The organism is Streptomyces sp. NPDC000410, assembly GCF_040300305.1.
GTDB lineage: Bacteria > Actinomycetota > Actinomycetes > Streptomycetales > Streptomycetaceae > Streptomyces.
This window is the reverse complement of record NZ_JBEPDM010000008.1, coordinates 113180-226602: the sequence shown is the minus strand read 5'-3', so window position 1 is coordinate 226602 and position 113423 is coordinate 113180. Positions and strand designations below refer to the sequence as shown.

The following is a 113423-nucleotide window of genomic DNA, read 5'->3' as shown; positions in this document are numbered from 1 at the left end:
CTCCTCCAGCACCAGTTCGATCGTCGCCACCGGCACCCGGTCGAACAGCGCCTTACGCGCCATCCGCGCCTCGACCAGCTGGTCCACCCGCTGCTCGGGCAGCGGCGGATAACCGCCTCCGATCAGCGCCCGCGCGTACTCCTCCGTCTGGAAGAGACCGTGGATGACGAGCACCGCGTACAGCCGCAGCACCAGCGCCTTCTGCTCCAGCGCCGCGTAGTTCTTGAACTGCGGCGGGTACTTCTCCAGCCGCATCGGCTCCCGCGCGTCCTCGAAGATCTCCAGCCCGTCCCCGAGCACCCGCTCCAGCTCGACCAGCATCTGGTCGCTCGCCGGCTGCGCCAACGTCTCCATGGCGCTCACCGCCGCCGCCGTGAAGCCGAGTTCCGTGCCGAGCCGCTCCTGTGTCCACCCCTTCCGGATACGCAACCTGCGCGCGAGATTCGCCACCATCCTCGCCGTCGGACCCGCCGTTTCCTTGTTTTCGGCTTTCGCCATTTCGCGTCTCTCCATTCGACTCAACCGGACTCAACCGGTCTCAACTGATCGTCGCCGAATTCGACTCGGATCAAGGACGTTATTGCAGGTCAACTGACCTGCGACGCCCTGTCGTTGTCATGGAAAACGCTAACCGGAAGCGGCCACAGTGAAGTTGTGAATACGCAAAGTCGCGAGGCGAACCTCGCCTGGATCCCCGAATCCGGATTCCAGCTCCGAAAGGCCGGTGTGCAATTCGACGCCGTACGCATCGACGGCGACGACGGCCGCCGCCTCGCCGACTTCCTCCACCGCATGACCGGCGGCGACCCCGGCCCCATCGTCACCGAGGCCAACGGAGCCCGCGCCGTCTACTTCCTGCTCCCCCCGGGCACCACCGCCCACCGGTCCTGGCCACGAGGCGTGACCCGGCTGAACTCGGCGTCCGGCTGCTTCGGTTACGTACCCGTACCGGCGCTGCGGGGGCCGACCTGGCCCCTGGCCTGGTGGTCACCGCCCGCCGCCGACGACCGCCACTTCGTGCACCCGCTACTGCTGCGCGCGGCGGCGATCGAACTCCTGGATTAGCCGGTCACATGCGGGTGAGGTGCCGGTCGAGGAACGCTCGCAGCTGGTCCGCATCGCCCGGCCCGGTCACGCCCCGCTTCGGCAGGGCCATCATGCCGACGCCCGCCTTGTCCCGGCTGAGCAGGACGAAGACGCCATCCGTCTCGGCGTAGCGGCCCCAGCCCTGCCACTCGTACCGGGCGGAACTGCTCTCGTTGGTGATACGGATGCCCGTGTCGTCGACGGACACCCGGAACTCGCCCTGCTGCTCGGCGTGCTTCGCCACGGCCCGGGCCTGCAGCCACGGGGTCCCCCAGAGCGTGAGCGGGAGGACGATCATCGCCACCCACACCGCGTGCGGCATCTCGCCGAGACCCCGGCCGGTCACCAGCATCAGCAGCATGAGGAGGCCGAAGATCACGTAGCAGAAGATGCCCAGTACCCAGGCGAAGCGCCAGCCCAGGGACCGCTTCAACCTCGCCCGGAGAGCTTGGTTCACATCGTCCAGGGTCGGGCGGTAGACCAGTTCCACCGCCTGTTCCACCGCCTGTCCGTGCCCGACTTCCCCGCTGCTCGTTCCCTCGGCCACGGCCCCTCCCTCGTACGGCAATCCGGGGATCCTAACCGGCCGACGGCTGCCGTAGCGGGGCGGTCAGATCTTCTCGAAGACCATCCGGAGCGACGTGGAGCGTCCCTCGCGCATGAACTTCAGCGCCGCGCGCTCTTCCCTGATGATGTCGTCGACCGCTTCCGCGCCGATCAGTTCCGCGCCCCGCGCACGGTTCGCCTCCGCCCGCTCCACCCAGCTCTCCAGGGTCGCGATGCCGTCCGCCCGGTCGTTGCGCACGTCCATGACCCTGAACAGACCCCGGCTCGCCTGGGTCAGTTCGCCGAGCGTCGGCACGAAGCACTCGGGGAACACCTTGCGCGACGCGTGCAGGCCCTCCCGGATGTTCTTGATGCCGTCGGAGAGGTCCTTGAGGCCGGGGCGGCGCCCACTCCGCCCGTTCTGACCGTTCTCGCCGTTCGTCGGCATCACCATGGCCGCGAACCACCCGTGCGTATTCCAGGCGTTGGTCTGCACGGACATCCGCCCGCCCGCCCGGAGCCAGGCGTGGCTGCTCCGGAAGAACTCGCGGTAGCGGGCGACGCGCTTGGACCGCCACACCGTGTTGCCCGCGAAGTGTTCGATCGCCTCGATGGCGATGATGGCGTCGTACGGCGCATCGGGCTTGTGGTCGTACCAATTCTCGACCCGGGTTTCGCAATGCGGCCAATTCTGCTCGCGAATCCACGCCGCGTTTCCGGGGCTCATGGTGATGCCGACGACGTGCTTGACGTCGTGGGTCTCCACCAACCGCCGCATGAGGCTGCCCCAGCCGCAGCCGACATCGAGCACACGTTCCGCGCCCACGGCGTTCGCGGCCCGTGCGTGGTGGTCGAGTTTGCGCAGCTGGGCCGATTCGAGCGTGTCGCCCGGCTCCCACATCGCGAGGGAGTACACGCGCTCGGGCCCCAGGGTGAGCTGGTAGAAGTCGCCCAGGAAGTCGTAGTGATGGCGGATCGCCTCAGGGGACGTGCCCTTGTAGGTGGAGGTCTTCCTGGGTCCGAACAACACGCTCACCCACCCGTCGGTATGGATCGTTTTGCTCAGGTTAGGTGCCGATGTCCGGGTCGGCGAGGCGAGAGCCGTCGGCCGGGTGGAGGCCCGGGTGCGTGCCGGATGCCTGCCGGGTGCGTGTCCCGGACGTGTCCCGGACAGAGCGAGGGGTGCCGAGCCGCACGCTCCGCTCCTACCGTCCATCGCCATGGACACCACAAGGAGAGCGTTACTGACGGGCCTGGCGGCGGCCCCCTTCGCCGCAGCGGCCGGCGGGCTGCTGGTGCCGTCCACGGCGGCCGCCGCGCCCCAGGGGCTCAGGCCGCGCGATCCGCTGTTCGCGCCGCGCCCGACCTCGGCCCCGCCGTCCCCCTCGCCGCCGTGGCCGGGGCGGCGAACCGGACCGCGGAACGGGTCTCCCGATGGCCGACGCCGACCGGCCACCCCGGCAGCAGGGTCCGCCCCGACAAGGAACCGGAGCGGCTCCACCCCGGATACGCGTTCAAGTGGGACTTCGACGACTTCAGGGACAAGCGGTGGCGGCCGCAGGGCATCACCCAGGACTACGACGGCGACGGACGCAGCCCCGCGAAGACCCTGCTGGTGTCCTGGTACGCCCGTCCCGGTGCGCGCAGGCAGGGAGCCAGGCTCACCGTCGTCAACTGGTCCGCGTCCGGGGCGATCACGTACCGCCACGCGCTGCTGGTCGAACCGTTCTCGGAGCGGGACGAGCAGGGAGAGGTGCGGGACGACTTCGGAGCGACGGACATCCACGCCGGTGGCATCGCCCGGTACGGCAACGACCTGTACATCGCCGACAGCGGCAAGCGGGGCATCAGGGTCTTCGACCTGCAGAAGTTCTTCAAGGTCGCCAGGGGGAGCGGCATCGGCCGGCAGCCGGACGGGAAGACGTTCCACGCCTTCGGATACGAGTACGTCCTGCCGCAGAGCTTCGGCTACGACTGGGTGGGCAGCGCCCCGACCCTCACCGTCTCCCAGGTCTCCGTGGACCGGACGACGGAGAGCGGCCCCGGTCTGCTCGTCAGCGAGTTCGACAGGGACGGCAGGCCCCGGCTGGTCCGCTGGCCCTTCGAGGACGGCAAGCTGCGGCCGCAGGCGGAGTGGGCCGCCGCGGTGCCGGGGGGAACAAGCACGCAGGGCGCGGTCAAGGTCCGCTCCACGTACTACCTGACCACCAGCCGCGGATCCACGACGCGCGGGGAACTGCGCCGCTGGAAGGAGAGCTGGGTCGATGGACCGAAGCGCAGGTCCGGCCTGAACATCGGCTGCGAGGACCTGAGTTACGACGGCTCCGGCGCCGGTGCGCTGTGGACGCTGGGTGAGTACGCGAACGACGTACGGCCGGACAACCCGGGGCCGGACGACCCGAGGGCGCCCTTCAGCCGGTACGTGTACGCCGTCAAGCTGTAGCGGCCGGAACCCCCGCCAACAGCCGACCGGTGCGAAAATTGTCGGCATGGGCGGCCAGGGCCTCGTCACCCTCTTCCTCTGCGGTGACGTCATGCCGGGCCGGGGTGTCGACCAGATCCTCCCGCACCCCGGCGATCCGGCGCTGCGGGAGGGCTACATCCGGGACGCACGCGACTACGTCTCGCTCGCGGAGTCCGTCAACGGGGAGATCCCCCGGCCCGTGGACTACGCCTGGCCGTGGGGGGCCGCTCTGGACGTACTGAACGCCCTGCGGCCCGACGCGCGCGTCATCGACCTGGAGAGCAGCGTCACGACGAGCGACGCCTTCGCGCCGGGCAAGGCCGTGACGTACCGGATGCACCCCGACAACCTGCCCTTCCTGGCCGCCGCCCGGCCCGATGTCTGCGCGCTGGCGAACAACCACGTGCTCGACTTCGGGCGCGGCGGCCTGGAGGAGACCGTGGATCTGCTGCGCGGGGCGGGGCTCGGCCCGGCGGGGGCGGGGCGGGACGCGGCGGAGGCGCGGCGGCCGGTCGCGATCGAGCTCGCGGGCGGGGGGCGCGTACTGGTGCTGTCGTGCGGGATGGCGTCCGCCGGGATCCCCTCGCGGTGGGCGGCGACGCAGGACCGGCCGGGCGTGGACTTCGTACCCGACCTGTCGGCCCGTAGCGCCGACGATCTCGTACGGCGGCTGCGGCAGGTGCGGCGGGAGGGCGACCTGTCCGTCGTCTCGATCCACTGGGGATCGAACTGGGGCTACGCCGTCTCGCAGAGCCAGACCGCCTTCGCGCGCCGGCTCATCGACGGGGGAGTGGACATCGTCCACGGCCACTCCTCCCACCACCCGCGCCCCGTCCAGGTCTACCGGGGAAAGCTGATCCTGTACGGCTGCGGCGACCTCATCGACGACTACGAGGGCATCTCGGGCTACGAGCGCTACCGCGACGACCTGCGGCTGATGTACTTCCCGTCGCTGGACCCGGCCACGGGCGAGCTGGCGGCCCTGCGGATCGCGCCGATGCGTGCGCGGCGGATGCGGCTGGAGCACGCGTCGGCGGCGGACGCGGGGTGGCTGTGCGAGGTGCTGAGCAGGGCGGGGCGGGCGTTCGGGACGCAGGTGGAGCCGGAGCTGAGCGGGGACGGGTATCTGACGCTGCGGTGGTCGCGGGCGGCGTCGGGCGTTTAGGGCTCGCTGCTCCGGGACGCCCGTCCCGGAGCAGCGAGGGGGACCCTACGGTCCCGGATCCCGGTCGGGGTTCGGGTCAGGGATGTTTCGGGGTGGGCCCGGAGGCTGTGGTGTGTTCCGAGAGCCGAGCATGAGTGCGTGAAGATTTCGAGCCTCCGTTCCTTCAGCGACTTCCTCGCCCCTGCCGTGTGGATCGTCGTCGCTCTGGCGGTGGCTGCGGCCTTGTGGGTCCCCGCGGATACGGATCCTGGCCTCAGCCCCTTCTCCTTGACCATCAGCGACTTCGCCGCCCTGGACCGTGGAGGCCCGATCGAGACGATGATGGCCTTGCTGGGGGTGGCCTCGTTGGCCTTGCTCGTGGTGGGGCACATACGTCTTCCCTCCCTGCGCGGCCTGCCGTCCGTCCTGCTGGCGGTGTGGGCCGTGGGGGTCGTCGTTGCCGCTGTGGTCCCGACCGACCCGCTCGTCACGGAGTTGAGCACGCCGGCCCATGTGCATCGCTACGCCTCCATCGCCGCGTTCGTCGCGCTGCCGGCCGTCGGACTCCTTCTGGCCCGGCGGCTCGACGCCGATCACCACGCCAGGCGGACGGCCCGATCGCTGCGTGCACTGTCGTGGGCAGCGCTGGCCGGTGCCGTGGTGATGGCCTACTCGGCGGGCCCGGGCGACCGGGAACTGATCGGCTTGGTGGAACGCCTGCTGCTCGGCTGTGAGGTGGTCCTGCTGGGTCTCCTCGGCCGATACGTGCAGCGACGCGGGCCGGCCTTCCGCCGTGGCCCCGACCTGTCCAGGTGAACACGAAGGCTCTTGACGGCTCGCCGGTCGGCCGGTTCTGGCTGGAGGCACTCGGCCGGAGTGCCTCCAGCCCCGGCGTGACCTCCTGCGTCGGACCCGTCGGCGGCAGGAAGTCGTGAAGGGATGTCCGCTAGGAGGCCTCCAGCGCGTCCATCGCCGCGCTGAGCCGTTCCAGGACCCGTACGGTCTCGGCGAAGCCCTCGTCGCCCAGCTCGGCCGCGAGCCGGGTGGCCAGGTCCGCGTGGCCGGGGTCGATCTTCGCGACGGCCGCGCGGCCCTCCTCGGTGGGGCGCAGGAGCTTGGCGCGGCGGTGGGCCGGGTTCGGGACGTACTCGGCGAGGCCCTTGTCGGCCAGCAGGTCCGCGATCCGCTGCACGCTCTGCCGGGTGATGCCCATCTGGCGGGCGATCCCGGCCACGGGCAGCGGCTCGCGGAGGACGGCCCCGAGGACCTGCCACCAGGCGGCCGTCAGGCCTGCCGGGCGGGCGAGGTCCTCGGAGACGGCGAGGAACTGTCCGTTGAGCCGGAAGATGCCGAGGGCGGTGGCGGCGAGCATGTCCTGCCGGGCCCGCGTCGCGCCGCGGGTCACGACTCCAGCTCCTCGTACGCGGTCGGGTCGGAGTCGTGGAAGAGGCGGTACCAGGCGTCGAGCTTCTTCCCCTCGAACGAGCCCAGCTTGCCCAGCACCTCGCGGGCGAAGGCGACCGGCTCGGTCGGGCCGGCGGTGATCAGGTCCCCGTCGGTGACGGCGTCGGCCTCGACGTACTGCTCGCCGCCCTTGTAGCCGGTGGCCGCGAGATAGAACGACACCGCGCTGGTGTGCTTACGGTCGTCCAGCAGCCCCTCCCGCGCCAGCCCGGCGGTCGCCCCGCAGATCGCCGCGACGGGCACGCCGGCGTCGAGGAACTCGCGGGCCTTGCGGGCGAAGGGCGCGAGGTCGTCGCCGCTGTCCCAGAGGTCGGCGCCGGTGAGGATGAGCAGCTCGCTGTCCTCGGGCTTCAGGTCGTCGAGGGCGAGCTCGGGCTGGACGCGCAGGCCGCCGATGGTGGTGACGGCGGTGGTGGCGTCCGGGCCGACGGTCCGCACGGTGTGGCCCGTCCGGGCGAGCCAGGCGGTGGCGTGACCGGTCTCCCAGTCGGCGAAGGTGTCGTACACGGCGAGATGAACGGTCATGGTGGGCCTCCGTCGGCTCCGGATCCGTTGATGACAGTAATCTGTCATGTCGACAGCCTACTGTCAATGGCTCTCGGGCAACGGCCGGATGCCGCAGGGGAGTTGTCGGAGCTTCCGACCATCCCGTCGCCAGGGAGATGGACGATGTGGGGCGGCGACGGGTGGCGGACGGCGAGCGATGATGTGGCCCATGCCAAATGATCATTCTTTGCGGCCGCGCAGAGCCCGGCCCATGCTGATGGGCCTCCTGTGCGCGCTGGTTCTGTCCGTGGTCGCCGCGGCGGCGGTCGCCGTCGTGCCGTCCGGACCCGCGGCCGACGCCGACCCTGCGGCCGCCCGGCCCTCGTCCACCCCGTTCAAGGTCGGCACCGAGGGGTACACCTGCTTCCGGATCCCCGCGCTCGTCACGACGCGCTCGGGAACGCTCCTGGCGTTCGCCGAGGGGCGCAAGGGCGGGTGCGACGACGCGGGGCACAACGACATCGTCATGAAGCGCTCGCTCGACGGCGGGGCGACGTGGCAAGGGCTGATCGTCGTGGTCGGCAAGGACGACGAGCTCGCCAACGGGAATCCCGTACCGGTCGTCGACGGGGTGACGGGCCGCGTGTCCCTGATGTACGCCACCGGCACCTGGGAGGACGGGCGCGGTCCCCGGACCCTGCACGTGGTGCACAGCGTCGACGACGGCCGGAACTGGCGGCCCGGCGCGTCCCTGGACCACCTCAAGGGCAAGAACTGGACCTGGGTGTCCGTCGGCCCCGGCCGCGGTATCCAGCTGACCCGCGGTCCCCAGCACGGCCGCCTCGTGATCACCGGCGACCACGACGACAACGCGGGCACGGACGACGGGAACCCGAAGACGACCGTGGACCGGAAGGACGACAAGGCCGGAGGGCAGCTCTACCTCAGCGATGACGGAGGGCTGACCTGGAGGATGGGAGCGGTGTACGAGGTCCCGAACCCCGCCCCCGAGCCCGGAGTCAAGCCCGTGCCGTTCCCGGGGGAGATGGCGGTGGCGGAGCTGACCGACGGCTCCCTGTACGTCAACGCCCGCTCCAAGCACAACTGCGGATCCAACGAGCGGCGGCTGTCGGCGAGGAGCACGGAGGGCGGCGAGAAGTTCGCCACGCCGTTCACCCCCGTACCGCTGCTGGACGCCCCTCCGGTCTACGGATCACTGCTGCGGCTGCCGCCCAAGGACCTGGGCGGGACCAGCGACCAGATCCTCTTCTCGGCGCCGTCCCGCCTGGGCGGGTCGGTCACCGACCGCCAGGCCCTGGCCATCCGCTCCGCCGTCGACGGCGAACTCGCCAAGGCCGGCACCGCGGCCGAGAAGTGGCCCGGGACCGGCACGATGGTCTCCACGGGGCGTACCGGCTACTCCGACATGACCCTGCTCTCCGACGGCGCCGTCGGGCTGGTCTACGAGACGGCCACCAACACGTCCCACGGCAACATCCACTTCACCTCCTACAAGGTGTCCGAGATCAACGCGGCGGCCTCACAGGTGCGCGTACGCCAGCCGCGCACCACCGACGCGGCCGTCGACGACGACGACAAGGGCGACCAGCGCTTCCACCGCGACGACGCGGCGGTGCACGGCGACCCGGTCCCGGCCGACCGCTCGGGCGGCAACGCCCTGGCCTTCGACGGCAAGGACGACTACCTGCGCCTGTCCTCCTGCTCCCCGGACCTCGACCTCGGGCAGGGCGACTTCACCGTGACGGCCTGGTTCCGGTACAAGGCCGTGAGCGGCGGCCACCCCCTGGTGTGGGGTTACGGCGCCGGCGACGGTGCACAGCAGTTCTTCATCAAGGCCGAGCCGACCTCGGCCAAGACCGGCGCGATCCGCGGGGTCATCAACACCGGCAAGGCCTACGCCGAGGTCAGGATCGAGAAGCCGTTCAACGACGGGTTCTGGCACCACGTGCAGTTCAAGCGGGAGGGCGGACAGCTGCACCTGTCGGTCGACGACACCAAGGCTGCTCCCGCGCCCGCCGCGGCCGGTGACATCAGCCCCAAGGGACCCTTCGAGATCCACGTGGGGGCACGGCCCGACCACGTGGACTTCTTCAACGGGGCACTGGACGAGATCCGGATCTACGACAAGGCCCTGGACGCGGACGAGGCCGCCGGCGTACGGAATGGATCCGTCGAGATCGCCGAAGCCAACGAACGGCTCCGCCTCGGCCTGACCGCCGTCTGGTAAACAGCCGGCCCACTCGCGCACCCGGCACGCGCCCCGCCGGGACCTCCCCGATCTTCGGAGGTTCCGGCGGGGCGGCCGGCCGCGACCGGGCTCCCGGCCGCGGCGGGCTCCGCAGGGCCTCCGTGGGGCTCGGCGGAGGCCTTGGTGAAGGCCTCCGTGGGGCCTTGCGACGGGCTCCCGGGGGCTGCGGGGGCCGGACGGCCCGACATCTTGCCCACCAAAGTGGCCGAGGCCATACAAGGTGGCCATGTCGGCCCCCACCTGCGGCTCTTTACCCTGTTCGTCATGACCCCTCATGTCGAACCCGATCCGCAGACCGGCGCGGCAGTCAAGGCCGCCGACCGTGCGCACGTCTTCCACTCATGGTCCGCCCAGGCCCTGATCGACCCGCTCGCCGTGGCCGGCGCCGAGGGTTCGTACTTCTGGGACTACGAGGGCAACCGCTACCTCGACTTCACCAGCGGCCTCGTCTACACCAACATCGGCTACCAGCACCCGAGGGTCGTCGCCGCGATCCAGGAGCAGGCCGCGAAGATGACGACCTTCGCGCCCGCCTTCGCCATCGACGTACGCTCCGAGGCCGCACGCCTCATAGCCGAGCGCACCCCCGGTGACCTCGACAAGATCTTCTTCACCAACGGTGGAGCCGAGGCCGTCGAGAACGCCGTCCGCATGGCCCGGCTGCACACGGGCCGTACGAAGCTGCTCTCCGCCTACCGCTCGTACCACGGCGCCACCTCCACCGCGATCAACCTGACCGGCGACCCGCGCCGCTGGGCCTCCGACACGGCCTCCGCCGGCGTCGTCCACTTCTGGGCGCCGTTCCTGTACCGCTCGCCCTTCTACGCCACCACGGAGGCGGAGGAGTGCGAGCGGGCCCTCCAGCACCTGGAGGACACGATCGCCTTCGAGGGCCCGGCGTCCATCGCCGCGATCATCCTGGAGTCCGTCCCGGGCACCGCCGGCATCATGATCCCGCCGCCCGGCTATCTCGCGGGCGTCCGCGAGATCTGCGACCGCTACGGGATCGTCTTCATCCTGGACGAGGTCATGGCCGGCTTCGGGCGTACGGGCAAGTGGTTCGCGGCCGAGCACTTCGACGTCGTACCGGACCTGCTGACCTTCGCCAAGGGCGTCAACTCGGGCTACGTGCCCCTCGGCGGCGTCGCGATCTCCGCCGAGATCGCCGCGACCTTCGACAAGCGGCCGTACCCGGGCGGGCTCACCTACTCCGGCCACCCGCTGGCCTGCGCCGCCGCCGTCGCCACCATCCAGGTGATGGAGGACGAGAAGGTCGTCGAGCACGCCGCCCACATCGGCGAGAACGTCCTCGGCCCCGGCCTGCGCGACCTCGCCGAGCGCCACCCGTCGGTCGGCGAGGTGCGCGGCCTGGGCGTCTTCTGGGCCCTCGACCTCGTACGGAACCGCGAGACGCGTGAGCCGCTCGTCCCGTACAACGCGGCGGGCGAGGCGAACGCCCCGATGGCGGCCTTCGGCGCGGCCTGCAAGAAGAACGGCCTCTGGCCCTTCATCAACATGAACCGCACGCACGCCGTCCCGGCCTGCAACATCACCGAGGCGGAGACCAAGGAGGGCCTGTCGGCCCTGGACGCGGCCCTGACGGTGGCGGACGAGCACGTGGCGTAAATGTCCGGGGGCTCCGCGATTCAGCCCCGCCGGCGTTTGAGGCGCGGGGGTTCGGGGGCGGAGCCCCCGTAACGGGGTCTGGGGCAGCGCCCCAGTTGTGGGAAGGGGCGGGGCGGGGAGAGCGAGCCCGCCGCAGGCGCCCCCCTCCCCACCCGCCGCAGGCCCCCGCACGCACCGTGACGTAACGCTCCTGCAACCCCGCCCCCCACCTGGCTTAAGGTGTCCGGAACCGGACGGAGAGGGCGGACACCATGCCCGCGAGCGGAGCTGTCACCCGCAACACCCTGCGGCAGCAGATCGCCGACGCGCTGCGTGACGAGGTGCTCGCGGGGCGTCTCCAGCCCGGCGAGGAGTTCACGGTCAAGGAGATCGCCGCGACGTACGGCGTCTCCGCGACGCCCGTCAGGGAAGCGCTCGTGGACCTCACCGGGCAGGGCCTGCTCGACTCCCACCAGCACCGCGGCTTCCAGGTGCACCGGTTCTCCATCGATGACTTCCGGGGCATGGTCGAGGCCCGCTCCCTCATCGTGGACGGCATCTTCCGCAAGGACGGCCCCCCGCGCGCCAACGCCGCACACGGCCCGGCCCTCGTCTCGATCCGCCGCCGCGCCGAGGAGGCCGCACGGGCCGCCCGCTCCGGTGACCTGAACGTGCTCATCGGGTACGACCTCCGCTTCTGGCGGGAGCTCGGCGCCCAGGTGGCGAACCGTTACGTCGCCGACTTCCTGCACCGGCTCCGCGTCCAGGCCTGGGTCTTCGCGGTACCGCACCTGCGAGGCGAGAGCGACATGCACGTGTGGCTGTGGAGCGGCCACGAGGAGCTCGTCGACGCGGTCACCCTCGGGGACTGCGAGGCGGTGCTCGCGGTGATCATGTCGTACAACGACCTCGCCCTGAGGTGGGCGGACAGCCTGGAGCGGCGTACGTCCTGACTGTGCGGGTAAGCCCGGTAGCACTACGCTGTCCCGACCATCGCACGAATCCGTACGCCCGCGTAGCGCACCGCATCGCACCGCATTGCCCCGATGGAGAGCGAGCTCGTCTTGGCCTGTGACCTCTGGCTGGTCCCCCTCGTCGATGTGCTGTGCCACAGCCCCGACAACCCCTTCGCCGAAGAGATCGCGACGTACGACAAGGCCCTCACCGATGCCGGCCTGCCCACCATTCCCGTCTTCGCCTACATGCCGGGCCTCTCCGGCGACGTCGCTCCCGTCGCCGGGTTCGACTACGACGCCCTGCACTTCCTGCGCCGGGCGTATCTGCTCCAGCTGTGCGGCCTGCCCGTGACACCGGTCGACGAACTGGGCGGCGACTACGAACAGCTCCTGGAGATGTTCGAGCCGACGGCCCAGCAGTCCCACCTGGTCTGGCACTACGACCACGCGGGCGCCTACGTCCCCGTGGACTTCCCGGCCCCCCTCTCGAACGACGAACTCCTCGCCGGTGGCGGCCCCCTGGGCTCCGCACAGGGCCTCCTGCGCGAACTCGAACTCGTCGCCCCCGCCCTCGGCATCGACCCCGCCAACCCCCCGGCCGCCCCCGCCCCGCCGGAACGCCCCACCTCGCTCGAGGAACCGGCGGGCCCGATCCCCTACGACGACAACCCCTTCGCGCGTGAACGCCACGTCTGGCTGGGCCTGCACGCGGCGGCGACGCGCAGCCTCGGTCAGGGCTCGATGATCATCTTCAGCTGATTCGGCTGATTCAGCTGACTCCTGCGCTGTACGCCTCGGCCCCACCCGCACACGGCGGGTGGGGCCGACTCCGTTCCAAGGGCCGTCGCCCGGTTGCTCCGCGTGGCGGCATTGCCCGTTAGCGCGTCACCGGACCCGGCTAGGTCTGACTTCAGGCAGGCACATCCGTGCTTGACCGCCGGCGCCCCGGGTCCCGGGCTCCCTGATGTCTGGAGTGTTCATGAGTTTCGTTGCGAGAGCGGGTGGTGCCGCGGTGGCACTGGCCGTGGGCCTGGCTGTCGTCCCGGCCGCTGCCGCCCATGCCGTACGGGCCGCTGTCCCCATCGACTGCACGGTCGCGGCCCTCAGGCAGGCGATCAACGATGCCAACAACGGGGGCGGCGGCACGATCGACCTGGCCCCGAAGTGCACGTACACCCTCACCGACGCCAACACCGTCGGCGGACCCAACGGCCTTCCCGAGATCACCACCGCCATCACCCTCAATGGTGACAAGAAGACCGTCATCGAACGCTCCAGCGCAGCCGGCACCCCTGCGTTCCGCTTCTTCGAGGTCCTCGGCCCGAACGGCGACCTCACCCTCAATCGCCTCACGCTCCGCAACGGCAGCGCCGGCAACGGTGGCGCCATCCTCGTTCAGGGCGGGGCCGAGCTCGCCGTCAACGCCTCTCACCTGACCGACAACCACGCCGGCGGCGACGGCGGCGCCATCAACGGGCGACCCGGTGGCAGCACCGTCACCGTCACGTCGAGCAGCGTGAAGAAGAACTCTGCCGGTAACGGTGGCGGCGGCATCGTCGCGTTCGGAAGTCTCTCCCTCTCGCGCACCGAGGTGAGCGAGAACACGGCCAGAATCGCAGGCGGTGTCGGCGTCCAAAACGCCACCGCCACCTTGAGCCACAGCGAGGTGAAGGGGAACACCGCCACCGGCGCCGCCACCGGCACGTCCGGCGGCGGCGGCGTGGCCCTTGTCAGCGCGACTGCCACCCTCAACTCCACCAGTGTGACCAAGAACAAGGCGACCGGCTCAGGAGCCGACGGCGGCGGCATCCGTGATGTCGGCGGCTCAACCCTCAATCTTCGCTCCAGCCGGGTCAGCGGGAACACCGCGACCGATCAGGGTGGCGGCATCTTCAGTCAGAACGTGCTGAATGTCCGGAGCAGCACGATCGAGGACAACACCGCCGTCAACCAGGGCGGCGGCGTCTGGAACTCCGGCACTGCCCGGTTCGATGTGACTGTCCTCAAGGGGAACAAGACCACCGCCGCGGGTTCCCTGGGCGGCGGCCTGTTCAACGGCGCCGGTACTGCGGCTCTGCACAGTTCCAAGGTGATCAAGAACAGTGCCGTGGCCGACGGCGGCGGTGTCTACGAGACCCCCGGCACCACGGTCACCGCCAACCAGACCGACTTCGAGCGCAACCGTCCCAACAACTGCGCGCCCAACGGCGCCGTGGCCGGCTGCGTCGGCTGACGCGGTCGACCGGCGTGGGCTCATACGGCCGCCGGGGTCGCGTGTGCCGCTACCGCGGCTCCGGCGGTCGCTGTCTCGGCATGTTCGGCCGGGTCGGCGGGGGCAGGGGGAAGCGGCCTGAAGGGTGGCCCGGGTCCTGGCGAGGGGCGGTGAGAGGCGCGGACTGCATCATCAGCGGCGCCGGGCCGGAGCGGAATTCGACCATCCAGTCGGTCGTTTCGGCACGGACGAGCTCCGTGACGTCCTCGGAGAAGCGGCGTAGTACGGACAGACAGCGCTCGGCGGCCTCGCTCGCCGTGCCCTCGGTCGGGCCGAGCACCTCCCGCACGCTCTCCGACGCCCAGTCGAACTGGAGTGCCTGGAGGCGGCGCTGGACCGCCTGGGCCGTGGCGACGCCTCTTATCCAGCCGGAGGTCAGCCCGAAGTACCGGTCGCAGGCGAGGCAGGCCGCGCCCAGGAGCAGTGACAGGTAGCCCCAGCCGGCGGCGCCCGCCAGGACGTCCGTCAGATCCAGCAGCGGCAGCGCGGCGCCCGCGATCACGCCCGCCGCCGTGCCGAGGCGCAGCGCCCGCGCCCAGCGGCGTTTGCGCGCGCGGTCCGAGAGATACCAGTCCGCGGTGCGCAGCGCGTCCGCCTCGACCCAGCGGTACAGCTCGTCGAGGCGCTCCGCCGGCTCGCCCCAGTCGCCGAGCGGGAAGGGGCGTCCGGTGAGATCGCCGTGCCGGTGCCCACGCCCGTTCCCGCGCCCGTTGACGTTCCCGCGCCCGTTGCCGGTGCTGTGGTCGTGGTCGCGTTCCTCCCGGGCCGACCCCCCAGGCTGCATCTCCGGCTGGCTCACCGGGGCACTCCTCTGCGCTCTGCGTGGCTGCTCTACGTGACTGCTGTGTGTGACTACGTACGTAAACGTGCTAACCCTGCGTGACGTGCGATGCATGCGTGGGTACTGATGCGCAGGGTCTTCCTACCGCCGAATGGTGGGCCGTGGGGGCGAAATCCCGGTATTTCCGCCTGCACGGGGTTCTTGGTCGGGTAAGGGGAGGGCCCTCGATCTCACTCGAAAGAGTTGCTGGCGACTGGGCGGGGCGAGCCGCCCCATGACCACGTAGGCTCGGTTTACCGAACAATCGTCGTCGAAATGCCAGGAGTGACCGTGATTCCCGGTGGTGGTCAGCCCAATATGCAGCAGTTGCTCCAGCAGGCCCAGAAGATGCAGCAGGACCTCGCCCGCGCCCAGGAGGAGCTCGCGGCCACCGAGGTCGAGGGCCAGGCGGGTGGCGGCCTCGTGAAGGCGACCGTCACCGGCTCCGGCGAGCTGCGCGGCCTCGTCATCGACCCCAAGGCCGTCGACCCCGAGTCTGCGTCTTCCTTGCAGGAGCTTGGCGAGACCCTCGCCGATCTCGTCGTCGCCGCGGTCCAGGCCGCGAACGAGAACGCGCAGCAGTTGCAGCAGCAGAAGCTCGGCCCGCTCACCCAGGGGCTGGGCGGCGGGGGCGGTATCCCGGGACTGCCCTTCTGACCCCTCCCCTTCCGGGCCTCTTCCGGGTCTTTTCCGGGGCGGCTCTTCTGGAGCGGCTCTTCTGCGGCGTACGCGCAGCCACTACCGTAACCATCGAAGTAATCCCAGAGAGGCGTTCCGTTGTACGAAGGCGTGGTTCAGGACCTCATCGACGAACTGGGCAGGCTGCCCGGCGTCGGTCCCAAGAGCGCGCAGCGGATCGCCTTCCACATCCTCCAGGCCGAGCCGACCGACGTCCGCCGCCTCGCCCACGCCCTCCTCGAGGTCAAGGACAAGGTCCGGTTCTGCGCGGTGTGCGGCAACGTCGCGCAGCAGGAGCAGTGCAACATCTGCCGGGACGCGCGCCGCGACCCGGCGGTCATCTGCGTGGTCGAGGAGCCCAAGGACGTCGTGGCGATCGAGCGGACGCGTGAATTCCGCGGCCGTTACCACGTCCTGGGCGGCGCGATCAGCCCGATCGAGGGCGTCGGCCCGGACGACCTGCGGATCCGTGAACTGCTCGCGCGGCTCGCGGACGGCGCGGTCACCGAGCTGATCCTGGCGACCGACCCCAACCTGGAGGGCGAGGCCACCGCCACGTACCTGGCGCGCATGATCAAGCCCATGGGGCTGAAGGTGACGCGCCTCGCCAGCGGACTTCCCGTTGGCGGCGATCTGGAATACGCCGACGAGGTCACGCTCGGGCGTGCCTTCGAGGGGAGACGACTTCTCGATGTCTGACGCAACGAGCCACTACTCCGCCCCCCTGGACCCCGACGACTTCGCGGTTCAGATCGCCGACTCGATCGAGAGCTTCATCGTCGCCACCACGGAAGTGGCCAGGGGCGACGAGCCCGACAGCGCGGTGCCCTTCCTCCTCCTGGAGGTCTCGCAGCTGCTGCTCGCCGGCGGCCGGCTGGGCGCGCACGAGGACATCGTCCCGGACGAGCGGTACGAGACGGACACCGGTCCGGACCTGGAGGTCGACGAACTGCGCGAGCGGTTCGCGGTGCTCCTGGACCCGGTGGACGTGTTCTCCGAGGTCTTCGACCCGTACGAGCCCCGCAGGGCGCCCGTCGCCTGCCGGATCTCCGACAACCTCGCGGACATCGTCACCGACCTCGGCCACGGCCTGGCCCACTACCGCGCGGGGCGCACCACCGAGGCGCTGTGGTGGTGGCAGTTCTCGTACTTCTCCAACTGGGGTCCGACCGCCTCGGCCACCCTGCGCGCCCTCCAGTCCCTCGTCTCGCACGTCCGCCTCGACCAGCCGCTCCAGGAGCTGGACGGGCTGGACACGGACGAGGACCTCGCCGAGGACGACCTCGCGGAGGAGGCGGGCCGGGTCATGGCGGAGGAGATCGCGGGACCGCTGGGGCTGCGGAAGGCGCGTACGCCCGCTCAGTGACGCCGCCGGGGCGTCGTGGATGTCGGGGACGTCGTGCCGGGCGTGGACGCCCGCCGCGTCGTGGTCGTCGTAGCGGAAGCCCCTCCGTGGCGGAAGTGAGACCTCCGTGTGTCCCTGGCACTCCCGCCGCGCTGCTGGCTTGACGGGCCTTCGACCCTACGGGCCTGCGTGAGCGGACCACGTGAGACGGCGTACGCGCTTAGCTGCCACGGCCCTGGTGCTGACGGCCGCGCTGCTGGCGGGCTGCGGCCCGACGGACGACGACGCGGCTCCGGCGGCCTCGTCGCCGGAACCGTCCCGGTCGCCGTCCCAGCCGCTGCCCCTGCCGCTGCCGGCGTCGCCCCCGCCTCCGCTTCCGACCGCACCCCCGACCGCACCCCCGACCGCACCCCGGGCCACACCCGCGCCCACCCCGCCGCCCGCACCGGCCGCCGTGAAGCCCTCGCCTCCCCCCGAGCCGACCGTCCTCGGCATGTACGCCTCCACCGCCGCCGGCCGCATCGATCTCGCACGCGGCGGCGCCGCCAAGGAATTCACGGTCCACACCCGCAACGGCAACACTCGCGTGTACGCCGGGCTCGCCGTCGCCTTCCAGACGGAGATGCTGCTCAGCTCGGGCGACGGCCCGGCGCCCGACCGGAACGGCCTCGTCCTCGAACGCCGTGACCCCGCCACCGGCCGCTGGGCGCCCGCCGAACTCCGTGTCGCCGACGACGTCCAGCCCCACCGTCTCGTCCCGCCGGGCGCCCCCTCGCCCGCGACGCCGCGCGCGTCGAACGCTTCCGCCTGCGCGCCGCCGCCAAGGGCCCCTCCGGCTCCACGCCGCTGATGATCAGCCTGGTGGACACGGCGGCCCCCGAGAGCGCGGCGTACGAGACCGCTGTCCCCGTCCGTACCTCGCTCATGGTCACGATCACGGCCACGCGAACTGCCCGCGTCGACGTGAACTCCCTACGCCGACGTGAGTGAGGCCACATTCCGCGTACCCGTGCGGACCCCGGGCAGGCGTCAGCCCGAGCGGGTACCGGGATCGTGCACATGATCACGTCGTGAGCGGGACATCTCACGATGCGATACATAGGGGGCGATCCCGGCCCGCTCGTTAAACTGAGCCGACCGCAGGAACGAGAGCCTGCGGCGAAGACTGAGCGAGGAGCGCACGTGGGCCTTGTCGTGCAGAAGTACGGAGGCTCCTCCGTTGCCGATGCCGAAGGCATCAAGCGCGTCGCCAAGCGAATCGTCGATGCCAAGAAGAACGGCCACCAGGTGGTCGTCGTGGTGTCGGCGATGGGCGACACGACGGACGAGCTGATCGATCTCGCCGAGCAGGTATCCCCGATCCCTGCCGGGCGTGAGTTCGACATGCTGCTGACCGCCGGAGAGCGGATCTCCATGGCCCTGCTGGCCATGGCGATCAAAAACCTGGGCCACGAGGCCCAGTCGTTCACCGGCAGCCAGGCAGGCGTCATCACCGACTCGGTCCACAACAAAGCGCGCATCATCGATGTCACGCCGGGCCGGATCCGTACGGCGCTGGACGAGGGCAACATCGCCATCGTCGCCGGCTTCCAGGGCGTGTCCCAGGACAAGAAGGACATCACCACCCTCGGCCGCGGCGGGTCGGACACGACCGCCGTCGCGCTGGCCGCGGCGCTGGACGCCGAGGTGTGTGAGATCTACACGGACGTCGACGGTGTCTTCACCGCCGACCCGCGGGTCGTGAAGAAGGCCCGGAAGATCGACTGGATCTCCTTCGAGGACATGCTGGAGCTCGCCAGCTCCGGTTCCAAGGTGCTGCTGCACCGGTGCGTCGAGTACGCACGCCGTTACAACATCCCGATCCACGTCCGGTCGTCCTTCTCGGGGCTCCCGGGCACCTGGGTCAGCAACGAACCGCAAGGGGACCGCAAGGTGGAGCAGGCCATCATCTCCGGTGTCGCCCACGACACCTCCGAGGCGAAGATCACCGTCGTCGGTGTGCCGGACAAGCCGGGCGAGGCCGCCGCGATCTTCCGCACCATCGCGGACAACGAGATCAACATCGACATGATCGTCCAGAACGTCTCCGCGGCGGCGACCGGTCTGACCGACATCTCCTTCACCCTCCCGAAGACCGAGGGCCGCAAGGCGATCGACGCGCTGGAGCGGACCAAGTCCGTCGTGGGCTTCGAGTCGCTGCGCTACGACGACCAGATCGCGAAGATCTCGCTGGTCGGCGCGGGCATGAAGACCAACCCCGGCGTGACCGCTTCGTTCTTCGAGGCGCTGTCCGAGGCGAGCGTGAACATCGAGCTGATCTCGACCTCCGAGATCCGCATCTCGGTCGTCACGCGCGCGGATGATGTGAAGGAAGCCGTGCAGGCCGTCCACACCGCCTTCGGGCTGGACTCCGACTCCGACGAGGCGGTCGTCTACGGAGGCACCGGACGGTAGGCCCGGTAAGCGCGATGGGTGCGATGGGCATGACGGGCGCGATGGGCGAGACGGGCCCTATGGGCACGTCGGCCGCGATGGGCGCGGTGCGCGAGAAGGGCGGCAAACCCGGGCTCGCGGTCGTCGGTGCGACCGGCGCCGTCGGCGCCGTCATGCTGCAGATCCTGTCGCAGCACGCCGATGTCTGGGGCGAGATACGCCTCGTCGCCTCGCCGCGTTCGGCCGGCCGCAAGCTGGCCGTGCGCGGCGAGGAGACCGAGGTCGTCGCGCTCTGCGAGGAGGCCCTGGAGGGCATCGACGTAGCGCTCTTCCTGGTACCGGCCGATGTGGCCGCCCAGTGGGCACCCGTCGCCGCCGCCAAGGGTGCGGTGGTCGTGGACAATTCGGCCGCTTTCCGGCTGGATCCGGACGTTCCTCTTGTCGTGCCCGAGATCAATCCGCATGCCGTACGGGTCCGTCCGCGCGGCATCGTCGCGAGCCCCGGCTGTACGACCCTGGCCATGATCGTCGCGGTCGGCGCGCTGCACGCCGAGTTCTGTGCCGACGAGTTGATCGTCGCCGCGTACCAGGCGGTCAGCGGCGCGGGCCAGGCCGGCGTCGAGGCGCTGCGCTCGCAGCTTTCCCTGGTCGCGGGTACGGAGCTGGGCACGCACCCCGGTGACGTACGCCGTGCCGTGGGTGACGACACCGGTCCGTTCCCCGCCCCGGTGGCGCTCAACGTCGTGCCGTGGGCCGGTTCGCTCGCGGCGGACGGCTGGTCGTCGGAGGAGCTGGCCATCCGGGCCGAGGTCCGCAAGATCCTTGAACTGCCGGAGCTGCGGGTCTCCGCGACGTGCGTGCGGGTGCCGGTCGTCACGGCGCACTCGGTTTCGGTGCACGCCCGCTTCGAACACGAGGTCACGGTCGACCGGGCCCATGAGATCCTCGCGACCTCGCCGGGTGTCGTGCTCGTCGACGACCCGGGGGCGGGTGAATTCCCCACGCCCGCCGATGTGGTGGGCACCGATCCTGCCTGGGTGGGCCGGGTCCGGCGGTCCATGGACGACAGCCGGGCGCTCGAGCTCTTCGTGTGCGGCGACAATCTGCGCAAGGGCGCGGCGCTGAACACGGCTCAGATCGCCGAGGCGATCGCCGCTCAGCTCTCCGGCCCGTTCGCCGGGTCGGCCGCTGGGCGGAGCGCCGGGTCGGCCGATGGTCCGACCGATGGACCGGCTGCTGGTCCGACCGCTGGGTGGAGTGCCGGGTCGGCCGATGGTCCGACCGATGGACCGGCTGCTGGTCCGACCGCTGGGTGGAGTGCCGGGTCGGGGGATGGTCCGACCGCTGGGAAGATCTGATCGTCGGGGGATGTGCCGGGGAATTCCGAGCGTCGCCTTTGTGGATCTTTGTAGGATCTGTGAACACCCTGTGAGCAAGTCGCATGCATGTGCCACTTGAACTGGGGTGATGGCATGTTCGACGATGCATTCCCGCCAACTCGCAACCGGCGATCCGGCGGGGAGCGTCTTTGCGGTCGCCCCTTCACGGTACCGCGACATATGGGGCATTGGGGAAGAGCGAATACGCATGAGGGCATACGGTGCATCGTCAAAAGCGGTGGCGTGCGCGTACAACCCTGACGGGGGGAAGCGTGTCCAACAGGCGTGGCAGAGGTACTCGACATCACACGCGTGGTCCCGGTTCGCGGCGCGGCCGCGGTCCCGGTCCGCGCGCCGGGCGTGGTCCCCGTCCGCGGTACGGGCATGGTTCCCGTCCGTGCGCCGGGCGTGGTCCCGCTCCGCGGTGCGGGCGTGGTCCCCGTCCCAGGCGCCGCGGTGCGCCCGCTTCGGCGGCCCCGCACGCCCGGCGGCATGCCGGTGATCGCCCCCGTGCCCGCTGCGCGTCCCACCCGCTCCGGTTCCGGTTCCGGCTCCCGCTCCACAGGCATCCCGTCGCCGCGCGAGGGCGCTGACGACGCGATGGCAGCGGGTACGACCGTCGACCACCTCACCGAGACGTATCGCGCTCACTACCGGTCGCTGCTCGGTCTCGCGGCTCTGCTGCTCGACGACACCGCGTCCTGCGAGGACGTCGTCCAGGAGGCCTTCATCCGCGTCCACTCGGCACGCAAACGCGTCCGGGACCCGGAGAAGACCCTTGCGTACCTCCGGCAGACGGTCGTCAATCTGTCGCGCTCCGCGCTGCGCCGCCGGATCCTCGGCCTGAAGCTGCTCACCAAGCCGATGCCGGACATGGCGAGCGCCGAGGAGGGCGCGTACGACCAGCTGGAGCGGGACGCGCTGATCAAGGCGATGCGCGGGCTCCAGCGGCGGCAGCGGGAAGTCCTCGTGCTGCGGTACTTCTCGGACATGACGGAGGCGCAGGTCGCCGAGACGCTCGGCATATCGCTGGGCTCGGTGAAGGCGTACGGCTCGCGTGGCATCGCGGCGCTGCGTGTCGCCATGGAGGCCAACGCATGAGCAGGCACGAAGGCGGGCACGAGCGCGAACGGCCCGAGCAGGAGCACGGGCCCGAGCGCGAGCATGAACGGCCCGAGCAGGAGCACGGGCCCGAGCGCGAACGCGAGCGCGATCGCGTCCGGGGAGCTGAGCAGTACGGGCCGGACGGGCCGTTGAACGACCGGACTGGAAACGGAATTGTGAACCACGGGCCGCTGAACGACACGCACGACGACGACGGGCTCGGTGACGGTGACGAGCTGGCCCTGCGCCGGATGCTGCAGAGCGCCGTCGGAGACCTCCGGCCCACCGAAGGCGCCCTCGACCACCTGCGCAGAGCGGTCCCCGCGCGGCGGGCCCGCAAGCGCCAGGCCCTCGTCGGGCTCGCTGCCAGCGTGATCCTCCTCGGCACCGCCGTTCCGGCCTTCGTCCACGTCGCGAGCTCCGGAGTCCTCTCCGAGGACCGCCCGGTCAACGCCGGCCACGGCGAACAGGCCCAGGGCGGCACGGGCAGCGAAACGGGCGACGACGGCGGGGAGAAGGGCACCGGCAGCCCCTCGGCCAAGGGGTCGCCCACCCCGGGCGTGCCGAGCACGACCCACAAGCCGGTGCCGCCGGGCACCGGCACCGGCGGTGAGACACCGGGCCACCCGGCCGATCCGACCGCGAGCATCCCCGCCACCACGCCCCTCTGCCAGGCCGAACAGCTCGCGAGCTCGGCGCAGGCGGCCGCGCCCGACGCCGAGGGCAAGGTGTACGGAACGTTCCGCGTCACCAACGTCTCCGCCGGCAGCTGCGCGATCACCGGCATCGGCACGGTCGGCTTCGCGACGACGGGCGCGGCCGATCGCGACAAGATCAGCGTGGTCGGGCACACGACGGACGACGCCGCCACCGGGCTGCCCGACCCCTCGTCGACCACCGACGCGATGGTCCTCGAGCCGGAGCATGCCTACGAGGTGAAGTTCGCCTTCGTCCCGTCGGAGACCTGTCCCACGACCGGAGCGTCCCCCGACCCCACGCCCACGGACGGCGGCGCGACAGGCGTGACCGACGGCACGACGTCCACCGACACCGAGCCCCAGCTCGCCACCGAGGACGGCGGCACGGCGGACGGCAGCATCACGGTGTCCCACAGCCCGGAGGCCGGTGCGCCGACCGCGGAGACGACGATCCCCAACGCCTGCGCGGGCACGATCTACCGCACGGACGTGATCAGCGCGTCGTAGCGGGGGGCCGCGGAGGCTCCGCTCCGGAACGGCGGAGCCTCGGACTTCCTCCAGGAGTCGCCCGCGTCCGTGCCGCCAGGCCGACGGTCAGCACGGCCCGCCCAGCCCGACGGTCAGCACGGCCCGCCCAGCCCGGCGGTCCGGCCCGGTTCCTGGCGGCGTACCGGCCAGGACCTAGGCCGGGTCCAGACCCAGGGCCTCGTCCTTCGCCGCCTCCGCTTCGCGGCGGACGAAGCGGAACCACATGAACAGCACGAAGCCCGCGAAGGCGAACCACTCCAGCGTGTACCCGAGGTTCTGAAACGCCTTCAGATCCAGCGTGCTGCCCTGCGGCGCCGCGGCCGGGACGGGCTTCATCCCGTCCGACGCCACGCTCAGCGTGATCCACGCGTCGTACACGTCATCCGGCACCAGGTTCACCAGCGACGCCGCGCTGATCATCCCCAGCTGCCCGCGCGGCAGTCCGCCCGCCGCGTTCACCCCGTCCGTGCTCGTGTTCTCGGAGGCCTGCAACGCGCCGGTCACCGTCACCTCACCAGTGGGCGCTGCCGGGGCCTTCGCCCCGGCGGGCAGCCAGCCGCGCACAACGGGCAGCGCCTTGCCGCTGTCGGTGCGCAGCAGCGTCAGCACGTACGCGCCGCGCTTCCCGTCCAGCTGCCGGTCCGGTACGAGGAACTGCTCCCCGTACCGCCCGCTCGCCGTCGCGGGCCGACCCGAGGTCTCCTTGTCGACGGGCAGCAGCTCGTCCAGCGGCTCGGCGGACCGCGAACCGGGGTCCGGCCGCTGCTCGGCCTCCCGGTGCGTCTCGACCCGGTCCTCGAACCGGCCGAGCTGCCAGATCCCCATGAAGATGCAGAAGGGGATGCCGAGCACGAGGAAGAGATTGATCCCCCACCATCGGGGCGTCAGCAGGAACCGGTACACACCCCCACGGTACGGAATGCCACCTCCCTTCCTCCCCCCGGGTCCCGCCCCCGGGCCCCGGGACGACGGCCTCCCGGGCCCCGGTCCCGGCCACACCGGCCGCCGCCGACCCGGTCCCGGCCGCCTCCTGGCCCCGGCGCGCCGGCCCCGCCGGGTCAGTCCCGGCCGAGATGCCGCTCGGCGAAGTCCAGCTCCAGCCGGACCTGCTTGATCCGCTCGTCCACCACCAGCGAGCCGTGCCCCGCGTCGTACCGGTACACCTCGTGCACCGCGCCCCGCGCCGCCAGCCGGTCCACGTAGTTCTCGACCTGGCGGATCGGGCAGCGCGGGTCGTTGACGCCGGCGGAGATGTAGACGGGCGCCTTCACCGCGTCCACGTACGTCAACGGCGACGACGCCTCGTACCGCTCGGGAACCTCCTCCGGCGTGCCGCCCAGCAGCGTGCGGTCCATCGCCTTCAGGGCCTCCATCTCGTCGTGGTACGCCGTGACGTAGTCCGCGACCGGCACCGAGGCCAGACCCAGCGCCCACGCGTCCGGCTGCGTGCCCAGCCCGAGCAGGGTCAGATAGCCGCCCCACGAGCCGCCCGCCAGCACCAGCTTCGCGGGGTCGGCGAGCCCGGAGGCCACCGCCCATTCACGCACCGCCGCGATGTCCTCCAGCTCGATCAGCCCGACCCGGTGCTTGAGCGCGTCCGTCCACTCCCGCCCGTACCCGGTCGAGCCCCGGTAGTTGACCCGGACCACCGCGTAGCCGTGGTCCACCCAGGCCGCGGGACCGGCCGCGAACGCGTCGCTGTCGTGCCAGGTGGGGCCGCCGTGGATCTCGAAGACCGTCGGGAACGGCCCCTCTCCCCCCGGCCGCTGCACCAGGGCGTGCACCCGGCCCGCGGGCCCGTCCACCCACAGGTCCTCCACACCCACCGACCCGGGCGCCTTCATCCCGGGAGGGTCCAGCACCTCACGGCCCGCCGTCGAGCGGACCTTGGGCGGGTGCGCGGCGGACGACCACACATACTCCACCGTGCCGTCCGGCCTGGCCGTCGCACCCGAGACCGTCCCCGCCGGGGTCTCCACCCGGGCCAGCTCGCGCGTCGCCGGATCGAACCGCCACAGCTCGCTCCGCGCCTCGAAGCTGTGCGCGATCAGCAGTGCCGACCCGTCCGGATACCACTCGGCGCTCACGTCGCCCGGGAGCTCGATCCCCAGGTCCGTCTCCTCGCCGGACGCCACGTCCCACAGCATCGGCTCCCAGCGGCCACGCCGCTGATGCCCCACCAGCAGCCGCGTGTCCCCGTCCACCGGCGCGAAGCCGAGCACCTCAAGACCCAGCTCCACCGAGCCGCCCTTGGTGTCGTCCAGCTCGGCCACCCGCGTCCCGTCGGTCCGGACGACGCGCAGCGCCGAGTGCATCGCGTCGCCGTGCTCGGTGTGCTCGATCGCGATCAGCGTCCCGTCGTGGGAGAGGTCGCCCACACCGGCGGACTCCCGGTGCCGGTAGATCTCCACCGGACCGCCGCCGCCCGGCGCCACGACATGGATCGTCGTGCCGTCTTCGTCCGTCGACCGGCCCACCACCGCCGTGCCGTCCCGCCCGAGAGCGAGCCCCGCGCCGTACGAGGCGTCGAGCCCGGGGACGGCGGGCTCGTCCGCGCCCCCGGCGAAGGGCTGCCGCAGCCAGACCCCGAACTCGTCCCCGTCCGTATCGGAGAACCACCAGATCCACTCGCCGTCGGGCGTGAGCACGCCATCCGTCGTGCCGTTCGGCCGGTCGGTGACCTGGCGCTGCTCGCCGGTCGCGCGGTCCCACGCGTACAGCTCGTACGTCCCCGTCGCGTTCGACACGAACAGCGAGCGGTCCGGGGCGTCCTCCGCCCAGTCGGGCAGCGAGACGCGCGGCGCACGGAACCGCTGCTCCCAGGCCGGCATGTCCGCGGCGTGGTCCGGCGCGGACGGTCGCACGTCCGCCCCGGCGGACTCGGTGATCTCAGTCATGCCCCCCATTCTGCGCTGCCCCGCCAACAATCCGTTCGCGTCGTCCGCAGCCTGTGGATAACTTCTGTGGCATGTACTCCGCGTCCCCGTCCGACTGGCGTGAGACCAACCGTTCCCGCTGGGACGAACGGGTCCCGATCCATATCGCGGGCGACTTCTACGACCTGGCGGCCTTCCGCGCCGGCGAGGACTCGCTGCGCGACTTCGAAGCGGCCGAGATAGGCGACGTCACCGGCCGTTCCCTGCTGCACCTCCAGTGCCATATAGGCCTGGACACCCTCTCCTGGGCCCGCCGCGGCGCTTCCCACGTCGTCGGTCTCGACTTCTCCGAACCGGCCGTCGACGCGGCCCGTTCCCTCGCCGCCGAACTGCATCTCGCCCCCGACCGGGCCGCGTTCGTCACCGCTGACGTCTACGACGCCGCCGAGGCGGTCCCCGACTCCTCGTACGACATCGTCTACACCGGTGTCGGCGCGCTGAACTGGCTCCCCGACATCCCCCGCTGGGCCGAGACCGCCGCGGCGCTGGTCGCCCCGGGCGGCTTCCTGTACGTGGCCGAGTTCCACCCGTTGACCGACAGCCTCGACGACGCGACCGGCTCGCGGGTCACGTACGACTACTTCGCCCGCGACGCCTGGGTCGACGAGACCCCGGGCACGTACGCCGACTTCGACGCCCCCACCGTCCACAACCGCAGCGTCGAATGGCAGCACCCGGTGGGCGAGGTCGTCTCCGCGATCGCCGCCGCGGGCCTGCGCATCGAGTTCCTGCACGAGCACGACGTATCCCTCTTCGAGCGCTTCGGCACGCTCAGGCGCCACGAGGACGGCTACTACCGCTTCCCGGCCGACCGGCCCCGGATCCCGCTGATGTACTCGCTCAAGGCGACGAAGCCGTCGCAGTCGCCGCCGCATCTGTGACCCGTTCATGGAAGACCGAGGACCTGAGCGCCTCCACGACGCCTACGACGTTTTCGACGGTATCCACCCAGCTACGGGTGAAGACGCCCTGCTCGAGCAGTGCGGCCTTGGTTTCGTCGGGGAGCGAAGCCAGTGCGCCGAGCCGGGCAGTCTCCGCCTGTAGGGCGACGCTGGCCGCCGGCAGTCGACCACAGGCCGGGCAGTAGCGGTGCTCGCCGAAGACGCCGTACCGGATCTCGCACCCTGCGCGCGTCCGCGTACGGGCGAGGCGTTCCTCGTCGATCCCGGGCAGGGGGCGGGGATAAGGGGGGCGACTGCGGAACGAGATCGAAGCCTGTCCGCGCCGTGCCGGGCTCCGCGCCTTGCGGAGCATCTGAGTAAGTCCCTGATGTGCTATTTGCGCTCCCATGGCTCGCGCCGCTTCCATGGCTCGCGTTGAGGCGGAAGAGCATCGAGCACTCGGGGCACTGGCGTCCGGAGAAGCCGTCCGAGTCGAACGGCATGCTGACGCTCACCTCGTACTGGTCTCCCTGGCGGCCGGTGATCTTCGCACCGTCCGGCAGGGGGCTCACCCTGAAGCCCGGTGGCCCTGCACGGGAGTTCACCGTCACCCTCCGCAACGGCAACACCCGCTCCTGCCGACACCTCCTGCTCGCCTTCCAGATGGAGGCAATGCCGGGCGGTTCGGCCCAACCCGGCTACACCCTGGAACACTGGGACCAGGTGGACCGGGACCTGGCGTCCGACGAGGCCGCGCGTCGCCAACGACACCCTCCCGTACACGTTCCACAAGGGCGGCACCCCGCTGGCCAAGAACGCGTTGACCACCCACCGCTACCGCCTCCGCGCCGAGACCGGTGCCTCGCCCGGCCCCGACCCGATCCTGATCGGTCTGATCGACACGGACGCGGACACCCGCGTGTTCTCCACCTCTCTGGCCCAATCCACCGTCGGCCGACGGGCCCTTCGGGTTGGTGGCAGTCCGGCGACGTTTCTGGACGAAGTCGACCACGGTCGGGAACCGGGCCCGAGTGAACCGGCCAGGCGGGGTGACCCCAGAGGGAGTCGAACGACTGTCCTACGATGCGGCCGGTGAAACGCAACCCTCGTGCCCGGATACTGCTGGCCTGCAGCGTCGCCGTCATCGCGGTCGGGTGGTACGCCGCTCAGACCGTCCGTCCTCCCGACTGTGACGTCGCCTTCTCCGCCTTCTCCGATGCTGACGGACAACCCCTCCCCGAGAACGGGGAGGAAGTGACGTGGGACGAATTGGGCGAACGCGCCTACCAGGACATGGTTGCCTCCGGACGCTGCGAGCCGCCGGCGGCCCGTTGGCGCCACTGGCTTGGCTGAACCGTTCTGACTTTCCTGCCGGTGGTTTGTTGGCCGGTGATCAGTCGGCTCCTGGTTTTGTGTCAGCGTAGTGGGCTGCCTCGAACTCGGTGGGGCTGATCATGCCCAGACTCCCGTGCAGACGGCGGTTGTTGTACCACTCGACCCACGAGGCGGTGGCGTACTCGACGTCCGAGACCGTCCTCCAGGGGCCGTCGTGGAAGACCTGGGTGCGTATACATTCGGCCTTGTAGAGGCCGTTGATCGTCTCCATCAGCGCGTTGTCATACGCGTCTCCGACGCTGCCGATCGAGGGGCGGATGCCCTCGATGCTCAGGTGCTCGGTGAAGCGCACACTCGTATATTGCGACCCGGCATCCGAGTGGTGGATGAGCTGGTCGCGTCCCACGGGGTTGCCCTCGTGGGTGCGACGCCACATCGCCATCCGTAAAGGCACGTCGACCAGCTCCACGTCCCGTTTGACCGAGGCGTGCCAGCTCACGATCTTCTGGGAGAAGCAGTCGACGATGAACGCGACGTAGGTGAACGACTGATATGTGCGGACGTAGGTGAAGTCGGTGATCCATTTCCGGTTGGGTGCGGGGGCCGTGAAGTCGCGGTCCAGCAGATCCGGGGCCCGTGCGTCGCCCGGGTTGGGGATCGTGGTTCTGGGTCTTCGCCCGCGGACCACGCCGTTGAGGCCGAGGGAGCGCATGGCCCGGTCGACGGCGCCGAAGCCGGCCTCGGGCAGGAGAGTGCGGCGGATGAGAGCCAGCATTTTGCGTCGGCCATAAAGCCCCTCGGGAGCCAGCACACGTTCACCGGCGCCGTTGGTGGTGAAGGCCAGCTGGCGGACAGCGGCCTCGACCAGGGCGTCAGTCACCGTTCGGGCCGCGGCCACATTGGACGGGCTGGCCGGGGCACACCAGGCCCGCAAGGGTCGTGCCGGGATCCTCAGCCCTGCCTGTCTCAGGGCGGTGAGGATCGACTCGACGGCATACCCGCTGGCCCGCATCTGATCAGCGAAGGCCACGATCAGCGGTTGCGGGGGTCGAGCTCCACCGCGAAGAAAATCGTCGCGGACTTCAGCACCTCGTTGACCTCACGCAGGCGCTTGCTCTCCGCCCGCAGCCTGCGCAGTTCCTCCCGCTCGTCCGTACTCACGCCCGCCACCTGCCCGGCATCGATCTCGTACTGCATCATGGAGGACCTCGGCACGGAGAAGGTCCTCATGGACGATCGGATGGGCCATCTCGACGGCTCGGTCTCGGCCCGCTACGCGCACGTGACCTCCGGCATGCGCCGCCGCCTCCTCGCCGGCCTGACCGACCAGTGGGAGACGGCCCTCGACGCCCGCCGCCTGATGTGCCCGCGCTCGCCGGTGCGCGTTCTGGACCGCCTCCTCGCCACGTGATGAGGGCGAAGGCCGTCACGCGGGGCAGGTCGCAGTGGACTACGTCGTCTTGCCTCCCGTCCCAGCGTGGTCGTACGGATAAAGGTAAGACTCTTGTCACATGCCGAGGCGTGGCCACCCGCGCGCCCGGCATCGTTCAATGTGGGCGGCAAAGTTCGATGCGGAAGGAAATGAACATGGGTCGGGGTGGCAGTCGGCGCGGTCCGCTGTTGGCGGGCGGGCTGATCGTGGCGATCGTCCTCGCGGGCGTCGGGCTCTACTGGTTCCAGCCGTGGAAGCTGTGGCAGGACGAGACAGTCGAGGAAGCGCTTCCGGGTGTGGCTCCGACCGCGGCAGGGCCGGAGCCGACGACGTCCGTGCTCCCGTCCACGTCCTCGTCTCCGACGGAGGAGGGGCCGCGGACCGTCGCTCAGGGTTCCCTGATCAGCCACGAGCACCAGACCACCGGGACGGTGAAGCTCATCCGGCTGCCCGACGGCTCGCACACGGTGAGGCTGGAGAACCTGGACACCAGCAACGGTCCCGACCTGCGCGTCTGGCTGACCGACGCCCCGGTCTTGGAAGGCAACGCGGGCTGGCACGTCTTCGACGACGGGAAGTACGTCAGTCTCGGCAAGCTCAAGGGCAACAAGGGAGACCAGAACTACGCCGTCCCCGCGGGCACCGACCTGTCCGGCCTCACCAGTGTCGCGATCTGGTGCGACCGCTTCGACGTCTCCTTCGGCGCGGCCAAGCTGGCATAGCACGGAAAGCCGCTGGAGCTCGGTGATGTCGGGCGTTCGGTCTCCCAGCTACTGCGTGTCCCTGACTGTGCTGCCGGCCTACGCCGCCACAGGGGTGTCGTGGCTGTCCTCCGGCGCACGGAGAAGGACGGCGGGACACGACGCCCGCTCCGGCCATCCGCGCGTAGTCCACCGCCCAGCGCAGAGCCGCAAAGGAGGCCGGGGAGCCGTCGATGCCCACGACGACCCGTCTCCCACCTGCTTCGGCCCGCATCTCAGGTCACTCCCTTCGATGGCCGACGAGGCCCTTCGAAAGCCGCGAATCTCCCCAGAGAGCGCCCACCCGGACCGTCGCTCCATCCGGGAGGCTGATGGCCGGAGTCGCCTCCCGCCGACACGAAGGAGTCGAAGGGTGATTTCCAGACCTCCGTCGATCAGCCCGCGGATTGCGCGTCCGAGGGGGCACTCGCGTGGCGTCGCCCCAGCAGTTCGGCGAGGCCGCGGCGGGTTGCGGCGATGACGACGCGGTCCTCCGGTCGCAGCACGTAGCCGGGGTGCAGGTCCCACAGCAGCTGGGGCTGCTCACCGTCGTGTCGGGTGGAGGCGAGGTCGGGACGGCGTGAGCCGGGGGAGGCGGTGTCAAGGGCGAGGACGCGCCAGGCACCGGGGCGGAAGGACTCGGCGACGGTGCGGCCCTCGAACTGGGGGTGTCCGGCGACAAGGAGGGCGGCGAAGACGAGGACCTTTCGTTCGACCGGGATCGCACCGAGGATCTGGCGCCCCATCATGGCCCCGGCGAACGGGGGTGCCGCGAGGTGGGTGACGCTGCGGCTGCGCGTGAGGGCCCCCGGGTGGGCGGTCCGCAGCGTGCGGTAGACGGCAGTGGCGAACTCGTCGTCGTACAGCCGCAGGGCCACGCGCAGATCGGCCTTCACGGTACGGGCGTAGAGGGCGGCCTCCAGGTTGGTGGTGTCGGAGCTGGTGAGGGCGAGCAGGGCGTGCGCCCGGTGGACCTTCGCCGACTCCAGGACACCTTCGTCGGTGACATCTCCGAGAACGACCGGCACGTTCAGGCCGCGGGCGAGGGGGATACCGCGGGCGTCGGGGTCCTCCTCGACGCAGACGACAGGGATGTCGAGGTCCCGCAGCCGGGCGAGGACACGGGTGCCGACCTTCCCGAGGCCGAGCAGGACGACGTGTCCGGACAGCCCTCGGGGCGGCCGCCGCAGCGATCCGGCGGCGCGGAACGTGCCCAGTGCTTCCAGCGCTGCCGCGACGAGGAGCGGGAGCAGGGCGAGGCCGACGAGGCCGGACAAGAGCTGGAGGATCTGGTTCGTCGGCGGCGCGTCGAGCGCGGGGTCGTTGATCGCGAACAGGTCGAGCAGCGTGATGTACGCGGCGTGCACAGGGTCGGCGTCGGTAAGTGCGGTGGTGGTGAGGGTCAGGGCGAGTACGGAGGCGACCACGCCGGCGAGCGCCCAGCGCAGTCGGCTGGAGAAGAGTTCGCGCAACGGCGCCCCACGGCGGGCAAGGCGTCGCGCGGGCAGGGCGGGACCGGCGTACTGGACGGCTTCCAGGACGACGCTGCCGCGCCCGGTGCTGCCCGCCACGGCCCGGTCGTCCGGCAGGAGGACGGGGCCTTGCGGTCCGCTGGCCTCCGATCCTTCGGCACCCGCCGGGTCGGCCGTCGTGGACGACAGCAGCGCCAGGGTACACAGGCCGCCTTCCGGCGCCTCGCCGCGCCCGGGCGGAGTGCGCTCGGCGGCACGCAGCAGGACGCCGTCGGCCTGGACGACCTTGCTCGTGCCGGCGACGGCGGTGGCGGCGAGCGCGGGGGCCGCGGTGTCGGCGTCGGACAGGACGGTCGTCGAGGCGTCGAGGACAGCCCGTTCCATGCCGGGGGAGCGTACGAGCACCGCCTGGTCGAGCAGCTCCTCCAGGTACTGGCCGAGCTTGCGGTTGTACATGCGGACGACGAGCCGCAGCCCGGGGCTGAGGCGGCGGGCGGCGAGCGCGGCACGCAGGTTGGTCTCGTCGTCCTCGTACAGCAGCGCCAGCGCCTCCGCACGGTCCACTCCGGCCCGGAGCAGTGCCTCCCGTGTGGGGGCCGGCGCGGTTCTCACGTCAACGGGGACGATCGTGCCGCCGCTCGTCGTACCCGACGGCTCCGCGACCGGCTCGACGGTCCGCTCCTCGTCCCCTGCCTCAGTGACGACCAGGACGACCCGCTGCCGGTAGACCTCCCGCAGCTCGTCGGCCAGCCGGCGGGCGAGCCCGTCGTCGCCGCAGACCACCATGTGTCCCCCGGCATGCGCCTGTACGTCTTCCTGGTGCGGCAGCGCCGTCATGTCTCCCCCTGCGGCGTCGTAGAGATGCGTGAATGCGGCGGCTGATCGCTGACTGTCGTCACCGACGCGAGCGGCCTCGTCGGCCACCGTGGACCAGAAACGCGACGGTTGCCAGGCTGGTGGGGGCCCATATGGCGATGAACGTCCCGATGGCCGGGTCCCACCCGTCGAGGACGAGCAACAGCAGGAACGTCCAAGCGCTCAGGCCGGCCACGGCCCAGCCGCTCCTGGCGAGCGGATGCGGCCTCCGGCGGTGTGCGGCGGTCTCGCGGTGCCGAAGGTGCCACCTCGACGCGTGGACGCCCCACCCGCCGCCCAGGAGGAGGATGACGCCGCCCCCGGCCGAGAACTGCGCGGCACCTTCCGGATAGGCGTCGGTTCGCTGCCCGGCCTCACCTTCCCAGAGCGCGATGACCTCGCCCCGCCAGATCGTGCCCGCGACCCGATCGCCCGGGCGCAACTGGTCCAGGAAGTCGCTGACGCCGCTCAACGTCACCTCCCCGGCGGCCGCGTCGGGGCCGGACACCTCCACCCGGCCTCCCGGGCTCTTGCCACGGTGCACTCGAACGGAATCGACGGTGAACCAGGCTGCTCGGAGGCAGTCTCCCGTGACCGCCCCACGGCACTCGCTCGCCACCCGGAACGCACGCTCCTCGCCCACCGCGTGGGGGAGTCGGGCGAACAGCAGCGTGGCCGCGACGAGGGCTGCCGCTCCGGCGAGTCCGATGAGAGCGGCCCGAACGCGCAGCTGCAGTCTGTCGTACGACTTGCCGCGTCGCGGAGCCCATGTCACGGCCGGACCGCCCAATCGTTCGAGGTGCACGCGGGGCCGCAGTTGGCCCCAGCCACAGTGGCATTGCCGGCAGCCGCTTGTAGCGCCGTCCCCTGCCTTCCGCCCTTCGCCGCTGAGGGAACTCTTCTCTCTCGGCGTCGGCCTCGGCGTCGGCTGCGCGCCTGCGTCCGCCGTCGACAGATGTTGCCACCGAACCGCACAGGAGTTCACTGCCGGAGTCCGGCAGTTCTTTACTCGCTCTTGATGCCGCTAACGCGCGCCCAGAGCCTCCGATACGATCAGAGCGATCCGACCCGCTGCCTCTTCCAGGACCAGGTGCCCCGCGTCGCCGATCACGAGCAGGTCGGTGCCGAGGCGGAGTCCCGCGACGCGACGCAGCGCAGACGCGGGCAGGAAGGCGTCGTGCCTTCCCACGATCACGAAGGCCGGAGTCGTCCGGGCGGCCGTCAGGACGGACCGAGGCAGCGGCGGGGGCGCGAGGCTGCTGCGGCAGGACGCGCCCACGAGCGCCATCCAGTCGGCCAGGGCGCGCGGCGGCTCGGTACCGGGGGAAACCATGTGCCGTAGGAGTCGCTCGGCGTTGGGAACGTTCGGACGCAGCAACCACGGAAGGGTCGCCCCGAGGACGGCGGGGCCGACCCGCAGCCTGACCAGCCCCGCCGGCGACACCAGCACGCGGGCCGTGATGCGCTCCGATCGGCAGGTGAGCGCGATCGCGCCACCCAGCGAATGTCCCACGACCACCGCGCCCTGGGGCGCGACCCGGTCCATGACCTCCGTCAGCCAGCGCCCGTACCAGGCCGTACGGTCGCGCCCGGGCCGAGCAGCGGCACTCAGACCGGGCTGCCCCGGCACGTCCAGCGCGACGACCTGACCGACAGCTGACAGCGACTCCAGTGTGTCCAGGGAGACGGCTGCGTTCATGTTCGTTCCCGGTACGAGGACGATGCCCGGAGTCCCTGTTGCCGGGGCGGACCCCACCGTCGTCACATGGGTGACCCCCGCGGAGGTGTCGACACACGAGCGGGAGTGGGGCACCGGCCACGCGTCGAGGCGCTTCTCGCACCAGGCGCGTACGCGGTCGTGAGCGGCCGGGCTACGGTAGATCGATCGCATCGCGGCATCGTAGAACCGCGTACTCGGGACCGCGGTCACGGGCAGGACAGCGGCGGAGGCGTTCGCCGAGCTGCCGTGACCGACAGGATCCACCGCAGGTGAGCCGGGAAGCCTGGTCGGCACAGTCTCCGCCTGCCCGGAAGCAGCCACCATGCCCCTCACCCTCGTCCTGCTCGTCTTGTGGGCACTCGCCTTCCTGACGTTCAACACCGTCATCGCCGTGCGGGTCTGGCAGCTGACCCGCCTGCCTCGGTGGCGCCGCATGATGCCGGCGCTTCTTCTCTGTGCGGCTGTGGCCGCGAGCCTCAGCCGGGCCACGGGCACGACCGTCGTCGCGGAGACCTTCACGTTCCTCGCGGGCGAAGCGTCGCTGAAGTCGATCACCGGTCCGGGGCCACCACGGCGGAATGCGCCGCCGGCCGGGTGACCTCCCCGTCGGGTGGCGCGGGTGTTGTGTTGAGGGCGGCTGTCAGGATGAGCGCCAGCACTGCGATGACGGCCAGAACGGCCGCTGTCACAAGTCGTGGGTCGCGCCGTGAACAAGCCTTTGCGGGGCGCTCCGGCTGCCCGGGGAACTGCTGGTTCAGCGTCTCCATCCTGGCGCTGAGGGCGGGATCGTCGTGTGTGAGCCCCCGCTCCATGGCGGCAAGGATGCGCTCGTCATCTGCGGGGTGACTCATCGTGACCCCCTCCACCTGCCGCTGCGGGAAGTCCTACCGTCAGTGTGCCCGTCCGGTGCCGCCTCGACGCGTTGAGCGGTCACAGATCCTGCTCGGGCCACCTGAGGAGGCGGGCGCCGATGACGGCGGTCTGGAGGGCGTAGCGCTGGACGGGATCGCCGGGGTCGGCGCCTGTCAGGCCTTGGATGCGGTCGAGACGGTACGTCATGGCCCGCACGCTGAGGTTCAGGCGGCGGGCCGCCTGGGCGGTGACGCAGCCGGTGTCGAAGTACGCGGTGAGGGTGTCCAGGAGCGGCTGGGCGCCGCCGCGTGCTTGCTGGAGCGGGCCGAGCACGGTGCGTACGAGGTCGGCCATGGCCTGCCGGTCGCGGGTCAGGACGGGGTAGACGAGCAGGTCGGCGGCGTGCAGGACCGGGTCGTTGAGGTCCATGCGGGAGGCGAGGTCGAGGGCGTTGAGGGCTTCTTCGTAGGAGTGGACGACGCCGCCGGCGCCGGGGTGGGATCGGCCGATGGCGACCTGACCCCCGTCGGTGGCGGCGTACGCCTGCTTCGCGAAGTAGGCCAGTACCTCGGGTTCGTCGGCCGGGGCGACGCAGATGAGTCGGCCGTCCTTGGTGGTGAGCAGGATGCGGCGGTTGCCGAAGCGGGCGACGAGCGAGGACTCGACGGCGCGGGTGACCGCGTAGCCGTCGTCGTACGGCTCCGGGCCCTGCGCGACGGCCACCGCGTGGGCGTGCGAGAGGAGCAGTCCGAAACGCTCCGCCCGTTCGGCGAGCCTGCCGAGGTCGCTGCGGCCATAGAGGAGATCGTCGATGAACTCGCGTCGTGCGGCCTCCTCCTGGCGCATCGCCAGGTGTTGTGCCCGGTCGTGGCCCTCGGCGAAGGCGTCCACGGCCTGCCCGACGGCGCTCAGGAGATGGGCGGCGGCCGCATGCGGCAGCTCGGGCTGGACACGCTCAGCGGCGGAGAGGTGGGCCCGGACAAGGCTCCGCAGCCCGATGCCGGCCTCCGCGGCCCGCTCCCCGCGGGACCGCAGCGCGTCCAGCTCGTCGCGTGTGAGTCTGCGGCGTGTCGCGCACACACTCGACAGGATCTCGGCATACCCCTCCAGATACTGCTCGGCGGTGTCTCGCTCCGTCACGGCCCCTCCTGGTTTCCTGTCGCGCCTTTGACGAGTTCCTGACGCGCGCGGTCCAAGAGTGGCATGTCGCTCTCTGGGGGCGTCTCTGGCATCAAGAAGGTGTCAAAGACTGCCGGTTCACGGCAATGCCGGTGCGGTCTCTGCTGCGCCAGGATGGTCTGGCGAGAGGGTCCAGGCATCGAGTCGCTGCCTGGACCGGGAAACTTCGAGACATCACGGGGGGGATCGATGCGCGAGCTCTCGAACGCCGCATTCGGCTTCCCGGCGATGCTGTTCACCGCCGCTGTGATCGTCGTCGCGGGCTTCTGGCTGTTGGTCCTGTTCGGTGCGGCGGAGCGCGACGGCTTCGACTCCGACGTGGACGCCGAAGCCCTGCGTCTCGACGGAGTGCCGGTCTCCGTGGCCGTAACCCTGTCGATCGTGGTCGGCTGGCTTCTGAGCGTGGTCGGCTCGGTGCTCCTGGCGCGTGTCGGTTTGCCCGGTGTTCCTTCGCACCTGCTCTCCACGGCTCTGCTGCTGGTGGCCCCGCTCCTCTCCTGGCTGGTGACGCGGCGGTTCGTACGGCCGCTGTCGAAGCTGTACCCCGACGAACCCGGGCTGTCGCGGCAGGACGTCGTGGGTCTGTCAGGTCCGCCCGAACGGGACCGGTCCACTGCTTCTGGGCAGTGCCCTTCCGCTTTGCCGGTACGACGAGGCCGATAGCTCGTCCCGGGCGCGCCGCCGGTAGGGCGCCGCCCACGTAACGCCGCCGCTCGAGCCTGCGGCTCCCCATTTCTTCCATCGACACGGGGTTTCTCATGGATGCCATCACCCCGGGCATCGGCGTGTCCGTCGCCGTTGTCCTGCTCATCGCCGTCGCTCTGCTCTTCGCCGTCACCCGGCTGTTCCGGAAGGTGGAGCAGGGCAAGGCCCTGATCGTCTCCAAGATGCGGAAGGTCGACGTCACCTTCACCGGCCAGGTGGTCCTGCCCGTGCTGCACAAGGCGGAGCTCATGGACATCTCGGTCAAGACGATCGAGATCAGCCGGACCGGCCGGGACGGGCTGATCTGCCGGGACAACATCCGCGCCGACATCCGGATCTCGTTCTTCGTCCGGGTCAACAAGACGGTCGAGGACGTCATCAAGGTCGCCCAGGCCATCGGCACCGCGCGGGCCAGCGACAAGGAGACGCTGCAGGAGCTGTTCAACGCCAAGTTCTCCGAGGCGCTCAAGACCGTCGGCAAGCAGCTCGACTTCACCGACCTGTACACCAAGCGCGAGGAGCTGCGGTTCCGGATCATCGAGATCATCGGCATCGACCTCAACGGCTACAGCCTGGAAGACGCCGCCATCGACTACCTGGAGCAGACTCCGCTCTCCCAGCTCGACCCGGGCAACATCCTGGACGCCCAGGGCATCCGGAAGATCACCGAGCTGACAGCTGTCGAGAACGTCCGCACCAACGAGTTCCGCCAGCACGAGCAGAAGGAGATCACCCGGCAGAACGTCGACGCGCGCGAGGCGATCCTGGAGCTGGAGCGGCGCCAGGCGGATGCCGAGATCAAGCAGAAGCGCGAGATCGACACCGTACGCGCCCGGGAGGAGGCCGAGACCGCCCGCGTGGTGGAGGAGGAGCGGCTGCGGGCGCAGAGCGCCTTCCTGAAGACCGAGGAGCAGCTCGGCATCCAGCGCGAGAACCAGGCTCGTGAGGTCGCCGTGGCGCAGAAGAACCGCGAGCGGGTCATCGCCGTCGAGAACGAGCGGATCGAGAAGGACCGGATGCTCGAGGTCATCGCCCGGGACCGGGAGACCGAACTCACCCGTATCTCCGCCGAGAAGGAGGTCGAGGCCGAGCGCCGGGACATCGCCGAGGTGATCCGTGAGCGAGTTGCGGTGGACCGGACGGTCGCCGAGCAGGAGGAGTCCATCAAGCGGCTGCGCGCAGTGGAGGAGGCCGAGCGCAACCGGCAGGCGATCGTGATCGCCGCCGAGGCCGAGGCACAGGAGAAGCTGGTCAAGGACATCAAGGCGGCAGAGGCGGCCGAGCAGGCGGCGGTGCACCGTGCGGCGGAGGAGCTGACCCTTGCCGAGGCCCGGAACAAGGCCGCGGACATGGATGCCCGCGCCAAGATCCGGCTCGCCGAGGGCATCCAGGCCGAAAGCGCCGCGGAGGGCCTGGCCGCCGTGCAGGTACGGGAGAAGGAGGCCGACGTCGTCGAGAAGGCCGGCCGCGCGGAGGCGGAGGCCACCGAGGCGCGGCTGCGCGCCGAGGCCGTCGGCACCCGTGAGAAGGCCCTGGCGGAGGCGACCGCGATCGGCGAGAAGCTCAAGGCCGAGGCGGCCGGTCTGACCGAGAAGGCGGCCGCGATGGCCGCGCTCGACGAGGCGTCCCGTACGCACGAGGAGTACCGGCTGCGTCTGGAGGCGGAGAAGGACATCCGGCTCGCCGGGCTCGAAGTGCAGCGTCAGGTCGCAGAGGCACAGGCGACCGTCCTCGCGACCGGCCTGGAGAACGCCGACATCAACATCGTCGGCGGCGAGTCGGTCTTCCTCGACCGCCTGGTCCAGTCGATTGCGCTCGGCAAGTCCGTCGACGGCTTCATGGAGCACTCGCACACCGCGCAGGCGCTCGCCGGCCCGTGGCTGAGCGGAGACGGGTCCTTCACCGAGGACCTGACCAAGGTGCTCGGCTCGCTGTCCACCGCTGACGTGCAGAACCTCAGCGTGTCCGCGCTGCTGGCGAAGGTCATGAAGTCCGGGGTCCTGGACACAGCGGCCCCGGCAGGCGCCGAGACAGCGCTCAACGGCACCGCCAAGAGCTGACCGTCCAGCGGTCACGGCGGGGCCGGTGCCGACACACGGGGGTTGACGGCACCGGCCCCGCAACCATCACGGAACAGGGGAGCGAAACGACATGAGCGCCGGAATCGACCAGGACACGTATGCGGTGCTGCGCGACCGCCTCGTCGCGCAGGCCGGTGAGCTGGCCCGGCGCGCCGATGCCCTCAACCAGGCGCGGATCACGGAGTTCGGTTCGGGCGAGCTGACCCTCGCGGGCACCGACCGCATCCGCACCGAGAGCAACGGCCTGCCCCGGGACATCGTCGCCGTCGGCGACGACATCCTGCTCTTCGGCCGCCACACGACCACTGCGGGGCGGGCCGAGACCCTGGTCGGCGACGTCTTCACGTTGTACGACCGCGAGTTGAACCCGCTGCCTGAGGGCGCGGTGCCCGGCCTCCTGGACGACCCGGACTTCGTACGGGAGTTCACCGGCCTGCACCGCTACTTCCGTGGGACGCGCCTGCTGCGGCTGCGCCGTCTGGAAGGCCGCCTCCTCGCGGTCTTCCAGACGGGAGAGCAGGCCGACGACCTCCGCGTCCTGCGCTGGTCCGTCGGACCGACGGGCGAGATGCGTTTCCTCGACGCCCAGGGCGAGCGCGATCACGTCTCCCCTCCCTCCCACGACGTCGACTGGGTGAAGACGACCCGCGACGACCACGTGCTGGGCCGGCACCCGCACATCTCGCTCGACGGCCGACTCTTCGTCTCCACGGTCGGCGGGGCGTTGACGGTGAAGACGGAGAACGACACCGAGACCGGCGAAGGCATCCACAGCGAACCGGTCGACGAGCCCCTGCAGTCCCTGGCCGACGCGGAGGTCGCGTACGCGACGGTGGGCGCTCTGATCGTCGTGCGCGTCCGCCCGTACAAGGAGGAGAGCCGACGCCATCTCGTCTTCAACACCCTGACCGGGACCGTGGTCCGCCTCGACGGCATCGGACAGGCATGTCTGCGGCTGCCGGAGGACGAGGGCATCGTGTTCCCCGGCGGCTACTGCCTCGCCTCCGGCACGGTGAAGACCTTCGACATGGACTCGGCGGAGCTGACGTTCGAGCGGGCGATCCGTTCCCCCAACGGCGAGGACATCCTCTTCGTCTTCCACGCCCAGGAGGTCGGCCGAAGCCTGCTGCTCCCGTACAACCTGATCCGCAAGGAGATCGCCACCCCCGTCTCCTGCCGCGGATACGCGCTCCTCGACGACGGGACGATGGTCGTGCTGCGCGCCGAGGACGGGGAGCCCCGCCGCGTGCACCCGGCGCAGATCTGGCGGACACCGTACGTGGCCGACACCCATGTGACGCCGCCGAGCGAGGGGCCGCTGGCCCGGATCGGCAACGCGGACCTCGTCCGGGGAATCTCCGACTGCCTCGCCATCGCCCGGCAGGCCGTCGAGCTGACGCCCGCCGGCGCGGTGTACGAGTCGCTGGCCGCCGCCTGTGAGCGCGCCACCGACGTTCACCACTGGCTGGGCGACCCGGAGACGGGAGACCTGCACGGTCCGCTGGCCGAGCTGCGGGGCACCGCCGCGCAGGTCCTCGACGAGTTCGAGACCGTGACCGCACTCACCCGGCAGGCGACCGACGCGCTGGCCGAGAGCGCCCAGCGGATCTCCCGGCTGGTCCGGCGCATCCGGGGCGAGGCGCCCGCCACGGCCGAGGAGTGGATCGCGCGGATCACCGAACTGCGCCAGGCCCAAGGGCACCTGGTGACCCTGAAGGAGATGCGGTACGCCGACACGGAGAGCATCGACGCGCTCGCTGCGGACGTCGAGGCCGACATCGCCTCGGCCGCGCAGCGGGCCGTCGCGTTCCTCCAGCGCGAGGACGCCTTCACCGGCCACCACAGGGAGGCAGAAACACTCGCCACGGAGGCCGGGGAGCTGACCACCGTCGCCGAGGCGGGCCCCGTCGGAGACCGGCTCGACGAGCACACCCTTGGGCTGCGGACGCTCAGCGAGATCATCGCGGGCCTCGATATCGGCGACGCGACCGTACGCACCTCGATCCTGCAGCGGATCGGAGACGTCCTCGGCTCGCTCAACCGCGCCCGTGCCGTCCTCGTCTCCCGGCGCGCCGACCTCCTCGACCAGGAGGGCAGGGCGGAGTTCGCCGCCGAGCTCGCCCTGCTCGGCCAGGCCGTCACCGGCGCACTGGCGGCGGCGGACACCCCGGAGCGCTGCGACGACCAGCTCGGCCGCCTGCTGCTCCAGCTGGAGAACCTGGAGTCCCGCTTCGCCGAGCACGACGGCTTCCTGGCCGACACCGGCGACAAGCGGACCGAGATCTACGACGCCTTCACGGCGCGCAAGCAGTCCCTCCAGGACGCCCGAGCCCGCCGCGCGGAGCGTCTCGTGGAGTCTGCCGGCCGGGTCCTCGAGGCGATCGCCCGGCGCGCCTCCACCCTGGGCGACCTCGACGAGGTGCACACGTACTTCGCCTCCGACCCGATGGTGGCCAAGGTCCGGCGCACCACCGCGGAGCTGCGGGAACTCGGGGACCAGGTACGAGCGGAAGAGCTGGACGGCAGGCTCGCAGCCGCCCGCCAGGAGGCCGGGCGCGCACTGCGGGACCGAACCGACCTGTTCTCCGACGGCGGCGACACCATCCGGCTCGGCCGGCACCACTTCGCCGTCAACCGGCAGGCCCCGGAACTGACGCTCGTACCGTACGAGGACACCCTCGCCTTCGCACTGACCGGAACCGACTACCGCGCCCCCGTCACCGACCCGGAGTTCGCCGCGACCCGGCCGTACTGGAACCGGACGCTGCCGTCCGAGTCGTCCGAGGTCTACCGCGCCGAGCACCTGGCCGCACGCCTTCTGGCCGAACACGGCGCGGAAGGTCTGGCCGGCGCGGACATCGCCGAACTCGCCCGTCGGGCGGCCGAGGCCGCCTACGACGAGGGCTACGAGCGCGGCGTCCACGACCACGACGCGGCGGCGATCCTGGAGGCGGTGCTCAGGCTCCACGAGGGTGCCGGACTCCTCCGGCACCCGGCGAAGGCGCGCGCGGCGGCCCAGACGTTCTGGGCCCACTCCACCACCGTGGCGGCCCGCGAGCAGTGGACCCGGCGTGCGGTCTCACTGACCCAGGCCCGTGACCTGTTCGGTTCGGCCTCGGCCCTGGACGGACTCCGGCGGGAGCTGGCCGGGGAGATCGGCGACGAGACCGCCGCCGCGTACCTGATCGCGGAGCTGGCCTCCGGTCCCACGGGCTTCGCCGTCTCCGCCCAGGCGCACGCACTGCTGGACAAATTCCGCCGCGTCGTCGTCGACTCCGCGTACGACGACACCCTCGCCGCGCTCACGGAGCCGGCCGCGCGCCGGCAGCTCGTCGAGGCATGGCTCACCTCGTACGCGTCGGCCTCCGGCGAGCAGCTCGACGAGGGCGTACTCGCCGAGGCCGTGGCCGTCGAACTCCACCCGGATCTCGACCGCTACGAGGTGGGCGCCCCGACCACGGCGACCGTCACCGGACTCCTCGGCACCCACCCCCGCGTGGCACGGGGCGCTATGCAGCTACGCCTTGACGAGTACCTGACCAGGACGCGGGCCTTCGCCGACGTGGACGTGCCCGCCTTCCGCACCTACCAGCAGCACCGGGCGGAGCTCGTCACGGCCGAGCGCGCACGGCTGCGCGTGGACGAGTACCGGCCCCGGGTCATGTCGTCCTTCGTACGCAACCGCCTCGTCGACGAGGTCTACCTGCCCCTGATCGGCGACAACCTCGCCAAGCAGCTCGGCGCGGCAGGAGACGCCAAGCGGACCGACTCCCACGGTCTGCTGCTGCTCCTGTCCCCGCCCGGCTACGGCAAGACCACCCTGATCGAGTACGTCGCCGACCGCCTCGGCCTGCTGCTCGTCAAGGTCGACGGTCCCGCCCTCGGACAGGAAACGACCTCACTCGACCCCGCCGAAGCGCCGGACGCCGCCGCCCGCCGGGAGCTGGAGAAGATCGCCTTCGCTCTCGCGGCGGGCAACAACGTCCTGCTGTACGTGGACGACATCCAGCACACCTCGCCGGAGTTCCTGCAGAAGTTCATCCCGCTCTGCGACGCCACCCGCACACTGGGCGGCCACGACCTGCGCGGCAAGCGCTTCGCCGTCTGCATGGCCGGCAACCCCTACACCGAGTCCGGACAGCTCTTCCGCGTCCCGGACATGCTCGCCAACCGGGCCGACGTGTGGAACCTCGGCGATGTGCTGACCGGCAAGGAGGACGCCTTCGCGCTGAGCTTCGTCGAGAACGCCCTCACCTCCCACCCCGTCCTCGCCCCGCTCGCCGGCCGCGACCGCGCCGACCTGGAGCTCCTGACCCGCCTGGCGACGGATGACCCCACCGCACGACGCGACCGGCTCACCCACCCCTACGCCCCCGCCGAACTCGACCGCGTCCTCGCCGTCCTGCGTCACCTGCTGACCGCCCGCGAGACCGTCCTCGCCGTCAACGCGGCCTACATCGCCTCCGCCGCCCGGTCCGACGACGCCCGCACCGAACCGCCCTTCCGACTCCAGGGCTCGTACCGCAACATGAACAAGATCGCCGCCCGCATCTCACCCGCCATGAACGACGCCGAACTCGCCGCCGTCATCGACGACCACTACACCGCCGAAGCCCAGACCCTCACCACCGACGCCGAGACCAACCTCCTGAAGCTTGCCGAGCTGCGGGGAACCCTCACCACCTCGCAGGCCGCCCGCTGGGCGGAGGTCACCACCGCCTACCTGCGGACCCAGGCACTCGGCGGCGCCGGAGAAGACCCGCTGAGCCGGGCGGTCGCCGCCCTCGGCCTGCTCGCCGACCGCATCACAGCCGTCGAAACGGCGATCACCCGGGCGACGGACCCGCGCCATCTGCTCGCCCGTCCCGTGGGAAGGCACGCGGCAGGACCGGCAGAAGCTTCCCGCTAGGCAGCGTGAGGTGCCTGGTGCTCCATGCGTTCCTGCATGCGTCCGAAGAACTCCTCCGGCCGCGTCACGCCGGCCGTCACTCGGGCAAGGCGTTGCTCTTCGGCTTCTCCGCGTAGCTGGTGGCGGCCGTTGCCTTTGCGACGGTCGAGTGGATCCGTCCGCACCGACGACGATCCGGGCGTGGGCGTGGGCGTGGGCGTGGGCGGTGGCGGTCCTGGCGTCCTTGCCGTGCCCCATGATTCCGATGACCGTCCCGCCGGCGAACAGGATCTCCTCGACGGTGAATCCCTCTCGGAGCTCGGCGCCCGACTCTGCGGCGGAGTCGGCGAGGATCTTGCCCAGGACCGTGCGGCGCGGGGCGTAGGAGACGTCGAAGCCCTCCCGGCAGGGGACCCGGCGATGACGAAGGGGCCCAGGTCGAACGCGTAGGTGTCGATGGCGGGGCAGCCCGTGCCGACCACTCGGTCCAGCGGTCCCCAGCGTTCGAGCGCGGCCAGGCCGGGCGGATGGATCAGATGGGTGGAGATCGTGTCGCTCGGGAACGTCGCCCGGTCGACGAGGAGTACCCGGTGACCGAGGCGGGCCAGAAGCATGGCGGTCGGGGCACCCGCACACCGAGCGCCGACGACGATCACGTCGCAATCCTGGGTTCCGGCACCGGACACGCCGGCCGTGCTGGTCATGGACCCCACCTGCCGATCGAGCACACCACCCGATGGAACCGTCTGCGGCCAGGCGGGGTGTCTGTCGCAGTTGCGGTGCGTCACTTCCACGCCGGTCCAGGCTCACGCGCCGTTCCCGGCGAGCCGTGGACGACTGTCTGCGGCATCCCCAGTGAACAGGGGTGTCATGTACTCATGCTCCTGACCTGCGGAGATGAGTGCACTGTGAACGGACACTGTGTCCGGATAACGGTCGCGTCACGCTTGCTGGGATTTTCGAAGATCACTGTACGTTATGTGACATGCGTCACGCACCGTGTGGCGGATGGCGTGGTAGGAATGCGCAACTTCGCAGGTGGCACAGCCCCTCGCCGCTCCTGCGCAGTGCCGGCACGCACCGGCAGCACTGCTCGAGGTGATCACGCTCCGAGTCCACGGACGTGACTCCTCTGCTCGCCGATCGGACAACGGCGTTCGCTCACACACCGCACACCTACTGGCGCAGCCTCCCATGCGCCGGTCCTGCGTTACTGAGGTCCCCACCGTGTCACTCGATTCCTTCACCCAGTCCGTCGACAAGGCTGTCAGCGGATTCTTCGAACCCATAGCCAAGTGGCTGGGAGACGTCGTCTTCTACTCAGTCCCCGTCGGGGGTACGGAGCTTCCCCTCATCGTGGCCTGGCTCGTCGTCGCGGGTCTGGTCTTCACCGGCTGGTTCGGCTTCATCCAGCTGCGCAAGTTCAAGCTCGCCGTGAACGTGGTGCGGGGCAAGTACGACGAGAAGGGGTCGGCCGGTGAGGTCAACCACTTCCAGGCGCTGACCGCCGCCGTCTCCGGCACCGTGGGCCTCGGAAACATCGCCGGTGTGGCCGTCGCGGTCTCCATCGGCGGCCCGGGCGCCACGTTCTGGATGATCCTGTGCGGTCTGCTGGGTATGGCGACGAAGTTCGTCGAGGTCACCCTCGGTGTGAAGTACCGCGAGGTGCACGCCGACGGCACCGTCTCCGGCGGCCCGATGCACTACCTGCCCAAGGGCCTGGCCGAGCGCTTCGGCAAGAACGGCAAGACCCTCGGCAAGGTCCTCGCTGTCCTCGCCTCGTTCTTCGTGCTGTTCTTCGGCCTGTTCGGCGGCAACCTCTTCCAGGTCAACCAGTCCTACGCCCAGCTCGTCTCGGTCACCGGCGGTGAGAACGGCCTGATGGGCGGCTCTGCGGGCGCGCTCTTCTTCGGCATCCTGATCGCGGCCCTGGTCGGCATCGTGCTCCTCGGCGGCATCCGTTCGATCGCCTCCGTCACCAGCAAGCTCGTCCCGGCGATGGCCGGCATCTACATCGCCGCCTGCCTCGTCGTCATCGCCGTCCACGTCACCGCCGTCCCCGCCGCGATCGCCACGATCATCGAGGGCGCCTTCAACCCCCAGGGCGTCGCGGGCGGTGTCCTCGGCGCGCTGATCATCGGCTTCAAGCGGGCCGCGTTCTCCAACGAGGCCGGTCTCGGCTCCGCCCCGATCGCCCACTCCGCGGTGAAGACCAAGCACCCCGCGAGCGAGGGCCTGGTCGCCCTGCTCGAGCCGTTCATCGACACGGTCGTCATCTGCACCATGACCGCGCTGACCATCGTCATCGCCAACCCGGCCAGCTATGTCGAGGTCCGTCAGGGCGGTGACTCCATCGGCGGCGTCACGATCACCTCCGACGCCTTCGCCACGGTCCTGCCCTGGTTCCCGTACATCCTGACCCTCGCGGTCATGCTGTTCGCCATCTCCACGGTGCTGACCTGGGGCTACTACTGCATGAAGGCGTGGACCTACCTCTTCGGCCGCAGCAAGGCCAGCGAGGTGACCTTCAAGGTCTTCTACACCCTGTTCGCGGTGGCCGGCTCGCTGCTGACCCTGCAGACCCTGATCGACATGGCCGACGCGGTGCTGTTCATGCTCGCCGTCATCAACATCATCGGCCTCTACCTCCTCGCCCCGGTCGTCAAGCGGGAGTTGAACTCCTTCCTCGCCTTCGCCAAGAAGCGCGACGCCGGCCTCGACGCCGACGACGACACTGACCAGGAGCCGGTGAAGACCACCGTCTGACCGCCCCCCGGCGGCCCGGCTCCCGAAGGGCCCTGTGCTCACCTCGCGCCTTGGTGGGGACAGGGCCCTTCACCCTTGTTCCAGCAGGTGAGAGACGCCTGGTGAGGCTCCCGCGCGCCCGATAGGGTGTAAACAACGCGTCAAGAGATGACGCTGGTGTGCCGGGAAGTCTGGTCGGCGTCCGAGGGCCCGTGTGCCCGTTTGTCGACATTCCCGGAGGTCCGCCCCATGACGCAGTCACGTCCCCGCAAAGTGGTCTTCGGACTCCTGCCCTGGCCCGAACGTCAGGCCATCGCCGAGGCCCTTCGGACGGAGACGGTCGGCGGTCTGGTCCTCCTCGCGGCGGCCGTCGTCGCCCTCGTCTGGGCGAACAGCCCGTGGAGCGAAGCGTACGAGTCCGTACGGGACTTCCACTTCGGTATCCCCGCACTGGGTCTGGACCTGTCGGTCGCCCACTGGACCGCCGACGGCCTCCTCGCGGTCTTCTTCCTCGTCGCGGGCATCGAGCTGAAGCGTGAGCTCGTCGTCGGTGAACTGCGCACCCCCGCCACGGCGGCCCTGCCCGTGATCGCGGCCCTGTGCGGCATGGCGGTACCGGCGGCCGTCTACACCCTCGTCGCCGCGTCGGGCGGCGGAAGCATCGACGGCTGGGCCGTCCCCATGGCCACCGACATCGCCTTCGCGCTCGCCGTCCTGGCTGTCATCAGCACCCATCTGCCTTCGGCCCTGCGGGCGTTCCTGCTCACCCTCGCCGTCGTCGACGACCTCGGCGCCATCCTCATCATCGCGATCTTCTTCACCAGCGACCTCAACTTCTGGGCGCTCGGAGGGGCTTTCGCAGGCCTGATCCTCTTCTACGCGCTCCAGCGCTTCCGGGTGCGCGGCTGGTGGTGGTACGTCCCGCTCGGCGTCACCATCTGGGCGCTGATGTACAACTCCGGCGTCCATGCCACCGTCGCCGGCGTCGCCATGGGCCTCATCCTGCGCACCACCCGCGACAAGGGCGAAGCCGCGTCCCCGGGCGCCCGCGTCTCCCACCTCGTCCACCCCTTCTCCGCGGGCGTGGCCGTCCCCCTCTTCGCCCTCTTCGCCGCAGGCGTCGGCATCTCGGGCGCCGCGCTCGCGCACGTCTTCACCGACCCGGAACCCCTCGGGGTCTTCCTCGGCCTGGTCGCGGGCAAGATCCTCGGCATCTTCCTCGGCACCTACCTCGCAGCCCGCTTCACCCGCGCCCAGCTCAACCCCGACCTCGCCTGGGCCGACGTGTTCGGACTCGCCACGCTGGCCGGCATCGGCTTCACCGTCGCCCTCCTCATCGGCGAACTGGCCTTCCCGAACGGTGCCGAGGCCGAGCACGTCAAGGCCGCCGTCCTGATCGGCTCCCTCACGGCCGCCGTCCTCGCCGCCGTGCTGCTGCGCCGCCGCAACCGCCTCTACCGGCGGCTGTGGGAGGACGAAGAGCGCGACGAGGACGCGGACGGCATCCCCGACATCTACCAGACGGGGCCGGCGGGCGGCGGCCGGTGACCATGGAGGACGCGGGACCCGCGCTCCTCGGCACGGCTGTCGTGGTCGCCCTCCTGATCATTCGCACCGCCGTACGTGAGATGCGCGAACCAGGGAGCGCGCGGCGAGAGTGGTCCGCCCTCCGGCAACGGCGGGTCCTGGCCACCGCCGCGGCCACAGCCGTGGTCCTCGGCGCGGTGGGCTGGGCGTATTCCGGACCGGCAGCCGTCCCATGGGCCGTCCTCGCCGGTCTCCTGGCCACTCGGATCAGCGGCGGAAGGTGACGATGATGCTTCAGGTCGTGTGGATCGTGCTGTGCACGGCCGGCCTTGTGCCCATCGGGATCGCCTCCCTGCGCGGATGGGCCCCGCGCTGGGCGCGCGATTGCGGTGCGCGCGTCACCAGGGCACGCGGCATCGCCGCATTCACCCTCTACGCGGGCTCCCTGACCCCGGCGGTACTGAGCCTCGCCGGAGTGCCGGGAGACGAACTCGTCCCGCTGCGGATCGCGGCCGGCCCGCTCCTGATACTCGCCGCGACGGTCCTGGTGCTGTGGGCGTCGGTGACAGACCGCCGTGAGGCATCGCGCTGAGGCCGTAATCGTCTCGGGAGCAACAGGCGCTGCCGCACACGGGCGACAGGGCGGGAACCTGCGACCGACGAGGTTCGCCGGCCGCACAACGATCAGACGGGGGTAGAAAAGATCATCAGCACACGCGCGAAAGCTGTTATCGGAGTGCTGCTCATGGTACTCGCGGGTGGAGTTCTGTTCCGTGTGGCGGGCGGAGCGGATGAGGCTTCAGGGGACGATCTGGAGGGTGCCTGCCGTGGGTTGATGGCGACGGACGAGGCTCGCGCCTTCTTCTCAGGTGCCGACCTCAAGGCCCGTGGCCACACCTCCGAATGGGTCGGGCACGATGTCGAGCGGTGCTCCGTGTGGGCGCGTTCGGACGCGAGTGGTCCGGTCCTGCGCCTGCAGATCCGGCCGGTGGCGGCCCACCGGACCAGCGGAGCGGCCGAGGAAGAGTCGGCGACCCCGCTCGGTCACGGCTGGAACGGCTCCTTCCTCATACGCCCGAACCCGCAGGCCGCCGTGCTCGTGGACTGCGACTCGATTCCGGGCAAGGGGCTTCTCGTTCTGACCGAGTCCGGTGAGGATGTCGAGGACCTGTCCGAGCGGCAGGTGATCCAGGTGGCGCGCTTCGCGACCGAGAGTGCCCGCCTCGCGGCGAAGCACTTCGGTTGCCAGGGCACCCTGGGCGAGCGACCCCCGCGGGTCGACCGGACCGACTGGCGGAAGCGGAACCCTGCCTCGGCTTCCGGTACGTGCCGAGGCGTGGTGGACGCCCGTGCCGCGAGAGGGGCCGGTGTCACCACGGTCACGGAGAAGCCGGCCGGGCGTGCGCTGACCGAGTCGTGCTCGGTGGAGACGGCTGGGGGAGGCCGCTACCGACTGACCGCGTACTACGGGGCGTCGGCCAAGCAGGAGATCTATCTGGACACCCGGTACCCGGGCAGCGTGAAGGGCGCGCTGATGCGTCCGCACACGTGCCGTGGGGCCATGGAGACGGCGTACTACAAGCTCGTTCACTTCAGGCCGTCCGGGGCGTCGGGCGACGCTGAGCCGGCGGAGCGGGGAGCTGTCGGCGACCCGCAGCGGTTGCTGGAGCGTTTCGCTGCCGCCTCCGCCGAAAGGCACGGCTGCCCGCGGTGAGTACAGATCCGCCGTCGGCTGCCGGGTAGGCGAGGGCGGACTTGCCGAGCACCGGCAAGTCCGCCCCGTTCTCGTTGCGTGTCAAGGGCCTGTCAAAGATGCGTATGGAACGCATAAGGTCGGTACCGGTGTGCCGGGAAGCCTGGTCGGCGAACAGAGGAGACGTCTCTGTTCTCACCTGCCGACAGGGGACTTCTGCCATGGTGCTCGTTGCCGTCTTCGGAGCCGCGCTGCTCGTCGCGGTCCTGCTGTCCGGGCTCGCCGCCCGCACCGTCCTGTCCACCTCGCTGCTCTTCCTCGTCGGCGGGGCACTGGTCAGTGACGGTTTCCTCGGTCTGATCCACATCACGCCCGAGAGCGAGATCGTGTCGGTCACCGCCGATCTGGCCCTGTTCGCGGTGCTGTTCACGGACGGGATGCATGTCTCGTTCGCCAAGTTGCGCGCCAACTGGCGCAATCCGGTACGGGCCCTGGGCTTGGGGATGCCACTCGCGTGCGTGGGGACGGCCCTGATCACCCACTACCTGGTGGGTCTGGACTGGACGACGTCCTTCCTGGTCGGAGCCGTTCTCGCGCCGACCGACCCGGTGTTCGCCTCGGCGATCGTGGGTCGCAAGGAGGTTCCCGCCCGGCTGCGTGAACTCCTCAACGTGGAGAGCGGCATCAACGACGGGCTCGCCCTCCCCGTCGTCCTGATCCTCATCGCCGCCGCCGGCCCGGCCTCACCCCACGCCGCAGCGTCCTTCGGGAAGATCGGCCTGGAGCTGGGGCTCGGTCTCGCCTTCGGCGTGGCTCTGCCGCTGCTCGTCACGCTGCTCACCCGGGTGAGGTTCCTCGGCGCAGAGCCCAAGCTGCAGCCGTTGTTGCCGCTGGCCACCGGCGTCATCCTGTACGCCGCCTGCCACCTCACCCACGCCAACCCCTACCTCGCCGCCTTCTCCGCGGGCGCGGTCCTCGCGGCCGTCTCGCCGGAGTCCCACAAGGCGTTCGAGCCCCTGGGCGAGTCGCTGGCTGAGCTCGCCAAGTTCGCCGCCCTGCTGGTGTTCGGCGCGCTGCTGACCCCGCAGCTGTTCGGCGACCTCTCCTTCGGCGGGTACGTGGCGGTGATCCTCGCGATCGTACTGATCCGGCCCGGGTCGCTGCTGCTGTCTCTCTGGGGGACGCGGATCGACCGCAGGGAGAAGCTGGTCGCGGCCTGGTTCGGCCCGAAGGGCTTCGCCTCGGTCGTCTACGGCCTGCTGGTCCTCCAGGCCGGCATCCCGCAGGGACAGGAGGCGTACACGCTCATCGCCGTCTGCATCGCCTTCTCGATCATCGCCCACAGCAGCACGGACGTCCCGATCGCCCGTCTCTTCCACGTCGACGACCTCGTCGAGGCCGGCGGAGAGCGGACGGAGGCTCGCTCGGAGGCCGCCGACGTGGAAGCGGGTACCCATGCGCGCACGTGACCTTGCCCGGCGGTGTGCCTCCCTGTCGGCCGACGAGTCGGTCCTGCGTGCCGTCGAGCTGCTGGCCGACGAGGGCGCGGCCGGGATCGTGGTGGTGACCTGGGAGGGGCACCCCTTCGCGATCCTGGAGGGCCATCACATCCTGGCCGGAACCCTGCCCGACGCGGTGCGCGACGACCATCTGCGCGCCAGCGTCGTGGGCGACCGCCTCGATGGTGAGGTACGAGCGAGCATGGCCACGTTGACGGTCGCCGACGTGCTGCCCCGGCGCCGGCCCGCCCTCGCGCTCGTCGGCCCCCATGCCTCGCCGCTGCGGATGTCCGCCGTCATGGCCCGTACCGGCAGTCCCGTCGTCGCGGTCGTCGAGTACGACGGCGCCGACCGCCCGCACCTGCTGGGGGCGGTCACCGCCGCCACGGTGCTCGCGCATTTCCGCTGACGACCTCGGCACCCGACCAGCTAGGAGCTGCTTGTGAACAACGACGACGAGCCCGTATTCAAGAAGAGCGCATGGGGGACGAACCGCTACTACTACAACCCGAACAACCCCATCGGTCTCTTCCTGATCTTCGCCAGCGTGGCCTTGGTCATCGTGATGATGGTGATGATGGAGAACCGCGCGGGGCCTTTCGCTCCCCCCTCCACCCCCACCTGGAGCCCGCCCGCGTACGACGAGTCGTGGACCTTCTCGCCTCGTCCCCAGCAGCCGAGCTCTGCGCCCTCCGCGCAGCCGTGAAGCGCGTCAGCGGTCCGCTGCCTCCAGCCGGACGAACGGGATCCGCTCACCCGCCGCGCGGTAGGCGGCCTTGCCGCCGTCGACCGTGAAGCCCATGCAGTGGCAGAGGGCGCGTGCGGCCCGTGGGTGCCGGCGGGCGTACTCGGCCATGATCCGCCCGCCTCCCTTCGGGGAGGGGAACCGCGCGGTGACCACCTGGTAATGGCGACCGGACTGGATCGTCACCTGGGGCGTGTGGCGGAGGTTCCGGTACCACTGGGCATCCGGGCCGAATCCGGAACGGTCGGCCGAAACCGCCGCGGAAGAGGCGGATCGGGAGCCGGAGGAGGCGGCGTCTCCAGCCGGAGGGAGGACGGGGGCGCCGCGGTGTGGAAGGCATACGGCGGCTCTCCTGGCACGGCTACGGATACCGGGCGGCTTCGGTTCGATAACAGCTGGTGGGTGAGTGTTACTCGATGAGGCCGAACCATTGCATAGTCTAAATGTGAGGGCGTGGGCACGACTGAGCGACAGGCTCCTCGGCTCCGCCGCGTACGAGGGCAGTCCCCCGCTGTGGTTGGTGGCCGAGGGCCTCGTGGTCGCTGCCACGAGTACCGCACTGGTCGCCGGTTCCGGCGCCGTGGCCGTCCTCGCCGGCATGTCACCCGCCCACGCGGTGGCCGCTGTCGCGGTGGCCGTGGCAGCCGTCGCGCTCTACCTCCTGATCACCCAGGCGGGGCATCTGCTGGTGGCAGGGACCGCGCTACTCGGGATCCTGCTCTCACCCGGCGTCTCCGGGGTAGCCACGGAGGCCGTGTTGACCGGGGCGGGGCGCACCCAGGACGTGGTCGTGACGGTGGTCGCGTACGAGCCCGCGGGCAGTCCCGCGTACTACTGCTCCGTCCGCCACCAGGACGGCTCTCCCGTCGGGGCGAGGCTGTGGAGGGGATGCGGTCCCTCCGTGCTGCCGGGGGACCTGATCGGCATGGTCTACGACCCGGCGGGAAGAGTGCCTCCGCGCGGTGTCGAAGGGCCCGGCGCACTGCTGTGGAGTCTCGTCAGGACGGCCATGCTGCTTCTGGCGTTCGCCGTGGCCTGTTTCGTCGCCGTCGTGCGGTCGTACTACGTACCGCCGTCCGCCCAGTCGGACCAGCCGAGAGGATGCGAGCCCAGGTCACCGTCGCCGAAGGCCGGTTCCTGACCAGCGGAGTTGAAGGCGTCGAGAGCCTCCACGAGGGCGGTGCGCCGAGCCGGGTCGAGGCGACGGAGGATGGCCGTGATCTCCGTACGCCGCCGGGAGGTCACGTCCTGGACGACACGGCTCCCCTCCTCGGTGAGGCGCAGGACGGTCTCGCGGCGGTTGGCCGGGTTCGTCCGACGGTCCATCAGGCCGGAGGCGATCAGACGGTCCACCATCCGCATGGCGGTGGACGGCTGTACGCCGAGGTGGTCGGCCAAGGCCACCAGCTTCGACGGACCGCGGGTGGACAGCACCACGAGCATCCGGAACTGCGGCAGCGTGATGCTCTCCTCGACCGTCGCCAGCGACCGGGCCGAGACCGCGACGAGCAGCCGCGAGGCCGTCAGCACGGCACGCGTCACGGCTTCGATGTCGTCCTGGACCGGCTCGCTCTCCTCGTGCTCTCCCATATGAACCTTTGTACCGTGCGCCGGAAGGCAGTCGTCACGCGCGGTAGCGCAGCAGCAGCATGGCCGCGTCGTCCCCGAGTGGCCCGCCGGCGTGCGCGACGATGTCGCTGTGCAGGGCGTCGAGGGCGAGTTCGGGGCTGTCGGCGTTCAGCAGGTGGAGCCGGGAGTCGAGGGGATAGAACTCTCCCCGGCCGTCCCGGGCTTCGGTGACGCCGTCCGTGTAGAGCAGGAGCTGGTCGCCGGGGTGGAACGCGGTACTCAGCGTCTCGGGTGACTGCGCTCCATGTATGCCGAGTCCGAGCGGCATCGCTCGTGTCTTCGGTGCGAGAAAGCGCGCCGTGCCGTCGGCGTGGATCATCAGCGGGGACGGATGACCGTAGTTGAGCAGGGCCACGGTCCGGTCCTCCCGGATCTCGGCGATCACCGCCGTGACGAACCGCTCCCCGCGCAGCGCTCGGTTCATGGCCCTCTCCAGCCGTGTGCTGACGCCCGTGAGGTCGGGCTCGTCGTGAGCGGCCTCCCGGAAGGCACCGAGCACATCGGCAGCCGTCTCCACGGCGTCGAGTCCCTTGCCCTGGACGTCGCCGACGATGACCCGTACGCCACCGGGAGAGGTCACCACCTCGTAGAGGTCCCCGCCGATACGGGCTTCGGCCACGGCGGCCGTGTACGAGACGGCGGCACTCAACCCGCCGGCGGTGCGGGGCACAGGCCGGAGCAGAACCCGCTGCGCCACCTCGGCGATCGAGCGGACACTCGCCAGCTCGGCCTCGCGGCGACGCCGCATCACCGCCGCGACCAGACCGGCGGCGGTGACCCCGGCCACCGAGACCAGCGCCGTAGTCCCGCGCCGCCCGGGAAACAGGCCGTCGTACCAGCCGAGCGCAAGACACAGGACCAGGGCCAGCCCTCCGATCAGGGCGGTACGGCGCGGCCCGCCGGTGAGCCCGGCGAACGCGGGCCCCAGCGCCACCAGCGGCAACAGCCCGACGGTCGGCCCGGCGGCGATGTCGGCGATCGCGGTGACCGCCATGACGAGGTGGGGAAGGAGGGAGAGGGCACGTGTTCCGGTCGGCTGGTCGGTCAAGGTTCTCCCCGGTGGATCCGGTGGTGGCACCCCCGCTGCGTGCCGACACCGTCCCTGCGGCATCCGGCGGGGGTGCCTGGCTTCCTTTAGCCTATGCAACGATCCTGTGTGCGTCTGGCTGCCTTCGCACAGGGGTTACCGAATCGATTCCCACGTCGACGGAACCAGATGTGTGCCCGCCCATGGGAGGGCAAGGGGGCTCGGGTGGGCGTGTCATGGACCCGGCCCGGCCTCCGGTGCGGGATGTTCGTCCCGGCGACTGGCGAGTGTGCGGAGGTGTCCCGGTGGCGGCGAGCGACGGCAGGCGGAGTCACCCCGAGCCGACACCCCGGGCGCCGTCGGAGTCCCCAGAGCGTCCCGCTCCTCTGAGGCGCTTGCGGACCGCCGTGGGTTCCGCCGTCGTTTCGGGGCCTCCGGGGCCGGCGCGTCCGGAGTTCTGGCGCAGCCCGCTGCGGGGGCTGTGGCTGACGGCTGTGCTCGGGCTGGTCCTGCTGGTCGGCATCACGCTGCTGTTCGTGACGGGCCTGGTGTCGTACGCCGCGTACAACCCCGATCTGTCGCCGGTCAACGACCAGACGCCGGACAAGGGGTGGCTCGGCTTCTACCTGTTCTCCTGGCCGACCTCGCCGTACTGGCTCTACCGGGTGAACCAGGGCGTGCACGTGGTCCTGGGCGTCGTCCTCGTGCCGGTGCTGCTGGCGAAGTTGTGGTCGGTCATCCCCAAGCTGTTCCAGTGGCCGCCCGTGCGCTCGGTCGGCCACGCCATCGAGCGCCTGTCCCTGCTCCTGCTGGTGGGCGGCGCGATCTTCGAATTCGCCACGGGCATCCTCAACGTGCAGCTGCACTACATCTTCCCGGGCTCCTTCTACGTCCTGCACTTCTACGGGGCGTGGGTGTTCATCGGTGCCTTCGTCGTGCACGTCGTCTTCCGGCTGCCGCGTGCCCTGCGCGCGGTGAGGTACGGACGCGAGCTCCCGGAAGCCGGCACGGAGGAGGCGGCCGGCCTTGCGTCGCCCCGGCCCGCGCCGCCGACCATCTCACGGCGGGGCGCCCTGGGCATGGTCGGACTGGGGTCCCTGGCGCTGTTCGTGGTGACGGCCGGGCAGAGCGTGGGCGGCTGGTGGCGCCGGACGGCGCTGCTCGCCCCGCACGGCCGCGACCCCGGCACCGGACCGAACGGCTTCCAGATCAACAAGACCGCGGCATCCGTGGGGGTCCGGCCCAGCGACATCGGCCCCGCCTGGCGGCTGACCGTACGCAGCGGAGGCCGGCAGGTCGTCCTGACCCGAGACGAGCTCCTGACCATGGAGCAGAACGCATCGATGTTGCCCATCGCCTGCGTGGAGGGCTGGTCGACCCCCGACCAGCTGTGGAGCGGCGTTCGGCTCACCGACCTGGCCGCACTGGTGGGGCGGGGGACGGACACCCCGCGGGCCCTGGTGGAATCGGTACAGCGGGGAGGGGCGTTCAGCTCCGTCGTCCTGAGGGACAACCAGGTGCGCGACCACCGTTCACTCCTGGCCGTACGCGTCAACGGAGCCGTCCTCTCGCAGGACCACGGCTACCCGGCCCGCGTGATCGTCCCGGGCGCGCCCGGTGTCCACAACACCAAATGGGTCACCCGGATCACCTTCGGAGAGCCGGCATGAGCCACATGACCGCCTTCCGTAGCCGCTACGGAGCCTCCCCGCTCCACCTGCTCCTCGTGCTGGCCTCCTTCGCCCTCGCCGCGTACGCCGGTGCCCGTCTGCTCCAAGGGGACAGCCTGGGCGTGGCCCTGTGGTTCGTCGGGGCCGCGCTCCTCCACGACCTCGTCCTGCTCCCCCTGTACGTGGTGACGGACCGGGCCGCGCAGCGCCTGTTCCGGGAGACCCCGGGGCAGAGGGCGCCGAGGGTGAGCGTCAACTACGTGCGTGTTCCTGTCTTCGTCTCAGGGCTTCTGTTGCTGGTCTGGTGGCCACTGATCCTGGGCAGGGTCGACCACTACACCGCGTACACAGGGCTCCCGGCCGACGGGTTCCTGGAGCGCTGGCTGCTGATCACGGCTGCGCTCTTCGTCGCCTCGGCAGCGATTCTCGTCGTCCGCAGGCGGCATGAATCGGCTCCCCGACGACGAGCGGCACGACGCGAGCGACGGGCACGCGAAGCCGTGCGGTGACGGTGAGGCCGGCGGCTCGAGCCCCGGCCGGTGGCGGCCTGCTGACGGCCACGCCCTCGGGGCGCGTCGTCAGGTCGTCCGGAACTGCGGGTTCCATGACGTACGACGAAGGGCTGGCCCAGCGGATCAGGGAGCGTCTCGGCGAGCGGCCGGACCTCACCGAGAAGCGGATGCTGGGCGGCCTGGCCTTCCTGCTGGGCGGGAACATGACCGTGGGCGTGGTCGGCGACGAGCTGATCGCCCGGGTGGGCCCCGAGCGGGCCGAGGAGGTCCTGGCCCGCCCGGAGGCCCGCCCGATGGACTTCACCGGCAAACCGATGCGCGGCTGGGTGACCGTTGAAGGCCCCGCTCTCGCAGAGGACCGGGTCCTCGACCGCTGGAGCGCCCTGGCCGTGGGCTTTGCGAGCACGCTGCCGCCCAAGTAACGGGGGAGCGCCGGTACGTCGCCTGCGTCCGGTCCGCAGCGGACTCCCCGCCCCGGAGGCATGCGCCGCGCACTCCGCGGGCCGGCGCCACTACGTCGGCCGGCTCGCGGTCCGGGCCGAGGGCGGCGACCCCGGCCCCGATGCCTGGATGGAGACGTCCTCGGGCTGAGGCGTTTCGGTTCCCCGGCGCCACCGCACGGCAGCGGCCGTGAGGACGAGGAGGGCCGCGAGGCCGTACGCGATCGCGGCCGTCGGCTCCCGGTGGTCGAAGACCCGACCGAATACGTAGACGGCCGGCCCCGCGAGGGCGACGCCGAGCCATTCCCAGCGTCCGTCCAGTGCGACGAGGGCGACCAGGAGCAGGGCGTACCAGGAGTAGCCGGGCGTGAGGAGGAGGAACGCCCAGCCGGTCACCAGGAGCGCGCCGCTCCACGGCCGTCGCGGGTCACCGCGCCCCATCACGTACAAGGACACGCACGCCATGAGGGCGAGGACCACGGGCAGCGCCCAGCTGTCGGGCAGGACCAGGCGGAGCAGCGCGTACCGGGCTTTGGCCGAGGGGTCGTCGTAGCCCTCCTCCTCCACGTAGCCGCCGAGGTAGCCGAAGACGGAGCCGTGCGAGACAAGGACGTACGGCAGGTAGGCGAGCGCGGTGAACGCGGCGGCGGGCAGCAGCACGGCGCCGGCGTCGCGGACGCGGCGGACACCGGACAGCGCGCCCGGCAGGACGATGGCGGGCATGAGTTTGGTGGCGACGGCGGCGCCGAGGACCAGTCCGCCGACGGACCGGCGATGCGGAACGAAGGCGACGAGCCCGAGGCCGGTCACGGCCAGCAGCGCCCCGAGGACGTCCACGTGTGCGTTGTTGACCGCCTCGATGGGCACGGCCGGGCACCACGCCCAGTACGCGGCCCGCCGCGGATCCGTGCCCCTGCGGCGCAGGATCAGCAGCACCGCACCGGTCACGCCCAGGGCGATCAGGCCGGAGCCGATCTGGAGCGGCTTGTGCCGGGCCCCCTCCGGGGAGAGCTGGTCGACCGCCAGGAAGTACGCCTCGGCGACGGGCGGGTAGATGGTGTGCACGGCGGGCCGGTTGAGCCGGGTGCAGTGCGGCTCCGGTCCGGTATGGGGGATGCGGGCACGGTCCGGGCCGGTGCAGGCCGCTCCCGTCGGAAAGAGCCACGTGTCACGCAGCCGGACCAGCTCCGGATCCTGCGGAGCGTGGTCGTACGGGGAGATGCCGGCCGACTGCACGCGGCCGTCCCAGGCGTAGCGGTACGAGTCGGTGCTGGTCCGGGGCGGCGCCACCAGCCCGGTCACCGTCACGGCGATCGCCCCGGCCACGAGCAGGGGCACGACATGGGAGGCCGGAACCCGGCGCAGCGCGAGCAGAGCGCCGGCGAACAGCAGCCAGCAAGCCGCGTACCACCAGAACAGTCCGGCGGGGTCGGGGCGATAGCCGTCGTACCGGATGGTGAGCACGAGGACGGCGGTGAGGGCGGCGAGGACCGTGGCGGCGAGGGCGGTGCGCGGGTTCACGTCCGCAGCGTTCCAGGAACGGATCCGGAAGTGGGGTCGGGCGCCCCGCGCGTCCGTGTTTCGTAAGGTGTTCCGACCACCCACTGGGGCGTTGCCGGGGGTGTCATGGGCGTCATGCGTCTCATCCCGTCTCCTGGACCGCCGATCAGCTTCAAGGGGCGTCTGCACGATGCCCGTACCGCGACCGTGATCGGCCGATGGCTCGGGCTCGCCGTCGTCGTCTGTTTCGCGACCGGCGTGCTCAGCCATTTCCTTCAGCACCCGCCCGCCTGGCTCGCCGACCGGCTGCCGAGCCGCCCGTACTGGGGCTACCGCCTCACCCAGGGGCTGCACGTGGCCTCGGGCATCGCCGCGATCCCGCTGCTGCTGGCCAAGTTGTGGGCGGTCTACCCCCGGCTCTTCGCATGGCCGCCGGTCCGGTCGGTCCGGCACGCGCTGGAGCGCCTCTCGGTGGCCGTACTCGTCGCCGCCGGGATCTTCGAGCTGTTCACGGGGCTGCTGAACACCTTCCAGTGGTACCCCTGGCCGTTCTCCTTCGTGCCCGTGCACTACGCCGTCGGCTGGCTTCTGGTGGGAGCGCTGCTGCTCCACGTCGCCGTTCGATGGCCGCGGATCCGTGACCACTTCACCCGCCGCTCACCCGGCACCCTCGCCCTCCCCGCCGCCGACGGACCGGACCGCCGTCAGCTGCTGGCGGCCATCGGGGCAGGGGTCGGTGCCGTCACGCTGACGACCGTCGGCCAGTCCGTCACCGCGCTCGGTCCGCTGGAGCTGTTCGGCCCGCGCAGTCCGGACCACGGGCCGCAGGGACTGCCGGTCAACCGCACGGCCGCCGCGGCACGCGTCACCGAGGCGTCGCTGACCGACTGGCGGTTGACCGTCGCCGGGCCGCGCCCGTACAGCCTCACTCTGGAGGAACTGCGCGCGATGCCGCAGCACGAGGTGACGCTGCCCATCGCGTGCGTGGAAGGGTGGAGCAAGTCCGCCCGCTGGACGGGGGTACGGGTGCGCGACCTGCTGGACAAGGCGGGAGGCGGCCCGGGGGCACGGTGCCGGGTGGTGTCCATGGAGGCTGCGGGCGCGTACCGGGTGACGGAAATGGGCCGTACGTACGCCCAGGACCCGCTCACCCTGCTGGCGTTGGGCCTGAACGGCGAGGTGCTGTCCCTGGACCACGGCTATCCGGCGCGGATCATCGCCCCGAACCGGCCCGGAGTGCTCCAGACCAAGTGGGTCGGCCGACTGGAGGTGCGGTGATGGTGGTCCGGTACGCGGTGGGCTGCTGCGGGATCGGCCTGATGGCCTTCGGCGGCGCCCTGCTGCTGGAGCAGCCCGAGCCGTGGCGGGTCGGCGTGTGGCTCGCGGGTGGGGTCCTCGCGCACGACGGGCTGATCGCACCGCTGGTGATCGCGATCGCCGCGCTCGCCGCGGCGGCGGGTCTGCGTCTGCGTGGGGTTCCGCGCGCCGCGCTGGTCGTCGCGGGCTCGCTCACGGTGATCGCCCTGCCGCCGCTCCTGCGCCCTGGAGGTGTGGCCAACGCGACGGTTCTGCCGCTGGATTACGCGCGGAACTGGCTTCTCTCGATGGCGGCCGTCGCCGTGATCACGGTCGCGTACGTCGGGGTGCGTGTGTGCCTGCGAAGGGCGGCTCGGCGGCGCTGAGTCGCGGCAGGGCCATGGAGAAGGGGCCGACGCGTGGCCGCGTCGGCCCCCTCCACGTCGCGGCGTCAGCGGCGTAGGCCCACGAATCTGCGGCCCGCGGCCTGCCAGGTGAGGGATCGGGTCCAGCCGGCTTTCGGGGCCTCGGCGCAGAGCGCCCGGGTGCCGAGCCGGGCCCATCGGAAGGGCGCGCCGCGGCCGCCGCGGCCGTCGTCGACGTGGACCTCGACGCGTTCGTCGACGTCGGCGGTGGCCACCTCGACCAGCAGGGAGCCGGACGGTGAGGCGAGTCGGGCGGCGCGGCGGAGCAGGGCGGCCGGGTCGCCTCCGATGCCGATGTTGCCGTCGATGAGCAGCACGGTGTCCCAGCGGCCCTCACGAGGCAGGGGATCGAAGACCGACCTGCACAGGGCGCTGCCTCCCGCGCGGACTGCGCGGGCCACCGCCTCCGGGGTGACGTCCACCCCCAGAGCCCGGTGTCCGCGTGCGGCGAGGGCGGTGACGAGGCGGCCGGGTCCACACCCGATGTCCAGGACAGGGCCCGCGCAGCGGTCGAGGACGGTGGTGTCGGCCGCGTCGGGTTCGGCGCACCATCGCTCGACGTCCAGCGGCAGCAACCAGCCGTCGCCTCGGCGCAGGTAGAGAGGACCCCGGCCGGTACGGAGCGCCTCGGCGTACGGGTCGGCCCGCCAGGCGAGGGCGGGTTCGGCCAGCTGGGCGGTCACCGCGTCACCGCGCAGAGCCATTCGTGGAGCGTGGCGAAGCGGGTGCCGGGTATGGCGGCCGCGACCCGTGCCGCGTCGGCCGGTGTGTCCACGTCGCACAGCTCGGGCAGGTCCCGTACCGCGCGCCCGGACGCGGTCAGCCGTCGGCGCTGCTCCCGCCCGGTGTGCGCCACCGACATGGGGACGCCGAGGAGCAGCGCCGGGTCTGGCTCGGCCAGGCCGAGTGCCCAGAACCCGCCGTCGTCGGCCGGGCCGAACCAGGCATCGGTCTCGCTGAAGTCGAGGCCCTGGGTGAGGAGGTCGGGGGTGACCTGGGGGGTGTCCATGCCGATGAGCAGCGCGGGCCCTTCGACGTGGGAGAAGGCCGCGGCCAGTCGGGCGTCGAGGCCGCCGGCACCTTGCGGAAGAACCTCGATGCCCTCGGGCATCCAGGACCCCGGTCGTCCGTCGAGGACAAGAACACGACGCCCGACAGGGGCGCCGAGCACGGCCGCGAGCGTGTCCTGGAGGGCGGCTTGGGCCAACTGGGCTGCCTGCTCCGGGGTGAAGTGCGGCGTGAGACGCGTCTTGACCCGCCCAGCCACGGGAGCCTTGGCGATGACGAGGAGGGTGCTCATACGGAGACCTCCCCGGCCGCCATGGACGGTGCGCCGGGCGGCTCAGCGAGTACCCGGCGCATGTCGCGCACGGCATGCCAGGTGCCCCGCCAAGTCCCGGTGACCTTCGACTTCCCCGAGCGGGGCAGGTACGGGACGTCCGTCTCGGCGACCCGCCAGCCCGCATCCGAGGCGCGCACGACCATCTCGAGCGGGTAGCCGCTGCGCCGGTCGGTCAAGTCCAGCCCGAGGAGGGGCTCTCGGCGTGCCACCCGCATCGGCCCGAGGTCGTGCAGCCGCAGCCCGGTGCGGTGACGCAGCATGCGCGCGAGGGCGAGGTTCCCGGCGCGGGCATGAGCGGGCCAGGCACCTCGCCCCTGCGGGCGCCGACGCCCGAGCACCAGATCGGCCTCGCCCGATGCCACCCGTGCAGCCATCGGGGCGAGCCGCCCCGGGTCCATGGAGGCGTCGCAGTCGCAGAAGCAGACCAGGTCGGCCCGCGCCGCGAGCAGCCCGGCGTGACAGGCCGCACCGAAACCACGCCGGCTCTCGTGCACGACGGTCGCCCCGAGGCTTCGGGCGATCTCCGCGGAGCCGTCGGTCGACCCGTTGTCGACGACGATGGCCCGCCACCCGGCGGGCACCCGCGCCAGCACCCAGGGGAGCGCCTCGGCCTCGTCGAGGCACGGCAGTACGAGGTCCGCGCGGGGCGGCGCGCAAGCAGATGAAGTCACCCTCCACACCGTAGGAACCGAGTAGCGGGAAATGACCCTTCCAGTCCTTACGAAACGCGGACGCCATCCCGGGGGAGGGGTACCTGCGCCAGAGCCGCGGCCGGACGGGTGACAACCTGGGGCCATGGCAGTGACCGACGGGGAGAGCCCGTACGAAGGACACCGCGCCGATGGTGTCGACGGGGCCGGCGCCTTGGGCAGGGTTCTCGTCGTGGACGACGATCCGACCGTCTCGGAAGTCGTGGCCGAGTACCTGAAGCGGGCCGGTTTCGCCGTGAGCCTGGCCGCCGACGGGCCGGCCGCGCTGCGCGCCGCCGAGGCGCTCCGGCCCGACCTCGTGGTGCTCGACCTGATGCTGCCCGGCATGGACGGGCTGGAGGTCTGCCGTCGGCTGCGCGCACGGGAGAACGGCAGCCCACCGGTCCCGGTCATCATGCTGACCGCGCGAGGTGACGAGGACGAACGGATCCTGGGCCTGGAGGTCGGCGCGGACGACTACGTGACCAAACCCTTCAGCCCACGAGAGCTCGTCCTGCGTGTGCGGTCGGTCCTGCGCCGCGCGGCAGCCGCCGCTCCGGCCGAGGGGCAACGGCTCGACGTGGCGGGCCTGTCCTTGGACGCAACGGCCCGCCGGGTCACCAAGAACGGGAAGGAACTCACGCTCACCCTGAGGGAGTTCGGTCTCCTCGCCTACTTCCTGCGGCACCCGGGGCAGGTCTGCGACCGGGAGCGGCTGATGCGCGAGGTCTGGGGATGGGACTTCGGAGATCTGTCCACCGTGACCGTCCACGTGCGCCGGCTCCGCGGAAAGGTCGAGGACGACCCGGCGACCCCGCGACTGATCCGGACCGTCTGGGGCGTCGGCTACCGCTTCGAGGCGAGCGCGGCCACCGAGGTCATCTCGGCTGCCGGGATGGAGACGGAGGCGGACCGTGCGTGACCTGCTGCTGATCGCCCTCTACGCCCTCCTCGGCGCGGGCGCCGCCGGTCTTCTGGGGGCCGTGGCGCTGCGCATGCTGAGGCACCGGAGTCTCGCGGTGTCCCTCGCCGTCGTCGCCGCCGTCGCCGTGGCCGCGATGCTCGCCGGGACGCTCGCGGTGGCGTGGGCGATGTTCCTGTCGTCCCACGACCTGGCCGTGGTGACCATGGTCGTCGCGATGGCGGCCGCCGTGTCGCTGGCCACCGCGCTGCTCCTCGGCCGCCAGGTCGTACGACGATGCCGGGAACTCGTCCGTGCGGCCCGCGGATTCGGGGAGCAGGGCACGTTCACGCCACCGCTCGTACCCGCCCCCGCCGAATTCGAGGACCTGAGCCGCGAGCTCGCCCTCACCAGCGAACGGCTGGCCGCCTCCCGCGAACGCGAGCGCGCCCTGGAGACCTCCCGGCGCGAACTCGTCGCCTGGATCTCGCACGACCTGCGCACCCCGCTCGCCGGGCTGCGCGCCATGTCGGAGGCGCTGGAGGACGGCGTGGCGGCCGACCCCGCCCGCTACCACCGCCAGATGCGCACCGAGGTCGACCGCCTCAACTCCATGGTCGGCGACCTCTTCGAACTCTCCCGCATCCACGCGGGCGCGCTGACCCTCAGCCCCACCCGGATGTCCCTCTACGACCTCGTCGGAGACGCCCTGGCCGGTGCCGACGCCCTCGCACGAGAACACGGCGTGCGCCTCGCGGGCGAGAACGTCGAACCCCTCCCGGTGGAGGTGGACGGCAAGGAAATGACCCGCGTTCTCTCCAACCTCCTGGTGAACGCCATCCGCCACACCCCCGCCGACGGCACCGTCGCGATCGCCGCCGAACTCCACGCGGACTCCGTGGTGCTCTCGGTCACCGACGCCTGCGGAGGCATCCCCGAGGAAGACCTCCCGCGCGTCTTCGACACCGGCTGGCGCGGCACCCCGGCACGGACTCCACCCTCGGGGGCGGGCCTCGGACTGGCGATCGTCCGGGGCATCGTCGAGGCACACGCCGGCCGGGCCGACGTCCGCAACGTCTCCGGCGGCTGCCGCTTCGAACTGACCCTGCCGGTACCGGTGGGGTAGCCGTACCCCAGGTCAGCCCACTGCTGCCCTACGGCTGCCGGGCGAGCCCGGCCTCCCACGGGGCCGGGTCTTCCGTGCCGCCCGCGAGTTCGGCCATCCCGTCGCTGAACGGCACCTCCGGACGCCAGCCCAGCTCGCGGCGCAGCCGCGCGGAGTCGGCGGTGATGTGCCGGACATCGCCCAGCCGGTACTCGCCGGTGACGACCGGGGACGGCCCCGCGCACGCGGCGGCCAGCGCTTCGGCCATGTCGCCGACGGTCCTCGGTTCACCGCTTCCGACGTTGTACGCGGCGAAGGCCGGCCCCTTCGTCAAGGCTTCCAGCGCCGTCGCGTTGGCCGAGGCCACGTCCCGTACGTGGACGAAGTCCCGACGCTGGCCGCCGTCCTCGAAGACGCGCGGCGATTCGCGGCGCGCGAGCGCGGACCGGAACAGGGCGGCCACGCCCGCGTACGGCGTGTCGCGGGGCATCCCTTGGCCGTAGACGTTGTGGTAGCGCAGCGAGATCACGCGTCCGTCCACCGCCCGGGCCCATGAGCCCGCGAGGTGCTCCTGCGCCAGCTTGGTGGCGGCGTAGACGTTCCGGGGGTCCATCGGCGCGTCCTCCGCGACCAGACCGGGTGCCAGGTCGGCACCGCAGGCCGGACAACGCGGCTCGAACCGACCGGCCTTCAGATCGGCCTCGGCACGCGGACCGGGCCGGACCACGCCGTGCGCGGCACACTCGTACCGCCCCTCACCGTAGACGACCATCGACCCGGCGAGCAGCAGCCGCCGCACCCCCGCCTCCGCCATTTGGGCCAGCAGCACCGCCGTACCGAGGTCGTTGACCGACACGTACCCGGGTGCGTCCCCGAAGTCCTTGCCCAGGCCCACCTTGGCCGCCTGGTGACAGACCGCGTCGACCCCGGCCAGGGCGTCCCGTACCGCCTTCGGGTCCCGTACGTCCCGCCCGTCCTCCGTCATGTCGAACACCACCGGGTCGTGCCCGCGTCCGATCAGCTCGGCGACGACGTGCGAGCCGATGAAGCCCGCTCCTCCAGTCACAAGTACGCGCATGCCCCGAAGCTATGCCGCCCCGGTTCCGGCGAGGTGTCCGACGGGCCGCGCGTCACGGATCTGTAAGAGGATCCGCTTCACGAACGCACAGGAGAGTCGGACGTCACGGCCGTGCCGCCCAGCAGTCGCCCCATGGCTCCCTGGGAGACTCCGACCAAGATCGTCTCCCAGGTTTCTCCCAAACGATCTCCGAAACCACTCAGGGGCCCGACCCGCTCTCGCGGATCAGGCCCCTGACCTGGTGTTTCAGCTGTCGGGGTGGCGGGATTTGAACCCACGACCTCTTCGTCCCGAACGAAGCGCGCTGCCAAGCTGCGCTACACCCCGATGTCGCTTGCTCTCGCGGCGACGTCGTTTACTTTAGCCCACCCGCGCCCGGAGACGAAATCCGGTTTTCACGACCCCGCGGGCCGGGTCCGATGCCGACGGCCCCAGCGGTCGTGGCCCGTCCCGCGTCGGCCCCAGGGGCCGTGGCCCGCACACGGCGGACGGACGGGGCCGGATCAGTCGCGGGCCGTGAGTGTCAGCAGCGTCGCCTCCGGCGGGCACGCGAAGCGCACCGGTGTGTAGCGGTTGGTGCCGCAGCCCGCCGAGACGTGGAGGTGCGAGACCAGGCCGTCGGCCTCGTGCGTCGAGAGGCCCTTGACGCGGTCCGTGTCGAGGTCGCAGTTGGTGACCAGGGCGCCGTAGAAGGGGATGCAGAGCTGGCCGCCGTGGGTGTGGCCGGCCAGGATCAGGGGGTAGCCCTCGGTGGTGAAGGCGTCCAGGGAGCGCAGGTAGGGGGCGTGGACCACGGCCATGGAGAAGTCGGCGTCCGGCTCGGGGCCGCCCGCGATCATGTCGTAGCGGTCGCGCTTGATGTGGGGGTCGTCCAGGCCGGTGAAGGCGAGGTCGAGGCCGTCGGAGGGGAGCTTGAGGCGGCCCCGGGTGTTGCTGAGGTTCACCCAGCCCGCCGCGTCGAACGCGTCGCGCAGTTCCTCCCACGGGTTGTGGACGACACCGACCGCGGGCGCGTTGCCGTTCAGGCCGTGGCGGCCCTGGGCCCGCTCGAGCAGATAGCGGGCCGGGTTGCGCAGCTTCGGCCCGTAGTAGTCGTTGGAGCCGAAGACGTACACACCGGGGAAGTCGAAGAGCGGGCCGAGCGCGTCGAGCACCTCGGGCACGCCCTCCGGGTCCGACAGGTTGTCACCGGTGTTGACGACGAAGTCCGGGCGCAGGCCCGCCAGCGACTGCAGCCAGGCGCGCTTCTTGCGCTGGCCGCTGACCATGTGGATGTCGGAGACCTGGAGTACGCGCAGCGGGCGCATGCCGCGTGGCAGTACGGGGACGGTCACCCGCCTCAGCCGGAATGAGCGGGCTTCGAATCCGGCTGCATAGGCGATGCCGGCGGCACCGACTGCCGCGACGGTGGCAGTGACTTTGAGGGGGAGCCCGTAGCGTGCGCGCATGCGCCCATCGTCGCAGACGGGTCCGGGAGGTCATATGGCCCGTCCCCGTGCCCGTCCCGCAGTCCGGCGCGGAAGGGCAGCAGGGCGAGCAGGCCCAGCGAGATCCATACGTAGGCGTTGGATCCGAGGATCCCGGGAACGCCGCCGTCGTTCCACCGCCACAGCCAGACGATGCTGCTGCACAGGAGGGCGTAGATGCCCAGGGTCCAGCCGATCATCCGCCGACGCTCGACGCTGCCCGGCGCCGAGCGCAGCCCCTTGTCCGCGAGCACCGCGACGGCGGGGATCAGCCAGACGAGATGGTGCACCCAGGTGACCGGGCTCACCAGGCAGGCGGTGATACCCGTCAGGGCGAAGCCGGCGAGTTCGTCACCGGCGGCGACCGCCCGCCGCGCCCGCCAGGCCCACAGGCACAGGAGCAGCAGGACGCCCATGGCCCAGACCACGCGGCTGGGCTCGGCGAAGGGTTCGGTGAGGCGGGCCAGCATGCCCTGCCAGGACTGGTTGGAGACGTACGAGAGCGAACCGACGCGGTCGGTGTTCCACATCGCCTCCGTCCAGAACGTCCAGGACGCCTCCTGGTCGGCCCAGGCGGCGAGCGCGGTCGCACCGCCCGCGACGCCCGTGGCGACGCCGGCCGCCCGGAGCCGTCGGGTCACCAGCAGGTAGACGATGAAGATCGCCGGGGTGAGCTTGATGGCCGCGGCGAGGCCGATGCCGAGGCCGGCGAAGCGGTTCAGCCGCAACGGGTGGCGCGCGCCCGCCGTGAGCAGCCAGGCGTCACCGAGCACGAGCGCGAGCAGCAGCAGATTGACCTGGCCGAAGCTGGCGGTGTCGCGCACGGGCTCCAGCCAGGCGAACATGCAGGCCAGTACGGCGTACGCGTACCACCGGGTCCAGCCCGCGCGGCGGATCGTCGCGTCGGCACAGATATAGAGGATGGCCGCCGCGGCCGCGACGTTCAGCAGTTGGCTGATCGCGAGGGCCCCGTACCAGCCGACCACCGCCATCGGCAGCATGCACACCGCCGCGAACGGCGGGTAGGTGAAGCCGTAGTGGGTACCGGGCTTGAGGTAGTCGTAGATCCGGCCGCCGTCGATCCAGTGGCCGACGGCACCGTAGTAGACCTTGAGGTCGAACCAGTTGCGGTGCAACGGGACGAACACCAGGAAGGCCGCGACCGCGGTCGTCAGTCCCAGGGTGACGAGGACCCTGCCGAGGGTCGTGGTCGGTGGTCTCACGCGGGACTCCCCAGCGGTTCCGGACGGCGGCCCGAGGAACCCCGGGCCATGAACTGATAGGCGCACCACAGTGCCAGCAGCAGGAGAAGTGCCGCCGCGCCGCCTGCCACCGCGAGCAGCAACTGGGTGCTGTCCGGGGCGAATCCGCTGGGCAGGACCGCGAGGGCCAGTACGCCGCTGGTCACGGCGGCGGCCCGGCGCAGGCGTGGTGACCTGTTGGGCAACGTGCGGGGCGTCTTGGGTGACTTGAGCGACTTGAGCGACGTGGATGTCGCGGGCGATGCGGCGGATGACGGGTTCGGTGAACGGGCCGGTGCTCCGCCCGGCGCCGCCGCGGCGATCAGGAACAGGCCCCACAGCACGTACCAGGGCCGGATCGCCGGACCGAGGACGGCTATCGCCGTCAGGCTCAGCCCGAGCGCGTAGACCGGGCCGAGCCGCCGGTGCCGCCGCCAGACGACGAGCACGGCGAGCGCGGTGGCGGCGAGGCCGAGCATGTGCCACGCCGGTACGGCGAACGGGGCGAGCCGGGCGAGACCGTCGCCCGCGCCTGCCAGCAGCGCGCCCGTCATCCGGCCGAGCGAGGAGGTCAGCGACCAGTTCCCGGGAGATACGGGGGTGTCGAGGGCCGCTATCCAGCCGTAGCCCGTGCCGGTGAGCGCGGTGGTCAGGGCGGTGGTGGCGGCTGCCGTGCCGAGGACGGCGAGCCCCGCCCCGAGCCAGGGCAGCCGGCCGCGCCGCCGATGGGCCCAGAGCAGCGCGACGGCGATCAGGCCCAGCGCGGCGGGCGCTTTGACCAAGGCGGCGAGGGTGACGAGTACGGCGCCGACGACCGGCCACCGGCCCAGCGCCGCGACCAGTCCGGCGCCCAGCAGGCCCAGCATCAGGGCGTCGTTGTGCGCGCCGCCCACGAGGTGCAGCAGCAGGAGCGGGTTCAGCGCGCCGAGCCAGAGCGCGGCGCGCGGGTCGGCACCGCACCGGCGGGCCAGTACGGGCAGGCACAGGACCATCAGCGCGACCCCGAGGAGCGCGACCAGCCGCATACCGAGAACGCCGGTCGACACCTCCGTACGCGCGAACTCCGCGATCGCGGCCGCGCAGGCCAGGAAGAACGGGCCGTAGGGGGTGGGGGTGTGCTGCCAGATCGGCGCGACTTCGGCGGTCAACGGACCGCCGAGCCGGGAAGGACCATAGGAGTACACATCAATCTGGGCATCGACCATCGCACCCTGGGCAAGATAGCTGTACACGTCCCTGCTGAACAGCGGCGGTGCGAGCAGCAGCGGAGCCGACCACAGGGCGAGCGTGAGCAGCAGCGTGCGCGGCGACGGCGGTACGGGCCCGCGGACGGCACGGCCGAGCAGCGCCCAGGCGGCGATGAGCACGACGAGCCCGAAGTAGGCCCCGGCCAGCCCGAGCGCGGCCGCTGCGGACCGCGGCGCGAGTACGTCCCGTACGGGTACGGCCCCGACGGCCACCCCACCGGCCGCGAGGGCCGCCGAGCCGGTCAGCCCCAGCAGCTGGCAGCGGCGGGTGTCGAAGGGGACGGGGATGACCGGCATGCGGGCAGGCTGTCAACGGACGATGGCCACCAGCCGACGCCCGCCCCACCCCGGAGCGGCCACGATATGTCCGGCGGCTTACGGGCTCCTTGCGGGTTCCGGGGGCGAGGCCCCCGGGAAATGCGCGGGCGGCGCACGCCGCGTACCTGCCACAATCGACGCATGACCACGCTCAAGGCCCAGATGAAGGAAGACCTCACCGAGGCGATCAGGGCGCGCGACGAGCTGCGCTCCTCGACGCTCCGGCTGACCCTCACCGCGATCAGCAAGGAGGAGGTCGCGGGCACGGAGGCGCGCGAGCTCTCCGACGACGAGGTGCAGAAGGTCATCGCCAGGGAGGCGAAGAAGCGCCGCGAGGCGGCCGAGGCCTTCGCCAAGGGCGGTCGCGCCGAGCAGGCCGACCGTGAGAAGGCGGAGGGCGAGATCCTCGACGCCTATCTCCCGCAGCAGCTGTCGGACGCGGAGCTGAACGACGTGGTCGCGCAGGCCGTCGAGGAGGCCAGGGCCGGCGGTGCCGAGGGACCGCGTGCGATGGGCGCGGTCATGAAGATCGTGAACCCGAAGGTGGCGGGCCGCGCCGAGGGCGGCCGGGTCGCCGCGGCGGTCAAGAAGCTGCTCGCGGGCTGAGGACGGGCCGCGCGTAACGCGGACGCACCGCGCACGCGCCACACGCGCACACACCCGACGCACGAGTGAGGGCGCCCCCGCAGGGGGGCGCCCTCACTCACGTACTGCCGGCGCGGTCAGTTCCGCCAGCCACCGCCGCCGTTGACCCGGCCACCGTCGGCGCCGCCGATGAAGCCCGGCGGGATGGTGACGCCGGGGAACGGCGACTGGACAGGCGGCTTGCCGGGCTTACCGGGCCTGGCTCCGCCCCGGCCCTCGTCCTTGCCCTTCTCCTTGGCGCGGGGCACGGAGACGGGGTTGAAGACGGAGGTCTCGGCGGCGTCCATCGCGCCGGTCACCGCGATCCGCCATATCGGGCCGGGCAGACAGCCGCCGCAGACCTTGTCGTAGTACTGGCCGCCGATGGTGATGTCGAACATCGGAGTCTTCTCGCCGATGTCGTCACCGACCCACACCGCCGTGGAGAGGTTCGGGGTGTACCCGACGAACCAGGCGTCCACACGCTCGTCCGTCGTGCCGGTCTTGCCCGCGTTGTCCCGGTCGGTGAGGCCGGCCTGCGTACCGGTGCCGTCCTCGACCACGCCCTTGAGCATCTGGTTGATGGTGTCCGCGGTCCGCTCGCTCATCGCCCGGGTGCAGCTGCTCCGCGGCACCTTGAGGCGTTCGCCGTTCGCGGTGGTGACGGACTCGATGGCGATGGGCGTGCAGTACGTGCCCCGGTTGGCGAACGTGGCGTACGCCGCGGCCATGTCCAGCGGAGTGCTTTCCTGGCCGCCGAGGGTGATCGAGGGCAGCTCCTGCAGCTTCTTGCCCAGGCCCTTGTCGTAGCCCATCTTCTCGGCCATCTGGACCGTCTCGCACAGACCGGCCGTCTGCTCCAGGTAGGCGAAGTAGGTGTTGATGGACTTGCCGAGCGCGCTGGTCATGTCCCAGGTCCCGGCCTCGGTCTTCAGCTCGTTCTGCAGGGGCCAGGGGGCCGACCCGGCCGGGCGCCCGTCACATTTGGTGTAGGACTTCTCCTTCAGGGTGATCTTCCACGGGCTGGAGTAGGTCTGGGCCGGGCTGATGCCCTTCTCCAGCGCGGCGGCGGCGGTGATCGGCTTGAAGGTCGAGCCGGTCTGGAAGCCGTACGTGGTGCCGCCCATCTTGCTGCCGACGGCCAGGTTCAGCACCGTCTCGTTCCGCTTCTGGTCCAGGCCGTACGGGCGGGACTGGCCCATCGACAGGATCTTGCCGGTGCCGGGCTGGACCTGCACCACCGTGGCCGCGACCGGGTCGTTCTTCCTGACCTTCGCGGTGGCGGCCTCGTTGACGGCGGCCTGCGCGCGCGGCTGGAGCGTGGTCCTGACGGTCAGACCGCCCAGGTTCCACAGCTTCTGCCGCTCCTCCTCCGTCTTCCCGAAGACGGGGTCGGAGAGGATGGTCTTGCGTACGTAGTCGCAGAAGAAGCCCGCGCCGTCGACCGCCGTGATGCAGCCGTTCTTCGGCCGGCTGACGTTCAGCTTGATGGGCGTCGCCTTCGCCCGGTCGGCCTCTTCCTGCGAGATGTTGCGGACGTCGGCCATCCGCTGCAGCACGATGTTGCGCCGCTTGGTGGCCTCCTCCTTGTCGTTGACCGGGTCGTAGCGGCTCGGTGACTGGACGATGCCGGCCAGCAGGGCCGCCTCCTCCAGCTTCAGGTCCTTGGCGGACTTGGAGAAGTACCGCTTGGACGCCGCTTCGACGCCGTACGCCTGCTGGCCGAAGAAGGTGATGTTGAGGTAGTTCTCCAGGATCTTCTTCTTGCCGCCCTCCAGCTCCTCCTCCAGCTGGATCGCGTACTTCAGCTCGCGGATCTTGCGGCCGATGGTCTGCTGGGTGGCCTGGGCGACCTTCTCGGGGTCGTCACCGGCCTCCTCGACGAAGACGTTCTTGACGTACTGCTGCGTCAGGGTGGAGGCACCCTGGGCGACCCCGCCCTCCTGCGCGTTGCGGTTGAGCGCGCGCAGCACACCCTTGAGGTCGACCGCGCCGTGCTGGTAGAAGCGCGAGTCCTCGATCGCGATGATCGCGTTCTGCATGTGCGGCGAGATGTCCTTGAGCGGGACGACGGTGCGGTCGCGCGAGTAGACCGTGGCGATCGTGCCGCCCTGGGCGTCCAGGATGGTGGTGCGCTGGCTCAGTGGGGGCGTCCTGAGGTTGGCGGGGATCTCGTCGAATCCCTCGACCGTTCCCTTGGCCGCCAGCCCCAGCGCGCCGACGGCGGGGAGCGCGATACCCGCCAGCACGGCTCCGGAGAGCACGCTGACACCGAGGAACTTGGCGGCCTGCTGGGTCCCGGTCAGACCTCCGCCCGAGCGCTTGTTTGCCATGGGGGCAGCCTACGTTCTCATTCGGCGGACACGCGTATATGCCTTGGCCTAAGCTGCTCCCAACTGTCACAGCAGTGCGGTTGCGTATCAATACCCCGAGCCGTGCCGAGTTCAACCCGAGCCACCCCACAGCGACCCCGAGCCTCTCGAGTCCCTGGCTTCCCCCTGCCTTCTGACTCGGATTGCCCATACTTGTCGCATTTATTACGTATGCCTTCAGGTCACTCCCCTGGGTGATCTGCCGCGTACGCATAGTCCGTTCGGGCCATCCAAGATTGGGCCCGAAGGGGGTGTTGCGCTGTGCCCACCTTCCGTAACGTCCTCAACTGGCAGCGGTGAATATGCCGCTGCCGCCGTGGGGGAGCCTCGATTCGGGAGAGGACGGCGCCGGCATGGGCTGGGTAACCGACTGGAGTGCGCAGGCAGCCTGCCGCACTACCGATCCGGATGAACTGTTCGTACAAGGAGCGGCGCAGAACAGGGCCAAGGCGGTGTGCACCGGTTGTCCGGTGCGGACCGAGTGCCTGGCCGACGCGCTCGACAATCGTGTCGAGTTCGGCGTATGGGGTGGCATGACCGAGCGGGAGCGGCGCGCATTGCTGCGCAGGCGTCCCACCGTCACCTCGTGGCGCCGGCTGCTCGAGACCGCGCGTACCGAGTACGAGCGGAGCGCGGGCATTCTGCCCGTGGGCCTGGAGGACGACGAGACCTACGAGACGTACGCGGCCGTGGGCTGACGGGACGCGGCGGGCGGGGCGCGGAGAACCGGTACGTGGTACCGGCGGCTTCGTGTACCTGCGTGCAGCCGATCGTGTATCCGGTCCGGGCGCCTCGGCCTCGGCGTCTACACGGCTCCGGCCGCAGGACTGCCGGTCGCGAGGCGGTCGCCGATGGTCCGGAGTCCCGCGAGGTCGTGCACATCACCCGGCAGGGCTGCCACTTCGGTCACCGCCACCTCGGGGTGCAGTGCGGTGAACCGGTCGCGCGTTCGCTGTTCGCGCGCGAGCACCTGCATCCGTTCGGCATGCAGGCGCAGCAGACCCGCGGTCAGCTGCGCGGTGGCCTGCGCTGCTGATGCCGATTCCGCTGCTTGTTCCGCCGCTGATGCCGACGCCGATTCCGATGCCGGTGAGGAGAGGTGCTCCGGTTCCGACTCCACGGTGGGAGAGGGGCCCGTGGTGTCACGAAGACGAGCCTTCCCGTCCTCCTGATCCACAATGCGGCCCTCGTCAAGATTTTCCGCGGTGGCCAGTGCGCGCTCGGCCGACAGCTGGGCGGCGCCGCTGCCATGGACCCGGTTGAGCACCAGCCCGGCCAGCGGCATCTCCTCCGCCGCCAGCCGTTCCACGAAGTACGCCGCCTCGCGCAGCGCGTCCCGCTCCGGGGCCGCGACCACGAGGAACGCCGTGCCGGGCGCCTGCAACAGCCGGTAGGTCGCGTCCGCGCGGGTGCGGAACCCGCCGAACATGGTGTCCATCGCTGCCACGAACGTCTGCACGTCCCGCAGCAGCTGACCGCCCAGCAGCTTCCCCAGCGTGCCGGTCATCATCGACATGCCGACATTCAGGAACTTCATCCCCGCCCGGCCGCCCATCTTCGCCGGGGCCATCAGCACCCTGATGAACTTGCCGTCCAGGAACGACCCGAGCCGCTTCGGCGCGTCCAGGAAGTCCAGCGCGGAGCGAGACGGAGGCGTGTCCACCACGATCAGGTCCCACTCGTCGCGCGCCCGCAGCTGCCCGAGCTTCTCCATCGCCATGTACTCCTGCGTGCCCGCGAAACCGGCCGACAGGGACTGGTAGAAGGGGTTCTCCAGGATCGCGCGGGCCCGGTCCGGGTCCGCGTGCGCCTCGACGATCTCGTCGAAGGTGCGCTTCATGTCGAGCATCATGGCGTGCAGTTCGCCGTCGCCCTTGATGCCGTCCACCCGGCGCGGAATGTTGTCGAGCAGATCGATGCCCATCGACTGGGCCAGCCGGCGCGCCGGGTCGATCGTGAGCACGACCGCCTTGCGGCCGCGCTCCGCGGCCCGCACGCCCAGAGCCGCCGCGGTCGTCGTCTTGCCGACCCCGCCGGCGCCGCAGCAGACGATGATGCGGGTCCCCGGGTCGTCGAGGAGCGGATCGATATCGAGCAGCGGCGTGTCCTGCAAGGTCATGCGCGACGTCATCCGTTCGCCCCGTTCTCCCCGTCCACGCCGAGCTTTCGCAGTTCGGTCGCCAGTTCGTACAGTCCGGCCAGGTCGACCCCCTCGCTCAGCAGGGGGAGTTCGTACGTCGGCAGGTCGAGCGCGCTCAGTACGGCCCGCTGCTCACGCTCCAGCTCGACGCGCTGGGCGTGCTCGGCGGCCTGCTCGAGCAGCGGGGCGACCAGCCCGGCCGCGCCGCTGACGCCCGCCGTGGTGAGGGTCCTGGCGATGTCCTTGCGGCGGGTGCTGCCGTTCGCGGCCCGGACCGCCTCCTCGTCGAGGATGTGCGGCCGCACCATATTGACGATCACCTTGCCGGTGGGCAGGTCCGCCGCGCGCAGCTCGGCGACGCCGTCCGCGGTCTCCTGGACCGGCATCTCCTCCAGCAGCGTCACCAAGTGCACCGCTGTCTCCGGCGACTTGAGGACCCGCATGACCGCCTGGGCCTGATTGTGTATCGGACCGATCTTCGCGAGGCCCGCCACCTCGTCGTTGACGTTCAGGAAGCGGGTGATGCGGCCGGTGGGCGGGGCGTCCATGACGACGTGGTCGTAGGCGTACCGCCCCTTCTTGTCCCGGCGGCGTACGGCCTCGCAGGCCTTGCCGGTCAGCAGGACGTCCCGGACGCCGGGCGCGATGGTGGTGGCGAAGTCGATCGCGCCGAGCTTCTTGAGCGCCCGGCCCGCCGAGCCCAGTTTGTAGAACATCTGGAGGTAGTCGAGGAGGGCCCGCTCGGCGTCGATGGCCAGCGCGAAGACCTCGCCGCCGCCCGGGGCGACGGCGATCTTCCGTTCCTCGTAGGGCAGAGCCTCCGTCTCGAAGAGCTGTGCGATGCCTTGCCTGCCCTCGACCTCGACGAGGAGAGTGCGCTTTCCCTCGGTCGCGAGGGCGAGCGCGAGGGCTGCGGCGACCGTCGTCTTACCGGTACCGCCCTTGCCGCTGACGACCTGGAGCCTGCTCACGTCCCCGAGCCTAACCAGTCGGCCGACGGGCTACGCATGAGGGAGCCGGTAGGTCGGGCTACAGTCGGCCCCATGACCAAGTGGGAATACGCGACCGTGCCCCTTCTCGTGCACGCGACCAAGCAGATTCTGGACACCTGGGGCGAGGACGGCTGGGAGCTCGTCCAGGTCGTCCCCGGGCCGAACAACCCCGAGCAGCTCGTGGCCTACCTGAAGCGGGAGAAGGGCTGATGGGTGCCGTAGAAGCGAAGCTCGCCGAGCTCGGGCTGACGCTGCCCGCCGTCGTGCCGCCGCTGGCCGCCTACCAGCCCGCCGTGCAGTCGGGGCCGTACGTCTACACCTCGGGCCAGCTCCCGATGGTGGAGGGCAAGCTTCCGGTCACCGGCAAGGTGGGCGGCGAGGTGACACCGGAGGAGGCCAAGGAGCTGGCCGCCACCTGTGCGCTGAACGCGCTGGCCGCGGTGAAGTCGGTCGCCGGTGATCTGGACCGTATCGCCCGGGTGGTGAAGGTCGTCGGTTTCGTCGCGTCGGCGGCGGACTTCACCGGCCAGCCGGGCGTCATCAACGGCGCGAGCGAGCTGCTGGGCGCGGTGCTCGGCGACAAGGGCGTGCACGCGCGCAGCGCGGTGGGCGTCGCGGTGCTGCCGCTGGACGCGCCGGTCGAGATCGAGATCCAGGTGGAGCTCGTCCAGGGCTGAGTGTCCGGCCGGCTCGGGAGCAGATTCCGGAGGCCCGCTTCGGAGGCCGGCTCCCGGGGTCGGCTCCCGGGGTCGGCTTCGCAGTACGGCTTCGCAGTACGGCCCCGATCGGCTGAACCGCCGGTCAGTACGTGCACGGCCCCGCACCGCCGCATCCCGGCGGGGCGGGGCCGTCGTGCTGTTCCGCCCGATCCCGCGCACCTCTCTTGACGTGATCATGCCCACGGGTGTGCCCTGTTCACGGTTAGGAACCCTTCCTATCCATCTGAATCGGGAGGAGCCGTCGTGGCACCAACCCCCCGCAGGCCGCGTCGCAACGCGGTCGGTGCCCTCGTGGCCACGGCCACCGCAGCCTTATCCGTGGCGCTGCCGTCCCCCGCGGCCACCGCCACCGCCCCCGTCCCCGTCCAGTACGAGGCCGAGTCGGCGACCCTCTCGCAGGGCGCCGTCGAGTCCAACCACGCGGGCCACTCCGGCACCGGCTTCGTCGACTTCGCGGCCGTGACCGGCGCGTACGTCGAGTTCACCGTCGACTCGGCGCAGGCCGCCAACGCCATGCTCGACTTCCGCTACGCCAGCGCCACCGCCGCCCGCCCGCTCGACATCGCCGTCAACGGCGTCACGGTCGCCGACAACCAGGCCTTCCCGGCCACCGGCGCCTGGACCACCTGGAAGACCGTCGCCGTGGACGCCGTACTGAAGGCGGGCAGCAACAAGATCCGCGCGACCACGTCGGCCGTCGACGGCCCGAACCTCGACAAGCTGACCGTCACCGCCACCGGCCCCGCCGACACCGAACGCCCCACCGCGCCGCCGAATCTGCGCAAGGACAAGGAGCCGACGGCCACCACCGTCTCGCTCGCCTGGGGCGCGGCCACCGACAACGTCGGCGTCACCGGCTACGACATCTACCAGCACGGCCAGCTGATGAAGAAGGTCGGCGGCACGACGCTCGCGGCGACCGTCGAGAACCTCGACCCGCAGACGACGTACGACTGGACCGTCTTCGCCCGCGACGCGGCCGGCAACGCGTCGGTGGCCAGCAACGCCGTCACCATCGCGACCCTGCCCGCCCCGCCGGACAACCAGGCGCCGACCGTCCCGGCGAACCTGCGCTCCCCGGGCAGGACCGCGACGACGATCGACCTCGCCTGGGCCGCCTCCAGCGACAACGTGAAGGTCACGGGGTACGAGATCCACCGCGACGGCGTCCTGTCGGGCACCTCCGACACGACCACGACCAGCGTCGCGGGGCTGACCGCGAACACCGCGTACAGGTTCAAGGTCCGCGCGTACGACCTCAAGGGCAACAAGTCCGCGTTCACCCCGGAGATCACGGTGACGACGGCCGGCACCCAGCCGGGCGGCACCCCCGACCCGGGCGCGGTCTCCACGCTCGCGAGCGGTGTGGACGTGGCCTGGGGCCTCGGCTTCCTTCCCGACGGCACCGGCATCTACACCGAGCGCAACACCTTCAACGTCTACAAGCTGACCAAGTCCGGCACGAAGACGCTGGTCGGCAAGGTACCCAACTCCCAGACCACGGGCGGCGAAGGCGGCCTGATGGGCATCGAGATCAGCCCCACCTTCAACACGGACCGCTATGTGTACTTCCTCCACACGTCCAGCGAGGGCAACCGCATCGCCCGGATGACCCTGACCGGCAACACCCTCGGCGGCTACAAGGTGCTGCTCCAGGGCATGGAGAAGAGCAGGTTCCACAACGGCGGCCGACTGCGCTTCGGCCCCGACGGCAAGCTGTACGCCTCCATGGGCGACGCCCAGACCGAGTCGCGGGCGCAGGACAACACCTCCCTCAACGGCAAGATCCTGCGGATCAACGCCGACGGCTCGATCCCGTCCGACAACCCCTTCGGCAACGCCGTCTGGTCGAAGGGCCACCGCAACCCGCAGGGGCTGGACTTCGACTCCAAGGGCAGGCTGTGGCAGGCGGAGTTCGGCGACGGCACCATGGACGAGGTCAACCTGGTCCAGAAGGGCGGCAACTACGGCTGGCCCCACTGCGAGGGCACGGCGGGCAGCTGCTCCGGGTACATCGCCCCGAAGAAGACCTGGCCGACCTCCGCGGCCTCGCCCAGCGGCCTGACGATCATCAACGACCACGTCTTCGTCGCCACGACGCGCGGCGAGCGGGTCTACCGGATGCGCATCGACTCCTCCTCGAAGCTCGTCGAGCAGAAGACGTACTTCCAGGGGACGTACGACCGGCTGCGCACGGTCGAGGTCGACCGCGACGGCGACATCTGGCTGACCACGTCCACCGACAAGGACGGCACGGCCGGAAACGACCGCATCCTGCGGATCGACATCGCCTACTCGGGCGGCCCGACCCCCGGTGTGTCGGCCCGGATCGGGACAGCCATCAGGAACGCGAGCACGGCGAACGTCACAGCGAACGTGAAGCTCCGCGGTAACTCCGACGCGGCGGCGTGACACGTGCGAGGGGTGGCCAGGAGGTCGGCCACCCCTCGAACATCCGCGCGTAAGCGCATACGATCCGCCCATGCCCCATGGTCAGAATGGTGAGAACGGTCAGTGGTACCCCCCGGAATGGCCCGACCGGATCCGGGCGCTCGCCGCCGGCGAGCTCACCGCCGTCACCCCCCGGCGGGCGGCGACCGTGATGCTGCTCAAGGACACCGCGGACGGTGTCTTCGTCCACATGCTGCGCCGACGCGCCTCCATGGCCTTCGCCGGAGGCGCGTACGTGTATCCCGGCGGCGGCGTGGACGAACGGGACTCCCGGCCGGTGCGCTGGGCCGGACCGTCCCTGGCGCTGTGGGCCGAGCGGCTCGGGGTCGAGGACGAGGCATCCGCGCAGGCCATCGTGTGCGCGGCGGTCCGTGAGACCTACGAGGAGGCGGGCGTCCTTCTCGCCGGCGAGACGGCCGACTCGGTGGTGGACGACACCACCGGCGACGACTGGGAGGCGGACCGGGCGGCCCTCGTCGACCGGGAGCTCTCGTTCGCCGAGTTCTTGGACCGCCGGGGCCTGGTGCTGCGCTCGGATCTGCTGGGCGCGTGGGCCCGCTGGATCACCCCGGAGTTCGAGCCGCGCCGCTTCGACACCTGGTTCTTCGTCGCCGCGCTCCCGGTCGGCCAGCGGACCAGGAACGCCTCCACGGAGGCCGACCGCACGGTGTGGATCAGGCCGGAGGACGCGGCCGCCGGGTACGACAAGGGCGAGCTGCTGATGATGCCCCCGACGATCGCCACGCTGCGGGTCCTCCAGCGCTACGGGACCGCCACCGACGCCCTCGCGGCGGCCGGGGAGCAGGACCTCACCCCGGTGCTCGCCCAGGCCGCTCTGGGCGAGGACGGGACGCTGGTCCTCAGCTGGCCGGGCCACGCCGAGTTCACCAAGCACGTGCCGACGGGGGCGGTGGGGTCGGTGGGGTCCACGGGACAGGCAGGGTCAGCAGGGCCTACGGGGTCCGCGGGACAGGCAGGGGCAGCGGGGTCTACGGGGTCCGCGGGACAGGCAGGGGCAGCGGGGTCTACGGGGTCCACGGGACCGGCGGCACCTGCGGGCCCGGAGGGAGGCCCCCGATGACGGACGCCGCAGCCCTCCCGGGCCAGCCGCGGGACGTGGTGCTCTCCGGGCCCGCGACCGCGCGGGCGGTCAACGTCCTGGCGCCGAACCCGTCCGCGATGACCCTGGACGGCACGAACACCTGGATCGTCTCCGAGCCCGACTCCGAGCTGGCCGTCGTCGTCGACCCGGGCCCCCTCGACGACGTACACCTCGAGAGCGTGATCGCGGCGGCCGAGAAGGCGGGCAAGCGGATCGCGCTCACCCTGCTGACGCACGGCCACCCCGACCACGCGGAGGGGGCGGGCCGCTTCGCCGAGCTGACGGGCACGAAGGTGCGCGCCCTCGACCCGGCGCTGCGGCTGGGCGACGAGGGGCTCGCGGCCGGGGACGTGATCCGTACCGGCGGCCTTGAGCTGCGGGTCGTCCCCACCCCCGGCCACACCGCCGACTCGCTCTGCTTCCATCTGCCCGCCGACCGGGCCGTCCTGACCGGCGACACGATCCTCGGGCGCGGCACGACGGTCGTGGCCCACCCGGACGGCCGCCTCGGTGACTATCTGGACTCGCTGCGCCGACTGCGCTCGCTGACGGTCGACGACGGGGTGCACACGGTCCTGCCGGGCCACGGCCCGGTCCTGGAGGACGCCCAGGGCGCCGTCGAGTTCTACCTCGCCCACCGCGCCCACCGCCTCGCCCAGGTCGAGACGGCCGTCGAGAACGGCTACCGCGCGGCGGCCGACGTCGTGGCGCATGTGTACGCGGACGTGGACAGGTCCCTGTGGCCGGCGGCGGAGCTTTCGGTGCGGGCGCAGCTGGAGTACTTGCGGGACCACGGCCTGATCTAGTTCCGCGTACGCGAAGGGGCGCCCGGCGATGTGCCGGGCGCCCCTTCGCGTACAGCTACCGCTGCTCGGGACTAGCGCGAACGCTTCGCGAGGCGCTCCACGTCCAGCAGGATCACGGCCCGCGCCTCGAGCCGCAGCCAGCCGCGCTGCGCGAAGTCGGCGAGCGCCTTGTTGACGGTCTCGCGGGAGGCGCCGACCAGCTGGGCCAGCTCCTCCTGGGTGAGGTCGTGGACGACGTGGATGCCCTCCTCCGACTGCACGCCGAAGCGGCGCGACAGGTCGAGGAGCGCACGGGCGACCCGGCCCGGAACGTCGGAGAAGACCAGGTCGGACATCTGGTCGTTGGTCTTGCGGAGTCGGCGGGCGACGGCGCGCAGCAGGGCGGTGGCGACCTCGGGGCGCGCGTTCAGCCAGGGCTGGAGATCGCCGTGGCCGAGGCCGAGGAGCTTGACCTCGGTGAGCGCGGTCGCGGTGGCCGTGCGCGGGCCCGGGTCGAAGAGGGAGAGCTCGCCGATCAGCTCGCCGGGGCCGAGCACCGCCAGCATGTTCTCCCGGCCGTCGGGGGAGGTGCGGTGGAGCTTGACCTTGCCCTCGGTGACCACGTAGAGGCGGTCGCCGGGGTCGCCCTCGTGGAAGAGCGCGTCGCCGCGGGCGAGCGTCACTTCACTCATCGAGGCGCGCAGCTCCGCGGCCTGCTCGTCATCGAGCGCCGCGAAGAGTGGGGCGCGCCGCAGAACGTCGTCCACGAGTTCTCTCCTTGTCGACCTGCTCAGGGGACGGTGGTCCCCATGATGCCGCACAGCAAAACAGTGCGATCGATCACAAGGGTCCCCCACAAGTCTGACGCACCGGCGTGTCCTGTTGTGCCTCAGGGGTCGTTTCGGGTGGCGATCGGCCATCGCCGGAGCAGATGTCACTGCCGCCCCTTAGGCTGGCCGGGTGTCCAATTCGCCGGTGAGAGCGCAGGCCAAGGGGGCCGGGAGAGTGTCCGGGGAACAGAATTCCGCTGTGGGCGAACAGGTTTCGCACGCACCGGCAAAAGTGAAAAAGGCGACAATCGGGACATCTTCGGGAAGGGCTTCGGGGAAGCCGCCGAAGTCCTCGAAGCCGTCGAAGCCGGAGTCGCGGCTGGCGATGGTCCGCCGTGCCCGCCGGATCAACCGGGAGCTGGCCGAGGTGTACCCGTACGCCCACCCCGAGCTCGACTTCCAGAACCCGTTCCAGCTGCTCGTCGCCACGGTCCTCTCCGCCCAGACGACCGATCTACGGGTCAACCAGACGACGCCCGCGCTCTTCGCCAAGTACCCGACGCCCGAGGACATGGCCGCGGCCGTCCCCGAGGAGCTGGAGGAGGTCATCAGGCCCACCGGCTTCTTCCGGGCCAAGGCGAAGTCCCTGATCGGCCTCTCCGCTTCCCTGCGGGACAACTTCGGCGGCGAGGTCCCCGGCCGGCTGGAAGACCTGGTCACCCTCCCCGGTGTGGGCCGTAAGACCGCGTTCGTGGTGCTGGGCAACGCGTACGGGGTCCCCGGGATCACCGTCGACACGCACTTCATGCGGCTCGCCCGTCGCTGGAAGTGGACGGAGCAGGACGACCCGGTCAAGATCGAGGCCGAGATCGCCACGATCTTCCCCAAGAGCGAGTGGACGATGCTCTCCCACCGCGTGATCTTCCACGGCCGCCGCATCTGCCACGCCCGCAAGCCCGCCTGCGGCGCCTGCCCGATCACCCATCTCTGCCCGTCGTACGGGGAGGGCGAGACGGACCCCGAGAAGGCGAGGAAGCTGCTCAAGTACGAGATGGGCGGCTACCCCGGCCAGCGCCTCAACCCGCCACCCGACTACCCGGGCAGGCCCGCACCGCCCCTGGCCCCGGCGTGACGCCACGGCACCCCGCCCCTCCTTTTCGTTTCCTTTCCGCGCGGGGCGGAACGATCTCGCACCATGGAGGCGTTGTGAACGACGGGGGTGCCCATGACGCGCACGGGTAAGACGTACGACGGCGAAGTCGCCGTGAGGAGCGACGGCCTGCCCAGCTGGCTCGCCCCGGTCGAGCGGGCCGTGAGGACCGTCACCCCCGAGCAGCTCAGCTACTTCCTGCCGCCCGCGAACGGCGTCGGACGCCAGTCCGCCGTGCTCATCCTGTTCGGAGACGGCCCCGACGGCCCGGAGCTGCTCCTCATGGAGCGCGCGAGCAGCCTCCGTTCGCACGCCGGACAGCCGTCGTTCCCCGGCGGCGCCCTCGACCCCGAGGACGGCGACCCGGCGACCGTCGGCCCGCTCCGCGCGGCCCTGCGTGAGGCCGAGGAGGAGACCGGCCTGGACCCGGCCGGCGTCCAGATTTTCGCCGTGCTGCCCCGGCTCTACATTCCGGTGAGCGGCTTCGTCGTGACCCCCGTCCTCGGCTGGTGGCGCGACCGGACCCCGGTCGGTGTCGTGGACCCGGCCGAGACCGCTCGGGTGTTCACCGTGCCCGTGGCGGATCTCACGGACCCGGCCAACCGTGTGACGGCCGCCTACCCGAGCGGCAACCTCGGTCCGGCGTTCACCGTCGAATCTGCCCTGGTCTGGGGTTTTACCGCCGGAGTGATCGACCGCATCCTCCACTTCGCGGGCTGGGAGCGGCCATGGGACCGGGCCAGGCAGGTCCCGCTCGACTGGCGCGCATGAGACGGTTGCACACGACCCCTAACCGGACGAGGTGCCGGACGAAGAATCTGCGAGGCTAATGACGGTGAATGTGCTGGACATCCTGTTGCTGCTCGCCGCCGTATGGTTCGCGATCGTCGGATACCGCCAGGGCTTCGTCGTCGGCATCCTGTCGGTGATCGGCTTCCTCGGTGGGGGGCTCGTCGCGGTCTATCTGCTCCCGCTGATCTGGGACCAGTTGACGGAGGACGCCGAGGTCTCCACGAGCGCCGTCATCGTCTTCGTCGTGGTCGTGATCATCTGTGCCTCCGTCGGCCAGGCCCTCACCACTCACCTGGGCAGCAAGCTCCGCCGGCACATCACCTGGTCACCCGCGCGCGCCCTCGACGCCACGGGCGGCGCCCTCGTCAACGTCGTCGCGATGCTGCTCGTCGCCTGGCTGATCGGCTCCGCCCTCGCGCGCACGTCCTTGCAGACGCCCGGCAAGGAGGTCCGTGACTCCAAAATCCTCCTCGGCGTCTCGCGGGTGATGCCGGCTCAGGCCTCCACCTGGTTCGACGACTTCTCCTCCGTCCTCGCGCGGAACGGCTTCCCGGAGGTCTTCAGCCCGTTCGCCAACGAGCCCATCACGGAGGTCCGCGCCCCTGACCCGGCGCTCGTGAACAGCCCCGTCGCGGCCGCCGCGCAGCAGTCCATCGTGAAGGTCGTCGGCACGGCCCCGAGCTGCAACAAGGTCCTCGAAGGCACCGGCTTCGTCTTCGCCGACCGCCGTGTCATGACCAACGCGCATGTCGTCGGCGGAGTCGACGAGCCGACGGTCCAGATAGGCGGTCAGGGCCGACGGTACGACGCGAAGGTCGTCCTCTACGACTGGCGGCGCGACATCGCCGTGCTCGACGTCCCGGACCTCGACGCGCCGCCGCTCCGGTTCGCCGACACGGATGCCCGCACAGGCGACAGCGCGATCGTGGCCGGCTTCCCGGAGAACGGTTCGTACGACGTGCGCTCCGCACGCGTCCGCGGCCGTATCGACGCCAACGGGCCCGACATCTACCGGCACGGCGAGGTGCGGCGTGACGTCTACTCGCTGTTCGCGACGGTCCGCCAGGGCAACTCCGGCGGCCCGCTGCTCACCGCCGACGGCGAGGTGTACGGCGTGATCTTCGCCAAGTCGCTCGACGACGCCAACACCGGATACGCGCTGACGGCCGATGAGATCCGCGAGGACATCACGCTCGGCGCCACCGCCAATCAGCAGGTGGACAGCCTCAACTGCGCGCTGTGAGCCGTACGGGAGGTGGCCTCAACCGCGGGTATGGCGCAGCCGCGCCGACACCCAGCGGGCCCGGCGCCTGAGGATACGGGGAATCCCGAGCCGGGGATCGTGCCCCTGTTGCTCCGGACCACCCCTCTCGTAGCTGGTCGGCGCGGAGGCCGAGCGGGAGTTGCGTGCGGCGTCACCATAGTCGTGCGTCCAGCCCATACCCCGACGTGTGCCCGTGCCCCAAGGTCGGTAACCGTATCGGCGCCCGCCAATTGGCCTATGCGCCGGGCAATGCCCGTTCGTCGGTTGTGTGTTCCCGGCGGCGGCCGTCGTCCGGGGGCGCCCCCCCCCGGACCCCCGGCGGTCGTGCGGCGGTCCTGTCTGTGCTGCGGGCCCGGTCGTACGGGTGTGCGGCGGTCGGGCTGTCAGCGGTCGGGTTCGGGGTCGTTCAGCCAGTTGATGAGTTCCGTGGAGAAGGCCACCGGATCCTCCTCGTGCGGACTGTGTTGTCCCGGGGGGCGACCCCCGGACCCCCGGCAGTCGTGCGGCGGTCGGGGTGCGGCGGTCTTGTGGGTGCCGCGAGTCCGGTCGTACGGGTGTGTGGTGGTCGGGCTGTCAGCGGTCGGGTTCGGGGTCCTTCAGCCAGTTGATGAGTTCCGTGGAGAAGGCCACCGGATCCTCCTCGTGCGGACTGTGTTGTCCCGGGGGGCGACCCCCGGACCCCCGGCAGTCGTGCGGCGGTCGGGGTGCGGCGGTCTTGTGGGTGCCGCGAGTCCGGTCGTACGGGTGTGTGGTGGTCGGGCTGTCAGCGGTCGGGTTCGGGGTCCTTCAGCCAGTTGATGAGTTCCGTGGAGAAGGCCACCGGATCCTCCTCGTGCGGGAAGTGGCCGAGTCCGTCGAAGAGGCGCCAGCGGTACGGCGCCTCGACGTACTCGCCCGAGCCCGCCGCGCTGCGGGTCCGCATCGCGGGGTCCAGGGAGCCGTGCAGGTGCAGCGTCGGCACCCGTACCGGCCGCTTCATCCGGCGGTTGAACTGGATTCCGTCCGGCCGCGCCAGCGACCGCACCATCCACCGGTACGGCTCGATCGAGCAGTGCGCGGTCGACGGGATGCACATCGCACGCCGGTACACCTCCACCGCGTCGTCCTCGGGCGGCCGCGGCCCGGACCAGTCGCGGATCAGACGGCCCACCAAGGCCGCGTCGTCCGCGACCAGCTGACGTTCCGGCAGCCACGGCCGCTGGAAGCCCCAGACGTACGACCCGGCCCGGGTCTGCGCGTAGTCGCTGAGCATCGACGAGCGCCAGCGGCGCGGATGCGGCATCGAGGAGACCGCGAGCCGGCGCACCAGCTTGGGCCGCATCACGGCCGCCGTCCACGCGAGGTACCCGCCCAGGTCGTGGCCGACCAGGGCCGCGTCCGGCTCGCCGAGGGACCGTACGACCCCGGTGATGTCCAGCGCGAGGTTCGCGGGGTCGTAACCCCGGGGCGTACGGTCGCTGCCGCCCACGCCCCGCAGGTCCATCGCCACGGCCCGGAAGCCCGCGTCGGCGAGCGCGGTCAGCTGATGCCGCCACGTCCACCAGAACTGGGGAAAGCCGTGCAGCAGCAACACCAGCGGCCCATCACCCAGCTCCGCGATATGGAAGCGCGCACCATTGGCGGCCACGTCGCGATGGGTCCAGGGACCATCGATCCGCACGGGGCTGCCGTTACCGCTGCCGGCGCTGCTACCGGTGCTGTTGCTGTGACCGCCGCCGTTTCCGGCGGGGCTTGTATCAGGGGCCGTCATGCGGACGAGCGTGCCACAGGAGCGGGCGCACCCTGCACCGCACGCGGGTGGGGCTTGACGTTACCCAGCACGGCAGCGGTCTGCTTCGCCGAGGCGATGGACTTCTCCGGAGGCTTGACCTTCTTGAGCTTCGTGACGGCGAGCAGCGCGAGCAGCCCCGCCAGCAGCAGGAACGCCGCGCCCACGATCAGGAACGACCAGGCCAGTCCGAGCCCCAGGTTGTGGATCCCGTACGCGGCGGCGAAGCTCAGCACCGGCAGCGAGAACAGCGCGACCACCCCGGCGACGGTGAGCGCCGCACCGCCGGTCACCCCACGCTTCACGTCCCGCCGGATCTCGGCCTTGGCCAGCGCGATCTCGTCGTGCACCAGGGCGGACATCTCGGCGGTCGCGGAGGCGACCAGCTGGCCGATGGTCCGATCGGCGCCGGTCAGCCGGACCGGCCCGACCGCGTCGCCCGCCGCCTCGACCGCACTCGTCGTGCTCCTGCCGGGGTCGCTCATCGCTGACTCCCTCATCATCTCTGCTTCGTGCTTCGGATCCGTCGTCCGATCATGCCGGACTGTCGCTGTCGCCGCGCGACGCCCCCGCGAGTTCGGCCATCCGGCGGTGTTCCGCGGCCTTCTCCTCGTAGATCGCGGCCATCCGCAGATGGAACTCGGGGTTGTCCTGCTCGTAGATGTCCGGGATGCCGTCCTGGTCGTCGTCGCGCTCCTCCTCTTCGCACAGCGCCCGGTACCTGCGCACCCGGAGCTTCAGCAGCACCCCGGAGCACAGGGCGGCGATCAGCGAGCCGATCAGCACGGCCGCCTTGATCGCATCGGTCAGCGCGGCGTCCCCGGCGAACGCCAGCTCGCCGATGAGCAGGGACACGGTGAAGCCGATACCCGCGAGCGAAGCCACCGCGAAGACGTCCGGCCAGGCCAGGTCCTCGTTGAGTTCGGCCTTGGTGAAGCGCGCGGCAAGCCAGGTGCCGCCGAAGATGCCGACCGTCTTGCCGACCACCAGGCCGAGCACGACGCCCAGGGGCTCCGGCTGGGTGAAGACGGTCTGGATCGCGCTTCCCGAGATGCTCACACCCGCCGAGAACAGCGCGAACAGCGGTACGGCGAGACCGGCCGAGAGGGGCCGTACGAGATGCTCGATGTGCTCGCCGGGGGAGTGTTCCTCGCCCTCCTCGCGGTGGCAGCGCAGCATCAGGCCCATCGCGACACCGGCGATGGTCGCGTGGACGCCGCTGTTGTACATCAGGCCCCAGATGACAAGGGCGAGCGGGACGTACACGTACCAGCCGCGCACTCCCTTGCGCAGCAGCAGCCAGAAGACGCCGAGCCCGATGACCGCGCCGCCGAGGGCCGCGAAGTTCAGCTCGCTGGTGAAGAAGACCGCGATGATCAGGATCGCGAACAGGTCGTCGACGACGGCCAGGGTGAGCAGGAACGCGCGGAGTGCGGACGGCAGAGAGGTGCCGATGACCGCGAGCACGGCGAGCGCGAAGGCGATGTCGGTGGCGGTCGGGACCGCCCAGCCCTTCATGGAGCCGCCGCCGACGGCGTTGGTCAGGGCGTAGAGGAGGGCGGGGGCGGCCATGCCGCAGATCGCGGCGATGACGGGCAGGGCCGCTGCCTTGGGGTCGCGCAGTTCGCCGGCGACCAGCTCGCGCTTGAGCTCGATGCCGGCGACGAAGAAGAAGACCGCCAGCAGTCCGTCGGCCGCCCAGTGCTGGATGGAGAGGTCGAGGCCCAGTGCGGCCGGGCCTATGTGGAAGTCGCTCACGGCTTCGTAGCTGTCGCTCAGCGGAGTGTTCGCCCAGACCAGAGCGGCGATCGCGGCGACGAGCAGCAGCACACCGCCGACGGTCTCGGCGCGCAGCGCGTCCGCCACGAACGTCCGCTCGGGGAGGGAGAGACGTCCGAGGAACTTACGGCCGGTCGGCGGTGTCGGTGTCGGCGGCGTCGGAGTCGGGACGGGGCTGGGCGCGGCCACGGGTGAAACCTCCGGTCGGTGGGCAGGACGAAGCACATGCCGACCAGACTTCCCGGCACACCTAGGTTTCTTGTCACTCTTTTGATGCGTTGTTTAGTTTACCTAAGTTTACCTGGGTGCGCGAGGCGGCGTCCGGTGAATTTCACTTTACGTGCGAAACAGGGCACCCGGCGCGTCGGTGCCGGGTGCCCTGTCGGTGGGTCTATGCGGGTCTATGCGGGTTTACGTGGGCGGTCCACGTGACGGTCAGTCCTCCGAGGCCGCGCCCGGCAGCTTGGACTGGATGAGGTCCATCACGGAGGAATCGGTGAGGGTCGTGACATCGCCGAGCTCACGGTTCTCCGCGACATCGCGCAGCAGCCGGCGCATGATCTTGCCGGAGCGGGTCTTCGGCAGCTCGGCCACCGGAAGGATCCGCTTGGGCTTGGCGATCGGGCCGAGCGTCGCGCCCACGTGATTGCGCAGGTCCGCGACGAGGCCCTCGTCCTCGCTCGCCGTGCCGCGCAGGATCACGAACGCCACGATCGCCTGCCCGGTCGTCTCGTCCGCCGCTCCGACGACGGCCGCCTCGGCGACCTTCGGGTGCGAGACCAGCGCGGACTCGACCTCGGTGGTGGAGATGTTGTGCCCGGACACCAGCATGACGTCGTCGACCCGGCCCAGCAGCCAGATGTCTCCGTCGTCGTCCCTCTTCGCGCCGTCCCCCGCGAAGTACTTGCCTTCGAAGCGGGACCAGTACGTGTCGAGGAAGCGCTGGTCGTCACCCCAGATGGTGCGCAGCATCGACGGCCACGGCTCGGTCAGGACCAGGTATCCGCCACCGCCGTTGGGGACCTCGCGCGCCTCGTCGTCGACGACGGTCGCGGAGATGCCGGGCAGCGGGCGCTGCGCGGAGCCCGGCTTGGTCTCGGTGACGCCCGGCAGCGGCGAGATCATCATCGCGCCGGTCTCGGTCTGCCACCAGGTGTCCACGATGGGGGTCTTGCCGGCGCCGATGTGCTCCCGGTACCAGACCCAGGCCTCCGGGTTGATCGGCTCACCGACGGAGCCGAGGACGCGCAGGCTGGAGAGGTCGAACTTGGCGGGGATGTCGTCCCCCCACTTCATGAACGTACGGATCGCGGTCGGCGCCGTGTAGAGGATCGTGACCCCGTACTTCTGCACGATCTCCCAGAACCGGCCCTGGTGCGGCGTGTCGGGCGTGCCTTCGTACATGACCTGCGTCGCGCCGTTGGCCAGCGGTCCGTACGTGATGTACGAGTGGCCGGTCACCCAGCCGATGTCCGCGGTGCACCAGTAGACGTCGGTCTCGGGCTTGAGGTCGAAGACGGCGTGGTGTGTGTAGGCCGTCTGGGTGAGGTATCCGCCGGAGGTGTGCAGGATGCCCTTCGGCTTACCCGTCGTACCGGACGTGTAGAGGATGAAGAGCGGGTGCTCCGCCTCGAACGCCTCGGGGGTGTGCTCGGCCGGCTGGCGGGCGACGATGTCGTCCCACCACACGTCCCGGCCTTCGGTCCATTCCACGTCCTGGCCGGTGCGGCGCACGACGAGGACGTGCCGTACGCGGTCGACCCGGCTGAGGGCCTCGTCGACAGCGGGCTTGAGCGCGGAGGGCTTGCCCCGGCGGTAGCCGCCGTCGGCGGTGATGACCAGCTTGGCGTCCGCGTCCTCGACACGGGTGGCGATGGCGTCGGCGGAGAAGCCGCCGAACACCACGGAGTGCGCCGCGCCGATCCGGGCGCAGGCGAGCATCGCGACGACCGCCTCGGGGATCATCGGCAGATAGACGGCCACCCGGTCGCCCTTGGTGACGCCCAGTTCGGTCAGGGCGTTGGCCGCGCGGGAGACCTCGTCCTTCAGCTCGGCGTAGGTGATGGCCCGGCTGTCGCCCGGCTCGCCCTCGAAGTGGATGGCCACCCGGTCGCCGTGGCCCGCCTCGACGTGGCGGTCCACGCAGTTGTACGCGACGTTGAGCCTGCCGTCGGCGAACCACTTGGCGAACGGCGGGTTCGACCAGTCGAGCGTCTCGGTCGGCTCGGTGGCCCAGGTGAGCCGCCGGGCCTGCTCGGCCCAGAAGCCAAGCCTGTCCGCATCGGCCTGCTCGTACGCCTCCGCTGTCACGTTGGCGTCCGCGGCCAGCTCGGCCGGCGGCGCGAACCGCCGCTCCTCCTTGAGCAGGTTGGCCAGGCTTTCGTTGCTCACGACATCTCCCTTTCCCAGGGCGTCCTACTGTGCCTATGTGTCCCAGGCCATAGCTCATCAGCCAGATGACCGGGTGACAAGAGCCTCCCGGAAAGTGGTTTAGACCTATGCCGCAGCGGCCCCTCCTTCCCGGGCGGTGGGAGGAGGGGCCAGCCATACTCACGCACGCGACACGCCCTCGGTTCACCGGCTGGTTCACCCGTCCGGCTGGTGCGTGGCCCCTTGGTGCGCGGCCGGTTCGTACCGCCGCTTCGTGCGGGGCGGGCTCAGGCGCGGGTGTCCTCCAGCGCCGACGGGCCGGGTGCGACCCGGTCGAAGACCTCGTCGATACGGTCGGTCTCCTCCCCGCCCGCCAGCAGATACGCCTGGGCCTCGCCGACGTGGAAGTACATCCCGTGCAGCTCCAGCGTGCCCTCGGCGACCCTCCGCGCGACCGCCTCGTGCGCCCTCAGGTGCTCCAGCTGCTGGACCACATTGGTGAGACACAACTGCTCCACCGCGTCGGCGGGCAGCCGCCCCGAGATCCTGGCCCAGGAGTGATGCCGGGACTTCATCCGCTGCAGACTGGGCCGGCCGTGCCGCAGCCAGCGGCGCAGCGGGGTCTGCGCGCCGCCGCCGTCGGGCGGGCTGTTCAGCAGAGCCTGCATCGCGCCGCAGCCCGAGTGCCCGCAGACGGTGATCGAGCCGACCTTCAGCACTTCCACGGCGTACTCGATCGCGGCCGCGACCGAATCGTCCCCGCTCTCCGCACCGGGCAGGGGAACCAGGTTGCCCACGTTCCGCACGGTGAACAGATCGCCGGGGCCACTCGCGGTGATCATGCTCGTGACCAGCCGGGAGTCGGCGCAGGTGAGGAAGAGCTGCGAGGGGCGCTGGCCTTCCCGCGCCAGCCGTGCCAGCTCGTCGCGCACCAGCGGGGCCGTATTGCGCTGGAAGGAGCTGAGCCCGCTGGCCAGTTGGTGCGACCGCGCTCCCTGCTGCTGATCCGGCTCGGCGGCGGGGTGCTCCCCGCAGTGGTGGTTGCGCCAGGGCGTCCAGGGGCGGCAGCAGGCGTGCGGCTCCGCGGCGGGCCCGGCGAGCCTCCCTCCGGAGCGACCGGTGAACTCGACCGTGCCGCCCTGTGCCTCGTGGGACGACTGCCAGCCGTGCAGTGCCTCGTATGCCGCGTGGTCCATGAACGAGCCGTCCAGCTCGACCACGGCATCCGTGCCCGCGGGCACCAGTCCGAGCATCCGGCTCAGCCGGGGCACCGCCAGGAACGTCAACTGGCCGCGCACCCGCACCCGGTGGACACCCTCCGCCACGTCGACCGTGATGCGTGTCCTGGTCAGCCGGCGCAGCGCGACCGCGACCGCCAGCGCGATCCCGATGGCCACGCCCTCCAGCACTCCGGTGAGCACGACCGCGGTCATCGTGGCCGCGTACACCAGCATTTCCCGGTTCCGCCGCACGCTGCGCACATGCGTGATGTTGACCATCTGGATACCGACGACCATCACCAGTGCGGCGAGGCTGGCCAGCGGGATCAGATCGAGGACGGGCACCAGCAGCAGTGCGGCGACCGCGACCCACAGCCCGTGCAGCATCGTGGAGTGGCGGCTGACGCCGCCCGCCGCCACATTGGCGGCGCTGCGTACGGCGACTCCCGCGATGGGCAGCCCGCCGAGAGCGCCGGACACGATGTTCGACGCGCCCTGGCCGACCAGCTCGCGGTCCAGCTGGGAACGGTGGACACCCTGCCGCGGGTCCGCGCGGGTGGCCACGAGCTTGTCGACGGCCACCGCGGAGAGCAGCGACTGGACGCTGGTGACGAGCGTGATGGTGACGACGGCCGCGAGGAGGCCGAGCACCGGCCCGTCGGGCAGTCCGGGCAGGGCGTGGCTGCGCCACGACGGGAGATCGACGCGGGGCAGGCTGAGCCCGGCGAACGAGGCCAGGGCGGTCGCGGCGAGCACCGCGGCGAGTGCCGCGGGGATCTTCCGCAGGGCCTGGCCCGTACGCCCCGGGATGCGCGGCCAGGCGAGCAGCACGGTGATGGTGAGGACGCTGACCGGTACCGCGGCCTGGTGGAGGTTGGCCAACTGGCCGGGCAGGCCGATGACGTTGTCGATCGCGGAGCTCTGGGGGGTGCCGCCGAGCACGATATGGAGTTGTGCGAGGGCGATCGTGACGCCGATACCGGCGAGCATGCCGTGCACGATCGCAGGACTGACGGCGAGGGCGGACCGGGCCACCCGCAGGGCGGACAGGGCGAGCTGGGCGAAGCCGGCGAGGACGGTGATGGCGCAGGTGGTGCGCCAGCCGTACTGGTGGATCAGGTCGGCCGTGATCACGGTGAGCCCGGCCGCGGGTCCGCTGACCTGGAGAGGGGACCCGCCGAGCAGACCGCCGACGATTCCGCCGACGGCCGCCGCGACGAGCCCCGCCTGGAGGGGTGCTCCGGTGGCGAGCGCGATGCCGAGGGAGAGCGGCAGTGCGATCAGGAAGACGGCGATCGAGGCGGACAGGTCGGCCCCGGCGATCCGGAACCGGCGGGCAGGCCGGCGGCCCCGGCCGGGGGGATGGTGGCCACCAGACGTGGCGTCCGGGGCCGGTGGCGGGCTGTGGGGGCGGTGGGACTCGTCGTGGTGGTTGGTGCGAGGGGGGACGCAGGCGGACATGGTTCCCGTCTCCTCCGGGGCAGCGCGGTCGCGGAACGTGGGGGTCGCGGCCGTGGGTCACGGCGTGCAGTGGCGGGATGCTCGAGCGTGGAGCCTCGAATCGGCGAAGTCTCAACTCTCGGTAAATGGATCGTAATGCAGAGTAAAGACTGGGGCATGATTTTCTGGGCAAATAGGGCAATGATTCACCCGTTCTGGTGATTAATCATTCCGGCTCAGCCTGGCGTGACCCTCCCCCTTCCCCCCCCGGTGCGAGTTTGTCCAAGGTTGCCCCCGTATCGGGCTATAAGCAGCAAATCATCGCGGAACAGGGAAGAGGGTGGAGGGATGCTCGCCGCAACAAGGAAGATCGCTTTCGGCACCGCCGCCACAGCGCTCGTCGTGGGGCTCGCGGGATGCCCCGGATCCGACGGCCCGCCCCGCCCCCACTCGGGCGCGCCCGGATCGAAGAAGGGGGCCGGAGCCCCCGAAGGCCCGGCCCGCCTCATCGGCGACGGCTCCACCGCGTACACCGGAAGCCAGCCGGGGCTGGCCCGACCCCAGCGGCTGAAGCCCGGGGAGAAGCCACCGCAGTTCGTGGTGTTCTCCTGGGACGGGGCCGGCGAGGACAGCCAGAAGCTCTTCTCCCACTTTCGCAAGGTGGGCAGGAAGTACGACGCGACGATGACGTACTTCCTCAGCGGCGTGTATCTCCTGCCGGAGGAGAGGGCCACGCTCTACGCGCCGCCCCGGCACGCGCCCGGCCGCTCGGACATCGGCTTCAACGACACCGCGGGAATCCGGGACACCGTGCGTCAGTTGCGCGGCGCCTGGCTGGACGGCAATGAGATCGGCACCCACTTCAACGGCCACTTCTGCGGACCGGTCGGCGGCGTCGGCACCTGGTCGGTCGACGAGTGGCGAAGTGAGATCAGCCAGGCCAAGTCCTTCGTGAAGAACTGGAAGACGAACTCCGGCCTGACCGGCGAGCATCCGCTGCCCTTCGACTACGACAAGGAGCTCATCGGCGGCCGCACACCCTGTCTGGAGGGCCGGACGAACTTCCTGCAGGCCGCGAGCCGGCTGGGCTTCCGCTACGACTCCAGCGGCGCCAACGACCAGATCTGGCCGAAGAAGGAACTCGGCCTGTGGGATCTGGGCCTGCAGATGGTCCCGGTTCCGGGACGGGCCTTCGAGACGCTCTCCATGGACTACAACTTCCTCGTCAACCAGTCGGGTACGTCGTACCAGGGTGATCCGGTCATGTACGAGTACTGGGGTGCCCAGATGCGCGAAGGCCTGCTCCGGGCCTTCGACCGCGCGTACCACGGCAACCGCGCGCCGCTGATCATCGGGAACCACTTCGAGTCCTGGAACGGCGGCACGTACATGCGCGCCGTCGAGGAGACGATCGCAGCGGTCTGCGTGCGGCAGGAAGTGCGGTGCGTGTCGTTCCGGCAGCTCGCCGACTGGCTGGACGTGCAGGATCCGCGGCTCCTGGCGAAGCTGCGCACGCTGGGGGTCGGCGAACCGCCGAAGCCGGACTGGAACGCGTTTACGGCCGCCCAGGCGGCTAACGCGCGCTGACCGCCGCCATCCGCTCCCCGAGCACGAAGGCGGGGTCGACCTGGGCGGCCAGGTCGACCCCGGTCTTCGCGTTGCCCCAGCTCTCCGCGTTCCTCAGGTGGAAGTGCACCATCTGGCGGGTGTAGCGCTCCCAGTCCCGTCGGACGTACGACGCGTCCGCGGCTTCCTGGAGTGCGTGCAGCGCGGCGCGGTTGTGCTCCTCCAGATGCTCGAAGCGCAGCGGGCGGCCCTTCTCCATCGCCCGGACCCAGTCCGACTGGCCGAGGGAGACGAGCAGGTCCTCGCCCGCGTGCTCGCGCAGGAAGTCCAGATCGTCCTGGCCCTGCACCTTGTTGCCGACGACCTTCAGCGAGACGCCGAAGTCCCGGGCGTACTCCTTGTACTGGCGGTAGACGGAGACTCCCTTGCGTGTCGGCTCGGCGACGAGGAAGGTCATGTCGAACCGGGTGAACATCCCCGAGGCGAAGGAGTCCGAACCGGCCGTCATGTCGACCACCACGTATTCGTCCCGGCCGTCGAGCAGGTGGTTGAGGCAGAGCTCCACCGCGCCGACCTTGGAGTGGTAGCAGGCCACTCCCAGATCGGACTCGGTGAACGGTCCGGTCGCCATCAGCCGGATCTCGCCGTCATCCAGCGGGACGGTCCGCGCGCAGGCCTCGTAGACCGGATTGTCCTCACACACCCGCAGCAGCCGGGATCCCTCACCGGGCGGCGTTGTCTTGATCATCGTCTCGGCCGAGGCGATCCGCGGATTGGTGCCGCGCAGATAGTCCTTGATGAGGGGGAGGTACGCGCCCATCGCGGGCAGCGCCGCGGCCTCGTCGTCATCGAGACCGAGCGCCGCCCCCAGGTGCTGATTGATGTCGGCGTCCACCGCGACGACATGGGCCTGTTGCGCGGCGAGGTGGCGGATGAACAGCGAGGACAGCGTGGTCTTGCCGCTGCCACCCTTCCCTACGAAAGCGATCTTCATGTTCACGTAGGCTAGTGGCGTGGTCGCGCTCCGTGGTCGGGACGCGTGAAGAAGACCACTCCAAGGTGGGACGCGGGCCGGACGTGAGGCCGGGGCGCGTAGCCTCCCTACCTATGAGTACGAATGCCCCTGACCCCTTGGCCGCGCTGGGTTCCCTGCCCGGGGTCGCGGATGCCGTGGACTCCGTACGCAAGGCCGTCGACCGGGTCTACGGGCACCGTGTCATGCGCCGGCGCAGCGGCGAGATCACCTCGGAGGCGGCCCTGCGCGGGGCGCGTGCCTCCGCGGCGCTGTCCGGTGCCGACTGGGCGCTGGAGGAGGTGCGCAGGCGCACCGACTTCGGTGGCGAGGAGGAGGACCGTACTGTCGGCGCGGCCCTCCGGCTGACGGCCGAGGCCGGCCAGTTGCTGTCCATCTGGCGGCAGTCGCCGCTGCGCGTGCTGGCTCGGCTGCACCTCGTGGCCGCGGGCGGCACCGAGCCGGACGCTGCCATCGGCCGTCCTCGTCTCGCGGGCGAGAAGGTCGACGAACCCCTGATCGAGGCGCCCCTTCCGGACGCGGACGAGGTGGCCGGGAGGCTGGAGGGCCTCTCCGGTCTGATCATCGCGGGCAGCTCGGCTCCGGCGCTGGTGCAGGCGGCGGTGGCGCACGGTGAACTGCTGGCCCTGCGCCCGTTCTCCTCGTACAACGGCCTCGTCGCACGGGCGGCGGAGCGGATCGTCCTGGTGGGCAGCGGGCTCGACCCCAAGTCCATCTGCCCGGCGGAGGTCGGCCACGCGGAACTGGGCCGCGCGGCGTACGTGGCGGCCTTCGACGGCTACCTCTCGGGAACCCCGGAGGGTATGGCTGCCTGGATCACCCACTGCGGACGCGCGGTGGAACTGGGGGTACGGGAATCGACGGCGGTCTGCGAAGCTCTGCAGCGTGGTGCCGCGTAACCTGCGCCATCCATACAAAAGGGTTGCGGCGGTACCGGAATTGGTACCGCCGCTGGCATGTGCGCCCAGTTACCAAGCGTCCTCGATATGTTGCCCATCAGGTCGGGTACTTTGCCCGTCACCTGGTGCGGCTGGCCCGTAATCGACGGGTCGACGTCGCGTGGGTGCTCGGCGTCCATGCTTCGGTCCGTGGGCCTTTTCTTGCGTGATTGGTGATCCTCTCGGATGTCCCAGGTCTCGCGGGCCGTAAGTCCTTTGTACTCCAGCCGTCCGGCAAGCGGAACCCCTGGATGCACTTCTTTACTTTTAGCCTCAAATACGGGCAAAGGTTCCGTTACGTCGGCGGCTCGCGTACCAGACGAGCCCCGCGGTGGCCGCCGCCGCACCCACCGCGGCCGCCGCGACCAGCGCGGGACGCGGCGGCATCCTGAAGGAGGCGATCCGCTGCTTGAGTCGTACGGGCCGGTTGAAGACGAGAATCGGCCAGTCGCGAGAGACGGCTTCACGGCGCAGTCCGCGGTCCGGGTTGACCGCGTAGGGGTGGCCGACGGACTGCAGCATCGGGACGTCCGTGATCGAGTCGCTGTACGCGTAGCAGCGCGCGAGGTCGTACCCCTCGGACTCGGCGAGCTCCTCGATGGCCTTGGCCTTGGTCGGCCCGTACGCGTAATACTCCACCTCGCCGGTGAAACAGCCGTCGTCGCCGACGACCATGCGGGTGGCGACGACGCGGTCGGCGCCGAGCAGCTCGCCGATCGGCTCGACGACCTCGGCGCCGGAGGTGGAGACGATCACGACGTCGCGGCCGGCGGCGTGGTGCTCCTCGATGAGGGAGGCCGCCTCGTCGTAGATGATCGGGTCGATCAGATCGTGCAGTGTCTCGGCGACGATCTCCTTGACCTGTCGGACGTTCCAGCCCTTGCAGAGTGCGGACAGATACTGACGCATCCGTTCCATCTGGTCGTGGTCCGCGCCGCCGGCGAGGAAGACGAACTGGGCGTAGGCGGTCCGGAGTACGGCCCGGCGGTTGATCAGTCCGCCTTGGTAGAAGGACTTGCTGAAGGTCAGCGTCGATGACTTCGCAATGACCGTCTTGTCCAGGTCAAAGAAGGCTGCAGTGCGCGGCAAGGAGTGGTTATCCACGACGCAGAGCATAGGCGCCCACCATTCGGCGTAAGCTGGGGCGCGTGGGTTTGCCTGAGAAGGCTCTCGGGTACACCATGGAAGTCACGGATCGTTCGCGACCGTGCTAACCCGGTCCGACTCCTCCCCCCCCGAGTCGGCCGTGGGGACGACCCCCGCTCTCCCCCCCGGCGGGGGTCGTCGCATGTCCGGACGCGTTTTCGTCCCTCCATTTGATCGTTTCCTCCCCTTCTGGGCCGCCGTGCCGGCCTTCTCGCCTGCTCCAGTGTCGTCACGCTACGTAGTTGGTGGGCTGCGCTCCGGAAGTCGGCCGGGAAGTCACCGGTATGGGCTAACGGGATATTCACAAGTGGGGAGTTGTCCACAGTTTTAGAGCAAGATCCACACGATTTTCCGGCGCACTGCACGGTGATTCCGTCCGCGAAAGTTCGCGGGCCGAAGGAATCAATCGTCTCGGATCGATCGCGCGGACCGATCTCGCGAGCGGCGAGAAGAGGTCCGGGTGGGTGCGGGACCGGTGCGGGGCGGATATGCCGCCGCACTGGTGACGGCCGCCGCGGCAGCGCGGTGTGAGGGGGAGAAATCGTGTCGGATTCGATCACATCCGGTGCGCCGGGTGGGTTTGGTGGGCCGGACAGGTCAGGTACGGCGAGGCCGGGACCGGCCCCGGACGACAGGTCAGGTGCACCGGACCGGTCGGGTGCACTGGACAGGCGCGGTACATCGGACAGGCCCGGTTCATTGCGTACGCCTGGTTCGACGGGCGCGTTCGGGGCTTCGTCGGGCGAGCCGGGGTCGTCGGGCGCGGCCGGTTCGGTCCGTGGCTTCGGTGGGCGGCCGGGTTCGGGGGAGCGCGGGGCCCGGCCGCTGATCGTCACGGAGGACCCGGAGCTGCTCGACGATCTGCTGCGGCTCTGCGCCGCGGCCGGAGCCGAGCCGCTGGTCCACCATTCGGTGCCGGAGGAACGGGGCGGCTGGGAAGGCGCGCCGCTGGTCCTGGTCGGGGACGACGCGGCGGCCCGGTGCCGGGGAGCCACCCGCAGGCGCGGGGTGCTGCTCGTCGGCCGCGACCAGGACGACCCCCAGGTCTGGCGGCGTGCGGTGGAGATCGGCGCCGACTGTGTGCTGCGGCTGCCCGACGCCGAGGGCTGGCTCGTGGACCGGATCGCCGACGTGGCCGAAGGCGTCGGCCGCCCGGCGCTCACGGTCGGCGTGATCGGCGGTCGCGGCGGCGCCGGGGCGTCCACACTGGCCTGCGCGCTCGCCGTCACGGCGGCCCGCGAAGGGCGGCGCACGATGCTCATCGACGCGGATCCCCTGGGCGGCGGCCTCGATGTGCTGCTCGCCGGGGAGCAGGCCGAGGGCAGACGATGGCCGGACTTCGCGGCGTCCAGGGGCCGGGTGGCAGGCGGAGCCCTGGAGGAGTCGCTGCCTTCGGTGCACGGGCTGCGCGTGCTCAGCTGGGACCGGGGCGACTGCGTGGTGATCCCGCCGGCGGCCATGCGCTCCGTGCTGGCGGCAGCGCGCCGACGCGGTGGTGTGGTGGTCGTGGATCTTCCGCGCCGCGTGGACGAGGGCGTCGCGGAGGCGCTGGCGCAACTGGACCTCGGACTGCTGGTGGTGCCGGGCGAGTTGCGGGCCGTGGCCGCCGCGAGGCGGGTCGCGTCGGTGGCGGGCATGGTCCTCGGAGATCTGCGGGCCGTGGTGCGCGGACCGTACGCGGCGGGGCTCGACGAGCAATGGATCGCCCAGGCGCTCCAGCTGCCACTGGCGGGCGAACTGCCCGTGGAGCCGGGGCTGTTCGCCGACCTCGACAGCGGCATTCCGCCGGGGGCCGGTGCGCGCGGACCGCTGGCTCGGTTCTGTTCGGCCTTCTGGGAGCGGGCGTTCGCGGGCGGTGGAGCCTCATGACCGAGACACTGCTCGAAGCCGTACGGCAGCGGCTCGCCGAGAGCGGGGCCGAGCCGACCCCGGCGCGGGTGGCGGCCGCGCTGCGGGCGCAGGGGAGGCTGCTCGGCGACACGGAAGTGCTCGGGGCCGCCGAGGAACTGCGGTGCGAACTGGTCGGGACCGGACCGCTGGAGCCGCTGCTCGCCGATCCCGCGGTGACCGACGTGCTGGTGTCGTCGCCCGACCGGGTGTGGGTGGACCGGGGCGGAGGCCTCCAGCTCACCGGGATCACCTTCTCCGACGCGGCGGCGGTGCGCAGGCTGGCGCGGAGGCTCGCGGCGGTGGCGGGGCGGCGACTGGACGACGCCCACCCCTGGGTGGACGCCAGGCTCCCCGACGGCACCCGCATGCACGCGGTGCTGCCCCCGGTGGCGGTCGGATCGACCTGCTTGTCGCTACGGGTGGTGCGGCACCGGGCGTTCTCGCTGAGCGAGCTCGTTGCCGCGGGGACGGTCCCGCCGGGCGGGGACCGGCTGCTCGGAGCGCTGATCGAGGCCAGGGTCTCGTACCTGATCAGCGGCGGGACGGGCTCCGGCAAGACCACCCTGCTCTCCACGCTGCTGGGACTGGTCGGTGAGCGCGAGCGAATCGTGCTGGCCGAGGACTCGGCGGAGCTGCGGCCGGACCATCCGCATGTGGTGCGGCTGGAGTCCCGCTCGGCGAACCAGGAAGGGGCGGGCCGGGTCACACTGCGGGACCTTGTGCGTCAGGCGCTGCGGATGCGGCCCGACCGGCTCGTGGTGGGGGAGGTGAGGGGCGCGGAAGTCACCGACCTGCTGGCCGCGTTGAACACGGGCCATGACGGGAGCGGAACCGTCCACGCCAATACGGCCGCGGACGTGCCGGCCCGGCTGGAGGCCCTGGGGACCGCGGCCGGGCTCGACCGGGCCGCGCTGCACAGCCAGTTGGCGGCCGCGCTGTCGGCGGTCCTCCATCTCGTTCGGGACCGGGACGGTCGGCGGCGGGTCGCCGAGGTGCATGTGCTGGAGCGGGACGCGGCGGGGCTGGTGGTGACCGTGCCCGCGCTGCGGTGGGGCGCGGCGGGTTTCGCCCGCGAGCGGGGCTGGGAGCGGCTTCGGTCGCTGATCGGGGGTGCGTGGTGACGACGGCGGCGATGTGTGCGGCGGTGTGCGCGGGGGCCGCGGCCTGGATGACGGCCGATACGGATCAGGGGGTGCGGCGGGGGAGGCTGATGCTCGCGGGCGGGGTCGCGATGAGCCCAACCCCCGTGTGGGACTGGGGACGTTGGAGGCCCGTGGCGCGGCGGCTGCGGGGGGAGTGGGCGTGTCTGCCGGTGGCGGTGGTGCTGGCGGTGCTGGGGGAATCGGTGCTGCCGCTGGTGCTGGGAGCGGTGGCGGTGCCGCTGGTGGGGCGGTGGCTGAGGGCCGGTGAGCTCCGGCGGGCCAGGGAACGCAGGTCGGATGCGGTGATCGCGTTGTGCGGGGGGATCGCGGGCGAGCTGAGGGCAGGGCGACAGCCCGCGCAGGCTCTGTCGGCCGCCGGCCGGGCCACGGGGGCGCTGGGCGGGGCGGAGGCCGCGGTCCTGGCGGCCGCCCGGTTCGGCGGCGATGTGCCAGGGGAACTGCGGCGCGCCGCCCGGGCGCCGGGTGCCGACGGGCTGGCCGGACTCGCGGCCTGCTGGCTGGTGTCGGTGGACGGCGGGGCGGGGCTGGCCGCCGGGCTGGACCGGCTGGAGGCGGGACTGCGGGTGGAGCGGGACCAACGGGAGGGGCTGCGCGCCCAGTTGGCCGGAGCGTGGTCGACGGTCGTGGTGCTGGCGCTGCTCCCGGTGGCCGGGCTGGCCATGGGGTGGGCCCTGGGCGCCGAGCCGCTCCGGGTGCTGCTGCACACCCCGGCGGGCTGGGGCTGCCTGCTGGTGGGCGGCCTGCTGGAGACCGCAGGGTTGTGCTGGGCGGCGCGGATCGTCCGGGCGGGAGAGCGGCCATGAGCGGTGACGTCGTCCACAAGCTGGGGATGGCGGTCTCGGTCGCGGCGGCCGTCGTGTGGCTCGGCCTGGAGGCGGCGGCCCGGCGGCGCGCGTGGCGGGTACGCGGCCGAGTCTCGGCCCTGTTGGTGGCGCCGCCGGTGGACTACGGCCCGCGTCGGCGGTGGTGGCCGCATTGCGGCGCCAGGACGCGACGGTGGGCGCCGGCGGTGGGCGCGGTGATCACCGGCTACGTACTGGTCGGTGGGGTCGCCGGAGGTCTGCTGGGTCTCGCCGCGGCGTACGGCGGCCGGAGGTGGGCACGCGGCCGCGCACGGGACAGAGCCGTCCGCGACGACCGGTCCGCGGAGCAACTGCCTCTCGCCGCTGACCTGCTGGCGGCCTGCGCCTCGGCCGGGGCCGGGCCGCGTGAGGCGGCGGAGGCGGTGGGGGAGTCGCTCGGCGGTCCGGTCGGCGAGCGCCTCGTGAAGGCCGCCGCAGAGCTGCGTCTGGGCGGCGAACCGGCGCAGGTGTGGGGGCGGTTCGGGGCGATACCGGGCGCGGCGGGACTGGCCCGCTGTCTGGAGCGGTCCGGTTCCTCGGGGGCGCCGGCGGCGGAGCCGGTGTCCCGGCTGGCCGCGGGCCTCAGGGCGGACCGGGCCAGGAGCGCCGCGTCCCGGGCGCAGCGCGCGCAGGTGCTGATCACGGCACCGGTGGGCCTCTGCTTCCTGCCCGCGTTCCTCGCGGTCGGTGTGGCTCCGGTGGTGATCGGCCTGGCGAGCGGACTGCTGAGCGGCGACTGAAGCGCTGGATCACCGAGTCACTGACGAACTGACGGACTGACGGATTGATGAGCTGACGGACTGATCGAGGGGGTTGACATGGGGTTCATGGCAGGGACGAAGCAGTGGGTGGCACGGATGCGGAACGGGGTACGGGCCTGGCTGGTCAGCAGGCAGGTGCGTGACGACACGGGGATGACGACAGCGGAGTACGCCATGGGGACACTGGCCGCTTGTGCCTTCGCCACGGCGCTCTTCAAGGTGGTGACGAGCGACACGGTGTCGTCCGCGCTCGAGTCGGTGATCGGGAAGGCGCTCAATGCGCAGTTCTGACACGGCTCGCACTGCTCCTGACCGGGGGTCTGTGACGGCGGAGGCGGCGGTCGCGGTGCCGGCGCTGGTGCTGTTCACCATGGCTCTGGTCTGGGCTCTCATGGCCGCGTCCGCGCAGATCCAGTGCGTGGACGCCGCCAGGGCCGGGGCACGGGCGGCGGCGAGATCGGAGCCGCGGGCCGCCGCGCTCGCCGCGGCCCGGTCGGCCGCCCCCAGCGGCGCCCGGGTGTCGATGGGGCGCGAGGGGGACCTGTGGCGGGTCCGGGTCGAGGCGGACACGCCCGGGCCGGGTGCGCTGGCCCTGACCCTGAGCGCGCAGGCCGTGGCGGTCGCGGAGGACACGGTGGGGAGGTCCGGATGATGCGGGCTCGGGCTCACGCCGACCGCGGTTCGGCGACCGTGTGGGTGGCGGTGGCCGCGTGCGCGCTGTGTGCCGTGTTCGCGGTGGTCCTGGCCATGGGGCAGGCGGTCGTGGCCCGCCATCGGGCGGGTGCCGCCGCCGATCTGGCGGCGCTCGCCGCGGCGGACCTGGCACTGGACGGTGCCGGGCCGGCGTGCGGCGCGGCGGAGCGGGTGGCCCGCGCCCAGGGGGCCGTCGTGGTGCGATGCGCCGTGGCCGGGGAGGTCGCCGATGTGACGGCCCGGGCGGCGTTCGGCCCGTTCGGCCCGGAGGTCAGATCGCGCGCGGGTCCTCCGGATGGGCCAACCCTTCCTGCTGACTTTCCGGGCTCCGTACGTTCTCCGGATTCTGCTGCTCCGGCTGCTCCTCCGGTCGCTCCGGTGCCGCCGGCTGCTCAGACCTCTCCGGCGTCTCCCGGGCGGGCGGGGCCGGCTCCGGGGCGGGGGCCTCCTTGAGGAGGACCGTGAGCAGGCGTACGGCGGCTCGCTTGTGCAGGGGGTCGTTGCCGTTGCCGCATTTGGGGGACTGGATGCAGGACGGACAGCCCGCGTCGCACTCGCAGGAGGCGATGGCCTCACGGGTCGCCGTCAGCCACTCACGGGCCGTGTGGAAGGCCCGCTCCGCGAAGCCCGCGCCGCCCGGGTGGCCGTCGTACACGAAGACGGTGGGCAGCAGGGTGTCCGGGTGCAGCGGGACGGAGACCCCGCCGATGTCCCAGCGGTCGCAGGTGGCGAAGAGCGGCAGCATCCCGATCGAGGCGTGCTCGGCGGCGTGCAGGGCGCCGCCCAGCTGATCCGGGTTGACCCGGGCGGCGTCCAGCTGGTCCTCGGTGACCGTCCACCACACGGCCCGGGTGCGCAGGGTGCGCGGCGGCAGGTCGAGCTTGGTCTCGCCGAGCACCTCACCGGTGATCAGCCTGCGGCGGAGGAAGGAGACGACCTGGTTGGTGACCTCGACGGAGCCGTAGCACAGGCGCCCGGCGCCCCACGGGATCTCGGTGTCGGTGTCCAGGATGGAGATGGAGGTGGTGTCGCGGGCGGTGGTGGAGTACGGCGGGTTGGCCTCCTCGACGAGGGCGACCGAATCCTCCAGGTCCAGGTGCCTCACCAGATACGTACGGCCCTGGTGGAGGTGGACGGCGCCGTCGTGGACGGCAGCGTGCGAGGCCGGTTCGTCGACCGTCCCGAGCAGCCGGCCGGTGGAGGCCTCGACGATCTGCACGGGGCGCCCGCCTTCGCCCCGGATGTCGGTGAGGTAGGCGGCCCGCTCCCGGCGGGTCCAGTACCAGCCGGAGGCGCGCCTGCGCAGCAGCCCCGCGCTCTCCAGCTGCGGCAGCAGCTCGGGCACGGCGGGGCCGAACAGCTCCAGGTCGGCCTCCGTCAGCGGGAGCTCCGAGGCGGCCGCGCAGAGGTGCGGGGCGAGCACGTAGGGGTTGTCCGGGTCGAGGACGGTGGACTCGACCGGCTGCTGGAAGAGCGCCTCGGGATGGTGCACGAGGAAGGTGTCCAGCGGGTCGTCGCGGGCGACCAGTACGGCGAGGGCGCCCTGCCCGGACCGTCCGGCCCGGCCCGCCTGCTGCCAGAGCGAGGCCCGGGTACCCGGATAGCCGGCGATCACGACGGCGTCCAGGCCGGAGACGTCGACGCCGAGCTCCAGGGCGGTGGTGGCGGCGAGCCCGAGCAGCTCGCCGGAGTGCAGGGCCCGCTCCAGGGCACGGCGCTCCTCGGGCAGGTAGCCGCCACGGTAGGCGGCGACCCGGCGGGCGAGGGAGCGGTCGACCTCGGCGAGGCGTTCCTGGGCGATCACGGAGATCAGTTCGGCGCCGCGCCGGGACCGGACGAACGCGACGCTGCGGACGCCCTGGACGGTCAGGTCGGTGAGGAGGTCGGCGGTCTCGGCGGTGGCGGTGCGGCGGACCGGCGCGCCCTTCTCGCCGTGCAGCTCGGTGAGAGGGGGCTCCCACAGGGCGAAGACGAGCTCTCCGCGGGGTGAGGCGTCGTCGGAGACCTCGCGGACCGGCAGGCCGGTCAGGCGGCGGGCGGCTACGGACGGTTCCGCGGCGGTCGCGGAGGCGAGGAGGAAGACCGGGTTCGCGCCGTAGCGGGCGCACACGCGGCGCAGGCGCCGCAGGACCTGGGCGACGTGGGAGCCGAAGACGCCGCGGTAGGTGTGGCACTCGTCGATGACGACGTAGCGCAGGGAGCGCAGGAAGGAGGACCAGCGGGGGTGTGAGGGAAGTATCCCGCGGTGCAGCATGTCCGGATTGGTGAGCACGTAGTTCGCGTACTGGCGGACCCATTCGCGCTCCTCGACCGGCGTGTCCCCGTCGTACACGGCCGGGCGCACACGGTTGCCGAGAGGGGCGGCGAGCTCCTTCACGGCGCGGCGCTGGTCGGCCGCGAGGGCCTTGGTGGGGGCCAGGTACAGGGCCGTGGCGCCGCGTCCGTTGGCGGCCTCGGCGCCGTCGAGCAGGGTGCTGAGCACCGGCGCGAGATAGGCCAGGGACTTGCCGGACGCCGTGCCGGTGGCGATCACGACCGATTCGCCGTCCAGCGCGTGTTCGGCGGCGGCTGCCTGGTGGGCCCAGGGGTGTTCGATGCCCGCCTGCTGGATGGCGTTGATCACTTCCGCACGGATGCGATCGGGCCAGACGGCATGGCGACCCGGCCTCGGGGGCAAGTGCTCCGTATGAGTGATGCGCGCAGCCCGGCCCGCCCCCGCGGTGAGCCGGTCGAGGACCGTACCGGGGGAGGGGCGGGTTTCCCCGCTCTCGGGAGGTCGTCTGGGACGGAGATTCTTGGCCATCGGCACCGAGTGTGTCACTGGCGTGACGGACAATGGTCCCAAGGCGTCGTGCATGGCTGCTGGTAAGTGATTGAATGCCATCGCGGCTGGCGATCCGTCCCCTGGCTCCGTCGGGGAGACCGAGGGGCGACCGCTCGATAGCAAGGTGCTGGAGGATCCGTGGACCTGTCCCTGTCGACTCGCAATGTGTCCGGCCCTCAGGGCGACCGTACGGTCGTCGAGGTCGGTGGCGAGATTGATGTGTATACCGCGCCCAAGCTGCGCGAGCAGTTGGTCGAGTTGGTGAACGACGGCAGCTACCACCTGGTTGTCGACATGGAGGGCGTGGACTTCCTCGACTCGACCGGCCTCGGCGTGCTCGTGGGCGGTCTCAAGCGTGTGCGGGCACATGAGGGCTCGCTGCGCCTCGTCTGCAACCAGGAGCGCATTCTCAAAATCTTCCGGATCACGGGCCTGACCAAGGTGTTCCCCATCCACACCACGGTCGACGACGCGGTCAACGCGACCGACTGAGTCGCCGGAGGGCTTCAGGGGCTCCAGGAGGCTCCGGACCGTTCCGTAGGGTCCGGAGACTCCCGGTGCGCCCATGTGAGCCCGTGAGCTCCGGCCAGGTTCCGTGAGCTCCGGAGGAAGGCAGGGGTACCGGGCGCCGCCCGGGCCCTTGAGATGCACGCTCGCACGCTCGTACGTCCGAGGGGGACCGCATGGCCACGGTTGAACTCCGCTTCAGTGCCCAGCCCGAGCATGTCAGGACGGCCCGTCTGGTGGCCGCTGCAGTGGCGCGCCGGGCCGGGGTGGACGAGGCCGTCCTCGACGAGGTCAGGCTCGCTGTCGGAGAGGCCTGCAGCCGGGCCGTCGGGCTGCACCGGAGCAATGGCATCACCGCCCCGGTGCGGGTCGTGCTGACCGACGAGGAGAAGACCTTCTCCATCGAGGTCGGTGACGAGGTGCCCGTCCCGACGAGGGCGTCGGCGCCAGGGGCGCACGGTGCCGACGGCGCGGCCGGCCAGGACGCCGGTGACGGTGACGGCGAGGACGAGATGGGTCTCGCGGTGATCAGCGGGCTCGTCGACGATGTCGAGGTGACGTCGGGCGAGGGCGGCGGCGTGATCCGGATGAGCTGGCCGACGACACCGGAGACGGTGCTGCCGTGAGCCGCCTTCCGGCCATACGGTCCGATCATCGTTGCGCGACCGGGTGACCTGTGTGATCGAGTGACGCCGACGGGTGACGTGCATCCGTTCGTTTGTGGGGCCCTGCTGAGCAGGGCCTTTTTCATTTACCTAGATCATTGATCAAGCGTCAATGCTTTTGCCCCATTACCGCTTTCGGGGGTAATCTCCGGACGCGATCATTTGCTGAGTAGCAACTGAAGGTCAATTCCATTTACGGCGCCCTGTTTTGATCAGGTTCCGCTCCCTACAATCCGTCCACATCTTGAGCTCTGAGCGTCAAGGAGGACGAATGGCGGGGCTCTTCAACCCACACCTGACCGACCACCCCACTTCTCTCGCTGCCGCGGTACTCACCGACGACAACCGGATGATCGTCATTGTGATCGCCGCGGTGGCTCTGGCAGCACTGATCGTTGCCCAGCTGCTGGTACGCCAGGTACTGGCGGCCGGTGAAGGCACCGATTCCATGAAGAAGATCGCGGCTGCCGTACAGGAAGGCGCGAATGCCTATCTGGCACGGCAGTTGCGCACACTCGGCATCTTCGCCGTCGTGGTCTTCTTCCTGTTGATGCTGTTGCCGGCCGACAACTGGGCCCAGCGCGGCGGACGTTCGGTGTTCTTCCTGGTGGGTGCGCTGTTCTCGGCGGCCACCGGATACATCGGCATGCGTCTTGCCGTACGAGCAAATGTGCGCGTGGCCGCTGCCGCGCGTGAAGCGACACCGGCGGAAGGCGAGCCGGAAAAGGATCTGACGGCCGTTTCCCACAAGGCCATGAAGATCGCTTTCCGGACGGGCGGCGTGGTCGGCATGTTCACGGTGGGCCTCGGCCTGCTCGGTGCCTCCTGCGTGGTCCTCGTCTACGCCGCGGACGCCCCCAAGGTCCTGGAGGGCTTCGGCCTCGGCGCCGCGCTCATCGCCATGTTCATGCGAGTCGGCGGCGGCATCTTCACCAAGGCCGCGGACGTCGGCGCCGACCTCGTCGGCAAGGTCGAGCAGGGTATCCCCGAGGACGACCCGCGCAACGCCGCCACCATCGCCGACAACGTCGGTGACAACGTCGGCGACTGTGCCGGTATGGCCGCCGACCTCTTCGAGTCGTACGCCGTCACGCTCGTCGCCGCGCTCATCCTCGGCAAGGCCGCCTTCGGTGATCTGGGTCTGGCCTTCCCGCTGATCGTCCCGGCGATCGGCGTGGTCACCGCGATGATCGGTATCTTCGCGGTCGCCCCGCGGCGCGCCGACCGCAGCGGGATGACCGCCATCAACCGCGGTTTCTTCATCTCCGCGGTGATCTCGCTGGTCCTCGTGGCCGCAGCCGTGTACGCGTACCTGCCCGCCACGTACGCCGAGCTCGACGGCGTCACCGACGCCGCCATCCGGGCCCACGACGGCGACCCGCGCATCCTCGCGCTCGTGGCCGTGGCCATCGGCATCGTGCTGGCCGCCCTGATCCAGCAGCTGACGGGGTACTTCACCGAGACGACCCGCCGCCCGGTCCGCGACATCGGCAAGTCCTCGCTCACCGGCCCGGCCACCGTCGTACTCGCCGGTATCGCCATCGGACTGGAATCGGCCGTCTACACCGCGCTGTTGATCGGCCTCGGTGTGTACGGGGCGTTCCTGCTCGGCGGTACGTCGATCATGCTCGCGCTGTTCGCGGTGGCGCTGGCCGGCACCGGGCTGCTCACCACCGTCGGTGTGATCGTCGCCATGGACACCTTCGGGCCCGTCTCCGACAACGCCCAGGGCATCGCCGAGATGTCCGGCGACGTCCAGGGCGCGGGCGCGCAGGTGCTCACCGACCTCGACGCGGTCGGCAACACCACCAAGGCCATCACCAAGGGCATCGCCATCGCCACCGCCGTGCTCGCCGCGGCCGCGCTCTTCGGCTCGTACCGGGACGCGATCGCCACCGCCGTGGCGGATGTGGGCGCCAAGGCCGGCGGGATGAACCTGAGTCTGGACATCTCGCAGCCCAACAACCTGGTGGGACTGGTCCTCGGCGCGGCGGTCGTCTTCCTCTTCTCCGGGCTGGCGATCAACGCGGTGTCCAGGTCGGCCGGTTCGGTGGTCTACGAGGTGCGGCGGCAGTTCCGCGAGCACCCCGGGATCATGGACTACAGCGAGAAGCCGGAGTACGGGCGCGTCGTCGACATCTGCACCAAGGACGCGCTGCGCGAGCTGGCCACGCCCGGACTGCTCGCCGTCCTGGCACCGATCGCCGTCGGCTTCACCCTCGGCGTCGGCGCGCTGGGCTCGTACCTCGCGGGAGCCATCGCCACCGGCACCCTGATGGCCGTCTTCCTCGCCAACTCCGGTGGCGCGTGGGACAACGCCAAGAAGCTCGTCGAGGACGGCCACCACGGCGGCAAGGGCAGCGAGGCGCACGCTGCGACCGTCATCGGCGACACCGTGGGCGACCCGTTCAAGGACACGGCGGGCCCCGCCATCAACCCGCTGCTGAAGGTGATGAACCTGGTGGCCCTGCTGATCGCGCCCGCGGTGGTGCAGTTCAGTTACGGGGACGACGCCAGTGTCGGCGTACGGGTCCTGGTCGCCGCCCTGGCGCTCGCGGTCGTCATCGGTGCCGTGTACGTCTCCAAGCGGCGTTCCGTCGCCGTGGACGACGGCGGGACCGCGGACCGGAAGGCTAAGTCACCTGACCCGGCGGTCGTTTCGTAGGACGCCGGCGGTCCGGTGCCGCCAGGATGCCGGACGTGTTCAAAGGGCGGGCGGGCAGCGTGCTTTGACGCGCTGTCCGCCCGTTCCCATGAGGATCGTGAGCCTTGTCTCCCTTGGTGCAAATGGCTGCAATAGCCTACGTACCGGACGTCCGGCATGCGGCTGTCGCCCACTTGGCGTGTATGTTCCGGGGCCGAGAGCCTTGGAAGGGACCGATCCGGTGAAGGTGAACAAGAAGCTTGCGGCCGCGCTGTCCGGTAGTGCGGTACTCGTGCTGGCGCTGTCGGGCTGCACCGACGACGGCGAAGGCGAGAACAAGGTGGATGCCTGGGCCAAGACCGTCTGCGACCAGGCACAGCCGCAGATCCAGAAGAGGGCCGACGCCCAGCAGACCATCATCTCGACGGCCGCCGACGGCAAGCCCGCCGATATCCAGGCCGCCGACTCGAAGGCCTTCCAGGACATCGCCGACGCCAACAAGGCGCTGGCCGCCGCCGTGCAGAACGCCGGTACGCCGCCGGTCGACGGCGGCGAGAAGCTCCAGCAGGACGCCGTCAAGGAGCTCACCGCCACGTCGGCGTCCTACCTCGGGCTGAAGAAGCAGATCGACGCGCTCGAGCCGAAGGACCAGCAGAAGTTCGCGGACGGCCTGCAGGGTGTCGCGGACGGGCTGAAGAACATCGAGAAGACCGACCAGGACGCGCTGGCCAAGCTGCAGTCCGGCGAGCTGGGCCAGGCCATGGCGAAGCAGCCCGGCTGCCAGAAGGTCAAGCCGAAGACGGTGCCGACCGGGACGCCGAGCTCCCCCGCGCCGGGTTCCGGCGCATCGAAGCCGGCGACGACCGCGCCCTCGAACGCCACCGGACCGTCGAAGTCCGCGGGTGCTTCGGTACCGCCCTCGGCGGTGGCGTCGGGTTCCGCGTCGGCGTCCGCGTCGAAGTCGACCCGCGGGGAGTAGGGCCCGACCCGCGGGGAGTGGGGCCCGGTCGGCGGGGAGCAGGGCCTGGCTGACGGGACCAGGGCTCGGCCGGTGGGACCAGGACGAGGAGTCATCAGCTCCGGCGTCACCGGGGCCGCATCGGGGCGGCCCGGGTGACGCCGGATGCGCGCGGCAGGGGCGGCGGCCGCGCCGCACGGGTGAGAATGGGGCCCGTGAGTACGACCAGCCTTGCCGCAGACCTCCCGGCCCCCGACCGGTCCCGCCGACTCCGCGACGCCCTGCTCGCCGCCGACTTCACCGCGGACGGGCTGCTCGACCTGCTCGGCGCGCCGGCGTACGCGGCGCTCGCCCGCAGCGAGACGGTGCCCGCGCTGCGGGCCACCCGCGGGCACTCCCCGCTGGAGACGCTCGTACGGCTCTTCCTCCTGCAACGGCCCGTGGTGCACGAGGACGCCCGGTCCGCGCTGCCGCTGGACGACGCGCTCGCCGACGGCTGGGTGGTCAAGGACGGCGACGGCGTACGGGCGAGTGTCGACGTACGCCCGTACGGCGGCCCCGAGGGCCAGGACTGGTTCATCGTCTCCGATCTGGGCTGCGCGGTCGGCGGCGCCGGAGGGGCGAGCGGCCGGGACGAGCGTGTGGTCCTCGGCGTCGGCGGGGCGTCCACCACGCTCGCCGGGATCACCGTGCGCACGCCCGTGTCCTCCGCGCTCGACATCGGCACCGGCTCCGGCATCCAGGCACTGCACGCGGCCCAGCACGCCACACGCGTCACGGCCACCGACCTGAACCCGAGGGCCCTGGCGTTCGCCCGGCTGACCCTCGCCCTGTCCGGGGCGCCCGAGGCCGATCTGCGCGAGGGTTCGCTGCTCGAACCGGTCGCGTCGGAGACGTACGACCTCATCGTGTCCAATCCGCCCTTCGTCATCTCTCCCGGGGCCCGGCTGACCTACCGGGACGGCGGGATGGGCGGGGACGATCTGTGCCGCTCGCTCGTTCAGCAGTCGGGGGAACGGCTGAACGAAGGGGGGTTCGCGCAGTTCCTCGCCAACTGGCAGCACGTGGAAGGGGAGGACTGGCAGGAGCGGGTGCGCTCCTGGGTGCCGCGCGGCTGCGACGCCTGGATCGTGCAGCGCGAGGTGCAGGACGTGACTCAGTACGCCGAGCTGTGGCTGCGGGACAGCGGTGACCACCGCACCGCTCCCGAGGAGTACGCGGCGCGGTACGACGCGTGGCTGGACGAGTTCGAGGCGCGGCGGACCAAGGCGATCGGCTTCGGCTGGATCACGCTCCGGAAGTCCGGGTCCGGGGCGGAGCAGCCGTCGATCGTCGTCGAGGACTGGCCGCACCCCGTCGAGCAGCCTCTCGGCGAGACCGTGCGGGACCACTTCGAGCGCCAGGACTATCTGCGGACGCATGACGACGCGGCGCTGCTCGAAGAGCACTTCGTCCTCGCCGACGAGGTGATGCAGGAGCAGGTCGGGCTGCCCGGCGCAGAGGATCCGGAGCACGTCGTGCTGCGGCAGAACCGGGGCATGCGGCGCGCCACGAAGGTCGACCACGTCGCCGCGGGCTTCGCCGGGGTCTGCGACGGCTCGCTCAGC

General features: G+C 71.1%; 103 protein-coding genes, 1 tRNA gene and 5 pseudogenes (2 of these 109 running past the window's edge). 67 read left to right on the top strand and 42 right to left on the bottom strand.

Annotated features, from left to right (window positions below; genetic code table 11):
- Window positions 1–498 carry the 5' portion of a helix-turn-helix domain-containing protein gene (locus ABT342_RS13330; RefSeq protein ID WP_351571543.1) on the bottom strand. Its footprint begins 339 nt before the window's first position, so 498 of the gene's 837 nt are visible here — the first part of the coding sequence; its start codon is at window positions 496–498; its stop codon lies off the left edge, out of view.
- A 156-nt stretch (window positions 499–654) separates the two neighbouring features.
- Between ABT342_RS13330 and ABT342_RS13325 the strand changes: the two genes are divergently transcribed.
- The gene (locus tag ABT342_RS13325; protein ID WP_351571540.1) at window positions 655–1065 is read left to right on the top strand and encodes a hypothetical protein; all 411 of its coding nucleotides are present in this window, start codon (window positions 655–657) and stop codon (window positions 1063–1065) included.
- A 4-nt stretch (window positions 1066–1069) separates the two neighbouring features.
- On the opposite strand, the gene ABT342_RS13320 is transcribed toward ABT342_RS13325, so the two are convergent.
- Together ABT342_RS13320 and ABT342_RS13315 are read right to left on the bottom strand one after the other, a co-directional pair.
- Window positions 1070–1633 (bottom strand): YcxB family protein, encoded by a 564-nt coding sequence (locus ABT342_RS13320; RefSeq protein WP_351571538.1) that lies wholly within the window; start codon window positions 1631–1633, stop codon window positions 1070–1072.
- A 63-nt stretch (window positions 1634–1696) separates the two neighbouring features.
- Window positions 1697–2668, bottom strand: coding sequence for a class I SAM-dependent methyltransferase (locus ABT342_RS13315; RefSeq protein WP_351571536.1), 972 nt, complete (start codon window positions 2666–2668; stop codon window positions 1697–1699).
- A 357-nt stretch (window positions 2669–3025) separates the two neighbouring features.
- Between ABT342_RS13315 and ABT342_RS13310 the strand changes: the two genes are divergently transcribed.
- From ABT342_RS13310 to ABT342_RS13295, 4 genes and pseudogenes are all read left to right on the top strand, one after another.
- On the top strand, window positions 3026–4075 hold the full coding sequence (locus tag ABT342_RS13310; RefSeq protein WP_351571533.1) for a hypothetical protein: 1050 nt from the start codon (window positions 3026–3028) through the stop codon (window positions 4073–4075).
- 46 nt (window positions 4076–4121) lie between these two features.
- Complete coding sequence (locus ABT342_RS13305; protein ID WP_351571530.1) at window positions 4122–5261, top strand: CapA family protein; 1140 nt, start codon at window positions 4122–4124, stop codon at window positions 5259–5261.
- Between the two features lie 138 nt (window positions 5262–5399).
- Entirely contained in the window at window positions 5400–6056 is a 657-nt protein-coding gene (locus ABT342_RS13300; protein WP_351571527.1) for a DUF998 domain-containing protein, read from the top strand.
- Window positions 6053–6163: pseudogene (locus tag ABT342_RS13295) on the top strand (VOC family protein); the annotation flags it as partial. The gene ABT342_RS13300 and the pseudogene ABT342_RS13295, both read left to right, overlap by 4 nt.
- A 23-nt stretch (window positions 6164–6186) precedes the next feature.
- Here ABT342_RS13295 and ABT342_RS13290 read toward each other — a convergent pair.
- Together ABT342_RS13290 and ABT342_RS13285 are read right to left on the bottom strand one after the other, a co-directional pair.
- Window positions 6187–6612 carry a MarR family winged helix-turn-helix transcriptional regulator gene (locus ABT342_RS13290; RefSeq protein WP_351571614.1) on the bottom strand — a complete coding sequence of 142 codons (426 nt, stop codon included), beginning with the start codon at window positions 6610–6612 and terminating at the stop codon, window positions 6187–6189.
- Between the two features lie 29 nt (window positions 6613–6641).
- Window positions 6642–7229 carry a DJ-1/PfpI family protein gene (locus ABT342_RS13285; protein WP_351571524.1) on the bottom strand — a complete coding sequence of 196 codons (588 nt, stop codon included), beginning with the start codon at window positions 7227–7229 and terminating at the stop codon, window positions 6642–6644.
- Window positions 7230–7461: 232 nt separating this feature from the next.
- On the opposite strand from ABT342_RS13285, the gene ABT342_RS13280 reads away from it, so the two are divergent.
- The 5 genes from ABT342_RS13280 to ABT342_RS13260 all read left to right on the top strand — a co-directional run bounded on the left by ABT342_RS13280 (window position 7462) and on the right by ABT342_RS13260 (window position 14253).
- Window positions 7462–9438 (top strand): LamG-like jellyroll fold domain-containing protein, encoded by a 1977-nt coding sequence (locus ABT342_RS13280; RefSeq protein ID WP_351571521.1) that lies wholly within the window; start codon window positions 7462–7464, stop codon window positions 9436–9438.
- Window positions 9439–9723: 285 nt separating this feature from the next.
- Entirely contained in the window at window positions 9724–11085 is a 1362-nt protein-coding gene (locus ABT342_RS13275; protein ID WP_351571518.1) for an aspartate aminotransferase family protein, read from the top strand.
- A 251-nt stretch (window positions 11086–11336) separates the two neighbouring features.
- Window positions 11337–12017, top strand: coding sequence for a GntR family transcriptional regulator (locus ABT342_RS13270; RefSeq protein WP_351571515.1), 681 nt, complete (start codon window positions 11337–11339; stop codon window positions 12015–12017).
- Between the two features lie 111 nt (window positions 12018–12128).
- Window positions 12129–12779, top strand: coding sequence for a putative DNA-mimic protein (locus ABT342_RS13265; protein ID WP_351571611.1), 651 nt, complete (start codon window positions 12129–12131; stop codon window positions 12777–12779).
- Window positions 12780–12999: 220 nt separating this feature from the next.
- Entirely contained in the window at window positions 13000–14253 is a 1254-nt protein-coding gene (locus tag ABT342_RS13260) for a hypothetical protein (protein ID WP_351571512.1), read from the top strand.
- A gap of 49 nt (window positions 14254–14302) precedes the next feature.
- Here the strand turns inward: ABT342_RS13260 and ABT342_RS13255 are convergent, their stop codons facing one another.
- On the bottom strand, window positions 14303–15091 hold the full coding sequence (locus tag ABT342_RS13255; protein ID WP_351571509.1) for an SLATT domain-containing protein: 789 nt from the start codon (window positions 15089–15091) through the stop codon (window positions 14303–14305).
- A 312-nt stretch (window positions 15092–15403) separates the two neighbouring features.
- Here ABT342_RS13255 and ABT342_RS13250 point away from each other — a divergent pair, with 312 nt between their 5' ends.
- The 3 genes from ABT342_RS13250 (at window position 15404) to ABT342_RS13240 (ending at window position 17156) form a co-directional block, all read left to right on the top strand.
- A complete protein-coding gene (locus ABT342_RS13250) occupies window positions 15404–15769 on the top strand; it encodes a YbaB/EbfC family nucleoid-associated protein (protein ID WP_351571608.1) in 366 nt (121 codons plus the stop codon).
- Window positions 15770–15889: 120 nt separating this feature from the next.
- Window positions 15890–16489 carry a recombination mediator RecR gene (recR, locus tag ABT342_RS13245; protein ID WP_351571506.1) on the top strand — a complete coding sequence of 200 codons (600 nt, stop codon included), beginning with the start codon at window positions 15890–15892 and terminating at the stop codon, window positions 16487–16489.
- Complete coding sequence (locus ABT342_RS13240) at window positions 16482–17156, top strand: DUF5063 domain-containing protein (RefSeq protein WP_351571503.1); 675 nt, start codon at window positions 16482–16484, stop codon at window positions 17154–17156. Before recR ends, ABT342_RS13240 begins: the two co-directional genes overlap by 8 nt.
- Window positions 17157–17312: 156 nt before the next feature.
- On the opposite strand, the gene ABT342_RS13235 is transcribed toward ABT342_RS13240, so the two are convergent.
- Window positions 17313–17630 (bottom strand): hypothetical protein, encoded by a 318-nt coding sequence (locus ABT342_RS13235; RefSeq protein WP_351571500.1) that lies wholly within the window; start codon window positions 17628–17630, stop codon window positions 17313–17315.
- On the opposite strand from ABT342_RS13235, the gene ABT342_RS13230 reads away from it, so the two are divergent.
- The 6 genes and pseudogenes from ABT342_RS13230 (at window position 17629) to ABT342_RS13205 (ending at window position 23256) form a co-directional block, all read left to right on the top strand.
- Entirely contained in the window at window positions 17629–17985 is a 357-nt protein-coding gene (locus tag ABT342_RS13230; RefSeq protein WP_351571497.1) for a hypothetical protein, read from the top strand. The genes ABT342_RS13235 and ABT342_RS13230 overlap by 2 nt on opposite strands.
- Complete coding sequence (locus ABT342_RS13225) at window positions 17985–18125, top strand: hypothetical protein (RefSeq protein ID WP_351571494.1); 141 nt, start codon at window positions 17985–17987, stop codon at window positions 18123–18125. The genes ABT342_RS13230 and ABT342_RS13225 overlap by 1 nt, the downstream gene beginning before the upstream one ends.
- A 192-nt stretch (window positions 18126–18317) precedes the next feature.
- Window positions 18318–19589: an aspartate kinase gene (locus ABT342_RS13220; protein ID WP_351571491.1), complete on the top strand. Its 1272-nt coding sequence runs from the start codon at window positions 18318–18320 to the stop codon at window positions 19587–19589.
- Between the two features lie 59 nt (window positions 19590–19648).
- Window positions 19649–20728 (top strand): annotated as a pseudogene (locus ABT342_RS13215) (aspartate-semialdehyde dehydrogenase); the annotation flags it as partial.
- Between the two features lie 504 nt (window positions 20729–21232).
- The gene (locus tag ABT342_RS13210) at window positions 21233–22048 is read left to right on the top strand and encodes a SigE family RNA polymerase sigma factor (RefSeq protein ID WP_351571488.1); all 816 of its coding nucleotides are present in this window, start codon (window positions 21233–21235) and stop codon (window positions 22046–22048) included.
- Window positions 22045–23256, top strand: a complete 1212-nt coding sequence (locus ABT342_RS13205; RefSeq protein WP_351571485.1) for a hypothetical protein — start codon at window positions 22045–22047, stop codon at window positions 23254–23256. The genes ABT342_RS13210 and ABT342_RS13205 overlap by 4 nt, the downstream gene beginning before the upstream one ends.
- 174 nt (window positions 23257–23430) lie before the next feature.
- Here the strand turns inward: ABT342_RS13205 and ABT342_RS13200 are convergent, their stop codons facing one another.
- Complete coding sequence (locus tag ABT342_RS13200) at window positions 23431–24180, bottom strand: SURF1 family protein (protein ID WP_351571482.1); 750 nt, start codon at window positions 24178–24180, stop codon at window positions 23431–23433.
- Between the two features lie 155 nt (window positions 24181–24335).
- Complete coding sequence (locus ABT342_RS13195) at window positions 24336–26183, bottom strand: S9 family peptidase (protein ID WP_351571479.1); 1848 nt, start codon at window positions 26181–26183, stop codon at window positions 24336–24338.
- Between the two features lie 62 nt (window positions 26184–26245).
- Here ABT342_RS13195 and ABT342_RS13190 point away from each other — a divergent pair, with 62 nt between their 5' ends.
- Both ABT342_RS13190 and ABT342_RS13185 read left to right on the top strand, forming a co-directional pair.
- The gene (locus tag ABT342_RS13190; RefSeq protein ID WP_351571476.1) at window positions 26246–27094 is read left to right on the top strand and encodes a class I SAM-dependent methyltransferase; all 849 of its coding nucleotides are present in this window, start codon (window positions 26246–26248) and stop codon (window positions 27092–27094) included.
- 1092 nt (window positions 27095–28186) lie between these two features.
- On the top strand, window positions 28187–28447 hold the full coding sequence (locus tag ABT342_RS13185; protein WP_351571473.1) for a hypothetical protein: 261 nt from the start codon (window positions 28187–28189) through the stop codon (window positions 28445–28447).
- A 40-nt stretch (window positions 28448–28487) separates the two neighbouring features.
- On the opposite strand, the pseudogene ABT342_RS13180 reads toward ABT342_RS13185, so the two are convergent.
- Window positions 28488–29638: pseudogene (locus ABT342_RS13180) on the bottom strand (IS3 family transposase); the annotation flags it as partial.
- A 19-nt stretch (window positions 29639–29657) separates the two neighbouring features.
- Here ABT342_RS13180 and ABT342_RS13175 point away from each other — a divergent pair.
- Together ABT342_RS13175 and ABT342_RS13170 are read left to right on the top strand one after the other, a co-directional pair.
- Window positions 29658–29840, top strand: a complete 183-nt coding sequence (locus ABT342_RS13175) for a hypothetical protein (RefSeq protein ID WP_351571470.1) — start codon at window positions 29658–29660, stop codon at window positions 29838–29840.
- A gap of 176 nt (window positions 29841–30016) precedes the next feature.
- Window positions 30017–30583 carry a DM13 domain-containing protein gene (locus tag ABT342_RS13170; RefSeq protein ID WP_351571467.1) on the top strand — a complete coding sequence of 189 codons (567 nt, stop codon included), beginning with the start codon at window positions 30017–30019 and terminating at the stop codon, window positions 30581–30583.
- A gap of 136 nt (window positions 30584–30719) precedes the next feature.
- Here the strand turns inward: ABT342_RS13170 and ABT342_RS38225 are convergent.
- The 4 genes and pseudogenes from ABT342_RS38225 to ABT342_RS13150 all read right to left on the bottom strand — a co-directional run.
- A pseudogene (locus ABT342_RS38225) lies at window positions 30720–30836 on the bottom strand (universal stress protein); the annotation flags it as partial.
- Window positions 30837–30996: 160 nt separating this feature from the next.
- Window positions 30997–32859: an NAD-binding protein gene (locus tag ABT342_RS13160; protein WP_351571605.1), complete on the bottom strand. Its 1863-nt coding sequence runs from the start codon at window positions 32857–32859 to the stop codon at window positions 30997–30999.
- A 109-nt stretch (window positions 32860–32968) separates the two neighbouring features.
- On the bottom strand, window positions 32969–33703 hold the full coding sequence (locus ABT342_RS13155; RefSeq protein WP_351571463.1) for a hypothetical protein: 735 nt from the start codon (window positions 33701–33703) through the stop codon (window positions 32969–32971).
- 249 nt (window positions 33704–33952) lie between these two features.
- Window positions 33953–34819, bottom strand: a complete 867-nt coding sequence (locus ABT342_RS13150; RefSeq protein WP_351571460.1) for an alpha/beta fold hydrolase — start codon at window positions 34817–34819, stop codon at window positions 33953–33955.
- A 151-nt stretch (window positions 34820–34970) separates the two neighbouring features.
- Between ABT342_RS13150 and ABT342_RS13145 the strand changes: the two genes are divergently transcribed.
- Entirely contained in the window at window positions 34971–35246 is a 276-nt protein-coding gene (locus ABT342_RS13145) for a hypothetical protein (protein ID WP_351571458.1), read from the top strand.
- On the opposite strand, the gene ABT342_RS13140 is transcribed toward ABT342_RS13145, so the two are convergent.
- Window positions 35200–35499: a DUF3040 domain-containing protein gene (locus ABT342_RS13140; RefSeq protein WP_351571455.1), complete on the bottom strand. Its 300-nt coding sequence runs from the start codon at window positions 35497–35499 to the stop codon at window positions 35200–35202. The genes ABT342_RS13145 and ABT342_RS13140 overlap by 47 nt on opposite strands.
- Window positions 35500–35578: 79 nt before the next feature.
- Complete coding sequence (locus ABT342_RS13135) at window positions 35579–36640, bottom strand: PucR family transcriptional regulator (RefSeq protein ID WP_351571452.1); 1062 nt, start codon at window positions 36638–36640, stop codon at window positions 35579–35581.
- Window positions 36641–36868: 228 nt separating this feature from the next.
- Between ABT342_RS13135 and ABT342_RS13130 the strand changes: the two genes are divergently transcribed.
- From ABT342_RS13130 to ABT342_RS13120, 3 genes are all read left to right on the top strand, one after another.
- On the top strand, window positions 36869–37342 hold the full coding sequence (locus tag ABT342_RS13130) for a hypothetical protein (RefSeq protein ID WP_351571449.1): 474 nt from the start codon (window positions 36869–36871) through the stop codon (window positions 37340–37342).
- Window positions 37343–37437: 95 nt separating this feature from the next.
- Window positions 37438–39444, top strand: a complete 2007-nt coding sequence (locus ABT342_RS13125) for a flotillin family protein (protein WP_351571446.1) — start codon at window positions 37438–37440, stop codon at window positions 39442–39444.
- A 91-nt stretch (window positions 39445–39535) separates the two neighbouring features.
- Window positions 39536–44374, top strand: a complete 4839-nt coding sequence (locus ABT342_RS13120) for a DNA repair ATPase (protein WP_351571443.1) — start codon at window positions 39536–39538, stop codon at window positions 44372–44374.
- Here the strand turns inward: ABT342_RS13120 and ABT342_RS13115 are convergent.
- Window positions 44371–44967 (bottom strand): hypothetical protein, encoded by a 597-nt coding sequence (locus ABT342_RS13115; RefSeq protein ID WP_351571602.1) that lies wholly within the window; start codon window positions 44965–44967, stop codon window positions 44371–44373. The two genes, ABT342_RS13120 and ABT342_RS13115, sit on opposite strands and share 4 nt — an antisense overlap.
- A 613-nt stretch (window positions 44968–45580) precedes the next feature.
- Here ABT342_RS13115 and ABT342_RS13110 point away from each other — a divergent pair.
- The 8 genes from ABT342_RS13110 to ABT342_RS13075 all read left to right on the top strand — a co-directional run bounded on the left by ABT342_RS13110 (window position 45581) and on the right by ABT342_RS13075 (window position 52523).
- Entirely contained in the window at window positions 45581–47119 is a 1539-nt protein-coding gene (locus tag ABT342_RS13110) for an alanine/glycine:cation symporter family protein (RefSeq protein WP_351571440.1), read from the top strand.
- A 228-nt stretch (window positions 47120–47347) separates the two neighbouring features.
- Window positions 47348–48646, top strand: coding sequence for a Na+/H+ antiporter NhaA (gene nhaA / locus ABT342_RS13105; protein ID WP_351571437.1), 1299 nt, complete (start codon window positions 47348–47350; stop codon window positions 48644–48646).
- Entirely contained in the window at window positions 48643–48909 is a 267-nt protein-coding gene (locus ABT342_RS13100) for a hypothetical protein (RefSeq protein WP_502965524.1), read from the top strand. The genes nhaA (ABT342_RS13105) and ABT342_RS13100 overlap by 4 nt, the downstream gene beginning before the upstream one ends.
- A gap of 2 nt (window positions 48910–48911) precedes the next feature.
- Window positions 48912–49217: a hypothetical protein gene (locus ABT342_RS13095; RefSeq protein WP_351571434.1), complete on the top strand. Its 306-nt coding sequence runs from the start codon at window positions 48912–48914 to the stop codon at window positions 49215–49217.
- A gap of 243 nt (window positions 49218–49460) precedes the next feature.
- The gene (locus ABT342_RS13090) at window positions 49461–50339 is read left to right on the top strand and encodes a hypothetical protein (RefSeq protein ID WP_351571431.1); all 879 of its coding nucleotides are present in this window, start codon (window positions 49461–49463) and stop codon (window positions 50337–50339) included.
- A gap of 200 nt (window positions 50340–50539) precedes the next feature.
- Entirely contained in the window at window positions 50540–51787 is a 1248-nt protein-coding gene (locus tag ABT342_RS13085) for a cation:proton antiporter (RefSeq protein ID WP_351571428.1), read from the top strand.
- Window positions 51774–52226, top strand: a complete 453-nt coding sequence (locus tag ABT342_RS13080; protein ID WP_351571422.1) for a CBS domain-containing protein — start codon at window positions 51774–51776, stop codon at window positions 52224–52226. Before ABT342_RS13085 ends, ABT342_RS13080 begins: the two co-directional genes overlap by 14 nt.
- Window positions 52227–52259: 33 nt before the next feature.
- Window positions 52260–52523: a hypothetical protein gene (locus ABT342_RS13075; protein ID WP_351571420.1), complete on the top strand. Its 264-nt coding sequence runs from the start codon at window positions 52260–52262 to the stop codon at window positions 52521–52523.
- A 6-nt stretch (window positions 52524–52529) separates the two neighbouring features.
- Here the strand turns inward: ABT342_RS13075 and ABT342_RS38220 are convergent, their stop codons facing one another.
- Complete coding sequence (locus ABT342_RS38220) at window positions 52530–52748, bottom strand: hypothetical protein (RefSeq protein WP_502965523.1); 219 nt, start codon at window positions 52746–52748, stop codon at window positions 52530–52532.
- 259 nt (window positions 52749–53007) lie between these two features.
- Here ABT342_RS38220 and ABT342_RS13065 point away from each other — a divergent pair, with 259 nt between their 5' ends.
- On the top strand, window positions 53008–53703 hold the full coding sequence (locus tag ABT342_RS13065; protein WP_351571418.1) for a hypothetical protein: 696 nt from the start codon (window positions 53008–53010) through the stop codon (window positions 53701–53703).
- On the opposite strand, the gene ABT342_RS13060 is transcribed toward ABT342_RS13065, so the two are convergent.
- Complete coding sequence (locus ABT342_RS13060; protein WP_351571415.1) at window positions 53625–54152, bottom strand: MarR family winged helix-turn-helix transcriptional regulator; 528 nt, start codon at window positions 54150–54152, stop codon at window positions 53625–53627. The two genes, ABT342_RS13065 and ABT342_RS13060, sit on opposite strands and share 79 nt — an antisense overlap.
- Window positions 54153–54186: 34 nt before the next feature.
- Window positions 54187–55185, bottom strand: a complete 999-nt coding sequence (locus ABT342_RS13055) for a PP2C family protein-serine/threonine phosphatase (protein WP_351571596.1) — start codon at window positions 55183–55185, stop codon at window positions 54187–54189.
- Between the two features lie 419 nt (window positions 55186–55604).
- On the opposite strand from ABT342_RS13055, the gene ABT342_RS13050 reads away from it, so the two are divergent.
- The 3 genes from ABT342_RS13050 to ABT342_RS13040 all read left to right on the top strand — a co-directional run bounded on the left by ABT342_RS13050 (window position 55605) and on the right by ABT342_RS13040 (window position 57822).
- On the top strand, window positions 55605–56888 hold the full coding sequence (locus ABT342_RS13050; protein ID WP_502965526.1) for a molybdopterin-dependent oxidoreductase: 1284 nt from the start codon (window positions 55605–55607) through the stop codon (window positions 56886–56888).
- A 5-nt stretch (window positions 56889–56893) separates the two neighbouring features.
- Entirely contained in the window at window positions 56894–57397 is a 504-nt protein-coding gene (locus ABT342_RS13045; RefSeq protein ID WP_351571590.1) for a hypothetical protein, read from the top strand.
- A 95-nt stretch (window positions 57398–57492) separates the two neighbouring features.
- Window positions 57493–57822, top strand: coding sequence for a TfoX/Sxy family protein (locus tag ABT342_RS13040; RefSeq protein ID WP_351571412.1), 330 nt, complete (start codon window positions 57493–57495; stop codon window positions 57820–57822).
- Between the two features lie 90 nt (window positions 57823–57912).
- Here ABT342_RS13040 and ABT342_RS13035 read toward each other — a convergent pair whose 3' ends face one another.
- Entirely contained in the window at window positions 57913–59361 is a 1449-nt protein-coding gene (locus ABT342_RS13035; RefSeq protein ID WP_351571409.1) for a glycosyltransferase 87 family protein, read from the bottom strand.
- Between the two features lie 114 nt (window positions 59362–59475).
- On the opposite strand from ABT342_RS13035, the gene ABT342_RS13030 reads away from it, so the two are divergent.
- Both ABT342_RS13030 and ABT342_RS13025 read left to right on the top strand, forming a co-directional pair.
- Window positions 59476–60618: a molybdopterin-dependent oxidoreductase gene (locus ABT342_RS13030; protein WP_502965522.1), complete on the top strand. Its 1143-nt coding sequence runs from the start codon at window positions 59476–59478 to the stop codon at window positions 60616–60618.
- Window positions 60618–61022, top strand: a complete 405-nt coding sequence (locus ABT342_RS13025) for a hypothetical protein (RefSeq protein ID WP_351571404.1) — start codon at window positions 60618–60620, stop codon at window positions 61020–61022. Before ABT342_RS13030 ends, ABT342_RS13025 begins: the two co-directional genes overlap by 1 nt.
- A 65-nt stretch (window positions 61023–61087) precedes the next feature.
- Here ABT342_RS13025 and ABT342_RS13020 read toward each other — a convergent pair whose 3' ends face one another.
- Genes ABT342_RS13020 through ABT342_RS13010 form a run of 3 tightly spaced genes read right to left on the bottom strand, consistent with a single transcriptional unit; the run spans window position 61088 to window position 63074 of the window.
- Complete coding sequence (locus tag ABT342_RS13020; protein ID WP_351571401.1) at window positions 61088–61765, bottom strand: class I SAM-dependent methyltransferase; 678 nt, start codon at window positions 61763–61765, stop codon at window positions 61088–61090.
- Window positions 61741–62361, bottom strand: coding sequence for a TIGR04282 family arsenosugar biosynthesis glycosyltransferase (locus ABT342_RS13015; RefSeq protein WP_351571398.1), 621 nt, complete (start codon window positions 62359–62361; stop codon window positions 61741–61743). The genes ABT342_RS13020 and ABT342_RS13015 overlap by 25 nt, the downstream gene beginning before the upstream one ends.
- Window positions 62358–63074, bottom strand: a complete 717-nt coding sequence (locus ABT342_RS13010) for a glycosyltransferase family 2 protein (RefSeq protein WP_351571395.1) — start codon at window positions 63072–63074, stop codon at window positions 62358–62360. Before ABT342_RS13010 ends, ABT342_RS13015 begins: the two co-directional genes overlap by 4 nt.
- A 124-nt stretch (window positions 63075–63198) precedes the next feature.
- Between ABT342_RS13010 and ABT342_RS13005 the strand changes: the two genes are divergently transcribed.
- Together ABT342_RS13005 and ABT342_RS13000 are read left to right on the top strand one after the other, a co-directional pair.
- A complete protein-coding gene (locus tag ABT342_RS13005; RefSeq protein ID WP_351571392.1) occupies window positions 63199–64014 on the top strand; it encodes a response regulator transcription factor in 816 nt (271 codons plus the stop codon).
- Window positions 64007–65119, top strand: coding sequence for a sensor histidine kinase (locus ABT342_RS13000; protein WP_351571389.1), 1113 nt, complete (start codon window positions 64007–64009; stop codon window positions 65117–65119). Before ABT342_RS13005 ends, ABT342_RS13000 begins: the two co-directional genes overlap by 8 nt.
- Window positions 65120–65147: 28 nt before the next feature.
- On the opposite strand, the gene ABT342_RS12995 is transcribed toward ABT342_RS13000, so the two are convergent.
- The 5 genes from ABT342_RS12995 to mptB all read right to left on the bottom strand — a co-directional run bounded on the left by ABT342_RS12995 (window position 65148) and on the right by mptB (window position 70427).
- Window positions 65148–66176, bottom strand: a complete 1029-nt coding sequence (locus ABT342_RS12995) for an NAD-dependent epimerase/dehydratase family protein (protein ID WP_351571386.1) — start codon at window positions 66174–66176, stop codon at window positions 65148–65150.
- Window positions 66177–66429: 253 nt separating this feature from the next.
- Window positions 66430–66503 (bottom strand) — tRNA-Pro (locus ABT342_RS12990).
- A gap of 176 nt (window positions 66504–66679) precedes the next feature.
- The gene (locus ABT342_RS12985; protein WP_351571383.1) at window positions 66680–67624 is read right to left on the bottom strand and encodes a metallophosphoesterase; all 945 of its coding nucleotides are present in this window, start codon (window positions 67622–67624) and stop codon (window positions 66680–66682) included.
- Window positions 67516–68865, bottom strand: coding sequence for a glycosyltransferase 87 family protein (locus ABT342_RS12980; protein WP_351571380.1), 1350 nt, complete (start codon window positions 68863–68865; stop codon window positions 67516–67518). Before ABT342_RS12980 ends, ABT342_RS12985 begins: the two co-directional genes overlap by 109 nt.
- Window positions 68862–70427 (bottom strand): polyprenol phosphomannose-dependent alpha 1,6 mannosyltransferase MptB, encoded by a 1566-nt coding sequence (gene mptB, locus ABT342_RS12975; protein WP_351571378.1) that lies wholly within the window; start codon window positions 70425–70427, stop codon window positions 68862–68864. The genes ABT342_RS12980 and mptB overlap by 4 nt, the downstream gene beginning before the upstream one ends.
- A 162-nt stretch (window positions 70428–70589) precedes the next feature.
- Between mptB and ABT342_RS12970 the strand changes: the two genes are divergently transcribed.
- Window positions 70590–71054 carry a GatB/YqeY domain-containing protein gene (locus ABT342_RS12970; protein ID WP_351571375.1) on the top strand — a complete coding sequence of 155 codons (465 nt, stop codon included), beginning with the start codon at window positions 70590–70592 and terminating at the stop codon, window positions 71052–71054.
- A gap of 116 nt (window positions 71055–71170) precedes the next feature.
- Here the strand turns inward: ABT342_RS12970 and ABT342_RS12965 are convergent, their stop codons facing one another.
- Entirely contained in the window at window positions 71171–73405 is a 2235-nt protein-coding gene (locus ABT342_RS12965; RefSeq protein ID WP_351571372.1) for a transglycosylase domain-containing protein, read from the bottom strand.
- A gap of 392 nt (window positions 73406–73797) precedes the next feature.
- Here ABT342_RS12965 and ABT342_RS12960 point away from each other — a divergent pair, with 392 nt between their 5' ends.
- Window positions 73798–74142, top strand: a complete 345-nt coding sequence (locus ABT342_RS12960) for a WhiB family transcriptional regulator (RefSeq protein ID WP_266381103.1) — start codon at window positions 73798–73800, stop codon at window positions 74140–74142.
- A gap of 107 nt (window positions 74143–74249) precedes the next feature.
- Here ABT342_RS12960 and bagB read toward each other — a convergent pair whose 3' ends face one another.
- Together bagB and bagA are read right to left on the bottom strand one after the other, a co-directional pair.
- Window positions 74250–75563: an ATPase BagB gene (gene bagB / locus ABT342_RS12955; protein ID WP_351571368.1), complete on the bottom strand. Its 1314-nt coding sequence runs from the start codon at window positions 75561–75563 to the stop codon at window positions 74250–74252.
- Window positions 75564–75571: 8 nt separating this feature from the next.
- Window positions 75572–76555, bottom strand: coding sequence for an ATPase BagA (gene bagA / locus ABT342_RS12950; RefSeq protein ID WP_351571365.1), 984 nt, complete (start codon window positions 76553–76555; stop codon window positions 75572–75574).
- A 72-nt stretch (window positions 76556–76627) separates the two neighbouring features.
- Here bagA and sp36 point away from each other — a divergent pair, with 72 nt between their 5' ends.
- The 5 genes from sp36 to ABT342_RS12925 all read left to right on the top strand — a co-directional run bounded on the left by sp36 (window position 76628) and on the right by ABT342_RS12925 (window position 81654).
- Window positions 76628–76786: a Sp36 family protein gene (gene sp36 / locus ABT342_RS12945; RefSeq protein WP_019888269.1), complete on the top strand. Its 159-nt coding sequence runs from the start codon at window positions 76628–76630 to the stop codon at window positions 76784–76786.
- Window positions 76786–77253, top strand: coding sequence for a RidA family protein (locus tag ABT342_RS12940; protein ID WP_351571362.1), 468 nt, complete (start codon window positions 76786–76788; stop codon window positions 77251–77253). The genes sp36 and ABT342_RS12940 overlap by 1 nt, the downstream gene beginning before the upstream one ends.
- Before the next feature lie 285 nt (window positions 77254–77538).
- Entirely contained in the window at window positions 77539–79707 is a 2169-nt protein-coding gene (locus ABT342_RS12935; RefSeq protein ID WP_351571359.1) for a PQQ-dependent sugar dehydrogenase, read from the top strand.
- A gap of 70 nt (window positions 79708–79777) precedes the next feature.
- Window positions 79778–80827, top strand: coding sequence for an NUDIX hydrolase (locus tag ABT342_RS12930; protein WP_351571356.1), 1050 nt, complete (start codon window positions 79778–79780; stop codon window positions 80825–80827).
- Window positions 80824–81654, top strand: coding sequence for an MBL fold metallo-hydrolase (locus ABT342_RS12925; RefSeq protein ID WP_351571353.1), 831 nt, complete (start codon window positions 80824–80826; stop codon window positions 81652–81654). The genes ABT342_RS12930 and ABT342_RS12925 overlap by 4 nt, the downstream gene beginning before the upstream one ends.
- Window positions 81655–81725: 71 nt before the next feature.
- On the opposite strand, the gene ABT342_RS12920 is transcribed toward ABT342_RS12925, so the two are convergent.
- On the bottom strand, window positions 81726–82400 hold the full coding sequence (locus ABT342_RS12920) for a Crp/Fnr family transcriptional regulator (protein ID WP_017947815.1): 675 nt from the start codon (window positions 82398–82400) through the stop codon (window positions 81726–81728).
- Between the two features lie 310 nt (window positions 82401–82710).
- Here ABT342_RS12920 and nth point away from each other — a divergent pair, with 310 nt between their 5' ends.
- From nth to ABT342_RS12905, 3 genes are all read left to right on the top strand, one after another.
- Entirely contained in the window at window positions 82711–83535 is an 825-nt protein-coding gene (gene nth, locus ABT342_RS12915; RefSeq protein WP_351571587.1) for an endonuclease III, read from the top strand.
- A 93-nt stretch (window positions 83536–83628) separates the two neighbouring features.
- Window positions 83629–84324 carry an NUDIX hydrolase gene (locus tag ABT342_RS12910; RefSeq protein WP_351571350.1) on the top strand — a complete coding sequence of 232 codons (696 nt, stop codon included), beginning with the start codon at window positions 83629–83631 and terminating at the stop codon, window positions 84322–84324.
- 64 nt (window positions 84325–84388) lie between these two features.
- Window positions 84389–85588 carry a MarP family serine protease gene (locus ABT342_RS12905; RefSeq protein ID WP_351571584.1) on the top strand — a complete coding sequence of 400 codons (1200 nt, stop codon included), beginning with the start codon at window positions 84389–84391 and terminating at the stop codon, window positions 85586–85588.
- 18 nt (window positions 85589–85606) lie between these two features.
- Here ABT342_RS12905 and ABT342_RS12900 read toward each other — a convergent pair whose 3' ends face one another.
- The 6 genes from ABT342_RS12900 to ABT342_RS12875 form a co-directional block, all read right to left on the bottom strand.
- Window positions 85607–85786, bottom strand: coding sequence for a hypothetical protein (locus tag ABT342_RS12900; RefSeq protein ID WP_351571347.1), 180 nt, complete (start codon window positions 85784–85786; stop codon window positions 85607–85609).
- Between the two features lie 586 nt (window positions 85787–86372).
- Window positions 86373–87359, bottom strand: coding sequence for an alpha/beta fold hydrolase (locus ABT342_RS12895; RefSeq protein ID WP_351571344.1), 987 nt, complete (start codon window positions 87357–87359; stop codon window positions 86373–86375).
- Window positions 87356–87862 (bottom strand): phage holin family protein, encoded by a 507-nt coding sequence (locus tag ABT342_RS12890; RefSeq protein WP_351571341.1) that lies wholly within the window; start codon window positions 87860–87862, stop codon window positions 87356–87358. Before ABT342_RS12890 ends, ABT342_RS12895 begins: the two co-directional genes overlap by 4 nt.
- A 49-nt stretch (window positions 87863–87911) precedes the next feature.
- A complete protein-coding gene (gene nhaA, locus ABT342_RS12885) occupies window positions 87912–89345 on the bottom strand; it encodes a Na+/H+ antiporter NhaA (RefSeq protein WP_351571339.1) in 1434 nt (477 codons plus the stop codon).
- Between the two features lie 246 nt (window positions 89346–89591).
- On the bottom strand, window positions 89592–91547 hold the full coding sequence (gene acs / locus ABT342_RS12880) for an acetate--CoA ligase (protein WP_351571338.1): 1956 nt from the start codon (window positions 91545–91547) through the stop codon (window positions 89592–89594).
- Window positions 91548–91813: 266 nt separating this feature from the next.
- A complete protein-coding gene (locus ABT342_RS12875; protein ID WP_351571336.1) occupies window positions 91814–94207 on the bottom strand; it encodes a bifunctional SulP family inorganic anion transporter/carbonic anhydrase in 2394 nt (797 codons plus the stop codon).
- 327 nt (window positions 94208–94534) lie between these two features.
- On the opposite strand from ABT342_RS12875, the gene ABT342_RS12870 reads away from it, so the two are divergent.
- On the top strand, window positions 94535–95773 hold the full coding sequence (locus ABT342_RS12870) for a polysaccharide deacetylase family protein (protein ID WP_351571333.1): 1239 nt from the start codon (window positions 94535–94537) through the stop codon (window positions 95771–95773).
- On the opposite strand, the gene ABT342_RS12865 is transcribed toward ABT342_RS12870, so the two are convergent.
- The gene (locus ABT342_RS12865; protein ID WP_351571330.1) at window positions 95760–96746 is read right to left on the bottom strand and encodes an ATP-binding protein; all 987 of its coding nucleotides are present in this window, start codon (window positions 96744–96746) and stop codon (window positions 95760–95762) included. The genes ABT342_RS12870 and ABT342_RS12865 overlap by 14 nt on opposite strands.
- Window positions 96747–96859: 113 nt before the next feature.
- On the opposite strand from ABT342_RS12865, the gene ABT342_RS12860 reads away from it, so the two are divergent.
- The gene (locus tag ABT342_RS12860; RefSeq protein WP_351571327.1) at window positions 96860–97684 is read left to right on the top strand and encodes a Fic family protein; all 825 of its coding nucleotides are present in this window, start codon (window positions 96860–96862) and stop codon (window positions 97682–97684) included.
- 312 nt (window positions 97685–97996) lie between these two features.
- On the opposite strand, the gene ABT342_RS12855 is transcribed toward ABT342_RS12860, so the two are convergent.
- Window positions 97997–98839: an HAD family hydrolase gene (locus ABT342_RS12855; protein WP_351571324.1), complete on the bottom strand. Its 843-nt coding sequence runs from the start codon at window positions 98837–98839 to the stop codon at window positions 97997–97999.
- Window positions 98840–99694: 855 nt separating this feature from the next.
- On the opposite strand from ABT342_RS12855, the gene ssd reads away from it, so the two are divergent.
- From ssd to ABT342_RS12820, 7 genes and pseudogenes are all read left to right on the top strand, one after another.
- The gene (gene ssd, locus ABT342_RS12850; RefSeq protein ID WP_351571581.1) at window positions 99695–100738 is read left to right on the top strand and encodes a septum site-determining protein Ssd; all 1044 of its coding nucleotides are present in this window, start codon (window positions 99695–99697) and stop codon (window positions 100736–100738) included.
- The gene (locus ABT342_RS12845; RefSeq protein WP_351571321.1) at window positions 100735–101880 is read left to right on the top strand and encodes a TadA family conjugal transfer-associated ATPase; all 1146 of its coding nucleotides are present in this window, start codon (window positions 100735–100737) and stop codon (window positions 101878–101880) included. Before ssd ends, ABT342_RS12845 begins: the two co-directional genes overlap by 4 nt.
- 11 nt (window positions 101881–101891) lie before the next feature.
- Window positions 101892–102725: a type II secretion system F family protein gene (locus ABT342_RS12840; RefSeq protein ID WP_351571578.1), complete on the top strand. Its 834-nt coding sequence runs from the start codon at window positions 101892–101894 to the stop codon at window positions 102723–102725.
- Window positions 102722–103504: a type II secretion system F family protein gene (locus tag ABT342_RS12835; protein ID WP_351571318.1), complete on the top strand. Its 783-nt coding sequence runs from the start codon at window positions 102722–102724 to the stop codon at window positions 103502–103504. Before ABT342_RS12840 ends, ABT342_RS12835 begins: the two co-directional genes overlap by 4 nt.
- Before the next feature lie 117 nt (window positions 103505–103621).
- Window positions 103622–103816: a DUF4244 domain-containing protein gene (locus ABT342_RS12830; RefSeq protein ID WP_351571575.1), complete on the top strand. Its 195-nt coding sequence runs from the start codon at window positions 103622–103624 to the stop codon at window positions 103814–103816.
- On the top strand, window positions 103803–104177 hold the full coding sequence (locus tag ABT342_RS12825; protein ID WP_351571315.1) for a TadE family type IV pilus minor pilin: 375 nt from the start codon (window positions 103803–103805) through the stop codon (window positions 104175–104177). Before ABT342_RS12830 ends, ABT342_RS12825 begins: the two co-directional genes overlap by 14 nt.
- Window positions 104174–104449: pseudogene (locus tag ABT342_RS12820) on the top strand (Rv3654c family TadE-like protein); the annotation flags it as partial. The gene ABT342_RS12825 and the pseudogene ABT342_RS12820, both read left to right, overlap by 4 nt.
- Before the next feature lie 40 nt (window positions 104450–104489).
- Here ABT342_RS12820 and ABT342_RS12815 read toward each other — a convergent pair.
- The gene (locus tag ABT342_RS12815; protein ID WP_351571312.1) at window positions 104490–107102 is read right to left on the bottom strand and encodes a DEAD/DEAH box helicase; all 2613 of its coding nucleotides are present in this window, start codon (window positions 107100–107102) and stop codon (window positions 104490–104492) included.
- A gap of 78 nt (window positions 107103–107180) precedes the next feature.
- Here ABT342_RS12815 and ABT342_RS12810 point away from each other — a divergent pair, with 78 nt between their 5' ends.
- The 5 genes from ABT342_RS12810 to ABT342_RS12790 form a co-directional block, all read left to right on the top strand.
- On the top strand, window positions 107181–107534 hold the full coding sequence (locus ABT342_RS12810; RefSeq protein ID WP_351571309.1) for an STAS domain-containing protein: 354 nt from the start codon (window positions 107181–107183) through the stop codon (window positions 107532–107534).
- 191 nt (window positions 107535–107725) lie between these two features.
- Complete coding sequence (locus tag ABT342_RS12805) at window positions 107726–108175, top strand: ATP-binding protein (RefSeq protein WP_351571306.1); 450 nt, start codon at window positions 107726–107728, stop codon at window positions 108173–108175.
- A 310-nt stretch (window positions 108176–108485) separates the two neighbouring features.
- Window positions 108486–110879 (top strand): sodium-translocating pyrophosphatase, encoded by a 2394-nt coding sequence (locus ABT342_RS12800; protein WP_351571303.1) that lies wholly within the window; start codon window positions 108486–108488, stop codon window positions 110877–110879.
- 226 nt (window positions 110880–111105) lie between these two features.
- Window positions 111106–111837 (top strand): small secreted protein, encoded by a 732-nt coding sequence (locus ABT342_RS12795; RefSeq protein WP_351571573.1) that lies wholly within the window; start codon window positions 111106–111108, stop codon window positions 111835–111837.
- 185 nt (window positions 111838–112022) lie between these two features.
- Window positions 112023–113423, top strand: the 5' portion of a protein-coding gene (locus tag ABT342_RS12790; protein WP_351571301.1) for a DUF7059 domain-containing protein. 144 nt of this gene lie beyond the right edge of the window; only the first 1401 of its 1545 coding nucleotides appear in the window; the start codon lies at window positions 112023–112025; its stop codon lies off the right edge, out of view.

Excerpts from the sequence above, each read along its gene's own strand:
- ABT342_RS12825 (WP_351571315.1), top strand. The coding sequence starts at position 103,803 with ATGCGCAGTTCTGACACGGCTCGCACTGCTCCTGACCGGGGGTCTGTG.
- ABT342_RS13305 (WP_351571530.1), top strand. The coding sequence starts at position 4,122 with ATGGGCGGCCAGGGCCTCGTCACCCTCTTCCTCTGCGGTGACGTCATG.
- ABT342_RS12895 (WP_351571344.1), bottom strand. The coding sequence starts at position 87,359 with ATGACGGCCCCTGATACAAGCCCCGCCGGAAACGGCGGCGGTCACAGC.
- ABT342_RS13025 (WP_351571404.1), top strand. The coding sequence starts at position 60,618 with ATGGTGGTCCGGTACGCGGTGGGCTGCTGCGGGATCGGCCTGATGGCC.
- ABT342_RS12805 (WP_351571306.1), top strand. The coding sequence starts at position 107,726 with ATGGCCACGGTTGAACTCCGCTTCAGTGCCCAGCCCGAGCATGTCAGG.
- ABT342_RS13095 (WP_351571434.1), top strand. The coding sequence starts at position 48,912 with ATGATGCTTCAGGTCGTGTGGATCGTGCTGTGCACGGCCGGCCTTGTG.
- ABT342_RS12965 (WP_351571372.1), bottom strand. The coding sequence starts at position 73,405 with ATGGCAAACAAGCGCTCGGGCGGAGGTCTGACCGGGACCCAGCAGGCC.
- ABT342_RS12940 (WP_351571362.1), top strand. The coding sequence starts at position 76,786 with ATGGGTGCCGTAGAAGCGAAGCTCGCCGAGCTCGGGCTGACGCTGCCC.
- ABT342_RS13280 (WP_351571521.1), top strand. The coding sequence starts at position 7,462 with ATGCTGATGGGCCTCCTGTGCGCGCTGGTTCTGTCCGTGGTCGCCGCG.
- ABT342_RS13175 (WP_351571470.1), top strand. The coding sequence starts at position 29,658 with ATGGACGATCGGATGGGCCATCTCGACGGCTCGGTCTCGGCCCGCTAC.
- ABT342_RS13120 (WP_351571443.1), top strand. The coding sequence starts at position 39,536 with ATGAGCGCCGGAATCGACCAGGACACGTATGCGGTGCTGCGCGACCGC.
- ABT342_RS12910 (WP_351571350.1), top strand. The coding sequence starts at position 83,629 with ATGACGCGCACGGGTAAGACGTACGACGGCGAAGTCGCCGTGAGGAGC.
- ABT342_RS13140 (WP_351571455.1), bottom strand. The coding sequence starts at position 35,499 with ATGAGTCACCCCGCAGATGACGAGCGCATCCTTGCCGCCATGGAGCGG.
- ABT342_RS13190 (WP_351571476.1), top strand. The coding sequence starts at position 26,246 with ATGTACTCCGCGTCCCCGTCCGACTGGCGTGAGACCAACCGTTCCCGC.
- ABT342_RS13240 (WP_351571503.1), top strand. The coding sequence starts at position 16,482 with ATGTCTGACGCAACGAGCCACTACTCCGCCCCCCTGGACCCCGACGAC.
- ABT342_RS12830 (WP_351571575.1), top strand. The coding sequence starts at position 103,622 with ATGCGGAACGGGGTACGGGCCTGGCTGGTCAGCAGGCAGGTGCGTGAC.
- ABT342_RS13115 (WP_351571602.1), bottom strand. The coding sequence starts at position 44,967 with ATGCTTCTGGCCCGCCTCGGTCACCGGGTACTCCTCGTCGACCGGGCG.
- ABT342_RS12815 (WP_351571312.1), bottom strand. The coding sequence starts at position 107,102 with ATGGCATTCAATCACTTACCAGCAGCCATGCACGACGCCTTGGGACCA.
- ABT342_RS13080 (WP_351571422.1), top strand. The coding sequence starts at position 51,774 with ATGCGCGCACGTGACCTTGCCCGGCGGTGTGCCTCCCTGTCGGCCGAC.
- ABT342_RS12840 (WP_351571578.1), top strand. The coding sequence starts at position 101,892 with ATGTGTGCGGCGGTGTGCGCGGGGGCCGCGGCCTGGATGACGGCCGAT.
- ABT342_RS13205 (WP_351571485.1), top strand. The coding sequence starts at position 22,045 with ATGAGCAGGCACGAAGGCGGGCACGAGCGCGAACGGCCCGAGCAGGAG.
- ABT342_RS13040 (WP_351571412.1), top strand. The coding sequence starts at position 57,493 with ATGACGTACGACGAAGGGCTGGCCCAGCGGATCAGGGAGCGTCTCGGC.
- ABT342_RS13230 (WP_351571497.1), top strand. The coding sequence starts at position 17,629 with ATGTACGCCTCCACCGCCGCCGGCCGCATCGATCTCGCACGCGGCGGC.
- ABT342_RS13160 (WP_351571605.1), bottom strand. The coding sequence starts at position 32,859 with ATGGTGGTCTGCGGCGACGACGGGCTCGCCCGCCGGCTGGCCGACGAG.
- ABT342_RS12890 (WP_351571341.1), bottom strand. The coding sequence starts at position 87,862 with ATGAGCGACCCCGGCAGGAGCACGACGAGTGCGGTCGAGGCGGCGGGC.
- ABT342_RS12970 (WP_351571375.1), top strand. The coding sequence starts at position 70,590 with ATGACCACGCTCAAGGCCCAGATGAAGGAAGACCTCACCGAGGCGATC.
- ABT342_RS12870 (WP_351571333.1), top strand. The coding sequence starts at position 94,535 with ATGCTCGCCGCAACAAGGAAGATCGCTTTCGGCACCGCCGCCACAGCG.
- ABT342_RS13015 (WP_351571398.1), bottom strand. The coding sequence starts at position 62,361 with ATGAGCACCCTCCTCGTCATCGCCAAGGCTCCCGTGGCTGGGCGGGTC.
- ABT342_RS13170 (WP_351571467.1), top strand. The coding sequence starts at position 30,017 with ATGGGTCGGGGTGGCAGTCGGCGCGGTCCGCTGTTGGCGGGCGGGCTG.
- ABT342_RS13060 (WP_351571415.1), bottom strand. The coding sequence starts at position 54,152 with ATGGGAGAGCACGAGGAGAGCGAGCCGGTCCAGGACGACATCGAAGCC.
- ABT342_RS13145 (WP_351571458.1), top strand. The coding sequence starts at position 34,971 with ATGCCCCTCACCCTCGTCCTGCTCGTCTTGTGGGCACTCGCCTTCCTG.
- ABT342_RS13285 (WP_351571524.1), bottom strand. The coding sequence starts at position 7,229 with ATGACCGTTCATCTCGCCGTGTACGACACCTTCGCCGACTGGGAGACC.
- ABT342_RS12925 (WP_351571353.1), top strand. The coding sequence starts at position 80,824 with ATGACGGACGCCGCAGCCCTCCCGGGCCAGCCGCGGGACGTGGTGCTC.
- mptB (WP_351571378.1), bottom strand. The coding sequence starts at position 70,427 with ATGCCGGTCATCCCCGTCCCCTTCGACACCCGCCGCTGCCAGCTGCTG.
- ABT342_RS13030 (WP_502965522.1), top strand. The coding sequence starts at position 59,476 with ATGCGTCTCATCCCGTCTCCTGGACCGCCGATCAGCTTCAAGGGGCGT.
- nhaA (WP_351571437.1), top strand. The coding sequence starts at position 47,348 with ATGACGCAGTCACGTCCCCGCAAAGTGGTCTTCGGACTCCTGCCCTGG.
- ABT342_RS13130 (WP_351571449.1), top strand. The coding sequence starts at position 36,869 with ATGCGCGAGCTCTCGAACGCCGCATTCGGCTTCCCGGCGATGCTGTTC.
- ABT342_RS12900 (WP_351571347.1), bottom strand. The coding sequence starts at position 85,786 with ATGGGCTGGACGCACGACTATGGTGACGCCGCACGCAACTCCCGCTCG.
- ABT342_RS13020 (WP_351571401.1), bottom strand. The coding sequence starts at position 61,765 with ATGGCTCTGCGCGGTGACGCGGTGACCGCCCAGCTGGCCGAACCCGCC.
- ABT342_RS12855 (WP_351571324.1), bottom strand. The coding sequence starts at position 98,839 with ATGCTCTGCGTCGTGGATAACCACTCCTTGCCGCGCACTGCAGCCTTC.
- ABT342_RS13150 (WP_351571460.1), bottom strand. The coding sequence starts at position 34,819 with ATGCGATCGATCTACCGTAGCCCGGCCGCTCACGACCGCGTACGCGCC.
- ABT342_RS13045 (WP_351571590.1), top strand. The coding sequence starts at position 56,894 with ATGACCGCCTTCCGTAGCCGCTACGGAGCCTCCCCGCTCCACCTGCTC.
- ABT342_RS13125 (WP_351571446.1), top strand. The coding sequence starts at position 37,438 with ATGGATGCCATCACCCCGGGCATCGGCGTGTCCGTCGCCGTTGTCCTG.
- ABT342_RS12845 (WP_351571321.1), top strand. The coding sequence starts at position 100,735 with ATGACCGAGACACTGCTCGAAGCCGTACGGCAGCGGCTCGCCGAGAGC.
- ABT342_RS13225 (WP_351571494.1), top strand. The coding sequence starts at position 17,985 with ATGATCAGCCTGGTGGACACGGCGGCCCCCGAGAGCGCGGCGTACGAG.
- ABT342_RS12960 (WP_266381103.1), top strand. The coding sequence starts at position 73,798 with ATGGGCTGGGTAACCGACTGGAGTGCGCAGGCAGCCTGCCGCACTACC.
- ABT342_RS12835 (WP_351571318.1), top strand. The coding sequence starts at position 102,722 with ATGAGCGGTGACGTCGTCCACAAGCTGGGGATGGCGGTCTCGGTCGCG.
- ABT342_RS13055 (WP_351571596.1), bottom strand. The coding sequence starts at position 55,185 with ATGGCGGTCACCGCGATCGCCGACATCGCCGCCGGGCCGACCGTCGGG.
- ABT342_RS13090 (WP_351571431.1), top strand. The coding sequence starts at position 49,461 with ATGGCGACGGACGAGGCTCGCGCCTTCTTCTCAGGTGCCGACCTCAAG.
- ABT342_RS12985 (WP_351571383.1), bottom strand. The coding sequence starts at position 67,624 with ATGCGCGCACGCTACGGGCTCCCCCTCAAAGTCACTGCCACCGTCGCG.
- ABT342_RS13270 (WP_351571515.1), top strand. The coding sequence starts at position 11,337 with ATGCCCGCGAGCGGAGCTGTCACCCGCAACACCCTGCGGCAGCAGATC.
- ABT342_RS12865 (WP_351571330.1), bottom strand. The coding sequence starts at position 96,746 with ATGAAGATCGCTTTCGTAGGGAAGGGTGGCAGCGGCAAGACCACGCTG.
- ABT342_RS13290 (WP_351571614.1), bottom strand. The coding sequence starts at position 6,612 with ATGCTCGCCGCCACCGCCCTCGGCATCTTCCGGCTCAACGGACAGTTC.
- ABT342_RS13260 (WP_351571512.1), top strand. The coding sequence starts at position 13,000 with ATGAGTTTCGTTGCGAGAGCGGGTGGTGCCGCGGTGGCACTGGCCGTG.
- ABT342_RS12800 (WP_351571303.1), top strand. The coding sequence starts at position 108,486 with ATGGCGGGGCTCTTCAACCCACACCTGACCGACCACCCCACTTCTCTC.
- ABT342_RS13235 (WP_351571500.1), bottom strand. The coding sequence starts at position 17,630 with ATGCCGAGGACGGTCGGCTCGGGGGGAGGCGAGGGCTTCACGGCGGCC.
- ABT342_RS12930 (WP_351571356.1), top strand. The coding sequence starts at position 79,778 with ATGCCCCATGGTCAGAATGGTGAGAACGGTCAGTGGTACCCCCCGGAA.
- bagB (WP_351571368.1), bottom strand. The coding sequence starts at position 75,563 with ATGACCTTGCAGGACACGCCGCTGCTCGATATCGATCCGCTCCTCGAC.
- ABT342_RS13005 (WP_351571392.1), top strand. The coding sequence starts at position 63,199 with ATGGCAGTGACCGACGGGGAGAGCCCGTACGAAGGACACCGCGCCGAT.
- ABT342_RS12860 (WP_351571327.1), top strand. The coding sequence starts at position 96,860 with ATGAGTACGAATGCCCCTGACCCCTTGGCCGCGCTGGGTTCCCTGCCC.
- ABT342_RS12995 (WP_351571386.1), bottom strand. The coding sequence starts at position 66,176 with ATGCGCGTACTTGTGACTGGAGGAGCGGGCTTCATCGGCTCGCACGTC.
- ABT342_RS12875 (WP_351571336.1), bottom strand. The coding sequence starts at position 94,207 with ATGTCCGCCTGCGTCCCCCCTCGCACCAACCACCACGACGAGTCCCAC.
- ABT342_RS13085 (WP_351571428.1), top strand. The coding sequence starts at position 50,540 with ATGGTGCTCGTTGCCGTCTTCGGAGCCGCGCTGCTCGTCGCGGTCCTG.
- ABT342_RS13195 (WP_351571479.1), bottom strand. The coding sequence starts at position 26,183 with ATGGGGGGCATGACTGAGATCACCGAGTCCGCCGGGGCGGACGTGCGA.
- ABT342_RS13275 (WP_351571518.1), top strand. The coding sequence starts at position 9,724 with ATGACCCCTCATGTCGAACCCGATCCGCAGACCGGCGCGGCAGTCAAG.
- sp36 (WP_019888269.1), top strand. The coding sequence starts at position 76,628 with ATGACCAAGTGGGAATACGCGACCGTGCCCCTTCTCGTGCACGCGACC.